The sequence below is a fragment of the Paenibacillus sp. 01T424 genome (assembly GCF_056398745.1).
Genome location: NZ_JBFTPZ010000002.1, coordinates 1 through 115,343, shown reverse-complemented (window position 1 = coordinate 115,343; position 115,343 = coordinate 1). Strand labels below are relative to the sequence as shown.

The 115,343-nt window shown below is 45.4% G+C and carries 89 protein-coding genes and 3 pseudogenes (1 of these 92 running past the window's edge); 79 read left to right on the top strand and 13 right to left on the bottom strand.

Annotated features, from left to right (window positions below; all coding sequences use genetic code 11):
• The 21 genes from AC1DPK_RS02595 to AC1DPK_RS02495 all read left to right on the top strand — a co-directional run.
• Nucleotides 1-1,175, top strand: the 3' portion of a protein-coding gene (locus AC1DPK_RS02595) for an ABC transporter substrate-binding protein (RefSeq protein ID WP_477509196.1). The gene continues 187 nt to the left of window position 1, outside the view; the window shows 1,175 of its 1,362 coding nt (coding positions 188-1,362); its start codon lies beyond the left edge, outside the window; it ends in the stop codon at nucleotides 1,173-1,175.
• A 91-nt stretch (nucleotides 1,176-1,266) separates the two neighbouring features.
• Nucleotides 1,267-2,133 (top strand): carbohydrate ABC transporter permease, encoded by an 867-nt coding sequence (locus tag AC1DPK_RS02590; protein ID WP_430062355.1) that lies wholly within the window; start codon nucleotides 1,267-1,269, stop codon nucleotides 2,131-2,133.
• Nucleotides 2,130-3,035, top strand: coding sequence for a carbohydrate ABC transporter permease (locus AC1DPK_RS02585; protein ID WP_477509195.1), 906 nt, complete (start codon nucleotides 2,130-2,132; stop codon nucleotides 3,033-3,035). The genes AC1DPK_RS02590 and AC1DPK_RS02585 overlap by 4 nt, the downstream gene beginning before the upstream one ends.
• 306 nt (nucleotides 3,036-3,341) lie before the next feature.
• The gene (locus tag AC1DPK_RS02580; RefSeq protein WP_477509194.1) at nucleotides 3,342-4,526 is read left to right on the top strand and encodes a Gfo/Idh/MocA family protein; all 1,185 of its coding nucleotides are present in this window, start codon (nucleotides 3,342-3,344) and stop codon (nucleotides 4,524-4,526) included.
• Nucleotides 4,527-4,630: 104 nt separating this feature from the next.
• Nucleotides 4,631-5,434, top strand: coding sequence for a sugar phosphate isomerase/epimerase family protein (locus AC1DPK_RS02575; RefSeq protein ID WP_477509193.1), 804 nt, complete (start codon nucleotides 4,631-4,633; stop codon nucleotides 5,432-5,434).
• Nucleotides 5,435-5,468: 34 nt separating this feature from the next.
• Nucleotides 5,469-6,863 (top strand): sulfatase family protein, encoded by a 1,395-nt coding sequence (locus AC1DPK_RS02570; protein ID WP_477509192.1) that lies wholly within the window; start codon nucleotides 5,469-5,471, stop codon nucleotides 6,861-6,863.
• Nucleotides 6,860-7,864, top strand: coding sequence for a Gfo/Idh/MocA family protein (locus AC1DPK_RS02565; RefSeq protein WP_477509191.1), 1,005 nt, complete (start codon nucleotides 6,860-6,862; stop codon nucleotides 7,862-7,864). Before AC1DPK_RS02570 ends, AC1DPK_RS02565 begins: the two co-directional genes overlap by 4 nt.
• A gap of 31 nt (nucleotides 7,865-7,895) precedes the next feature.
• Nucleotides 7,896-8,447 (top strand): adenylyl-sulfate kinase, encoded by a 552-nt coding sequence (cysC, locus tag AC1DPK_RS02560; RefSeq protein WP_477509190.1) that lies wholly within the window; start codon nucleotides 7,896-7,898, stop codon nucleotides 8,445-8,447.
• Nucleotides 8,448-8,499: 52 nt separating this feature from the next.
• The gene (locus AC1DPK_RS02555; protein ID WP_477509189.1) at nucleotides 8,500-9,936 is read left to right on the top strand and encodes a sulfatase family protein; all 1,437 of its coding nucleotides are present in this window, start codon (nucleotides 8,500-8,502) and stop codon (nucleotides 9,934-9,936) included.
• A 57-nt stretch (nucleotides 9,937-9,993) separates the two neighbouring features.
• Entirely contained in the window at nucleotides 9,994-10,908 is a 915-nt protein-coding gene (locus AC1DPK_RS02550) for a helix-turn-helix domain-containing protein (RefSeq protein ID WP_477509188.1), read from the top strand.
• On the top strand, nucleotides 10,877-12,307 hold the full coding sequence (locus AC1DPK_RS02545; protein ID WP_477509187.1) for a sulfatase family protein: 1,431 nt from the start codon (nucleotides 10,877-10,879) through the stop codon (nucleotides 12,305-12,307). The genes AC1DPK_RS02550 and AC1DPK_RS02545 overlap by 32 nt, the downstream gene beginning before the upstream one ends.
• Nucleotides 12,308-13,017: 710 nt before the next feature.
• Complete coding sequence (locus AC1DPK_RS02540) at nucleotides 13,018-15,321, top strand: glycoside hydrolase family 95 protein (protein WP_477509186.1); 2,304 nt, start codon at nucleotides 13,018-13,020, stop codon at nucleotides 15,319-15,321.
• A 240-nt stretch (nucleotides 15,322-15,561) separates the two neighbouring features.
• Nucleotides 15,562-16,689, top strand: a complete 1,128-nt coding sequence (locus tag AC1DPK_RS02535) for a glycoside hydrolase family 88 protein (RefSeq protein ID WP_477509185.1) — start codon at nucleotides 15,562-15,564, stop codon at nucleotides 16,687-16,689.
• Nucleotides 16,676-18,838 (top strand): alginate lyase family protein, encoded by a 2,163-nt coding sequence (locus tag AC1DPK_RS02530; protein WP_477509184.1) that lies wholly within the window; start codon nucleotides 16,676-16,678, stop codon nucleotides 18,836-18,838. The genes AC1DPK_RS02535 and AC1DPK_RS02530 overlap by 14 nt, the downstream gene beginning before the upstream one ends.
• A 78-nt stretch (nucleotides 18,839-18,916) precedes the next feature.
• Nucleotides 18,917-20,632 (top strand): sensor histidine kinase, encoded by a 1,716-nt coding sequence (locus AC1DPK_RS02525; protein ID WP_477509183.1) that lies wholly within the window; start codon nucleotides 18,917-18,919, stop codon nucleotides 20,630-20,632.
• 7 nt (nucleotides 20,633-20,639) lie between these two features.
• On the top strand, nucleotides 20,640-22,235 hold the full coding sequence (locus AC1DPK_RS02520) for a response regulator transcription factor (RefSeq protein ID WP_477509327.1): 1,596 nt from the start codon (nucleotides 20,640-20,642) through the stop codon (nucleotides 22,233-22,235).
• Nucleotides 22,236-22,452: 217 nt separating this feature from the next.
• A complete protein-coding gene (locus AC1DPK_RS02515) occupies nucleotides 22,453-23,391 on the top strand; it encodes a carbohydrate ABC transporter permease (RefSeq protein ID WP_076269513.1) in 939 nt (312 codons plus the stop codon).
• A 63-nt stretch (nucleotides 23,392-23,454) separates the two neighbouring features.
• Entirely contained in the window at nucleotides 23,455-24,243 is a 789-nt protein-coding gene (locus tag AC1DPK_RS02510) for a carbohydrate ABC transporter permease (protein WP_076269617.1), read from the top strand.
• Nucleotides 24,244-24,366: 123 nt separating this feature from the next.
• Complete coding sequence (locus tag AC1DPK_RS02505) at nucleotides 24,367-25,752, top strand: ABC transporter substrate-binding protein (RefSeq protein ID WP_076269514.1); 1,386 nt, start codon at nucleotides 24,367-24,369, stop codon at nucleotides 25,750-25,752.
• A gap of 123 nt (nucleotides 25,753-25,875) precedes the next feature.
• Nucleotides 25,876-27,117, top strand: a complete 1,242-nt coding sequence (locus AC1DPK_RS02500) for an alpha-L-fucosidase (protein ID WP_477509182.1) — start codon at nucleotides 25,876-25,878, stop codon at nucleotides 27,115-27,117.
• A 45-nt stretch (nucleotides 27,118-27,162) separates the two neighbouring features.
• Nucleotides 27,163-28,980: a glycoside hydrolase family 35 protein gene (locus AC1DPK_RS02495; protein ID WP_477509181.1), complete on the top strand. Its 1,818-nt coding sequence runs from the start codon at nucleotides 27,163-27,165 to the stop codon at nucleotides 28,978-28,980.
• Nucleotides 28,981-29,579: 599 nt separating this feature from the next.
• Here the strand turns inward: AC1DPK_RS02495 and AC1DPK_RS02490 are convergent.
• The gene (locus AC1DPK_RS02490) at nucleotides 29,580-30,467 is read right to left on the bottom strand and encodes a LysR family transcriptional regulator (protein WP_477509180.1); all 888 of its coding nucleotides are present in this window, start codon (nucleotides 30,465-30,467) and stop codon (nucleotides 29,580-29,582) included.
• Nucleotides 30,468-30,576: 109 nt separating this feature from the next.
• Here AC1DPK_RS02490 and AC1DPK_RS02485 point away from each other — a divergent pair, with 109 nt between their 5' ends.
• The 7 genes and pseudogenes from AC1DPK_RS02485 to AC1DPK_RS02455 all read left to right on the top strand — a co-directional run bounded on the left by AC1DPK_RS02485 (nucleotide 30,577) and on the right by AC1DPK_RS02455 (nucleotide 37,109).
• A complete protein-coding gene (locus tag AC1DPK_RS02485; RefSeq protein ID WP_477509179.1) occupies nucleotides 30,577-30,975 on the top strand; it encodes a tautomerase family protein in 399 nt (132 codons plus the stop codon).
• A 14-nt stretch (nucleotides 30,976-30,989) separates the two neighbouring features.
• Entirely contained in the window at nucleotides 30,990-31,319 is a 330-nt protein-coding gene (locus tag AC1DPK_RS02480; protein WP_477509178.1) for a carboxymuconolactone decarboxylase family protein, read from the top strand.
• Nucleotides 31,320-31,441: 122 nt separating this feature from the next.
• A complete protein-coding gene (locus AC1DPK_RS02475) occupies nucleotides 31,442-31,585 on the top strand; it encodes a hypothetical protein (RefSeq protein ID WP_477509177.1) in 144 nt (47 codons plus the stop codon).
• A 564-nt stretch (nucleotides 31,586-32,149) separates the two neighbouring features.
• On the top strand, nucleotides 32,150-32,956 hold the full coding sequence (locus AC1DPK_RS02470; protein WP_477509176.1) for an acyltransferase domain-containing protein: 807 nt from the start codon (nucleotides 32,150-32,152) through the stop codon (nucleotides 32,954-32,956).
• Nucleotides 32,957-33,115: 159 nt separating this feature from the next.
• The gene (locus tag AC1DPK_RS02465) at nucleotides 33,116-33,922 is read left to right on the top strand and encodes a helix-turn-helix transcriptional regulator (protein WP_477509175.1); all 807 of its coding nucleotides are present in this window, start codon (nucleotides 33,116-33,118) and stop codon (nucleotides 33,920-33,922) included.
• Nucleotides 33,923-34,004: 82 nt separating this feature from the next.
• A pseudogene (locus AC1DPK_RS02460) lies at nucleotides 34,005-34,973 on the top strand (proline dehydrogenase family protein).
• Between the two features lie 264 nt (nucleotides 34,974-35,237).
• Entirely contained in the window at nucleotides 35,238-37,109 is a 1,872-nt protein-coding gene (locus tag AC1DPK_RS02455; RefSeq protein ID WP_477509174.1) for a flagellin N-terminal helical domain-containing protein, read from the top strand.
• 107 nt (nucleotides 37,110-37,216) lie between these two features.
• Here AC1DPK_RS02455 and AC1DPK_RS02450 read toward each other — a convergent pair whose 3' ends face one another.
• Nucleotides 37,217-37,549, bottom strand: coding sequence for a response regulator transcription factor (locus AC1DPK_RS02450; RefSeq protein WP_477509173.1), 333 nt, complete (start codon nucleotides 37,547-37,549; stop codon nucleotides 37,217-37,219).
• A gap of 335 nt (nucleotides 37,550-37,884) precedes the next feature.
• On the opposite strand from AC1DPK_RS02450, the gene AC1DPK_RS02445 reads away from it, so the two are divergent.
• Nucleotides 37,885-39,057 (top strand): sensor histidine kinase, encoded by a 1,173-nt coding sequence (locus tag AC1DPK_RS02445; protein ID WP_477509172.1) that lies wholly within the window; start codon nucleotides 37,885-37,887, stop codon nucleotides 39,055-39,057.
• The gene (locus AC1DPK_RS02440) at nucleotides 39,050-39,760 is read left to right on the top strand and encodes a response regulator transcription factor (protein ID WP_477509171.1); all 711 of its coding nucleotides are present in this window, start codon (nucleotides 39,050-39,052) and stop codon (nucleotides 39,758-39,760) included. The genes AC1DPK_RS02445 and AC1DPK_RS02440 overlap by 8 nt, the downstream gene beginning before the upstream one ends.
• Before the next feature lie 96 nt (nucleotides 39,761-39,856).
• Here the strand turns inward: AC1DPK_RS02440 and AC1DPK_RS02435 are convergent, their stop codons facing one another.
• Nucleotides 39,857-40,183 carry an antibiotic biosynthesis monooxygenase family protein gene (locus AC1DPK_RS02435; RefSeq protein WP_339208191.1) on the bottom strand — a complete coding sequence of 109 codons (327 nt, stop codon included), beginning with the start codon at nucleotides 40,181-40,183 and terminating at the stop codon, nucleotides 39,857-39,859.
• Between the two features lie 299 nt (nucleotides 40,184-40,482).
• On the opposite strand from AC1DPK_RS02435, the gene AC1DPK_RS02430 reads away from it, so the two are divergent.
• Nucleotides 40,483-41,877, top strand: a complete 1,395-nt coding sequence (locus AC1DPK_RS02430; protein WP_477509170.1) for an alanine/glycine:cation symporter family protein — start codon at nucleotides 40,483-40,485, stop codon at nucleotides 41,875-41,877.
• A gap of 98 nt (nucleotides 41,878-41,975) precedes the next feature.
• On the opposite strand, the gene AC1DPK_RS02425 is transcribed toward AC1DPK_RS02430, so the two are convergent.
• Complete coding sequence (locus AC1DPK_RS02425; protein ID WP_477509169.1) at nucleotides 41,976-42,590, bottom strand: methyltransferase domain-containing protein; 615 nt, start codon at nucleotides 42,588-42,590, stop codon at nucleotides 41,976-41,978.
• A gap of 269 nt (nucleotides 42,591-42,859) precedes the next feature.
• On the opposite strand from AC1DPK_RS02425, the gene AC1DPK_RS02420 reads away from it, so the two are divergent.
• The 3 genes from AC1DPK_RS02420 (at nucleotide 42,860) to glgD (ending at nucleotide 46,357) form a co-directional block, all read left to right on the top strand.
• Complete coding sequence (locus tag AC1DPK_RS02420; protein ID WP_477509168.1) at nucleotides 42,860-43,675, top strand: alkaline phosphatase family protein; 816 nt, start codon at nucleotides 42,860-42,862, stop codon at nucleotides 43,673-43,675.
• Between the two features lie 409 nt (nucleotides 43,676-44,084).
• Nucleotides 44,085-45,233, top strand: coding sequence for a glucose-1-phosphate adenylyltransferase (locus AC1DPK_RS02415; protein ID WP_477509167.1), 1,149 nt, complete (start codon nucleotides 44,085-44,087; stop codon nucleotides 45,231-45,233).
• A gap of 11 nt (nucleotides 45,234-45,244) precedes the next feature.
• Complete coding sequence (gene glgD, locus AC1DPK_RS02410) at nucleotides 45,245-46,357, top strand: glucose-1-phosphate adenylyltransferase subunit GlgD (RefSeq protein ID WP_339208201.1); 1,113 nt, start codon at nucleotides 45,245-45,247, stop codon at nucleotides 46,355-46,357.
• A gap of 57 nt (nucleotides 46,358-46,414) precedes the next feature.
• On the opposite strand, the gene AC1DPK_RS02405 is transcribed toward glgD, so the two are convergent.
• Nucleotides 46,415-47,353, bottom strand: coding sequence for an AraC family transcriptional regulator (locus AC1DPK_RS02405; RefSeq protein WP_477509166.1), 939 nt, complete (start codon nucleotides 47,351-47,353; stop codon nucleotides 46,415-46,417).
• A gap of 195 nt (nucleotides 47,354-47,548) precedes the next feature.
• On the opposite strand from AC1DPK_RS02405, the gene AC1DPK_RS02400 reads away from it, so the two are divergent.
• From AC1DPK_RS02400 to AC1DPK_RS02365, 8 genes are all read left to right on the top strand, one after another.
• Nucleotides 47,549-48,271: a ThuA domain-containing protein gene (locus tag AC1DPK_RS02400; RefSeq protein ID WP_477509165.1), complete on the top strand. Its 723-nt coding sequence runs from the start codon at nucleotides 47,549-47,551 to the stop codon at nucleotides 48,269-48,271.
• 617 nt (nucleotides 48,272-48,888) lie between these two features.
• Entirely contained in the window at nucleotides 48,889-51,126 is a 2,238-nt protein-coding gene (locus AC1DPK_RS02395; RefSeq protein ID WP_477509164.1) for a helix-turn-helix domain-containing protein, read from the top strand.
• A gap of 317 nt (nucleotides 51,127-51,443) precedes the next feature.
• Nucleotides 51,444-52,328 carry an ABC transporter permease gene (locus tag AC1DPK_RS02390; RefSeq protein WP_477509326.1) on the top strand — a complete coding sequence of 295 codons (885 nt, stop codon included), beginning with the start codon at nucleotides 51,444-51,446 and terminating at the stop codon, nucleotides 52,326-52,328.
• Nucleotides 52,329-52,349: 21 nt separating this feature from the next.
• On the top strand, nucleotides 52,350-53,249 hold the full coding sequence (locus AC1DPK_RS02385) for a carbohydrate ABC transporter permease (protein WP_477509163.1): 900 nt from the start codon (nucleotides 52,350-52,352) through the stop codon (nucleotides 53,247-53,249).
• A gap of 121 nt (nucleotides 53,250-53,370) precedes the next feature.
• The gene (locus tag AC1DPK_RS02380; RefSeq protein ID WP_477509162.1) at nucleotides 53,371-55,080 is read left to right on the top strand and encodes an ABC transporter substrate-binding protein; all 1,710 of its coding nucleotides are present in this window, start codon (nucleotides 53,371-53,373) and stop codon (nucleotides 55,078-55,080) included.
• Between the two features lie 27 nt (nucleotides 55,081-55,107).
• Nucleotides 55,108-56,523, top strand: a complete 1,416-nt coding sequence (locus AC1DPK_RS02375) for an alpha-L-fucosidase (protein WP_477509161.1) — start codon at nucleotides 55,108-55,110, stop codon at nucleotides 56,521-56,523.
• 345 nt (nucleotides 56,524-56,868) lie between these two features.
• Nucleotides 56,869-58,203 (top strand): multi antimicrobial extrusion protein MatE, encoded by a 1,335-nt coding sequence (locus tag AC1DPK_RS02370; RefSeq protein ID WP_477509160.1) that lies wholly within the window; start codon nucleotides 56,869-56,871, stop codon nucleotides 58,201-58,203.
• Between the two features lie 52 nt (nucleotides 58,204-58,255).
• Entirely contained in the window at nucleotides 58,256-59,305 is a 1,050-nt protein-coding gene (locus tag AC1DPK_RS02365) for a glycoside hydrolase family protein (RefSeq protein ID WP_477509159.1), read from the top strand.
• A gap of 118 nt (nucleotides 59,306-59,423) precedes the next feature.
• Here the strand turns inward: AC1DPK_RS02365 and AC1DPK_RS02360 are convergent, their stop codons facing one another.
• Together AC1DPK_RS02360 and AC1DPK_RS02355 are read right to left on the bottom strand one after the other, a co-directional pair.
• Complete coding sequence (locus AC1DPK_RS02360; RefSeq protein ID WP_477509158.1) at nucleotides 59,424-60,392, bottom strand: hypothetical protein; 969 nt, start codon at nucleotides 60,390-60,392, stop codon at nucleotides 59,424-59,426.
• Entirely contained in the window at nucleotides 60,389-60,544 is a 156-nt protein-coding gene (locus AC1DPK_RS02355; RefSeq protein WP_179089849.1) for a hypothetical protein, read from the bottom strand. Before AC1DPK_RS02355 ends, AC1DPK_RS02360 begins: the two co-directional genes overlap by 4 nt.
• 153 nt (nucleotides 60,545-60,697) lie before the next feature.
• On the opposite strand from AC1DPK_RS02355, the gene AC1DPK_RS02350 reads away from it, so the two are divergent.
• The 9 genes from AC1DPK_RS02350 (at nucleotide 60,698) to AC1DPK_RS02310 (ending at nucleotide 76,031) form a co-directional block, all read left to right on the top strand.
• The gene (locus AC1DPK_RS02350; RefSeq protein WP_477509157.1) at nucleotides 60,698-62,473 is read left to right on the top strand and encodes a vWA domain-containing protein; all 1,776 of its coding nucleotides are present in this window, start codon (nucleotides 60,698-60,700) and stop codon (nucleotides 62,471-62,473) included.
• 24 nt (nucleotides 62,474-62,497) lie between these two features.
• Nucleotides 62,498-65,887 carry a tubulin-like doman-containing protein gene (locus tag AC1DPK_RS02345; protein ID WP_477509156.1) on the top strand — a complete coding sequence of 1,130 codons (3,390 nt, stop codon included), beginning with the start codon at nucleotides 62,498-62,500 and terminating at the stop codon, nucleotides 65,885-65,887.
• 2 nt (nucleotides 65,888-65,889) lie between these two features.
• Complete coding sequence (locus tag AC1DPK_RS02340; RefSeq protein ID WP_477509325.1) at nucleotides 65,890-68,313, top strand: transcription initiation factor TFIID; 2,424 nt, start codon at nucleotides 65,890-65,892, stop codon at nucleotides 68,311-68,313.
• 57 nt (nucleotides 68,314-68,370) lie between these two features.
• A complete protein-coding gene (locus tag AC1DPK_RS02335) occupies nucleotides 68,371-69,657 on the top strand; it encodes a VWA domain-containing protein (RefSeq protein WP_339208231.1) in 1,287 nt (428 codons plus the stop codon).
• Between the two features lie 23 nt (nucleotides 69,658-69,680).
• On the top strand, nucleotides 69,681-70,316 hold the full coding sequence (locus AC1DPK_RS02330; RefSeq protein WP_076269552.1) for a beta-mannanase: 636 nt from the start codon (nucleotides 69,681-69,683) through the stop codon (nucleotides 70,314-70,316).
• A 14-nt stretch (nucleotides 70,317-70,330) separates the two neighbouring features.
• Nucleotides 70,331-71,590 carry a TRAFAC clade GTPase domain-containing protein gene (locus AC1DPK_RS02325; protein ID WP_339208235.1) on the top strand — a complete coding sequence of 420 codons (1,260 nt, stop codon included), beginning with the start codon at nucleotides 70,331-70,333 and terminating at the stop codon, nucleotides 71,588-71,590.
• Complete coding sequence (locus AC1DPK_RS02320; protein ID WP_477509155.1) at nucleotides 71,590-74,529, top strand: GAP1-N2 domain-containing protein; 2,940 nt, start codon at nucleotides 71,590-71,592, stop codon at nucleotides 74,527-74,529. The genes AC1DPK_RS02325 and AC1DPK_RS02320 overlap by 1 nt, the downstream gene beginning before the upstream one ends.
• Nucleotides 74,530-74,749: 220 nt before the next feature.
• Entirely contained in the window at nucleotides 74,750-75,640 is an 891-nt protein-coding gene (locus tag AC1DPK_RS02315) for a glycoside hydrolase family 43 protein (protein WP_441879479.1), read from the top strand.
• Nucleotides 75,641-75,752: 112 nt separating this feature from the next.
• A complete protein-coding gene (locus tag AC1DPK_RS02310; protein WP_076269556.1) occupies nucleotides 75,753-76,031 on the top strand; it encodes a DUF2277 domain-containing protein in 279 nt (92 codons plus the stop codon).
• 102 nt (nucleotides 76,032-76,133) lie between these two features.
• Here AC1DPK_RS02310 and AC1DPK_RS02305 read toward each other — a convergent pair whose 3' ends face one another.
• Complete coding sequence (locus tag AC1DPK_RS02305; protein WP_477509154.1) at nucleotides 76,134-77,009, bottom strand: arylamine N-acetyltransferase family protein; 876 nt, start codon at nucleotides 77,007-77,009, stop codon at nucleotides 76,134-76,136.
• Nucleotides 77,010-77,214: 205 nt separating this feature from the next.
• Here AC1DPK_RS02305 and AC1DPK_RS02300 point away from each other — a divergent pair, with 205 nt between their 5' ends.
• The 4 genes from AC1DPK_RS02300 (at nucleotide 77,215) to dcm (ending at nucleotide 79,739) form a co-directional block, all read left to right on the top strand.
• Nucleotides 77,215-77,439: a spore coat associated protein CotJA gene (locus tag AC1DPK_RS02300; protein WP_076269558.1), complete on the top strand. Its 225-nt coding sequence runs from the start codon at nucleotides 77,215-77,217 to the stop codon at nucleotides 77,437-77,439.
• A gap of 2 nt (nucleotides 77,440-77,441) precedes the next feature.
• Nucleotides 77,442-77,705: a spore coat protein CotJB gene (locus AC1DPK_RS02295; protein ID WP_477509153.1), complete on the top strand. Its 264-nt coding sequence runs from the start codon at nucleotides 77,442-77,444 to the stop codon at nucleotides 77,703-77,705.
• A 43-nt stretch (nucleotides 77,706-77,748) separates the two neighbouring features.
• Nucleotides 77,749-78,318, top strand: coding sequence for a manganese catalase family protein (locus AC1DPK_RS02290; protein WP_477509152.1), 570 nt, complete (start codon nucleotides 77,749-77,751; stop codon nucleotides 78,316-78,318).
• A 554-nt stretch (nucleotides 78,319-78,872) separates the two neighbouring features.
• The gene (dcm, locus tag AC1DPK_RS02285) at nucleotides 78,873-79,739 is read left to right on the top strand and encodes a DNA (cytosine-5-)-methyltransferase (RefSeq protein ID WP_477509151.1); all 867 of its coding nucleotides are present in this window, start codon (nucleotides 78,873-78,875) and stop codon (nucleotides 79,737-79,739) included.
• A gap of 363 nt (nucleotides 79,740-80,102) precedes the next feature.
• Here the strand turns inward: dcm and AC1DPK_RS02280 are convergent, their stop codons facing one another.
• The 3 genes from AC1DPK_RS02280 to AC1DPK_RS02270 are packed head-to-tail and all read right to left on the bottom strand — an operon-like array spanning nucleotide 80,103 to nucleotide 82,804.
• On the bottom strand, nucleotides 80,103-80,810 hold the full coding sequence (locus AC1DPK_RS02280; RefSeq protein WP_477509150.1) for an SDR family NAD(P)-dependent oxidoreductase: 708 nt from the start codon (nucleotides 80,808-80,810) through the stop codon (nucleotides 80,103-80,105).
• Nucleotides 80,797-81,975: an MFS transporter gene (locus AC1DPK_RS02275; RefSeq protein ID WP_477509149.1), complete on the bottom strand. Its 1,179-nt coding sequence runs from the start codon at nucleotides 81,973-81,975 to the stop codon at nucleotides 80,797-80,799. Before AC1DPK_RS02275 ends, AC1DPK_RS02280 begins: the two co-directional genes overlap by 14 nt.
• Nucleotides 81,965-82,804 (bottom strand): SDR family NAD(P)-dependent oxidoreductase, encoded by an 840-nt coding sequence (locus tag AC1DPK_RS02270; protein WP_477509148.1) that lies wholly within the window; start codon nucleotides 82,802-82,804, stop codon nucleotides 81,965-81,967. The genes AC1DPK_RS02275 and AC1DPK_RS02270 overlap by 11 nt, the downstream gene beginning before the upstream one ends.
• A 167-nt stretch (nucleotides 82,805-82,971) precedes the next feature.
• Here AC1DPK_RS02270 and AC1DPK_RS02265 point away from each other — a divergent pair, with 167 nt between their 5' ends.
• The 12 genes from AC1DPK_RS02265 to AC1DPK_RS02210 all read left to right on the top strand — a co-directional run bounded on the left by AC1DPK_RS02265 (nucleotide 82,972) and on the right by AC1DPK_RS02210 (nucleotide 102,202).
• Nucleotides 82,972-83,862: a LysR family transcriptional regulator gene (locus AC1DPK_RS02265; RefSeq protein WP_339208264.1), complete on the top strand. Its 891-nt coding sequence runs from the start codon at nucleotides 82,972-82,974 to the stop codon at nucleotides 83,860-83,862.
• A 1,732-nt stretch (nucleotides 83,863-85,594) separates the two neighbouring features.
• On the top strand, nucleotides 85,595-86,968 hold the full coding sequence (locus AC1DPK_RS02260; protein WP_477509147.1) for an ABC transporter substrate-binding protein: 1,374 nt from the start codon (nucleotides 85,595-85,597) through the stop codon (nucleotides 86,966-86,968).
• 106 nt (nucleotides 86,969-87,074) lie between these two features.
• The gene (locus AC1DPK_RS02255) at nucleotides 87,075-88,877 is read left to right on the top strand and encodes a cache domain-containing sensor histidine kinase (protein ID WP_477509146.1); all 1,803 of its coding nucleotides are present in this window, start codon (nucleotides 87,075-87,077) and stop codon (nucleotides 88,875-88,877) included.
• A 5-nt stretch (nucleotides 88,878-88,882) separates the two neighbouring features.
• On the top strand, nucleotides 88,883-90,514 hold the full coding sequence (locus AC1DPK_RS02250) for a response regulator transcription factor (protein ID WP_477509145.1): 1,632 nt from the start codon (nucleotides 88,883-88,885) through the stop codon (nucleotides 90,512-90,514).
• Between the two features lie 170 nt (nucleotides 90,515-90,684).
• Complete coding sequence (locus AC1DPK_RS02245) at nucleotides 90,685-92,238, top strand: glycoside hydrolase family 32 protein (RefSeq protein WP_477509144.1); 1,554 nt, start codon at nucleotides 90,685-90,687, stop codon at nucleotides 92,236-92,238.
• Nucleotides 92,235-94,145 (top strand): GH32 C-terminal domain-containing protein, encoded by a 1,911-nt coding sequence (locus AC1DPK_RS02240; RefSeq protein WP_477509143.1) that lies wholly within the window; start codon nucleotides 92,235-92,237, stop codon nucleotides 94,143-94,145. Before AC1DPK_RS02245 ends, AC1DPK_RS02240 begins: the two co-directional genes overlap by 4 nt.
• 65 nt (nucleotides 94,146-94,210) lie before the next feature.
• The gene (locus AC1DPK_RS02235) at nucleotides 94,211-95,143 is read left to right on the top strand and encodes a carbohydrate ABC transporter permease (RefSeq protein WP_477509142.1); all 933 of its coding nucleotides are present in this window, start codon (nucleotides 94,211-94,213) and stop codon (nucleotides 95,141-95,143) included.
• 10 nt (nucleotides 95,144-95,153) lie between these two features.
• Nucleotides 95,154-95,993, top strand: a complete 840-nt coding sequence (locus tag AC1DPK_RS02230) for a carbohydrate ABC transporter permease (RefSeq protein ID WP_477509141.1) — start codon at nucleotides 95,154-95,156, stop codon at nucleotides 95,991-95,993.
• Nucleotides 95,993-96,982: a carbohydrate kinase family protein gene (locus tag AC1DPK_RS02225; protein ID WP_477509140.1), complete on the top strand. Its 990-nt coding sequence runs from the start codon at nucleotides 95,993-95,995 to the stop codon at nucleotides 96,980-96,982. Before AC1DPK_RS02230 ends, AC1DPK_RS02225 begins: the two co-directional genes overlap by 1 nt.
• A 1,436-nt stretch (nucleotides 96,983-98,418) precedes the next feature.
• On the top strand, nucleotides 98,419-98,898 hold the full coding sequence (locus AC1DPK_RS02220; protein WP_477509139.1) for a hypothetical protein: 480 nt from the start codon (nucleotides 98,419-98,421) through the stop codon (nucleotides 98,896-98,898).
• A gap of 326 nt (nucleotides 98,899-99,224) precedes the next feature.
• On the top strand, nucleotides 99,225-99,779 hold the full coding sequence (locus tag AC1DPK_RS02215) for a GNAT family N-acetyltransferase (protein WP_477509138.1): 555 nt from the start codon (nucleotides 99,225-99,227) through the stop codon (nucleotides 99,777-99,779).
• A 977-nt stretch (nucleotides 99,780-100,756) separates the two neighbouring features.
• The gene (locus AC1DPK_RS02210) at nucleotides 100,757-102,202 is read left to right on the top strand and encodes an alpha/beta hydrolase family protein (RefSeq protein ID WP_477509137.1); all 1,446 of its coding nucleotides are present in this window, start codon (nucleotides 100,757-100,759) and stop codon (nucleotides 102,200-102,202) included.
• Between the two features lie 217 nt (nucleotides 102,203-102,419).
• Here AC1DPK_RS02210 and AC1DPK_RS02205 read toward each other — a convergent pair whose 3' ends face one another.
• Nucleotides 102,420-102,623 (bottom strand): tyrosine-type recombinase/integrase, encoded by a 204-nt coding sequence (locus AC1DPK_RS02205; RefSeq protein WP_477509324.1) that lies wholly within the window; start codon nucleotides 102,621-102,623, stop codon nucleotides 102,420-102,422.
• Nucleotides 102,624-103,165: 542 nt separating this feature from the next.
• On the opposite strand from AC1DPK_RS02205, the gene AC1DPK_RS02200 reads away from it, so the two are divergent.
• The 8 genes and pseudogenes from AC1DPK_RS02200 to AC1DPK_RS02165 all read left to right on the top strand — a co-directional run bounded on the left by AC1DPK_RS02200 (nucleotide 103,166) and on the right by AC1DPK_RS02165 (nucleotide 110,880).
• Nucleotides 103,166-104,452: an IS110 family RNA-guided transposase gene (locus AC1DPK_RS02200; protein ID WP_477509136.1), complete on the top strand. Its 1,287-nt coding sequence runs from the start codon at nucleotides 103,166-103,168 to the stop codon at nucleotides 104,450-104,452.
• Nucleotides 104,453-105,370: 918 nt separating this feature from the next.
• Nucleotides 105,371-105,801: pseudogene (locus tag AC1DPK_RS02195) on the top strand (GNAT family N-acetyltransferase).
• A gap of 336 nt (nucleotides 105,802-106,137) precedes the next feature.
• Nucleotides 106,138-107,381 (top strand): annotated as a pseudogene (locus AC1DPK_RS02190) (IS91 family transposase).
• A 363-nt stretch (nucleotides 107,382-107,744) separates the two neighbouring features.
• Nucleotides 107,745-108,188, top strand: coding sequence for a MarR family winged helix-turn-helix transcriptional regulator (locus AC1DPK_RS02185; protein WP_339203244.1), 444 nt, complete (start codon nucleotides 107,745-107,747; stop codon nucleotides 108,186-108,188).
• 22 nt (nucleotides 108,189-108,210) lie between these two features.
• Nucleotides 108,211-109,422 (top strand): MFS transporter, encoded by a 1,212-nt coding sequence (locus AC1DPK_RS02180; RefSeq protein WP_477509135.1) that lies wholly within the window; start codon nucleotides 108,211-108,213, stop codon nucleotides 109,420-109,422.
• Nucleotides 109,423-109,555: 133 nt separating this feature from the next.
• Nucleotides 109,556-109,978 (top strand): TolB family protein, encoded by a 423-nt coding sequence (locus AC1DPK_RS02175; RefSeq protein WP_477509134.1) that lies wholly within the window; start codon nucleotides 109,556-109,558, stop codon nucleotides 109,976-109,978.
• The gene (locus AC1DPK_RS02170) at nucleotides 109,963-110,349 is read left to right on the top strand and encodes a TolB family protein (RefSeq protein WP_477509133.1); all 387 of its coding nucleotides are present in this window, start codon (nucleotides 109,963-109,965) and stop codon (nucleotides 110,347-110,349) included. The genes AC1DPK_RS02175 and AC1DPK_RS02170 overlap by 16 nt, the downstream gene beginning before the upstream one ends.
• Nucleotides 110,350-110,730: 381 nt before the next feature.
• On the top strand, nucleotides 110,731-110,880 hold the full coding sequence (locus AC1DPK_RS02165; RefSeq protein WP_477509132.1) for a hypothetical protein: 150 nt from the start codon (nucleotides 110,731-110,733) through the stop codon (nucleotides 110,878-110,880).
• On the opposite strand, the gene AC1DPK_RS02160 is transcribed toward AC1DPK_RS02165, so the two are convergent.
• Entirely contained in the window at nucleotides 110,872-112,182 is a 1,311-nt protein-coding gene (locus AC1DPK_RS02160; protein ID WP_477509131.1) for an amidohydrolase family protein, read from the bottom strand. The two genes, AC1DPK_RS02165 and AC1DPK_RS02160, sit on opposite strands and share 9 nt — an antisense overlap.
• 155 nt (nucleotides 112,183-112,337) lie before the next feature.
• Between AC1DPK_RS02160 and AC1DPK_RS02155 the strand changes: the two genes are divergently transcribed.
• From AC1DPK_RS02155 to AC1DPK_RS02140, 4 genes are all read left to right on the top strand, one after another.
• Nucleotides 112,338-112,766 carry a MarR family winged helix-turn-helix transcriptional regulator gene (locus AC1DPK_RS02155; protein ID WP_477509323.1) on the top strand — a complete coding sequence of 143 codons (429 nt, stop codon included), beginning with the start codon at nucleotides 112,338-112,340 and terminating at the stop codon, nucleotides 112,764-112,766.
• A 473-nt stretch (nucleotides 112,767-113,239) separates the two neighbouring features.
• Nucleotides 113,240-113,764: a phosphotransferase-like protein gene (locus AC1DPK_RS02150; protein ID WP_477509130.1), complete on the top strand. Its 525-nt coding sequence runs from the start codon at nucleotides 113,240-113,242 to the stop codon at nucleotides 113,762-113,764.
• A 170-nt stretch (nucleotides 113,765-113,934) separates the two neighbouring features.
• Nucleotides 113,935-114,201 (top strand): hypothetical protein, encoded by a 267-nt coding sequence (locus tag AC1DPK_RS02145; RefSeq protein WP_477509129.1) that lies wholly within the window; start codon nucleotides 113,935-113,937, stop codon nucleotides 114,199-114,201.
• 399 nt (nucleotides 114,202-114,600) lie between these two features.
• Nucleotides 114,601-115,083 (top strand): hypothetical protein, encoded by a 483-nt coding sequence (locus tag AC1DPK_RS02140; protein ID WP_477509128.1) that lies wholly within the window; start codon nucleotides 114,601-114,603, stop codon nucleotides 115,081-115,083.
• The last annotated feature ends 260 nt before the right edge of the window (nucleotides 115,084-115,343 follow it).

The following is a 115,343-nucleotide window of genomic DNA, read 5'->3' as shown; positions in this document are numbered from 1 at the left end:
GCAATTCAGGCACAACGCTCGAAGCGCTCAAGGCTGTTGCCACTGAAGCAGAGAAAAAGCTGAATATCACCATTGAGTATGACATCAAACCGGATGGCACGGAAGGCGACAACCTCGTCAAGACGCGTCTAGCAACAGGAGATATGTCCGACCTTCTCGTTTATAATACGGGCTCGCTGCTGAAGGCAGTTAATCCGGTGGATAACTTTCTCGACCTGACGAATGAATCGTTTATGGCGGACGTGCTTGATTCCTTCAAAACGGTCGTTACGGTCGATGGCAAGGTGTACGGTGCGCCCGTCGGATCAAGCTCCGCAGGTGCGATACTTTACAACAAGAAGGTGTACGGTGAGCTCGGATTAACTGTCCCGCAAACATGGACCGAATTCATGGCGAACAATGAGAAGATCAAAGCTGCGGGCAAAACCGCTGTTATTGCGTCCTACAAGGATACTTGGACGTCCCAGCTGTTTGTTCTCGGTGATTACTACAACCTGCAGGCGCAGGTTCCGAATTTCGCAGACGATTACACGAACAACAAGGCGAAGTACGCAACGACACCAGCGGCACTGCGCAGCTTCGAAAAGACGGAGGAACCGTTTAAAGCTGGTTACATGAATAAGGACTTCCTAGCTACAACGTATGACGTTGCTTTGAAAATGCTTGCCGATGGCACAGGTGTACACTATCCGATGCTGACTAGCGCACTTGATTCCATCTTGCAAAATAGCCCAGACAAGATCAATGACATCGGCGTTTTCCCAATACCGAGCGACAGCGCAGACGTCAACGGACTGACGGTATGGATGCCGAGCGGTCTGTATATCAACAAGAACAGCAAGAAAGTAGAAGCCGCCAAGAAGTTCGCGGAATATTTCGTGTCTAAGGAAGGCCAAGACATATTTGCCTCCAAAGTCAAAGCGGCAGGCCCCAATGTGATTAAAGGAATTGAGCTCCCTGACGATGCTTACGAGGGTGTCAAAGAAATGCAGAAATACTTCGATGAAGGCAAGACGGCACCTGCGCTGGAGTTCGTATCGCCGGTCAAAGGCCCGAACCTTGAGAACCTCACTGTCGCTGTTGGCAGCGGCATCACCTCCGCGCAGAAGGGCGCCGAGGATTATGACAAAGACGTACTGAAACAAGCGCAGCAGTTAAATCTACCGGGCTGGTAGAACGCCCGCCGCATGCGGGAATTCTAGTTGAAGACGGGGCTTCGCACAAAACGCTGCGGAGTCCGTTTTCTCCGGAAAGAAGGGGAGAGCCATGACCAAGCTGACGATTCGGACTTACTCTTATTTATTTCTTATTCCCGCATTTCTGATCTACTTCGTCTTTTACTTGCTGCCAACGGTATTATCGCTCTTCTTCAGTATGACGCGTTGGACGCTCACCGATTGGAATTACATCGGCTTCGACAACTATGTCACTTTTTTCTCAGAGACGGCGCTCAGCATCGGCTTCAGAAACACGTTAATTTATGCGGTTGTAACCTGCGGCCTCAAGGTCATCCTTGGCCTATTGCTTGGTGCGTTTCTCACTTCTAGCGTTTTATTTAAAAACTATTTGCGTTCTGTTATTTTCTTCCCAACACTGCTTAGCACGATCGCGGTCGGAATCGCCTTCTCCATTATGATGCATCCTTCGCAAGGGCTGATTAATACAAGTCTGGCTGTATTTGGTATTGACGGACCCGATTGGCTTGGCAATACAAAGATTGCGCTGTTGTCTGTTGCCTTAGTAGACGTATGGAAAGGTATAGGCGTTGCTACCGTTATTTATATCGCAGGCATTTCAGCCATTCCAGGCGAATATTACGAAGCGCTCAAAATCGATGGCGGGAGCAGCATGAACGCATTCAGGTATATTACCGTTCCCTTAAGCAGACCGGCGATGAATTCGGTCATTATACTCTCATTCATCGGAGGGCTCCGTTCCTTCGACCTGATCTGGGCCATGACGAAGGGGGGGCCGGGTTTCACGACCGACCTGATCGCCTCGATCATATACAAGCAGTATCAAGCGGGTTTTTATGGCCTAGCAACTGCGGGCAACGTCATCTTGTTTGTCGGTGTGTCACTGCTGGCGTTTCCTTTGTATAAGTACCTGACGAAAAGTGAGGTGCACTTATGAGCAACGAAATGAGCCGAGTGATGAATAAAGGCGTGGGCAAACCGCTGAACCGCGGCGAAAACAGGGGGATAAGCAGCGCAGCTAAGAGGATTATCGTTGCCGCGTTCTCGCTGGTGCTCAGCACCGCCATTTTTTGGATTCCGTTTTATTTTGTCATTATCAACTCCTTTAAAAATCAAGCTGAATCTGCACTTATGAATATGTCGTGGCCGAAATCATTTCATATTTTGGAAAATTACAGGGATGTGTTGACTGCTGCCGATCATATGCTTGTCCGCGCTTTTTATAACAGCATGCTGCTTACGGTATTATCGATCACTGTACTGATCATCGTCAGCGCGATGGCCGGATTTGTACTGCATCGCAGAGAAGGGGGGCGCTTTTCTTCCTTCTTAAACTTTCTAGTTTTGGCAGGTTTGATGATTCCGCCCGCGATCGTGCCTACAATCTGGGTACTCGACTCGATCGGCCTGTTTAAGACGCTGGCAGGCATCACTTTCGTGGAGGTTGCGCTGCACTTTCCGTTTGCAGCTATTTTGTACAAAGCGTTTGTGGCAACGCTGCCTCGTGAAATTGATGAGAGCGCCTTGATTGACGGCGCGGGCGGCGGGCGGCTGTTTTTTAGTATTATTTTTCCTCTGCTAAAGCCCGTTACTTCAACCATCATTGTGCTGGAATCGATAAACGTATTTAATGACTTTGTTAATCCGCTTTACTTCTTCCCAGGCTCCTCCAATGCGACGGTGCAATTGACGCTGTACAACTTCATGAGCCGGTTCACTACATCGTGGAATTTATTATTTGCCGATATTGTTCTGATCTCTATTCCGATGCTGATTCTGTTTATTTTCTTTAACAAAAAAATTGTAGCAGGCATGACAGCAGGCGCTATTAAGGGATAATCATGCATGGACTGCACCGCGTGAGCACAACAGAAATTCATTGTAAGGTAATTGATTTTGTCCTCATTCAGAGAGCCGCAGTCATTAGGATTGCGGTTTTTTTAGGATGCTTGGGGTGAATCGGTCGCTGCAAATTTCACTTCGTGAGAACGTTGATCGACCTAAGCTTACCAGCTGTCTGATGTAGATCCTAAATTGAGCCTCTCCTTTTTTAAAAGCAGTCTCGATCGGAAAGGTTTTTGTCCCGAACCGCCATGATTTGGACAGAAGGAGACAGTATGATGAACTTATAAAGCGTTTACAACTATGACGGCTTGGCGATTAGGCTATCGATATGATCTAGGAAATTCATTATCCAAATCAGAGGACGAAAGGAAGTTGAATATGGCGGTCAAAATCGGAATTGTAGGCATGAACGGGATCGGCAACAACCATGCGAATTGTTACAAGGAGGATGAACTGGCTGATGTCGTTGCGGTGTGCGATGTCATTAAGGAACGCGCCGACGCAGCTGCAGAGAAGCACGGTGTAAAGGCGTACTATACGCTTAAGGACATGATCGAGAACGAGCCTGATATTCAGGTGATCGATGTGACGACAGGCGGCATTGACAACGGCAGCTGGCATTTTGAACCGGCGATGGAAGCGATGTCTTACGGAAAGCACGTGCTCGTGGAGAAGCCGCTGTGCAACGATGTGCGTGAAGGCCGCGAGATGGTGGCATTTGCTGAGAAGCAGAAGGTGTATCTAGGCTGCAACCTGAACCATTATTTTACGCCGCCGGCGGAGAAGGCGAAGCAATATATGGAGAGCGGAGAGGTGGGCGAATTAATTTATTGTCTGGCTAAAATGGGCTTCAACGGCGGCGAGCTCAACTATGCGCTTGCCAGCTCGGATAAAGTGAAAGGCCACCCATACTTCCATATGCGGGCGTTCCTGACCCACCCATTCAGTGTTATGCGCCATTTCTGCGGTGATATTACGCACATCCAGACATTCTCCGACCGACCAGGCTTCCGCCGGAGCGCAGGCGATGTTATGGTGTCCATCAACAGTATCCATATGAAGTTCGCAAACGGTGCAGTTGGCTACCTATTGAGTCAGCGCGGCGATGCGGTCTATGGACTAGGCGGCTGGTGGAGTCTTGAGGTTGGGGGCTCGAAGGGGACATTCACCATTGAGAACTGCGTCGAGAAAGTATCGTTCTGGAAAGCAGACAAAGGCATTCCAGCGATCAGCGTTCCGATTGAGCCTGAAGTGACGGATTTCGGAACAAATGATTTCAACCGGACATTCAACCATCGTCTGCATGCATTTCTGGAGGATGTTGACAACAAGGTGTCTCCGGATGCGCTGCGCGCCAGCGGACGCGATGCGCTTGCTGTGCTGGAGTATGTGCATGCCGTACAGGAATCGTATGAACGTGGGGGAGAGGTCGTTCGTCCTCAGCCGCTGCCGCCGCTGCACGGTGATCCGTTTTATCTGAAATAATCTCAGTAAGATAGCTACTTTGTTGCTTGCGATTTCTATGTAGGTATTGCAGGAACATGAACTAATACATGTTTTACTAATCCATTATTCAGGAGGGCTCATTCATGATTAAACTGGGTGTCAATTCCGTACTGTTCAAAGAGTTCGACTTCGCTGAAGCGGCGAAGCATATTGCGGCATGCGGCTACGATGGTGTAGAGATTGCCGCTATTCAAGGCATGTGCGAGCATCTGGATCTCAGCCGCTGGAAGCAGCAGAAGAGTGAGCTGCAGGCGATTGTGCAGGAAAACGGCCTAACGTTTCTATCGACTGAGGTGGCATCGCTCAATGAGGAGCGGCTGCTCCCAGCGTTCGAAGCTGCCGCTGAAATTGGTATTCCAATCGTAAACGTTGGTCCTGGCGGAAAGCTGGGAGTCGAAGAAGACCTGCAGGCATCTATCGAGATGCTTGCGCGGATGGCAGAGAGAGCGGCTTCGTTTGGCATCACGCTCTGCGTCAAAGCACATGTCGGCAATGCCATTCACAATACGCCGACCACGCTGCGGGCGATGGAGTCGATCATCTCCCCAGCGTTCGGCATCGACATGGACCCGAGCCATATCCACCGTGCCGGCGAAAATGCGGAGAAGGCGCTGCCCGCTGTGCTTAGTCGCGTAAAGCATGTTCATATCCGTGACTGCAAAGGACGGGAGCAGGGACCTGGACCGATCATGCTTCAGGCGTGCGGACGGGGCGACATCGATCTATATGGCTACTGCAAAGCGATGGTGGATGGAGGTTACGACGGACCGGTCGTCGTTGAGGTCATTGGTGCTTCACCTGAGCATACGCTTGCGCAGGTATCCATCGTAGCCGCTGAGTCGTATGGCTATCTAAATGCGGTTCTTAAACAGCTGAACGCACGATAAAAGCATTATTTTCATCCAAAAGGAGGATTTCAAAATGACTAATAAGAAACCCAATATTCTATTGTTCGGCATAGATAGCCTTCGTCGGGATCATATGAGTGCGTATGGTTATTCGAGGCTGACTACTCCGCATCTGGATAAAATTGCTGCCGAGGGCGTTCTATACGAGAAACATTTCAGCCCGGGCATTCCGACAACGCCGGCTTATGCATCGATGCTGACGGGTATGGATGTGTTCGGAACCGACGTTGTGGCGCTGCGCCACGAAGGACCGCTTGGCAGTCACGTGAAGACGCTGCCTGAGCTGCTTGCGGAGAACGGCTATAACACATCATGTGTCGGTTTCTCGGGCAATCCATCATCGCGCGGTTTCCATACGTATCTCGATTATGAATCTTGGGTGCCTGACGAGTCGGGACGTACGCCTAAGGCGCAAAATCTAAACGATGTCGCTATTCCAGAGCTGGAGCGGCTGGCGGCAGAAGATAAGCCGTTCCTGCTGTTCATGCGGCATATGGATCCGCATTCACCATATTTGCCGCCTGCGCCGTTCGAGCGGATGTTCTACGGCAAGGACGAGAAGGACCCAGCCAACGACTCCATGGAGCCGGTTTATAATTTTAAGCCGTTCGCCGACTTCTTGAAGTCATGGATTCCGGAAGGCGTCACGGATGAAGCTTATGTTGGCGCGCAATATGATGGCGCAATCGCTTATATGGATGCTTGTATCCAAGGCATCTTCGAGAAGCTGAACGCACTGGGCTTAGAGGAAGAGACACTTGTCGTTATCACGTCGGATCATGGCGAGACGCTGTATGAGCACGACTGTTATTTTGATCATCACGGCCTCTATGACTGTACGCTTGTTGTGCCGCTTATTATTAAGTTTCCGGGACGTTTGCCTGCGGGAAAACGGGCTCAGGATGTGTCGGTCATCTCGGATATTATGCCAACGCTGCTGCAATTGATTGGCATCGACAGCGGCATTTCCTTCGACGGCCGCAGTCTGCTTGAGCCGGTTGTGAGCGAAGATTCAGAGCGGATAAGCGAGCTGTATCTGACGGAATGCACGTGGATGCGCAAGCACGGCTGGCGCACACCGGAATGGAAGCTGATCCGCTCGCTTGAGCCGGACTTCCATTTTAAGCCGGAGGTAGAGCTGTACAATCTGATCCAAGATCCAGAAGAAAACAACAATGTGGCAGAACTGCAGCCGGAAGTTGTGGCACTGCTTACGAAGCGGATGGAGGACCATATTGCAAAACGTGAAGAGCAGACGGGTCGTACGAATCCGATCTATACGAATCTGAATTGGCATGGCAAAGGCCAGACGTTCACCTCGTCTGAGCAGGCATACCAGTCACTGCATATCGGCAATATTATTGGCGCGCGCTCCCTTCAATCCAAGGAGGAGGCGGCATCCAAATGATTCGGGTTGCTGTCGTTGGTGTCAATCATATTGGGAAAATCCATTGCCGCGCTTATCGGCAGCATCCAGATACGGAGCTTGCGGCTGTCTGTGATCTGATGCCAGAACGCGCGGAGGCAGCTGGTCTTGAACATGGCGTTCCTGCGTATACCGACCTGAGAGAGCTGCTGGCTAAAGAACAGATCGATCTAGTCGTCGTAGCGACAGCGGGGGTTGAGAAGGGCAGTCACCATTTTGAACCCGCGATGATTGCGATCGATGCTGGCAAGGACGTCCATGTAGAAAAGCCGATTTCTAATCGAATTGAGGAAGCGAGGACGCTGGTTGCTGCCGCCCGGGAACGGGGCGTCCGGCTCGCTTGTAATTTGAATCATCGATTTACGCCGGCTGCTTACAAAGCGAAAGAGCTGGTGGAAGCTGGCAAGCTAGGCTCCCTTCTCTTTGTCAATATGCGGCTAACGATTCAGAATCCGCAGGAGGATACGGAATGGCTGCATATGCGTGCTCTGCATCCTCACTCCATCGATGTCATGCGGTATTTTGCCGGTGATATTAAGCGGGTTCAAGCGTTCATGACCAAGGCGCCGGGACGGCAGAGCTGGTCGACCGCATCCGTCAATGTGACGTTTGCTTCCGGCGCGGTTGGCCACTTGACCGGCAGCTACGACATGTCGATGCGGCATCCCATTGAATATTGCGAAGTCGCAGGTAATGAAGGCCGGTTTGTTATCGACAATGTGTATGAAAGCATGACGTATTATCCGCATCACTCCGACGAGCTGCTCGTTGTACGCAACTCGCTGTTTGGCGGGATGCAGGGCTTCAATGATACGTTTACCCATCGAATCAATCGATTCATCGAGCAGGTCAAAGCAGGCGATGCGCCGGAGAAGATCGAGGCGTCAGGAGCGGATGCGCTTGCCGCACAGGAAGTTATTGAAGCCGCAATTCGTTCGCATCAATCCGGTGGGATGCCCATTGACATACCTGCAATCGGATAAGCGACCGAACTTGGCGAGAGGAGAGGACAACATGGATAAACAACATGGCTCGGTTATATGGTTCATGGGCTTGTCGGGAGCAGGCAAGACGACAACGGCCAGGCATATTGCAGCAGAGCTGCTGCGGGAAGGGCGGCACGTGGAGCTGCTTGATGGCGATGAGCTTAGAGAAACGATTTGTAAAGGACTTGGATTCGCACGGGAGGATCGATTGGAAAATATAAAACGAATCGTCTACGTCGCTAAGCTTCTCTCTCGCAATAGCGTAGATGTGCTCGTCTCTGCCATCACACCTTATGAGGAAATGCGGGACTATGCCCGTTCGCAGCTGCCCGGATTTGTGGAAGTTTATGTGCAGTGCCCGCTCGGGGAGTGCGAGCGCCGTGATGTGAAAGGCTTGTATGCTAAAGCGAGAAACGGGGAATTGCACCATTTTACAGGCGTTTCCGATCCATTCGAGGTACCGCACTCGCCCGACATCATAATCGACACGGCTTCTGCTTCATTGCAGAATAACGGCGAAGCCGTAATGGGCTGGCTGCATGCCAATATGAGGTTCAAGCATGCGGCGCAGCGAGCATAACCCAAGAGGTGAATAAGGACCGGAATACCGGACTACCCGAAGGAGACATACAATGAAGATCATACTGATATCGCTGGATACGCTTCGTGCATCAAGGCTGAGCGGGTACGGCTATTCGAAGCCGACAAGCCCATATTTGGACCAGATTGCCGAGCAAGGTGTGCTGTTCGAGCGAGCTTATGCCGCAGACATTCCAACCGAAGTGGCGCATACCGGCATTTTTACAGGCAAAGTAGGGCTCACGACAGGGATTGTCTCCCATGGCTCAGAGCTGACGCATCTGCCCAAATCGACACCGTGGCTGCCAAACCTGCTGCGCGGCGCGGGCTTCACGACATCGGCGGTGGACAATTTGTACCAGCTTAAGGAATGGTTTGCCCGCGGCTATCGCTACTATACGAACAGCGTTGGCGGCAATCGCTGGATCGACGGCCGAACGGTCAACGATCTAGCTATGCCATGGCTGGCGGAGCATAAGGATGAATCGTTCTTTTTGTTTCTTCATTACTGGGATGCTCATACGCCTTATTTGCCGCCGGAATCCTATATTCCAGACTTTTATGAAGCGGGGCGTGATCCGTATGATCCGAACAACCGAAGCATGGAACCGGCTTACAATCATTCCGCCTATCCTTTCTTTAAGCACCACCATTACGATCTCGTTGGCCCAGTGACCGACAGCGCTTACTACGACGCGCTATATGATGCAGAAATCCGCTATCTTGACGATCGTTTGAAGGAACTCGACGCTCATCTGGAGAAGTTAGGTATCAAAGAGGATACGCTGCTCATTCTATTCGGAGATCATGGCGAAAGTCTGACGGAGCACGACATCTACTGGGATCACTGCGGCTTATACGAGCCGACTGTCCATGTGCCGATTATTATGCGATGGCCGGGTCGTATCCCAGAGGGGCGCAGGGTGYAAGGTCTCGTGCAGCAGGTTGACCTCATGCCGACAATACTGGAAGCGATACGCAGCGAGAAGCCAGAAGGTATCGAGCATATGAAAGTTGCAGACCCACCAGGCATGGACGGCCGAAGCTTATGGCCTTCTATTCTCAACTTGGCTGACGGAACGCACGATGCTGTCTACCTTAGTGAATGCGCGTGGCAAGCGGCACGCGGCATACGGACGGAGCGCTACAAGTTTATTCGCACGTACGACGCGGGGCCTTTTACTAGACCGCCTAGAGAGCTGTATGATCTGGATGCCGATCCAGAAGAGACGGTAAATCTTGCGGAGCGGGAGCCAGAGCTCGCCGATCAGCTGGAACGGCAGCTGGATAGTTGGGTGGAGGCGAAGCTGGGGGGACGCGAAGATCCGAAGGATCGGCAGCTTCGCGAGGCGGGACTTCCGTTCCGCAGACGCATTGAGCAGATTTTGGCGGAGTCAGGGATGACGTGGGACGAATGGTTTCAGGATCCGCGCCGTGAACGATTTGATCAAGCGACAGACGGGCTGCATGAACAGACCATCGGATCTTGATCCGATTACGAACCGAGGGGATGAAGGATGGGGCATATACTGGGAAGCAATAGTTACATGAAGGATGAATTCCCGTTCTGGATCAATCGGATGGTGCAAGCGTCTGTCTCTGAACACGGTCACGAGTTCATTGAGCTCGTCTTTGTGGTGCATGGACAGGGCGTTCATATCTTCCAAGGCAACCACTACAATATTCATGCGGGTGATGTGTTTATTATCAATCCCGGCGAGACGCATGCTTATTCCGTAGAGAGTGGCGGGAGTATGGAAATCATCAACTGTTTGTTTATGCCGTCCTTTATTCCCGATGCGCTGCTTCAGGAGCTGGAAATAACGGCATCGATGGACTACTTTTACGTGCATCCCTTCCTGAAGCAGGATGTCCGTTTCAACCATTATTTGAATCTGAACGGGCAAGAGGCGTCGTCCGTGCTGGCGCTGCTGGAGAATATGATCCGTGAGCTCAACAGCCGCGGCCCCGGCCACACGACGTTGATTCGCCTGCAGATGGTGGAGCTGCTCGTTCTGCTGTCTCGCTATTACGCCTATATGCAAAGCCATCGTATTCATAAATCCCCGCGGCAATCGGAACGAGTGATGATGGCTAGACGGATTTCCGGTTATCTCGAACGCCATTTTGACAAAAAAATTACGCTTCAAGCGTTGTCCGGCCTGTTTAATGTCAGCACAAGGCAGCTGAATCGGTTGGTGCGCGAGGAGTTTGGGAAAAGCGTATTCGACCTGCTGCACGAAATTCGTATTGAACGGGCGAAGCGGATGCTGCTGGAGTCCGACCAGAAGGTCATCTACATCGCGACCATGGTCGGCTACGACGATCCATCGTTTTTTAGCCGACTGTTCGTTCGTTATGCCGGCTGCTCGCCGCGCGAATATCGGACCGGTACAAAGGGTGTGCGAGAAGGAAAGGAGCTGAGCGCGCATGCCACACTCGATGAAAGAGTGGAGGCCTAACGTACTGCTGATTACGGCAGACCAATTACGAGAGGATTGCGTGGGCTTCAGCGGTAAATATCCCGTTCGCACACCACACATTGACCGTCTGTCTGAACAAGGAGTCTCCTTCTCCCACGCTTATTCCGTACTGCCGGTATGTGCACCGGCAAGGCAGTCGCTCCTGCGCGGCAGGAGGCCGGAAACATTTGGCGCTTTATGGAATTACAGCGGGGCGCTGCCTGTGGCTGCACTGCCGCCGGAGGACTATACATGGACGAGAGCACTTGCGGAGAGCGGTTATGCAACCGCATATTTGGGCAAATGGGGAGTCAATCCGGTGCACGGACCTGCGGCTTATGGTTTCGATTCATATGTCAGCGAAGCTGAATATCATGACTTTATCTCGCAAAAGCATCCGGACGTCCGATACGAGAATGGCTTCTTCGGCGAACAGAGTCCGCTCCCGCTAGAGGACGCAGAGACGCATTGGTTCGCCGCGCGTGCAAGTGAGACGCTGGAGCGGCTGCAAGGCGATGGTCGACCATGGCATATGGCGCTGCACTTCAGCGATCCCCACTTGCCTTGCCGACCTTCGCTTCCTTTTGCAGAGATGTATGATGCTGCGGACATCCCGGAGTGGGCAGGCTTCCGCGATACCTTTGCCGGAAAGCCGTACATTCAGCGCCAGCAGCTGGAGAGCTGGGGCGTTGCCGATTATGATTGGCAGGACTGGGCGCCGATCGTTGCCCGTTATTACGCCATCATTAGTCAGCTCGACGATGCAATTGGACGAGTGTTGGGGACGCTGGATCGGTTAGGTATGGCGGATAACACCATTGTGATCTTTACTGCAGATCACGGTGACATGTGCGGTTCCCACGGTATGATGGATAAGCACTACATCATGTACGACGATGTTGTTCGGGTGCCGCTGATCATTCGGATGCCGGGCGTCGTCGGGGACGTAGAAGTGGGCGGACGATGTGACCGATTTGTTTATAATTTTCTAGATTTGCCGCCGACGCTTTTGGAGCTTCTCAATCTGCAAACTTGTGAGCCTGGGGATTTGCAGGGGCGCTCACTTGTGCCACTGCTGGCTGGGGAGGAGCCTGCCGATTGGCGGGATGCCGTTGTATCCACTTATAACGGCCAACAGTTCGGACTTTACACGCAGCGGATGATTCGCACGGCAGAATGGAAGTACGTTTGGAATTTAACAGACGTAGATGAGCTGTATGACATGGGTAATGATCCTGGAGAACTGGTTAATGTGAGTGGGAAGTCAGAGAACGCAGAGCTGCTTACCGTGCTTAGGAGACGGCTGTATGAGCAGTTGTCCGTGGACGGTGATGCGATCGTCGCCAACGAATGGACGAAACGTCAGCTGTTGCAAGGTACAAAGTTGGGCGGGATATGAAAAGGATTGCTGAATTCTTTTGCACCACGTTTTGGAAACGATATGATTGATACGATGTTATTTAAGTAGCACAGGGCTTGAAATCCTGCTTTAGGAGCGAAGACGCCCGAGACGGTGGGTCTTGCGATGGTATTTCAATTGAATTAGCTTCTGCTAAAGTCAATTGAAATAGCAATCTTCAAACTTAAAATAAGGAATAGAAGAATTTTCTTATGACATAGCTCGCGCATGGCTGACCGTCGAAGGAACGGAAGGTGGCGGGGGCTTTTTGTTATTAAAAATCCAGTGCTTTTTGGAGTCCTTCGACATGTTTTCATTGTGTTGAAAATACATTGGTCCTCCATGAGTCTGAAAAATCAATGATTTCTACGCTTATCCCCTTTTTTTTCTCCACCTCCTCCGCGAAAATCGAAGGCAGAACCGCTGCCACTAAACAAAAAAAGATGATGTTTGAAAAGGCACTGTAGTATTTAAAACAAAGCAAGGAATTGAATTGCATTGACATAAAGATTCAGACAGTCAAATAGTCAAAATCTTACTTGCCCAAAGTCAGTATCGCTCCTTTGAATTGTCCTTGTTTGCTCTATAGTGGAATGATGACTGTTGTATATTTCAGCATTATTAACGTTTTAAGTTCCTTGGATAATAAATTGCTAGATATTTTAGTTACCAGCATAGCGTTCTAAAGGACTAATTTGGAGTGAGAAAATATGGGGATTAACAATGACAGATTGATAGAGAAACGGCCTGCTAATGTTTGGACTGAGGCATTTCCAATCGGCAATGGACGCTTGGGCGGCATGGTATTCGGTGGGATTCAATCCGAGAGAATTCAATTAAATGAAGACTCCATCTGGTATGGAGGACCGATAGGCAATGATAATCCAGCATCCATTGGAAAGCTGCAGGAAATTAGAAGCTTATTGCTGGAAGGAGAACCGCAGGAAGCAGAAAGATTAGCGTTGCTGCATATGACCAATGCGCCACATTATTTTGGCCCGTATCATCCGCTTGGTGATTTAACCATTAAGATGGAAGGTCATCACAACGCTTCGGATTATCAGCGAGAGTTGAATCTTCATTCTGGAATCAACTTTATTGAGTATAAGTCTGAAACTATGCACTATCGGCGGGAGGTCTTCTCTAGTGCAGCAGACCAAGTATTCATTATCCGTCTGACTGCTTCGCAGCAGGCTGCTCTTACTTTAACTGCCCGTTTGAGTCGAAGGCCATTTGAGGGGGAAGTTGGCAGTGAGGCAGATGGTACTCTGACAATGAAAGGACAATGTGGGCCAGGTGGCGTTCATTACGCAGCTGTATTACGAGCAGTCGTGGATGGGGGCAAGATACAGACGGTTGGGAACTATTTAGATATCCGTCATGCGAGTTCAGTTACTTTAATATTAGCCGCACAGACCTCGTTTAGGTGCATTGATCCGTGCATAGAGGCGCTCAAACAGGTGGAGCAGGCAGCTTCTTTGCCATATGCAGAGCTTAGGAATAGGCATGTTCAAAACCATAGTCGTTTATTCGATAGAGTTTCACTAACATTAGGCTCTGCTGATGAGAATAATCTTGAGCTTGAAAAAAAAACTACCTCTGAGCGGCTGTTGCATTATCAGCAGGGTGATATAGATTTAGGTCTTGAAGCGTTGTTCTATCATTACGGACGTTATTTGCTAATGGCAAGCTCAAGACCCGGCAGCCTGCCGGCTAATCTACAGGGAATATGGAATGAAAGCTTCACACCTCCTTGGGAATCAGACTTCCATCTGAATATCAATTTGCAAATGAATTACTGGATCGCGGAAGCGGGTAATTTGGCTGAATGTCATGAGCCGCTGTTCGATCTCATTGATCGGCTGGTGGTTAACGGACGAGAAACGGCACGCAAATTATACGGTGCAAGAGGTTTTGTAGCACATTCTGTAACCAATCTGTGGGCGGAAACAGGGATATTTTGCGCGTGGGCGCCAGCAATTTTTTGGCCATCAGGAGGTGCGTGGCTTGCCCTTCATTTATGGGAGCATTACAGATACAACAGTAACGTATCGTTTCTACGTGAACGAGCTTATCCAGTGCTGAAGGAGGCCTCGCTATTTTTCCTCGATTATCTGATCGAGGATGATAAAGGCAGGCTTATAACCGCACCATCCCTTTCTCCAGAGAACAGTTATGTATCAGAAAGCGGTGCAATCGGGTCGTTATGCGTTGGTCCTTCGATGGACTCTCAGATTTTGTACGCGTTATTTACAGCCTGTATAGAGTCAGCAAAAATTGTTGATCTTGATCCACTGCTTCAAGTGGAATGGAAGGAAGCTCGGAGCAGACTCCCTAAGCCGGAGATTGGCCAGTACGGTCAGATTATGGAATGGGCTGTCGACTATGAGGAAGCTGAGCCTGGACATCGGCACATTTCACATCTATTTGCTCTACATCCGGGGGAGCAAATTTTGGCTCATCGAATGCCGGAATTAGGAGAAGGCGCACGGCGTACCCTCGAGCGGAGATTGGCGCATGGAGGCGGACATACAGGATGGAGTCAGGCCTGGATTGCGAATTTTTGGGCGAGGTTAGGTGATCGCGACAAATCCCATAACAGCTTGCAAGATTTGTTGCGTAAAGCCGTTCATCCTAATTTATTCGGAGATCATCCGCCATTTCAGATTGACGCTAATTTTGGAGGGGCAGCGGCAATACAAGAAATGCTGCTGCAATCGCACGGAGGCGAGCTGCTTTTTCTGCCCGCACTTCCTCCCGCATGGTCATCCGGCCGTATTACAGGCTTGCGGGCAAGGGGCGGGTTCACGGTTGATATCGAATGGTTGGATGGAAAGCTAAAGGAAGCCAAGATTCGTACTGAGATCGGCGGGAAGCTTGCTATTTATAGCAAGGTACAACTTGAAATTCGTAATCTGGCAAATAAACTTATAATGGCTGAATGGTCGGATTGCACCTATCAATTTCTGATGCCACCCGAAACCATGTATGTTGTTAAGCCGGCAACAGAGTGACACTTATAATTGGTAGACGGAGTCTTGATTCAAGTGAGACTAACATCAAAGAAGAGGTTTCCAAGTCTTAAACGAGGCTTGGACAACCTCTTTTTGTATTTTAATCATAGATCAAACGAAGTTTTTGAAAAAAGTCAAAATAATGCACATTCCTGCAAAAATTCATTCTCATTAGACGATCATTCTTTCGTTATGATTGAGCGTAACTAATAAAATGTTGAATGAAGGGGGCCTTGCATCGTGTGGAAAACGGCTATTGATGATGCTATTGCAAAGACGCTAAAAAATATAGAAAGATTTGAGGGGAAATTCCCTCATGTCAGCAGCAATGGAACCTATGAATTGAATGAAAATAATGATTGGACCAATGGCTTTTGGAGCGGGATGCTGTGGTTATGCTACGAATATACACAAGACGAACGGTTTCGGAATGCGGCGGATCAGACGGTTACAAGTTTTCATCAACGTTTGAAGAATCACGTTGTGCTCGATCATCATGATATCGGTTTTTTATACTCACTGTCCTCCAAAGCACAATGGATCGTGGAGAAGGATGAAGTAGCCCGACAATTAACGCTGCAAGCAGCGGATTTGCTAATGAACCGGTGGTGTGAACCTGGCGGCTATATTCAAGCTTGGGGACAAAAGGGAGATGCTAAAGAGGGCGGCCGAATCATCATCGATTGTCTGTTAAACCTTCCACTCTTGTATTGGGCGAGCGAACAGACAGGAAATCCATCCTATATGGAAGCAGCTCGTATACAAGCAGAAAAATCAAGGCGTTACCTAGTAAGAGGGGATGACAGCTCCTATCATACGTTCTTCTTTCAGCCAGAAACGGGTGAACCGATCGGAGGGGCGACGCATCAAGGGTATACGAATGGTTCAACTTGGACAAGGGGACAAGCGTGGGGGGTATATGGATTCGCACTCTCATATCGCTACACTAAGGATAAAAAGTTCCTCGAAGCTTCAAAGCGACTTGCCCGTTATTTCCTTGAGCATTTGCCAGACGACCATGTAGCCTACTGGGACTTCAATGCTCCCATTGAGAGAGATACTTACAGAGACAGCTCGGCCTCTGCGATTGTAGCTGCGGGATTATTAGAGCTCCTATCCCTCATGGAGCAGCAAGACCCTGAACGTCTTTATTTCCAAGAGCATCTTGAGAAATCAATGACCTCACTCGTTCAGAAATACGCGACGATTGGGGAAAAAGACGCAGAGGGACTGCTTAAGCATGGATCATATTATGTGCACGGAGGATTGTCGCCAGATGACTATATGATCTGGGGAGATTATTACTATCTGGAAGCGCTAATGAGGCTTGAGAAGGGTATCGGGGGTTATTGGTATGAAGGCAAATAACCAAGCTCAGTATGAAGAGCGCCTATTTGACCTATTAAACCTAGAGTATGAAGGGTTAGAAGTGGTAAAGAAGGCCAGCCTTCAAAATCAGCTTAATGATGCATTTGCAGTGCTAAAGCAATATTTTATAGAGCGAACTTCTCCTAGGATGTATTTGCAAAAGAAAGAAATACAACAGGTTTGCGACTATGTGCATGTACATTGTTCAGAAGAAGTGCAGGAAGTGCTGCAAACAGCTGATGAGGTCGTATCGCAAACCTTCCTATTCCGCTTTCAGTGGGATATGGAACGTACCCGTGTTCCTGTAGGCTTTGAGCGGCTAATCGATTGGAATCACATTCAAGATAGTGATGTGGAATGGGCCTACATGCTTAATCGACACCGATACTGGGTTGCACTTGGACAAGCCTATCAGCTTACTGGAGATGAGAAATACGCGAGCACCTTCTGTCTACAATTAGAGGATTGGATTGATCGAAATCCCGTTCCTTCTGCGCAGACTAGGAATACGTTAACTTGGCGCTCTATTGAGGCGGGACTACGCTGCAGCAACTGGATCAAGGCACTGCCTTATTTAATCGAAAGCCAAGTTATGACGCCGCGTCTATTTGCAAAGATGTTAGTCTCCCTCCATGAGCATGCAGATTATTTAGCTTCATCATTCACAGGCTGGAGTAATATTAGCAACTGGGGAGTTATTGAAACGAGTGGATTATTTCAAATGTCCGTATTCGTTCCAGAATTTAAGCGAACACTTCACTGGCAGCAGCTAACGGGTGAGAGGCTGAGAGAAACGTCACGACTGCAAGTGATGAATGACGGCATTCACTGGGAGCAGTCCCCCACATATCATCATGAGGTGCTGAACTGCTTCCTAGACATGATGACTCTGGCTCAAAAAAATAAATTGACCATGGAAGCTAGTTTTACTCGTTCGGTAAAGAGCATGGCTGCTGCCTCTCTCTACTGGGCAAGACCGGATCATAGACAGGTGATGCTTGGTGATAGCGATAATAATGATATTCGGTCAGTTATGACGGCTGCTGCGATTATTTTCAAAGACCCCATGTTTCGGTTTGCTGGATGGGAGAAGGTCGATTTTGATCAAGCTTGGAACTTCGGGCCTGAAGGTATTGGCTATTATGAAGATTGCCCCGTTCAAATACCGCCGCAGCAATCTTATGCATTTGAACACTCAGGGCATTATGTAATGCGCTCTGGCTGGGAAGAACAAGCGTTGTATCTCTATTTCCGCTGTGGTCCTCTTGGAGGAGGACATGGGCACGCGGATATGCTTCATATCGATATTCATGCGTACGGCAAGGATCTGCTTACGGATCTAGGGAGATACAACTACTCTTATCATACGCCGCTGCGGAAGCAGCTTAAACATTGCAGCTCCCATAATACAACGGTAGTTGATGATATTGAATTTACGGAAGTTATAGATACATGGAAATTTGGGCGAATAGCTTCAAGAACAGGCACGGAGTGGATTTCGGAGCTGAATTTTGATTACGTTAGCGGGAGCCACGATGGATACATTCATTTGGATGATTCTGTCTACCCAAGCAGGAGCATCATCTTTGTAAAACCATATTTTTGGCTTGTGGTGGATTGCTTTAAAAGCCAGAATGAACATACGTTTAAGCAGTTTTTTCATTTTGCTCCTGGACAACTGAGCTTATCGCAGGAGACGGGTATTTGTCACACGACAAATGAGAATGATGCAAATCTTTGCATTATTCCGATCCAGACTGCTGGACTTAAGGCTGAGCAGAGCGAGGGTGTTATTTCTTATGAATATAATCTAGTGGAGCCTAACCAATATGTGACCTACGAGAGAACTGGTTCAGGTACCACATCGATGATGCAGGTGCTTTACCCTTTACGCGCGGGAGAAACAAGCATTCCTATCGTTGAAAAAGTTCCAGTCTACCTATATACTGGTGAGTTGGCAGAGGACAACAGCGTAGAAGCATGCCGGATTGTGATTCCGCATTCAACAGAGCAATATATCATTGTTGTATGCCATAGGGCTCCATCCTCTCATATTGATTCATACATGGTTGACGGCACACAGATTTTTGGCGAAGTGGTGTTAATATCCTTGAAAGATAAGGTCAAGGAGATTACCGTTATAAAATAAAGCCTGAAACGCGAAAAAAGGCGATAAGCTACCCTGCTGCAATAGTCATGAAAGCAACTTGAAAGAGGCGCGGTAAATATGTCTAGGTTAAGCTATTATCAAAAAATTCAGCTGTCATTTCTCCTATTTATTATTGTTCCTATCATTACTGTATCTGTCATCTCATTTGTGCTTATTAAAGAGACGATGGTTGAGAAGCTTCAGCTGAGCAATGACAACTTCTTGAATGTCATGATCGAAGAGATTGGAACAACGATTGATGATGTTATATTCGCATCGCATTTCATAGTTAATGATACGAATGTCCGGTCAGATTTGAAAAAATTCGCGGATACAGAACGGTTGAATACGTATGCGGATTACACAAATTTTACGAACATAAGGGGAGTATTTTCGCTCATTACATCGAAACCCTTAAATAATAACATTCGAATGTATTTGGTCAATAGAAAAGGCTTTATTATTTCTTCGAATGAGGATGATTTGAATTTAGTTAATAGAAACCTAGACGATTTATATAAAAAAATTGATCTCAAAAGGCCGGAAACCCTGCAACGGCTCGGTATGGTAAAAGAAGAGTCCGATAAGGAAGGGACCTATTATATGGCAAGAGTGATTCATGATAATGATGACAAACGCTATCTATCGGTTCTGATTATTGGTATTTCAGAGTCATACTTTGAGAAAGTGCTAAAGCCCATTGAGTTTGGTAAAGTAGCGCTTTTTGATGCAGAGGGAACGCTTATTGCTGGAAGCACGGAGCTTCTGTCGCACGATGCAGCAGCAAGCAGAGATATTCTCCGTTCTGAAGTTACGTTAGACAAAACGGACTGGACGCTTGTTTATGAAGCGAATAAGGAAACCTTTACGGGGGAAATTTCAAGAACCTTCTATTTGGGTATTGGAGGCGTTATTTTCCTCTTTATTATTTTTTCCATATCTTCTATGTTTATTGCAAGGAGATTGCACAGGCCAATTCAAAAATTGCAGCGTGCGGTCAGGCAATTTGGAATGGGAAACCTTGATGTAAAGCTTGAAGTGAAAGGCAAAGACGATATCGCTGAGCTTGGTCATTCGTTGAACACGATGATGGAGCAGCTCAAGGGGCTTATCCATGATATTGAGCATGAACAGGAGCTGAAGAGAGTCATGGAGCTCGAGGCTTTGTTCATGCAAATTCGGCCGCATTTTCTAATTAATACATTGAACTCAATCAAATGCAGTCTCATCCTGCACAAGGATCTTCTGCATAGCAAAAGCATCGATTCATTAATGAGCTTGCTAAGAGCCTATCTGAAGGTAAATGAACCGACCTCATTGAAGGATGAGTGCGTGCTGCTCGGGCATTACATCGATATTATGAAGATTAGAAATGAAATGGTACTTGAGCTTACGGTTGAGCTTGAACCAGGGCTGGAACAATTATTAATTCCGAAGCTGATGCTGCAGCCTTTAATTGAAAATGCGATTGTACATGGTTTGGTAGACAATCCTGCTGCCAAAATTTCGATCCAAGCAAGAAGAGTAGAGAACGGTATTGTCATTGAAATAGAGGATAACGGTAGTGGAATAGAGGAAGAACAGTTAGCTGCATTGAACCATCATCTGCATTCCATCGGCTCAGAGCAGTCCTCTTCTTATCAAAGGGTCGGCTTGATTAATGTGATTCAAAGATCAAGATTAACATTTGGTCCAACGGCGGCGTTAGCTCTATATGAAAATGTACAGGGCGGGGTAACAGCCTTCCTTCATCTTCCTGTTATTGAACGGCATGTTTATTCTTCGGAGGGGTGAAACGGTGATGTATAAAGTAATGTTAATTGATGATGATGTCCCTATGATTCGGGTTTTGCAGCAAATGATCGATTGGGAGTCACTCCAGCTGCACGTAGTGGGGGCTACCTATTCAAGTGCAAAGGCATTGCATATGTTTGAAGAAACGTCGCCTGATATCGTCATCACTGACATTGGACTGCCGCAAAAAAGCGGTATTGAGCTAGCAGCTATTTTCCGCCAGATGAAACCGGATATTAGAGTCATATTTTTGACTTGCCACGAGGATTTTCATTACGCCCAGCAGGCAGTAAAGCTGAATGCCGATGATTATCTTCTTAAAGATCAATTAACGGCGGAGCAGCTTGAGCAAAGCTTAGGAAAATCCATACAATTGCTCAAAATGAAAGTCACAAAGATCGACAATGAAGTATCGAACTATAACAGTGAGCTGTTCAAGCAAGGCTTGTTTCAAAGAGTCATTGATGGTGTTAATCCCACATCAACTGTGGGGTATGCAGCTCAGCTAGGCATCTCATGGGGATACCCCTTCTTTATGATGGGCGTAGTCCATATCAATTTCTCAACTTACGAATCGCTTTACGTTCAGAACAATATTTCGTTAATTTTTTATGCGATCCACAATATCGCGGTGGAGCTGTCTGGTTCGTATGATGGAATAACGCCATTTTTGGAAAAAGACAATTTAGTTATTTTGTATAATTACCGAAATAATTTGGCGAACAATGCTTATCCTTATTTTAAAAAGTATATGCAGGAGCTGCAGGCTCTTTGTCTACAGTTTCTGAAATTGCAGCTTAATATAGTCACCGTGACAGATAAGATGGAGCTGCAATCCATTGGAGCCGTCTATCAGCAGGTGATTCAATATAAAAATGAGTTTTACAAAAGCAGTGAGTTTACGGTTACGAATATGAATGTCTTCTTACAAAGCATGTTTTTATCCTATCCGCTAGGTTTTCTAGATTGTTATAAATCAGATATTGAGCGTGCGATTATGAAAGGCGACTTTGACAGTATCCATAATATCGTCGCAAATATTGGAAAAAATGCAGAAGAGAATAGAGTCGAGCCAAGTGAGCTGGTTCAAGATTTATCAACACTCATTCGCAGCATTGATATAATGTTCTCAAGATGGAAGTCGGATGAGGGGATTTATATATACCTGTCTTCTGCAAGGACTTTGCTCGATGTAACAGGACTGATTGAGAGAAAGCTTATTCACATTGCAAAAAACCGGCAGAAGGGATTAGAACCTGTGATCCAGGAGCCGAAGCTGCAGGTGATTCAACAATATCTAGATAAAAATCTATCCGAAAACATTACCTCAATTGACATGGCACGTCATTTGTATTTGAATTCAAGCTACTTCTCCCGCTATTTCAAACGACTGACGGGTGTGAATTTCACGGATTTTGTTCACCAGTATAAAATGAAAATTGCTGCAAAAATGCTGAAAACGTCCAACCAAAGCATCGAATCTTTAGCTATGGGACTGGGATATTCGGATAGAACTTATTTTTCAAAAGTGTTCAAGAAGTATATAGGCATGACTCCAAGTGAATATAAAGCAAATTATACGATTAACACTTATGTAAGATGAATAGACTGCAGCCACAATCGAAACCTGTCCTCCGATAATGCCGGGGTACAGGTTTTTTTGTCGTTCCCATTGTTCAAAACTCTTATGGTGTTTTCGCCGAATGTAACCCATTTGGAAAGTCAAAATATTGCTCCTACGAAGTCATAATCCATCGTTCTTGTCCTGTGGATTTCTATTATCATTAGTATCAACTTAATAAATGTTGAGGTGATACGAAATGGAAGCTGCTAAACCAATCACAAACCCTGAAATTCTACAGAAGCCAAGAAAATTTTGGACTCCGAGGCGGAAAGAAGCATTAATCGGCTGGCTGTTTCTTGCCCCAGAAATCATAGGTATGTTATTGCTGAATGTATTTGCACTTGGGTTTTCTCTTTATTTGAGCTTTACTTCGTGGGACTTGTTATCAGGTCTAGGGGGCATTAAGTTTAACGGTATCGACAATTATATTAAAATGTTTCATGATCCAACCATCATTAAAGCGTTGAAAAACAATCTGCTTTATACCGTGCTAACGGTGCCGGTTCCGATTGCGATATCGCTGGTACTCGCTGTTCTCATTCACAATAAGGTGTTTTGGAAGGATTACTTTAAGGTTGTGTTTTTCATTCCCTATATTTCATCCATTATTGCTGTAGCGGCAGTGTGGAGCGCATTGTTCCATCCTTCACTAGGACCGATCAATCAGTTTTTGATGGATCTAGGCATTTCCAACCCGCCTAAGTGGCTGGTGGACCCAAAAACTTCACTTATCGCCATTGCGATCATCACTTCTTGGGCAGGGCTTGGTTATACGATTATTATTTATTTGGCCGGTCTTACAAGTATTTCGAATGAACTATATGAAGCGGCGGATATCGACGGTGCGACTTCAATGACCAAGTTTCTCAAAATTACGGTTCCATTGCTTCGACCGACAACGTTCTTCTTGTTTATTACGATGTTGATTGGTTCTTTTAAAGTATTTGATATCATCTCTTATTTGACAGCAGGGGGACCAGACAATTCTTCTACAGTCATTGTATTCCGGATTTATGAGGAAGGATTCGTAAATTATAACATGGGGTACGCGGCTTCAATCTCATGGCTGCTATTTGCGATTATTGCTGTCATTACTGCGGTTACCTGGAAATTCAGAAATGAAGAATCATTATAAGGGGGAGGGGTCAGTTTGCTTATCATAAGAAAAAATATATCAAAAATAATTGTTACCATTATCATGGGTGCCATATCTATTTTCTTCCTAGTTCCATTCATATGGATGATTTCATCAGCGTTTAAATTTGAAAAGGATGTTATGCGTTTTCCCATTGAGTGGATTCCTAAAAATATTAATGTGTTGTACAATTTTAAAGCAGTTTGGATGGGAAATGTAAACTTTCTTCATATTTATTTCAACTCTATTAAAATAGCTTTAATAGTCACATGTCTCACATTGCTCTTTTCCACTATGGCAGCTTTTGCATTTACCAAACTCCGGTTTAGAGGGAGAGGTCTTGTATTTATGGCTCTGATTTCGTTCATGATTATACCGGATCAAGCCACCCTAATTCCTCGGTTTATGCTGGTTCGCTGGCTGGGTATTTACGATAGTCACTTTGCACTTATTTTTATGGGGATGTTTTCTATTTATTTCACATTCCTGCTTCGCCAGTTCATGGCGGGGATCAGCGATGAGTATATGGAAGCTGCAAGAATTGATGGAGCTGGCCATTTAAGGATTTTCCGCTCGATTATCATTCCGCTGTGCCAACCGGTTCTTGCTACCGTCGCTATTATAAAGTTCATATGGTCATGGAATGATTATCAGAATCCGCTTATTTTCCTGCAATCAAAGGATTTGTATACGATCCCGCTTGGTATGAGCCTGTTCAGGGATGATTATACAACGAATGATGCCATTATGATGATGGCCGCGCTGTCAGCTATTATCCCGTTATTAATTATATTTATTATATTGCAGAAGCAAGTAATTAACGGAATTGCCCTTGGCGGAGTCAAAGGGTGATATTTGAAAAAAAGTCAAAAAAGTAATCATTTTACCTCAAAATTATACTCTTCTATGAATCGTCCAATCTTTATACTGATGATGAAAGAAGATGAGTCAGCTATTAAATAGGGGGGCAAAAAAATGAATCATAAGGGTAAACGCAAGTTTTTAGTTTCGATCTGTCTTTTGTTGGCGGCTTTTGCAGTGCTAAGCGCATGTGGAGGTAATTCTAATTCGCCTAAAAGCTCAAACGCTGCCGGGTCTGAGGGTACGGCGGACAAGCAAGTGACCATTAAGTATTACAATTTTGACAGTGCAGCTCAAGAGGTTGGTACAAAAGCTATGCTGCAAGAATTTGAGAAAGAAAATCCGGATATTAAAGTTGAGCATGTCATTCTTGTTCCGGGTAATTCCTTGGAAATGTTGAAAAAGCTTGATTTTCTAATCTCTTCGGGTGAAGCGGTCGACGTCGTAAACGTTCCGAGCGCGTCAGCGGTTATCGAAAGAGCAACTAGAGGCGCGCTAGCTCCGCTGGATGAATATTATGCTGCCAATAATCTCGTTGCTGCGGATGAATATTTTGTTAATCCAAAAGTGGGCGACAAAACTTACGGCATGCAGATGTCTACAGGTTACCAGTTCATTCTATTGAATAAGGATGCCCTAGATGCAGCAGGCTTGCCAGTGCCGACATACGGTTGGACATGGGATGACTTCCGCGATTATTCCAAGAAGCTGACCAAAGGCGAAGGCGTGGATAAACAGTACGGTTCGTACTTCCATACATGGGAATTGTATATGAATGCTCCAGCCCAAACGGTGATGAAAGATCCTTTCCGTTATGATGATGGAACGACGATCTTGGCTGATCCAACTTATAAATACTTCTTCCAGCTGCGCAAAGACATGGAAACGGTAGATAAATCGGCTAAGCCTTATGCGGATGTTCTTGCATCGAAGCTTAACTATCGTACTGAATTTTTCAGTGAAAGTGCTGCTATGATTCTTTCCGGAAGCTTTATGATTCCTGACCCAGGAAATACGGAGCAATATCCGCATGATTTCAAAACGGCATTTGCTCCAGTTCCACTTCCTCCTGCGAATGCGCAGCCAAAAGATTATGAAGGCGGTAAGTACTTTGTAGGTGGAGGGCATCTAGTAATGGGTGCGACTTCCAAGCATAAAGAAGCTTCATTCAAATTAATGCGCTTTATGACAACAACTGATTCGGAATCAAGAAATGAATTCTCTGGCTGGAAAAAATCAGACCAAAACGTCGTACTTGATCGTTTGATCGGTGCAAACGCTGATAAATATGATGTTGAATCGCTTAAAAACACATTGTTTGGCCCTGAAATTAAATATTTGGATGCTTCACAAGTGGTAACGACAAGTACTGCTGATTTGACGAAAGTTATCGGAGATGGCTTTAGCAAGTTCATGCTTAGCAGCGATTCCATTGACGATGTACAAGCATGGATGGTAAAAGAAGCGACGAGAATCATTGATGAGAAAGAAACAAAATAAAGTTAAGTGAATTGAAACCGAAATTGAGGAGCTTTGAGCAGTCTAGACATGGCTGCTGCAAAGCTCCTTTTTCTTGTGTCGGATCAATGGCAACTTAAGAGTGCAAGGAAAGGGAGATGCAGCATGGCTAACTTATCATTATCATTATCAGTGCCAACCGAGCAGCAGCGTCGTTGGCAGGATCTTGAACTCGGAATGTTCTGTCACTTTGGAATGAATACGTTTTGTGATCAGGAATGGGGCGATGGGAATGACTCACCTTCTCTATTTAATCCGGCCCAGCTTGATGCCCGCCAGTGGGTGCGTACGGCAAAGGCTGCAGGCTTCCGATACTTCGTCCTTACGGCAAAACATCATGACGGCTTCTGTCTTTGGCCGACCGCAACGACAGACTATTCGGTTGCATCTAGTCCTTGGAGAGAGGGCAAAGGCGATATCGTAAGGGATTGTGCAGATGCCTGCCTTGAAGAAGGAATTGGCTTTGGCCTTTATTTATCACCTTGGGATAGACATGAACCATGTTATTCCGATCCAGAAGCGTATGATCTCTTCTACGCTAGTCAGCTGGAGGAATTGCTAACGGGTTATGGTCCACTCGTTGAGATCTGGTTCGATGGAGCGGGCTCAGAAGGAAGAGAGTATGACTGGAAACGAATCATGAGCTTAATTAAGCAGCATCAGCCCGATGCCATGGTGTTTAATATGGGAGCACCGACGATCCGATGGGTAGGGAATGAGGATGGCCTTGCCCCTTATCCTTGCTGGAATACAGCTGAATCTGCTCGGGTAAGCATGTTTAGTGAAGGAGATCTAAAATGGCTGCCTGAAACACCTCGCTGGGTACCGGCAGAATGTGATGTCCCTATTCGGAAGGACCGATGGTTCTGGCATCCTGAGGAGGAGCATCTGCTGCTTTCCTTGGAGCAATTAATGGACATCTATTATCGGTCGGTTGGCCATGGTGCAACACTGCTTTTGAATGTAACCCCAGATAACCATGGACTTATGCCAGAGGCAGATGTGAACCGGGTTATTTCGTTTGGAAACGAGGTTCGTCGCAGGTTTGATCATCCACTTGCCGAGCTGTTTGGCGAGGGAGAGGTTATCGAACTTGTGCTGCCTCGGAAACTTGTCATCGACCATATCATCACTATGGAAGATATCGCTTATGGAGAACGGGTACGGGACTATAAGATAGAGGTTCAAGTCGGCAATGAATGGATAGAAATGATCCGTGGGAGCGCAATTGGGCACAAAAAAATAGATTTCTTCCAACCAATTTCCACGGACAGAATACGTTTAACTGTACTTGAGTCGGTAGAGCGGCCAATAATAAAACGTTTTGCCGTGTTTAATAGTAATTAGATTCGATGTTAGCATTGGAAACTATTAAGGTTGGGAGAGGAAACCATGAGTCAATTGGAGATTAGAGATGGGCAGTATTACTTGCATGGGGAGCCTTACCGTATAGTGTCGGGTGCCGTACACTATTTCCGTGTCGTGCCAGAGTATTGGAAGGATCGTTTGCAGAAATTGCAGGCATGTGGATTTAATACAGTAGAAACTTATGTTGCTTGGAATGTGCATGAGCCGCAGGAGGGTCAATTTCAATTTGAAGGAATGGCAGACATCGTCCAGTTTATTGAGCTTGCGGGACAACTGGGCTTGCACGTGATTGTTCGTCCCAGCCCATTTATTTGTGCGGAGTGGGAATTTGGGGGATTGCCGGCATGGCTATTGAAAGAGAGTGATATGCAGCTTCGCTGCTCGGATAGTGCCTATTTGGYGAAGGTAGACCTTTATTACGATGTATTAATTCCTAAGCTTGTTCCACTGCTCTCTACGCAGGGTGGCCCGATTCTTGCGGTGCAGGTGGAAAATGAATATGGCAGCTACGGCAATGATACCTCCTATTTGACCTATATTCGAGATGGGCTTGTACAAAGAGGGATAGACGTGCTGCTCTTCACTTCTGACGGACCTACTGACGAGATGCTGCTCGGCGGCACGATAGAGGATGTTCATGCAACAGTGAATTTTGGATCGCGAGTTGCGGAATCGTTCGGAAAGTATCGGGAGTATAGAGAAACAGAACCGCTTATGGTTATGGAGTTTTGGAATGGATGGTTCGATCATTGGATGGAGCCTCACCATGTTCGTGATGCAGCTGAAGTGGCTGACGAATTGGATAAAATATTAGAGAGTGGTTCATCGGTTAATCTTTATATGTTTCATGGCGGAACGAATTTCGGATTTTACAATGGCGCCAATCATATTAAAACGTATGAGCCTACGGTAACTAGCTATGATTATGATGCACCGCTGAGTGAGTGGGGAGATGTGACGAGCAAGTATGAGGCGGTTCGCAGCGTGTTTGCTAAGCACGGCATCGAGCCAGGTTGTGAGATGCCGCAGCCGATTCCTAAATATTCATATGGCAAAGTGACACTGTCAGAGAGCGCGACACTGCTTGATAATTTGGACCAATTATCAGAGCCAGTAAAATCGACAATTATACAGCCTATGGAGAAATTTGATCAGGCGTACGGTTTTATTTTGTATTCGACATGGGTAAAAGGACCTCGATCTGGGCAGAAGCTGCATATTCAAGAGGTTCGTGACCGAGCGCAAGTATTTCTAGATGGCAAGTTATTAGGTGTGGTGGAGCGCTGGGACCCTAAGCCCTTAGATATTAGCATTCCGGAAAATGGGGCAAGACTCGATATTCTTGTCGAGAACATGGGGCGAATCAATTACGGTCCTCGACTTCGTGATCCGAAGGGGATTACGGAAGGAGTGCTCCTTGATAATCAATTTTTATACAATTGGACGATTCGGACGCTTCCCCTTTGTCCTGATTCTTTATCATCTGTCCGCTACGAGAGAACGAATGCTCATGAATTACATGTAGAAACTCCTGCATTTTACAAAGGTTCCTTTGAGGTAGAAGCGATCGGGGACACTTTTTTAAGATTTGATGGTTGGAATAAAGGCGTAGCATGGATTAATGGCTTTAATCTGGGACGGTACTGGGAGATTGGACCTCAGCGTGCGCTTTATATCCCAGGGCCTTTGCTGCGAAAGGGACGCAACGAAATTGTTTTTTTTGAGCTGCATGGTTTCTTGACTGAGCCTGTAATCACGCTTAGCGACCAGCCTGATCTAGGGGAATCCGCAGCGGTGGATGACCGGGTGTTGAATTTTGTGCAAGATGAGCAGACAACCTAAATCTAGCTTTAACCCTAGGGTTTAGCGATGAAGTAAATCAGAGGGTGTTCCAAAAGCAATAAGCTTCAGGGGCACCCTCCAACAAACCTAGCCGTTTTGCACACTGTAAGAACCTATGTGTGTTTATTGCTCCATTTCCTGCCTCGACCATACGCCTCAGCAACTCTATAAGCGCATATATGTTCTTACAGACTACAAACCTAGCCGTTTCACACGCTGTAAGAACCTATGCGTGCTTATTGCTCCATTTCCAGCCTTGACCATATGCCTCAGCAACACTGTAAGCGCATATATGTTCTTACAGACCACAAACCTAGCCGTTTCGCACATTGTAAGAACCTATGTGTGCTTATTGCTCCATTTCCCGCCATGACCATACGCTTCAGCAACTCTATAAGTGCATATATGTGCTTACAGACCACAAACCTAGCAGTTTCGCACACTGTAAGAACCTATGTGTGTTTAGCTCCATAACCCGCCTCGATTATACGTCAAAATTCACTTGCCCGCCATTTGCTTAAGTGAGCATCAACAGACCCAAAAGAGAAAGATGCCATCATAGCTTCTGGTTGACCTTATTTTTGGTGCTAAACGAAAGCTCAATACACTTCATTTCGCCGCAGTTCCTCTTTTACATATTGCATGAAAAGATTTTTGGATGATGAATTATACTCCGTGTTACGTAATTGCAGCAAACCGACTGGAATGGTTGAATTCTTCAGTTCAACGTGAATTTTCACAACATTCGTGGGTAACGCTGTTGAATCTAGAACGGCTCCAACGGAAGGTATTCTCTGAACGAATGAAGGAATAGCCGAAATTTGATTCACCGTATATAGAAAAGGGGTTTCGGTGTAATGGGAATATTGCTTAGCTAACCGCAGATAATACAAGCAGGTATTTCCTCCAACGATCATTTGATAGTTAAGCAGTTCTTCAAAGGATATTATTCCGTTTCTTTCAGCCAAGGGATGGTTGTTCGCTACAATGAAGGAAATATTCTCGTTATATAGAGGCTCAAAACTAAATGAAGAAAAATCGGCAGGCTCTCCGCATATGGCAAAGTCCAGTTGGTTCTGGAGTACCGCTCGTGACAAGGAGTCGGTGTTCCCGCTGACAAAGTGACATGATACTTTTGGTTTAAGTTCCTGGAATTGCCGCAGTGAGCTTGGCAGCACATGCTCGAATATCGATGCTAGTCCTCCGACGCGCAGGGAGCCAATCTCCTCTCTTTGCAAAGCTTTTGCTTGCTCAGTTACATGGTTCCAGTGTTGAATGAGCTTGTCAATTTCCACGGCAAAAATTTGTCCAGAAGCGGTTAACTCTGCATCCCATCCTCGCTTAAATAGCTGGATGCCCAATTCCTTCTCCAGCCGCTGGACTTGATTAGTAATCGTAGACTGCGCGTAATTCAATTTTGCGGCCGCTTTGGTGAAGTTTCCTTCTTGAATAATGGTTCGAAACGTAATTAGTTCCTTTAAGTCCATAGCACATATCTCCATCGGTATAATTGAATTAAAATATCATTTTATTCAATTATACAAATAAATTAGCGGGGAGTAAAATTAAGTTATCCCATTGAAGGAGTGATATAAAATGCCATTCATCAGAGTAAGTTACATGGAAAACCAATATGGGAAAGAACAGCTACCCATCATAAGCCAGGCGATTATGAATGCACTAATTCAGCATTTTAACGTGCCGGAGAATGATTGCTTTCAAGTTTTCCATTCACACAAAGAAAGCGAGTTTTATTTTAGCCGGAATTACTTAAATATAGAGCGAAGTGACGGGCTACTCTATATTCAAATTACGCTCAAATCCGGAAGAAGCACCGAGCAGAAAAAAAGCTTTTACGCAAAGTTAGCCGAACGATTATCAAATACGCTTAACATGAGGAAAGAAGACGTTTTCGTCGTACTGGTCGATACGGAATTCGAGGACTGGTCATTCGGTAACGGCGTAGCACAAATGATCGAACGTCCAGACAACTAAGGGGAGGCATAAGAATGAAACATCAAAAAATCAAATCAACTGCCCGAGAATCGTTTGGGGATATTGCACCTACTTTCGTGCGATATTCGGAAGAAGTACTCTTCGGTGACGTGTGGAGAAGAGAACAATTATCGCTTCGGGAACGCAGTCTCCTTACGATATCAGCACTAGTCACCGGTGGACTTACAGAACAGCTCTCTTATCATCTCCGCCTTGCAAAAGAGAACGGTCTGACCGAAGAAGAACTGATCGAAGCGTTGACCCATCTGGCGTTTTACGCTGGATGGCCGCGAGCTGTGTCGGCGATTCAAGTTGCGAAGGAAGTATTCGAGGTGAACATATAAAGATGGAACACGCCAATTCGGGCGTGTTTTTTGTGTATAAGGATGTCCATGGGTTCACTAGAATCATGATATACTAAAGCTTATGGAATAGTTAAGTTTAAGCCTAAGAGGAGGACACAAGCATGTCAACTGTGACCTTTTACCGCGAGGATTCGCTGCCTTTTTTGGAAGCAAAGCGATGTATGAGGAGCGATCTTGCCTATCAAAAGCATTTTCATATGGATGACCGGGTGTTAAATTTTGTGCAAGATGAGCAGACAACCTAACGGTAAGAGGTTTTATCTTGAGGTAGTTTAAGGCCAGCATGTGGTTAACTACCTTGTTATCCTGCACATATGCAGTAACTTATTCCTTATAAGCGTGTATACCTCACCTATCCTGTATATTTGCAATAAAATGTTGAAAACTTCAATGGTTAGCTAACTAATCGGTCTCTATGTTGTATGGTGTGCAACATAGACGCCTATCCGCATCGCATACAAGCCTCTACCCTGCATATATGCAGGATAGAAGCGATTGGTGAGCTTGAGTGTGAAGTATATTTGGTTCTACTTGCTGTATATACACATCAGCGAAAAGGGTCTGTTCTAAAGGTAGCTACAGCTACTTTCGGGATAGACCCTCTCTCTTTGACGATAACTATTGGCAGCGGTAGACTTTGAGAGGGGACAAATGGGTTGACAAGATAAAAGGAAAATTAATTGAATAGATCAAAACTTTACTCTTGATGAAAAAATATTCAAGGAGTACAATTTTTTCAATATAATCAGGGGAGATTGACTATAAATAAATCTTTTACCTGATTTGATGAAAAAAGAGGTGGAATTGTCTTGGACATAACAAAGTTTTGTGAGGGGATTAGGCTTAACGAGGCTGCTCGGCGGCAAGTATATGCGTATCCTATGAAGGAAGAGGAGTATAGTCAATATAAACAACATTTTCTTTCAGATCGATATTCAATTTTTGAAAAGGTAAAGCAAACAAAAGGTTATCGGAAATTGTTATTGTATTTATTTGTTAGATTTGCTGTAGATGCGTATGAGGAGTACCAGATACGAGGGATTAGTGATCAATATTATTATGATACCTTCTCAGATATTCAGATCTGGTGTTTAAACTGCAAGCGAGATTTTAATGAATACGGAATCGAGGAATATAATTGGCTGCAGGAGCATGTTCAGCTTCGTTTATTCCGATTGGGCAGATTGCAATTTCAGCCTTTTGCTATAGATCGTGATTTAGAGGTAGAAGGACAAAAAATATTTAAAAATCAAATTGTGCTTAATGTACATATTCCACAAGGCGAACCTCTTTCTCAACAGGGCGTAGAAGAGTCCTTTGAATTAGCCAGAGTTTTTTTTAGAGGAATATCTCCAGTGTACATTTGTCATTCGTGGCTGCTTTATCCGGATTTAAATAAGATTTTAAGTCATGGCTCCAATATATTGCAGTTTCAAAAGCATTTTTACATCTATGATATCGATGAGGCTTCAAGGGAAGCAGAGCAAAGAATATTCAACCGATTAAGTGCAGACCCATTCAGTTATGAAGAGGAAACAAGCTTACAGCGCAGTGCGAAAGCATTTCTAGTTGCTGGGAACAACCTAGGAAGCGGTTTTGGAATTAAGCTGGACTAAGAAAAATTCAATTGTGAAACTCCATCATACGCTACTAAGAAGAACACGCCAATTCGGGCGTGTTTTTTTGTGTATATGGATGTCCATTGGTTCACTATAATCATGATATAATAAAGCTTATGGAATAGTTAAGTTGAAGCCTAAGAGGAGGACACAAGCATGTCAACTGTGACCTTTTACCGCGAGGATTCGCTGCCTTTTTTGGAAGCAAAACGATGTATGAGGAGCGATCTTGCTTATCAAAAGCATTTTCATGAGGAATATTCGATTGGACTTATAGATGAGGGTGAAACGAGCGCATGGTGCGATGGAACGCTGCTTCAAGTTGAAGCGGGAAGGGTCATTAGTTTTCCGCCGAAAATGATGCATGCTTGTCATCCTCTTGATGATATGGAGTGGCAGTACAAGATGCTTTTCATCAAGCCCGAATGGTTTCAAGGCCTTAATCATACAGAGCTTGGCCAGCTTGATATCCCGTACTTGCTGGAAGAGGGTAAAAATAATGTTTGTCGATTGCAAATAAACCGGACGATGGAGGCACTTATTAGCAAAGGTACTCCGCTTGAAATCGAAACGGCTTTAATTGAGCTGGTACAAGCACTCGTTAGTCAGAATACGGAAGATCTTGAACATGAATCACAGCGTAAACAGGATCAAAAGTACGTCAAACTGATAAAAGAGTATCTGCATGCGCATTATGACGAAAATGTTACGTTGGAACAGCTGGAGAATGAAGCGGGTATCAGCAGATTTCATCTTGTTCGTCTATTTAAGAAATGGAGCCATCTGCCTCCGCACGCTTATCAGATTTTGCTGAGAATCAATCATGCAAAGCTGGAATTGACCAAGCAGCGACCAATATCCGAAATTGCAGCAGAAGTGGGCTTTTATGATCAGAGTCACTTTTCGAAAGCATTTGTCAAAATCGTTGGGGCAACGCCGCAAAAATATGCTTTGTCTATTTGAAATGGAGCAATTTTATACAATACCGCTTCCTGCCTAGCTTGTAAACTTAGATTTACTTGAATAAAGGAGTGGTTGAACCATTATGCATTACAGATCAGACTTAGAAAAACAATTTACAGCAGCGCTCAAATCTATCGCTCGTCGTCCTGACCTAAAGTCATATGTGGAGCAAACGCCAGAGCTGAACCAAATGCTGCGACGTGCAGCTGCTCGGTATGTAACGGGTGAAGCAAGGCAAGATGGAGTTGAAGCAGCAAGCGAGCTTTCCTCCTAAGGATACGCGGTATCACTCGAGTATATCGGCGAGAATACAGCTGATGTCGCTGAATGTGAGGCAGCAGTTGCAGAAATGATGACGCTCATCCATGAAGCTCGGCAAAATGAGCTTTCCGCACGAGTATCATTTGATCTATCACATATCGGGCTCTCGCTGGATAAGGAGCTTGCTTATTCGAATCTTATGAATCTAGCTGAGCAGGCGCAGAAAGCTGGTGTTGAACTATTCATTAGTATGGAAGAGTCCTCGAAGACGGACAGAATACTGTCTATTTTTGAGCGAGCAGCTTCTATTTATCCGAATGTCGGCATTACGTTGCAGGCGCATTTGAAAAGAACACCGCAGGATTTGGCAGCTATATCCTCACCTAGCCGTATCCGCATCGTCAAAGGCGCGTATCAAGAATCCAGTGAATACTCGTTACCTCGTACTCCTGCGCTAAATGATCGTTATGTTGAACTTGTCGAGAGCGCGCTCCGCCAAGGACATCGTGTATCGATCGCTACCCATGATGAGTCTATTATTGAACAACTTCTTAATCAAGGAGTGGGATCAAGCTCTAATGCTGAGTTTGAAATGCTGTATGGCATTCGTCCAGATTTGAGCAGCAAGCTGAAAGCAGCAGGATATCCGATCAGGATTTATCTTACTTATGGACATGAATGGTATTTGTACTTGTGCCATCGCATTGCGGAGTACCCGCCGAATCTTTTTCAAGCTGTCATAGATACGGTAAGTCATGAGGGAGTCCAGCCTGTGCAGTCGTATGAGTGAAGGAGCTTAGTGGTGTGATGCTTTCGCGCGAGAGCAACTATGCTGAAGTACACTATAAAATAATCGTAAAACGCTTGAATTTTCGAGCGTTTTTTTGTTTTTTGCTTGTTTATAGAAAAATGAGCACCTAAGGAAATTTATTTTAATGTTTGGGAGGTTTTGGGTACATTGGTCTAGAATTGTAGATATAAGTAGTTCCGAAGTCTGTGTTTTAACTGTAAACTAATTAAACTTTCGCTTGATAAACGAACTGGAGAAGCCATAATGATAATTAATAATAACCCATCTGCTATTAACGCTCATAATAGTTTAAAGAAAAATAATATCCAAACATCTAAAGCATCGGAAAAGCTGTCTTCGGGTCTTCGCATTAATCGTGCAGCTGATGATGCAGCAGGACTAGCCATTTCAGAGAAGATGAGAGCTCAAATCAGAGGGTTAGATCAAGCACATAAAAACGTTCAAAATGGGATATCGCTTATTCAGACTGCTGAAAGCGGATACCAGGAAATAACGGATATTATTCAACGACAAAGAGAATTGATTATTCAAGGCATGAATGATACGAATACGTTTGAGGACAAGCAGAAAATTGACCAAGAAATTCAACAGCTTAAAGAAGAAATAAATAGAATTGCTACCCAAACGGAATTCAATACCATTAATCTTTTGGGACGTGATGACTTTCAAATATTAGCCGACCGTTCAAGTCATACGATTAAAGTAAATACATCGGGACCGTTTCCTCCAACGACTATAATTAATGAACGGACAACATCCTTTTTTCCAATTGGTATGACTGAGGTTCCCGTAACCGCTCAATCTTCGAATACGAATACAACGATCGGTAACGTTAACAATTTTAACGCTTCAGTCACACCCATTACTTCACCTGATGAACGTGAGGGGTATAACAATTACGAAAAAAATGAACATATCCATACAGAGACAACAACTACAGGTACCTATTATTATGGAAGAGAACTAGTCAGCGATCCTAGATATAAAGAGCTTGATATTAAGCATTTCTCTATTAATAATGTGTTTTTTCAGACTGAGCTTATTCCAAGTGGAACTACAGTCGGACAGTACCCTGATTTTGGCGGATTTGAAGATCGGTTCATAACTGTTGAAATAGACGGTATCTCTCATACTCTTGATAACTTTACTTTAACGAGCTCGGCTATAACCTCGAGTGCGATTACAGCTGTTTATGAAAAAGATGGTATTGAAATTGAAAAGATTATGTCGACAGACGGGTCGGCTTTTAAAGCAGAGTTTAAAATTAGAAATCATTCCGGTATAGATGATAAACAAATTAAATTTAGTGCTGGTTTTAAGCCGGAATACGACGGATCATATAATATTTCGTCCTCCAGCGGAGTTCCCACAGGCGTTACTGCTAATCAAACGGAAATACCGAGTTCAGGGACTGTGTTTGAACTATCAAATGATCTTGTGAATTACGATTTTTCATTCCTGAATGGCGGAAGCTACGTTAAGCCTAATACATTAACAACGGGAAGCGATATTTTGCAATCGGATAACTTAGGTCCCAATTTCATCACTCCGACATGGGGAACGACGGATCTTGATGATGGCGCTGTTTTAGAATTTGGCATTGTGCTAAATCATTTTAATTTTAAGAAAGATGTTTACCTCGTAACGAATAAAACGACAAGTCAAATTGATTCAATTATTGAAACGGTTACTACGGACATAAAGGATGTTGACTATATTCCGCCTCGACTTGATATTCAAATCGGGGCAAACGAAAATCAATCGATAATTATTCCCCTTTTCAGTGTGAAGCTGGAAGGATTGGGTATTGCCAATATGTCTATTTTACCGCCGGCCATACCTAGTGAATCGCTAGCTCAAGCAGATCATGCCATAACAAGAGTTACAAACTATAGAACGATTTATGGAGCATTGCAAAATCGATTAGAACACACAGCGAACAACTTAGGAAATTATGCCGAAAATTTAACCGCAGCAGAATCACGAATACGTGATGCTGATATGGCAAAAGAAATGATGGATTTAACCAAATCGCGTATTCTGAATCAAACGGCACAAGCTATGCTCGCTCAGGCTAATCAAAATCCACAGGCTATTTTACATTTGTTCCAGTAACATGAAACCTACCTTTATGGTAGGTTTTTCATGTTGTTAGGGCATCTACATTTTCGCTATTGGTTGTGGATTGGTTAAATGGCTGCCGTATGGCAGGAGGATTGCTTTTAAGAGGATAAGGCATGGAAGAGCAGCAGTGAAAATAGTTTACGCATGGATCGAGCGCCAATTTTGTTCATTAGATTTGATAGATGATTTTTGACCGTCTTTTCACTGATCACGCATTTTTCGGAGATCTCGCGATTAGTAAAACCATATACAACGGAAAGGATGAGAATTTCTGATTCGCGCTGTGTAAGGCGATAACGAGTTGCAAAACTTTGCATAACAAAATCTAATCTTCGAATTAGAAAATCGTTAACATCTTCATTTTCTATATCGTAATTATTATTAAATATCGCTTCATGTGACGGTTTCTTAATTTCATAGGAGAGTTTCACTGTTTATACTTACCTTCTAGTATTAAGCGGATTGAGAAAAACACACTTAAAATGAGAAGCAAACAACCGATTGCGTTCCATACTATCACAAGCATTTCTACAAGTCTCCCTTGAACTTTTTTACTCTCACCTGCAGAAAAAAACATTGCTAATCCTAATTGTTTATCCAACTTTTCTCATTATAGATAATACGAAAGGCTTATTCTAGATGAAGAAGATCATTAGAAAATCGCTTTTTCGTCATTTTTCGACTGCTTTTACCTCGAACATATGACTTAAGTCATGTTTATGATAAAATAAATGGTAAATCTATCATCCCACTCGGGGGCATTACTATGGATGTACAATTAAATAACAAAATGACTCACATCTTGTTCATCATTGTAATAGGAGCGACGATTTGCTTATTGTTTCATACGAGCAAGCTATCTGCTTTGCTTTTATTGCTGGTATGTACGTATATAGCAATCGTCTTCATTCGAAATTACATCCTAAAGATTAACCTAGAAGGATGGATAGGCATATTGAGCTTATCTATTCAATTAATCTTGGCATCTGTTATATCAATAGGGTCGGACAGCTTTTTTGCACAAATTTATATTTTAATTCTCGTTGGAGAATTTAGCTTTTATCACAGCAGAAAACTGTCCATTATCTTTACTACGTTGAGCTATGCTAGTTTTGTACTAGGACTTTTGGTTTATCGCCAATTCCCGCCCTTTAAAGAAATAGCTTATATGTTGCCTCGAATCATCGACTACTTTGCAATTTTTGGGATAAGCCTCCTTGCAAAAATTGCTTTTCAGCAAAAGAATCAGCTGGCCAAAGACAATGAACAGCTGCGAATCGCATCCATTGAGTTAGCAAAGAAAACACAATTACAAGAGCGGACTAGAATATCCCGTGAAATTCATGATTCCGTTGGACATACGTTAACATCAGCGTTAGCCGGCCTGCAAACAGCAGTACATGCGATTGAGAAAAACAATTATGCGATTGCAAAAGATATGATCAATAGAACGAAAGAATATATTCATAATGGTTTGGATGATGTGCGAAGCTCAGTACAGCTGCTGCATGAAAATGTTCTAGATCAACCTTTTATACCTGAGCTTATTAAGCTGATCGATGAAACGAAGAGACAAACTCAGGTGGAAATTACATGCGAGATTGATGCCGCATTGCCTGAACTGCTGCCAATAGTCGAAATAACGATTTATCGGGCATTGCAAGAAGGCCTTACTAATGGTATTCGGCATGGTTGCAGTACCCATTTTGAGTTTTCGCTAACTCATCGTGATGGGCAGATCCGGTTTATTTTATCCAATAACGGAAAAGTTCCATCGCAATTTGTTCATGGTTTTGGTTTGAAAGCGATGAATGAGCGAGTGAAGGAAATTGGCGGAGAACTAACGATTTTGAACGAGCGTGCTGCCGATGGTGTAGCACTAGACATAAGCATACCTATTCAGACGAAAACGATAGAGCGGAGGGAGCAAATTGTCTAAAAGAACGATTGTGATAGCAGACGATCAGCCCTTAATTCGCGATGGTTTGGCAGCTATTTTAAGTATGGAGGAAGAATATTTAGTTGCAGCTACAACGGGTGATGGGTTGGCAACGATAGCGCAAGTACGATTGCACCGTCCTGAGCTGGTTTTGATGGACATCCATATGCCGAAGTTAGATGGTTTGGAAGCTACAAAACGAATCAAAACGGAATTTCCGGATACCAAAGTGCTCGTTCTTACAACATTCGAGGATGAAGAATACATATGGGAAGCGATACGGCATGGAGCTAACGGCTTTTTAGTTAAAGGGGTTGAGACTAAGAAGCTTCTCTCTACGATTCAGGATTGTTTAGAGGGGAGAATCAATTATCCCAGTCGTATTCAGAAACGTCTTGTACAGGCTCTTAACTTTCCAGAACAGCATGAACAAGGATCACCCAAACAAATTTCCGAGCCTTATTCAATCGAGCAGACTGATGACATGCTGAATGGTTTGTCCGCACAGGAACGAAATATTGTAATGCAATTGAAACAAGGGAAGTCGAATCAAGCTATCGCTTCTGAATTGTTTTTAACGACGGGTACAGTAAAAAATTATTTGAGTGCGATTTATAAAAAACTGAAGGTTTCGAGCCGAACGGAAGCAATCGCATATCTTCATCATTCTTCGGGAACATCATCACCCCCGAGTTCTACGTAGTCGATTGCCGAAAAAGCTGATTTTGGGATAGCCCGAAGTCAGCTTTTTTGCGTAGTCGTACGATGTATTTTATGATGCKGCGCCATGCTTATTTGTTTAGTTTTTTTCGAAACCATAATCCCGTTCGACCTTGCAAACTCTTGTTTTGTAACTGCTATACCATTCCGCTATTCCTTGTTGTTGTGCGACCAAATGCCGTTCATTTTGTTTCCATTTTTGTATCGCTTCAAGGGATTCCCAATAAGACACGGTAATGCCTAGTCCTTCTCTCGCACTTTCTACACCAAGATACCCCGGTTGAACGGAAGCAAGCTTCACCATTTCATCCGCCATTTCCTTGTATTGGTTCTCAATTGCTGTTCGTTCTGATGTAAATATGACAGCATAATAAGGCGGTTGTGGCGTTTTAGCAATTTCACTCATGATTTGCCTCCTTGAATTTGTACATATAAAGTTTAAAGAAAATAATTATACAGTTGTTCTTATCGAAAATAAACAACAGGATGAGCAGAAACCAATATGTGTATTTTGAAAAACATAACGTTTGTGCTATCATAGTTTCTTCCGAATATTAGATTGATGGTAGCAAAAGATTACATATTCCTACACAAATGAGTATTCGAGCAATCACATCAATAGATGAAATTATATTGTTATTAATTCCTTGCCTTGGGAAGTATAACTATGAATGGATTCTTAGAACGACATCGAGAGGGAAACAAATGGAGCAAATGATTCAAGATTTAATTGGTATTGTGAATGATTTTTTATGGTCGAAGCTGTTGATTGTTATGCTTATTGCAATTGGCCTTTACTTCACCCTGCGGTCAAATGTACTGCAATTGCGTATGTTAAAGGAAATGTTCCGTCTGCTGTTTGAGTCCACAAGCGGTCCGCGCGGCAGCATTTCACCATTTCAGGCGTTTTGCATTAGTATGGCAGCTCGTGTAGGAACAGGGAATATTACCGGAATCGCTATCGCGATCGCGTTAGGTGGACCAGGGGCTGTGTTCTGGATGTGGATCATCGCGATTATTGGTTCAGCCTCAAGCTTCGTAGAAAGTACGCTTGCTCAGGTTTACAAGATTAAGGACGGAGAGAGCTTCCGCGGAGGCCCAGCTTATTATATGCAAGCGGGTTTAAAGAAGCGGTGGATGGGCGCCTTATTTGCGATCTTAATTACGTTGTCCTTCGGGCTCGTATTTAATGCTGTGCAGTCGAACACGATTACGATTGCTTTTGAGAACTCTTTTGGCACCAATCGACTGGCAGTGGGATTGATTATGACAGCGATATTTGCTGTTATCATTATTGGCGGTGTTAAGCGGATCGCCAAGCTATCCGAATATATTGTGGTTGTGCTGGCGGTTTTGTATATTGGGGTAGCTCTTACGATTGTTGTGATAAATATTACAGATATGCCGGCAGTGCTTGCTTTAATTGTAAAAAATGCGTTCGGAATAGAACAAGTAGCCGGCGGCTCACTTGGCGCAGCGCTTATGCATGGCGTAAAACGCGGTTTATTTTCTAACGAAGCAGGGATGGGCAGTGCACCCAATGCTGCAGCTACCGCAACGACCAGCCATCCGGCGAAGCAAGGCTTGATCCAAGCGCTTGGTGTTCTGTTTGACACCTTAGTCATTTGTACGAGTACAGCATTTATTATTTTGCTGTCAGGCGTATATGAACAGCAGGGACTAGGCGGAATTGAACTCACGCAAGCAGCTCTGAGCGTACATATGGGTTCATGGGCATCGGGATTCCTAGCCATCATGGTTTTTCTGTTCGCGTTCAGCACATTGATGGGCAATTATTATTATGGGGAAACGAATATTGAGTTTCTCAACACTAGTAAAGTCTGGTTATGGCTATACCGTATTTGTGTGCTGGCGATGGTCATTTTCGGGTCGGTTGCCAAAGTGCAGCTTGTCTGGGATTTAGCAGATTTGTTCATGGGACTGATGGTGGTGGTCAATCTCATCGCCATTACTCTTTTATCACGAATCGCCTTTGATGTGCTGCGGAACTATATGCAGCAGAAGAAGGCAGGGCGTGATCCACAATTTGTTAAGAGCAGCGTCAAAGGTTTGGAAGACGTGGAATGCTGGGATGACTGAGAACCGCATTATGCACAAAGATAAATAAAAGGAGTGTCCTACAGGTCAGRAGTAATGACTTGTAGGGCACTCCTTTTTGTATTTATGGTCATCATCAATCACTTTTCTCTTTGCAATATGATGAAGCTCGCAGATGATAAATGCTTATGTTTTTGTTCGATAATACGCTCAACTTTGTAGTTGCTATAGGCTTTCAAATGATTTAAAATATCCCGATCTCGAATCGTCGGCACGACGTTTGGCTCGTCGGCGCTTGTAATTCGTGTATATAAAATGACATACTCCGCCTCGCATGAGAAAATGTCGTTCAACGTTTTGTTGAAATCATGGTCATCCGTAATATGGTAAAGAACGTCTAAACAAACGACGAGCTCGCATGTTAGATAACCATGGTTAACGAAGTGTCGAGGGTTGTAGGAGAGAAAGCTTTTGGAGCGATCACCGGCAAATCTTTGCGCGCAAATATCGATGGAGGAATTGGCTACGTCCAAACCTAAATACTGTTCATAGCTCATTAATGATATTTGGTTTCCATCCCCGCATCCGAATTCGATTACCTTTTGAATCCCATGTTCGCTTATAAAAGAATTAATTACCTCCGCTTTAAAGTCCGCCAGCACACCGTAAGAGCCGCTGCCTGATGTGCCGCCTTGGGAGTAATTGTTGTCCCAATACGTCTTATAGTCAAATGGCGTCTTTGGTTCTTCGGTCATGTTGATCATTAGCCTCCTTTTATTTCATCCATTTCCTTGGCCTCCACCATTATATGTATAACAGCTTTTAAGTGAACCGAAGCAAAGTCCTTATAATAGAAAACAACAAAATATTCAAAAAATAATAAAGCAAAAACTAAAAATGTGTTTTTAGTTGTTATTAGTTGTTTTTATGTTGACTTTGTAAAGGTAGGTGAGTATGATAAACATGGAAATCATGAGTCGGATTGGGGTAGCACTTATTTCATATAGAAGAGGAGAAATGATGAATGGAGAAAATAGCACGGGTGTTCATTATAGGTTGGGATGGAGCAGGGAATTTTGTGAAAGATGCGCATACACCTAATTTGGATCGATTAATTCGTACAGGTACGTTCACATTTGACGCTCAAACGGTCTCACCAACGATTAGTGCGCAATGCTGGGGATCGCTTCTTCACGGAGTAGGTCCTGAAAAACATGGTCTTACGAATGATATCGCCAGTGAACATACGTTTCCCGAGCAATCGCAATATCCTTCCATTTTTCGAATCGTTCGGGATAACATGCCAGATGCCAAAATGGCGGCGTTCAGCGTCTGGAATCCAATTAACGATGGCATTATCGAATCGACGATTGGTGTGCATAAAGTATCGATGAATGACCGTGAGCTTTCGCTTGCGGCTGCTGAATATATTAAGGGGAATCCCGATGTGTTGCTGATGTTTATCGGCTTAGACTTACCCGATGGAGCGGGGCACCAGCATGGATTCAATACACCTGAACAGCTGCTTGCCATAGAAGAGACGGATGAAAGTACAGGAATCATATTACAAGCCATTGAAGAGACGGGACTTCTGAAAGACAGCTTGATTATTGTCGTTTCCGATCATGGGGGCGGCGGAGAGCAGGCTTATCAGCATGGCAGCGATCACCCACTGGACAAAACGATCTTCTGGGGCTGCACTGGCCCTGGAATTAAACATAATGCCACGCTTCAAGGTGAGCTAATGATTACAGATACGGCGGCAGTTGTTCTCCACGCACTAGGGCTCAATGCAAGAAGCTGGGAGGCCAAGCTGCCTGAAGGCCTTTTTAATCCTTGATCTTTTTTATTCAAAAGCTATGCCTACCCAAAAAACAGCGCGTCCTTAACTAAGGAACGAGCTGTTTTTTTGGGGATATAGACAAATCATTACTAAATTCGTGATAAAAGATGAGCTATTTTCGCTAATATAGGTGGCTTTGTGAGTGAATCTGACAACATTAACAGGAGCATATTTTACGCACTTAAACACTGCGAAAATTGCAAAAATAAGTCATTTAAAATAATAATTAACTGCTGTTGACTTCCTTCTAACGAGGAGGTAATATAATTTTTACAACATTGTATACGCTTACATTTTAAATAAATTTTTGAATACATATAGTAAGGAGGAGGTGTGTTTATAATTATCAGAAAATTCAAACAACATTTTGGAGTATCTAATTTTTTTACGATGGGGAGTGAGCCGAATGCAAAAAAAAGAATGTGTAGCGATGCTGCTTGCAGGCGGTGAAGGAAAAAGATTAAGCCATCTCACGTCTAAGCTAGCAAAGCCAGCTGTGCCTTTCGGCGGCAAATATCGGATCATCGATTTCACGTTAAGCAATTGCAGCAACTCAGGTATTCATACGGTTGGGGTACTGACTCAGTATCAACCGATGGTACTGAACGCTTACATAGGAATAGGCAGCTCATGGGATTTGGATCGAAAAAATGGCGGGGTTACCGTGCTTCCTCCATTTATGGAGCAACGAGGCGGGAGCTGGTATAAAGGGACGGCGCATGCGATCTATCAAAATATTCATTATCTCGAACAATATGATCCTGAATATGTTTTAGTTATTTCCGGTGATCACGTATACAAAATGGATTACTCCCTCATGCTCGAGCAGCACAAGGCAAGGAAAGCGGATGCTACGATCGCCGTAATTGAAGTCCCATTACATGAAGCAAGCCGATTCGGCATTATGGATGTGGATCATGAAGACCGAATTATTGAATTTGAGGAAAAGCCGAAGCTGCCCAAAAATAATCTCGCCTCCATGGGCATATATATTTTTACTTGGGATGTATTAAAAAAGAAATTAATTGCAGATGCGCAGGACCCTGAATCAAGCAATGACTTTGGCAAAGACATTATTCCATCGATGCTCTACAGCAGCCATTCTATTTTTGCCTATCGTTTTAGCGGCTATTGGAAGGATGTTGGAACCGTTGAAAGCCTGTGGGAAGCACATATGGACCTTCTTCTTGAAAATCCACCGTTTACGCTTCATGATGCGAAGTGGCGAATTTACGCTAAAAACCCTAACAAGCCTCCTCATCATATCGCATCTACCGGCAAAGTGACAGGCTCCTTAGTGAATGAAGGATGTATGGTTTTTGGGGAAGTGGATCATTCCGTACTCTTTTACGGTGTTCATGTTGGTGAAGGCAGCCTCATCAAAGACTCGGTTATTATGCCGGACGCAAAGATTGGGAACAATGTCACGATTCATAAAGCGATCATCGGCTCGGGCACTGTCATTCAAGATGGCGCGATTGTAGGCAGCGCGGGTGATGCGGCTGAAATCACTCTAATCGGTGAAAACATGGTCATTTCTTCTCAATTGATATAGGAGTGAATGCGATGAATAATGTTCTAGGCGTCATCAATCTCAGCATTAATCAGCCGCTCTTGCATGAACTGACCTACTCAAGAGCGACAGCGACGGTACCTTTCGGCGGCAGATATCGATTGATTGATTTTGTATTATCCAATATGGTGAATTCCGGAATTAACAATGTGGCAGTACTCGCTCATAACAATTATCGTTCCATCATTGACCATTTGGGTTCTGGGAAAGAGTGGGATTTGGATCGGAAATACCGAGGATTGTTTATTTTGCCCCCTAACAATAGCAATGTTCCCGGCTTTAACGGCGATTTGCAAAATTTTTACGGTTCTCTCGAATATTTTGCCCGCAGCACGGAGGAGTACGTCATCGTTTCAAGCAGTCATATGATTTGCAATATCAACTATACGGAAGCTGTAGAAAATCATAAGCGCACAAATGCAGATATTACTGTCATCTACAAGGAAATGGACGTTGATCGTGACGATTTCTCTAACCTCATTACGCTTGACTTGGCTCGGGATGGGCGAGTCGTACGTATGACAGAAAATCGCCAGAACAAGGAAAGCAACAAAGCCTATATGCGGATGATCATCATTAAGAAAGAGCTGCTTATTAATCTGGTCAAAAAAAGTGTGAATCAAAACTACTATGACCTTGTCCGGCATGTCATTATTCGAAATCTGAACGAGTTAAAAGTGTATGGCTACGAATATAAAGGATATTTGGCCGTCATTAATTCCGTTCAAAATTATTTTAAGCACAGCAAAGAGCTGTTGAATCCTGAGGTATGGAAATCTCTATTTTACGAGCCGGGTGTTATTTACACCAAAATCAAGGATGAACCGCCTGCAAGATACGCGAGTAGTGCCATCGTTAAAAATTCACAGGTGGCTAACGGTTGTATTATTGAGGGAACTGTGGAAAATAGTATCTTATTCCGAGGCGTTCGAATCGGGAAAGGGGCCGTTGTTCGAAATAGTATCGTGATGCAGAAATGTGTGATTGATGAGGATTCTAGCCTTGATCACGTTATTCTCGATAAAGAGGTACATGTCACGCGGGGAAATAAGCTGGCAGGAGAGGAAATGTCACCTACCGTTTTCTCAAAGAAAAGCATAATATAAAACATACAGCGACCGCTTCTCGTTTTTTACGGGAGAGCGGTCGTTTTGTATTTTAACTTACTTCATGCCTTCCATCGCAACTCTGGATTCGCTGCGCATGCGCAGCTTGTATTCTCGTGGTGAGCACTGATTTTGCCGTTTAAAGAGCTTATAGAACTGGGCCATGTTCGTAATGCCGACCTCGTAGCTGACATCCATGATGCTTAGCTCACTCGTCAGCAGCAGCAGCTCGGATCGTTTAATTCGTTTATAGTTGACGTATTCAACGAAAGAGACGCCCATCGTTTTTTTGAAATATTTAATGAAGTAGTGGTAGCTCAAATTAAGCAAAGAACTAGCATCCTCTACGGACAGCTTGCTGCTTAAATGGGTGTCCACATAATCGAGAACGGGTCGTAATCGATTTAGTTCAATTTCCTCTGTATCGTTCAGCAGGTTTCGGCTGTCGCTTCTAAGCAGCAGAAGCAGCAATCGCTTTATAATTGAGCTGATAGCAATCTCGTAGCCTCTCATCCTCGTTTGCGACTCTTTGAATATTTCCAAAATGAAGGCATGGGTTTCTTGCTTGGCTGTTTCGTTCATGTCAAAAATATAATTAAGCTTATCTAGCGGCTCTGTCAGCTCGGAGAAGCAATTCAAATAAGGCATCGTACTCTGGTCAAAATGTTTGCCCAAATCTATCTGAAATACAACATAGTGCTGTACTTCCGAAAGTGGTTTGTGGGAGCGATGTGGCTGGGAGGCGCCTAGCACCATAACATCGCCTGGTCCGAGGACGGCATAGCCGTGCTTGCTTTGCACACCTAAGTGACCTTCAATAATAGCGAGGAATTCTACTTCTTTATGATAGTGCCATGGATGTTTCTCAAGCGTGCTGAAATAGTCAGCTTCGGAGTAAATCTCCCAAATTTTAAGAAACAATAGCGGATTTTGATAAATGACTTCTTCATTGATCGCTTCGGAATGCGTATCAATGGAGGTTTTTATGATAGGCATGGGCATGACCTCCATTTTGAAGTATACCACTTTTGGAAATGTTGAATCAATAAACGCGTCATTATTAGCTGTCTTTTCAGCTCATTTGAAAAAGGAAGACACTTTTGAATATAAAATCAGCATGTTTAAGTATTACGTAAACGGCGCGAATTTTTTATACTGAGATTAACTGAATGAATAAGGAGTGTTCATATAATGGCAAAGGTAACGGTATGGAATGAAAATCGTCATGAGCAATTAAATCCGGTTGTAGCTGGAATTTATCCTCAAGGTATTCACGGTGCGATTGCAGGATTTTTAACTGAAGCTGGCTACGATGCGGGAACGGCTACACTAGATGAGCCAGAGCATGGATTAACGGATGAGGTATTAAACAATACAGATGTACTCATTTGGTGGGGACATCTTGCGCATGGAGATGTAAAGGACGAAATCGTTCAAAAAGTACAGCAGCGCGTGCTGGATGGAATGGGCTTGATTGTTCTTCACTCCGGTCATTTCTCCAAGATTTTTAAAGTATTGATGGGTACAAGCTGTGACTTGAAATGGCGTGAAGCGGATGAGAAGGAACGCCTTTGGGTTGTAGCGCCAAGCCATCCGATTGCTGCAGGCCTTGGGGAGTATATCGAGCTGGAAAAAGAAGAAATGTACGGCGAGCATTTTGACATTCCTGCTCCAGACGAGCTTATTTTTACAAGCTGGTTTGAAGGCGGAGAAGTGTTCCGCAGCGGCTGTACGTTTACACGTGGAAACGGCAAAGTATTTTACTTTAGACCGGGACATGAAACTTATCCAACGTACCATAACAAAGACATTCAACGCGTCATTACGAATGCCGTGAAATGGGCACAGCCGGTAGACCGCAATCGCCCGGTTTATGGAAATGCACAGCCACTTGAAAAAATTTCGGTAAAATAAAATTATAAAAAAAGTAATGTAACGCTTGGGATTTGAATCCCAAGCGTTATTTTGTTTTGAGCACTATTTTGAAGCGTAACATTTAGTCAAAATAGAGCATTGGCAAATGGGGTATAATCCACCATACTAAATGGAGTGATCGCTCGGGCTTGCCTGCCCGATTGCATAGATGAAATCCTTGTCGCACGAACAATACAATAAGCGTGCACTATATCTAAAGCCGGCTGCGTGCTTTTGGATATGGTGCTTTTTAATCCTATGGCCGATTGTAAAGAAAGCAGCGTTAATCGTGTTGGCAAGCGGCTGTTTTGGCGAAAACAATGCAGGAAGTTGAAAACGGTTTATTGATCTTACCAGCGCAACCGCCTAAGATAAATAAAACCAAACTCGCACGGCCTGCACATGAGAAGAGGGCATTGCTCCTGAAGAGGCTGCCATGCCTCGATACGGAAACGGTATCGGGGTTTCTTTGGTTTACATCACCCGGGAAATAATTACAGTGTGCTTTTGCAGAGAAAGTTTATGTGTTCGTTGCATGGCTTTGAAACTTCAGGTAAAGGGCGGCTGTTTATAAACAAGAAAACGGCGCTAATCATCAGAGAAAAGGGTGAGGGCTAATGATGAGCAAATCGTGGTTTAATCGGCTGCTTCTTTCCTATATGCCGATATTTATTATCGTAGTTACCTTCACTTTTTTTGTGTTTTTTCAATTAATTAGTGAGCAGGGTCGGAAAGAAGCTATTAATGCTAACAGCATGTTGTCTTTGCAAGCGATGAGGTTAATCGACACGTCCTTGCGAGCGATAGATAACATGGTGATGAAGGAATCGATTAACAACAAGTCACTTATCGATTTTTTCAACAGCAACGAGAATGGTGACCCTTATATTAACATTAGCGCCGTCATGAAAATGAACGATATGATTTCTTATTATCCGCTCATTGATTCTGTCTATCTGGTTCGCTATGAAGATCAGGTTGTGCTAAGTAATGCGACGGGCGGACATATCGACACCTATCCAGACAAAGCTTTTATCGAGCAATATCGCAATACGATCTCTCAGAAATGGACGGATAAGCGGGCATTTAAGCAATTTACGTTATTGGAGAGCAAGGATGTTGTCAGCCTCGTGAGAGGTGCTCCATTCATGACGGGTGAAAAAGGTATGATCGTTGTCAATGTCGCAACGGATTCTTTGGAGCGTTTAGTTCATGAGCTTTACAATTCGGAAGTCAGCTTCATTCGCATCAAAGACGGAGCGGGCAATGAATTGCTCAATGCGGCAGAACCTGTAGATTCTATGCGCGTTTATGCAAATTATAAATCGAGTTATTCAAATTGGTCTTATATAAGCGGTTTTGTGCAAGGTACGTTTATTCAAACGGTATCGTTGCTCTATAACGTATGGTTTGTAATCGGGCTCCTGATGATCATTGCAGGTCTCGTATGGATGATTTATATATCAAGGCGAAATGCGAAGCCGGTAGAACAAATTGTGTCACGCTTCAGCGGATATAAATTAGCGCTGGCAGAAAGTGGGAAAAATATCGGATCGGGCAGGATTAACGAGTTTGTCTTTATCGAATCCGCACTTGATAATTTAACAGAGCAGGCAAGGCAATATCAGCAGCAATATAAGGAAGATCTTCATTTACGGACACGTAATCTATTCCATCAGCTTATTGAGGCTGGAGCGGAGCTGACGCTTGGGGAATGGCAGCGCGAAGCGCAGCGGCTGCAGCTTCCCGCGCCTGCGGATCGCCATACGCTTATTGTCATGGAACTGGATAAGTACGGAGAGTTTTGCAGCAGTTATTCGCGAAACGATCAAAATTTGTTGAAATTCGCTCTGCGAAGTATTACTTATGAGCAATCGTCACGCTTCGGATACGCGTGCTGGGCAGAATGGACAGCCTCTTCTCGTCTCAGTGTTATTTTATTTGAGAGCGGGAATGCTCCTGCTGCAATGCTAGTTCAGCTATGTGACAGCATTCGGGCTTGGATTGAACAAAATATGAAGTTCACGATTAGTATAGGAATCGGTGATCCAGCCTTGCAGCATTCTGAAATCGCAAAGTCGTTTCAACAGGCTTTGGAAGCACTTAATTACAAAATGGTGCTTGGCGAAAATCGCCTTATTACACGCGAGGATATGATGAGTCAAGGCCAAGTTGAAGTATACGCTTATCTTGGGATGATTAGATCGGCTGTTTATGCCTTCCGCAAATCAGAAGCGAGCTGGAGAGCAGAATTAGACGATTTGTTCAGCCAGATGAAGCAAGGCTTGCTCACTAAGGACGAGATTATGAATGTTATTAATTACTTGCTTTATAGTTTGGGACGCGAGCTGTCTGCTCTCGGCAAGGAATTTAATCTCGTATGGGAAAGCGAAGCACTGCCGGTTCTAACGGGGAAATTGGATAACTGCCATTCTCTGGAAAATATGCACGAGGCGATCATCGGTAAAATGACAGAGCTTGAGCATACGCTTGCAGATATGCGATATAGCGGTCAGCATGCCGGCATTATTCAGGAGATGCGGAGAGTTATTGAAGAGGAATATGTAAATCCGAATATGTCGCTTGAATATTTAAGCGAGAAATATGATATGAATGCCAAATATGTGAGCAAGCTGTTCAAAGAAACAACAGGCCAGAAGTTCATTGATTTCTTAATTGATATTCGGCTGAATGAAGCGAAGCGGCTTTTGAAAGAGACACGGAGGACGGTTCAGGATATTGCGGAAGAGGTTGGCTACACAAGTGCGATTTCGTTTACGAGAGTGTTCAAGAAAGTGGTTGGATGCTCGCCAGGCGAATACCGTTCAGAGACGCTGAAGCAGCAAAATGGCTGAATATACATGGTGTTGAAAATCGTTAAGCGCAAGAATTATGTTAGTTCTTTTATCGAAAAATGGATGCTATAGGGACGGCAGCACCGATAGTATAAGGTGCTGCCGTTTCTTATGGAGCAGCGATGCGAAAAAGGTTAAGCGAGCAATTAATGTATCTTGTTGCATGGTGAGGGCAGCTTATAAAATGATCACATGAAAGCGCAACCAAAAATGAGAATGTTAAAGGAGGCTAGCCCTTGTCCAAAGTTAATCATGAATGGCATTCCGTTCCGCAGGCCTTTGCACATCCAGCAAGAAGGTATGGGCCTCTACGCAAAATGGCTCGCCACTGGCAATTGTATATCGTCATTTTATTGCCGATTGCTTATCTCATTATATTCAAATATGTCCCCATGGCTGGCATCGTGATCGCGTTCAAAGATTACAACGTCATTAAGGGCATCTTTGGAAGCGAGTGGATCGGGCTAAAATATTTCAAGCAGTTTTTCGAATCACCAAATTTTTGGCTCTATATGAAAAATACGCTTGGCATTAGCTTCTATGGCTTGTTAGTCGGCTTTCCAGCCCCAATCATCCTTGCGCTTGCGCTTAATGAAGTGCGCAATGGACTATTCAAGAAAAGTGTACAGCTGGTTTCTTATGCACCTTACTTTATATCAACGGTCATTATGGTATCGATCTTAATTGTCAACTTGACCCCAAACGTGGGGATCGTCAGCAAATTGTTCCAAATGCTTGGCGTGGAAAACACAAACTTTATGGGTATTCCTTCATTATTCAAATCCATCTATGTCTGGTCGGATGTGTGGCAGCATACCGGTTACGGGGCCATTATCTATATTGCGGCATTAGCTGGCGTCAATCCTGAGCTGTATGAAGCGGCAAGGGTTGATGGGGCATCGAGAATACAAAAAATTATTAATGTCGATATCCCTAGTTTAATTCCGGTATCCGTCATTCTTCTTATTCTTAATTTAGGCAATCTGATGAAACTCGGTTTTGAGAAAATTTATTTAATGCAAAATCCGCTTAACCTAGCGACCTCAGAAGTCATTTCTACTTATGTGTATAAAGTGGGCTTGCTGGGTTCGAGCTTCAGCTTCTCAGCAGCAATCGGAGTTTTCAACTCCGTTATTAATTTAACATTGCTGATTGTCGTCAACTATATCGCTAGAAAAATTTCAAATAATAGTCTGTGGTAATTGAGGCAGAAGGGAGACTTTATGAAAAAAAACGTTACCATTCGAGAATCAAACGGAGATCGTTTATTCATGGCATTCATTTATGCTTTTCTGACTGTGGTTCTATTAGTGGTGCTTCTGCCGCTTCTCTATATTTTAAGCTCTTCCTTTAGTTCGCCGCAGGCTGTCGTCTCCGGCAAGGTATGGCTGTTCCCGGTCCATTTCACGCTCGATGGCTACAAGGCGGTATTCAACAATCCGCAGATCGGCACTGGATTTATGAATTCATTGTTCTATACAGTAGTCGGAACGATCATTAATGTTATTCTGACGGTCATGCTTGCTTATCCGTTAGCGAGGAAAACGTTTTATGGAAGAAATTTTTTCATGGTTCTTCTTGTTATCACGATGATGTTTGAGGGCGGGTTGATTCCGTATTATTTGGTTGTCAAACAATTGCATCTGCTGGATACAAGATGGGCTATGATTTTGCCGGGAGCTCTTGCCGTATTCCAAGTCATCATAGCACGAACCTTCTTCCAGACCAGTATTCCTGAGGAGCTGTCCGAGGCGGCGGACCTCGATGGCTGCAGCGACATTCGGTTTATTTTCAGCATCGTACTCCCGCTCTCGAAACCAATCTTGGCCGTTATGATGCTGATGTATGCAGTAGGACATTGGAATGCATATTTCGATGCACTCATATTTCTGCGATCCCAGGAATTGTTTCCCMTGCAAATCGTATTGCGTAATATTCTAATTCTAAATACGGTGGATGCGTCGATGATTTCCAATGCGAATCAGATGCTTGCTCAGCAGGGACTAAAGGATTTATTGAAATATTCATTGATAGTTGTTGCTAGCGGACCTGTACTCATCATCTATCCTTTTGTTCAGAAGTATTTTGTCAAAGGCGTCATGATTGGTTCCTTGAAGGGATGAGTAGGAGGATTTCTTTTGGAGGGGGGATGGGTTGCCTTTGGGGCCGAGGCAATCATTCAGTTACAAACGTTACAGCATGCTGCTAGGATTGACTAGGATATAACAAGGAGGAGTCGGTTTTATGAGAAAAGGATGGAAAAAATCCAGTGCAATCTTAATGTGTGTCGTACTTAGCTGTGTTGTTATTCTAGCTGCTTGCAGCAAGGATACGGGGAAATCCGGCAATGGCAAAACAGAGGAAACAGGACAAAAAGAAACAAATGCTGTGCAAGAGGATCTTTTTACAGCTGTAGGTACGTATCCCATTGTGAATAAGCAGATGACGCTTAAGATGTTTGCTCCTCAGCTTCCTACGATCGAGAACATGGAGACGAATACGTACACGAAGTTTTTGGAAGAAAAAACGAACATTAAGATTGCATGGGATCTCGTTCCAAGCAATGCGCTTGAGGACCGCAAACAGCTGATGCTCGCGAGCGGTGATTATCCGGAAGTCATTTTGCAAGCTAATCTTACAAGAGAAGAGCAAATGAAGTATGGGAAGCAAGGCGTATTCCTTCCTTTGAATGAATTAATCGATAAGTACGCTCCTAATATAAAAAAAGCTCTAGCAGATATTCCATATATGAAGTCTTCTATTACAGCTCCAGATGGAAACATCTATGCGCTGCCGCAAGTCAATGAATGCTACCACTGCGATAATGCTTTGAAGCTTTGGATCAACAAGGCTTGGCTTGACAAGCTTGGACTCCAGCTGCCTACAACAACGGAGGAGTTCTATCAGGTCATGAAGGCATTTAAGGAACAAGATCCGAACGGAAACGGAAAGAAGGATGAGCTTCCGCTTACAGGGTCCGATGAAATGTGGGCTGGCAACGTATCCGCTTTCTTGATGAATGCGTTTATAGTAGATGATTATACCGAGAAAAATGCCGGCACCTTCTTATCAGTTAAAGATAGCAAAGTCGACTTTGTAGCTAACAAGGATGAATGGAAGCAAGGGCTTGAATACTTGAACAAGCTGTACAAGGAAGGGTTGATCGACCCGGCAGCCTTCACACAAAATGCGGATGCGATTCAACAGCTGGCGAACCGCGAGCCGGATAACATTATGGGAGCTGTGACAACCGCGCTTATAAGCTATGGCTATAATATGTCGGAAACTCAGCCTAGGCACAAGGATTATGTGACGCTGCCTCCGCTGAAAGGACCAAGTGGCGTACAGCAAACGCTTAACTTCGCGGGCATTARCAAATCGCAATTTGCGATTACGAATAAGGCGACCGCAGATCAACAGATCGCTGCGATCAGACTAGCCGATTATTTGTTCACGGAGGAAGCGATTGTGCTGCAAGAGAATGGCCCTGAAGGGCAAGGCTGGCGCAAGGCAGAGGACGGCGAATTAGATATTGATGGCAAGCAGGCTAAGTATGCTTATATTCAACGGGAGAGCAAGCAAACGCATAATGATGGCTGGGAGCAAATTGGCCCTTCACTTCGTACCTATGCATACCGTTCCTCTTGGATGGCTATTCAGGACCCGCTAGCAGACGGTGGATATGGAACACGTTTGAATACGGAATCGAAAAAATATGAATCATTCCATTCCAAAGAAATGTATCCAAACGGCGTATTCATTGCGCAAGATGATGCGGAAATCGCTGCTCAGCTCAAAACAACGATTATTGATTATACAAAATCCAATATGGCACAGTTTATTACGGGCTCCAAAGACATCAGCAAGGAATGGGATGCTTATGTAAAAGGTTTTGACGGCTTGCAGCTTGGCAAATACATTGAAATTTATCAAAATGCATTGGGCAATTCTTAATAACCGAATGGAGGAGGCTTTGCAGCAATGAGCGAACTATCCAGTGATAACGTGCTAGAAGAAACAGAAGAGCAAGAGCTTCATGAAGGCGTGCATAATTTTAGCAGCGAGCGTGATTGGATACGGCCTGATAATCCAGTTACGCTTGAGCGATTGGAATGGTTTAAGGATCAGAAGCTCGCACTTATGATGCACTGGGGACCTTATTCCCAGCTAGGAGTTGTAGAGTCTTGGGCGCTAAGCGACGAGGATCAGGATTGGTCGCGTGAAGGCATTGACTGGGAGAAGGATGGCGAAGCATTCAAGCAGCAATATTTTGATTTAAATAAGACGTTTAATCCGATTCGCTTTCAGCCAGACGTATGGGCAGATCTAGCGGAGGAGGGAGGTTTCAAATACCTCATTTTTACGACGAAGCATCATGACGGATATTGCATGTGGGACACAAAAACGACGGATTATCGCATCACTGATGAACAGACACCGTTTCATACGCATAAATATGCCGATATTTGCCGTCATGTATTTGATGCATTCCGCGCGAAAGGGTTGTCTATCGCCGCCTATTTCTCGAAAGCAGATTGGCATACGCCTTATTACTGGGCACCGGATATGGAGCGAAGTCTTACTAATACGCGGCGTGGGCCTACTTACGACCCGCAGGAGCATCCTGAGCTGTGGAACAAGTTTGTCGATTTTACACACGAGCAAATTACTGAGTTATTGACGCAATATGGCCGAATAGATGTCCTATGGCTTGACGCCGGCTGGGTAAAGCCGCTTCGAAGCGGTCAGGACATTCGCCTTGGCGAGATTGTGGAGAAAGCAAGGGAGCAGCAGCCATGGCTGCTCTCGGCAGATCGCACAGTAGGCGGACCGTATGAAAACTATGTTACTCCTGAGCAGACCATTCCGACTGAGGCGATGAATATCCCTTGGGAGAGCTGCATTACGATGGGGACGTCCTTCTCTTTCCGATATGAAGATAAATATAAACCGACGCGCCAAATCGTGAAGATTTTGCTTGAGGTTGTAGCTAAGGGCGGCAATCTCGCGTTAAATGTAGCTCCGCAGCCTGATGGCAGGCTTCCCGAAGGAGCTATCCATCGTATGAAGGAACTGGGTGCTTGGCTGAAGGTGAACGGTGAAGCGATTTATGGTACTCGCATTTGCGCGCCTTACTATACAGRCAGTCAAGCGTTCACGCAAAAAGGAGATTATGTTTATTGTGCCAACCACTATCCATCAGATGATACTCTAGTATCAGAGACGGTCTTTATTCCTTATGAAGGCTTGCTGGAGTCGATTGAGCTGCTCGGAATGGAAGGAAAGCTGAACTGGACACATGAGAACGAAGGGATTTCCGTGCAGCTGCCTGAAGTTGCCGTGAAGGGACCTGCACCAATTGCGCATGTGTTTCGGATGTTGAGGAAAATAACTTGAGGTCGTCTGCTATAGCATAGGAATAGATTGTTCAAGATATTAAGCTTAAGCATGTTGCACTCAGCAACATGCTTTTCTCTTGTGGAAAAGGATAAAAGAAATATATTTATCGTATATGAAAACAACAAATGAATCCTTTCAACCAAAAAAGAAGGTGAATCGGGAAGAAATACCAGTTATACTTAAAAAGTGCGTTTCACATGAATCAAACATGATTCGATGACGATAACGGAATCTGCTCCTGAGACGTTTGAAAGTTCAAATACGTTCGGCGGCCGCTTCTCGGTATCTTTTCCGGGAGGAGGACGCCTACACTTTTTTACGATATGGCAAGGAGAAGCAGCTATGAACCTATCATTATCAGAGCCACAGAAGCAAGCAGTAAGCATGAAAAAGCTTTGGTCTTTTTTTCTCCCGTTAGGCATTTCGGCAAGCTTAGTTACGATTTCACATGTCATTATCAATAGTACCTTAAGCCGAGCGGCTAACCCTGAGAGCATCATTGCCAGCTATGCCATTGCGATGAGCTTGCTTGCTATTACAGAGAGGCCAGCCGTGCTGCTGCGGCAAACCTGCTCCACACTCGTTCGCGACAAACGGTCGTTTAAATCGACGCTTACCGTTGCACAGCTTGTGTTTGCCAGCATTATGCTATTAGGTTTTATAATCAGCTATACTCCGGTTGGAACACTTATTTTCAAGGGAGTGTTCGGGGTTAGTGAAGACAATGTCCATGATGTTATTCGAGTGTATAAGGTATTGATGTTCGTAAGCTTGTTCTCTGGCATTCGTTGTCTCTACCATGGTGTCATTATTTACAATCTGCGTACGAAATGGTTAACCATTGGCATGGCGATTAGACTGGCAGGAATGTATGCGCTTTCGCTTTATTTTATACATACAGGCGTTACCAGCGGGGTTGTTGGAGCAATTATTTTCTTATTCGGCATGATGATCGAAGCAGCTGTCAGCTATTCAGAAGGACGTTTACTGGTGCGCAAAATGCCCGAAAAGCTGGACAATCACCCTGTTGAAAACAAGCATCATGTATTTTCTTTTTATCGGCCCTTACTGTTTTCCTCGTTTATATCCGTATGGATCGGACCGGCGATTAATGCGATGCTTGGGAAAACATGGGATGCGCAGCTAGCCATTTCATCGTTTGCTATTGCGGCTAGTTTAGTTATGCTTCTCAGCAGCTTTTTCAGTTATTTCCATCAAATTGTGATTAACTTTTATCGTGTCGATCCTTTAGCTGTCCGAAAGTTTATATTAATGCTTGGTTTTATTCCTGCTATATTAATGGGATTGATAGTATATACACCCGCAGGCGTATTTTTACTAGAGCATGTGATCGGCGTTCATGGACGGCTGCAGGCTGAGAGCATACGAGTATTGCAAGCCTTTGTGTTGTTCGCGCTCGTTATGCCTTGGCTCGATGTCATGAATGGAATCGTGTTTGTGAGAGGGCAAACGAAGCTGATCTTTGGTTCTCAAATTGCCAATCTCAGCTTTACCTTCATCACACTTCTAATCGGCATTGGGCTCGCGCCAGAATGGAACGGGACAATAGGGGCATGGGCACAATCGATCGGCATGACGGCAGAGCTCCTCTTCGTAGCATTGGCGCTGAAATTTGTTAAACAGCCTGATCCTGTGCCAATGGGTAAACGTGGATAGATTCACCCTGCAATATTCGAAATCGACTCATTAATCGACGAGGAGAATGATCATGGGAAATCGCATATATGAAAATCTATTGCCGGCACCGAAGAACGGTGGATTTAAAATGGATGGCTATTATATTTGGTGCGGCTCAGTTGTGCAAGGCGAGGATGGAAAATATCATATGTTTGCTTCAAGGTGGCCTAAGGAATATGGCTTTGCTGCGCAGTGGCTGTTCAACTGCGAGATTGTTAGAGCAGTTAGCGAAACGCCTGAGGGGCCTTATACTTTTGCCGAAGTTATATTTGAGCGAAGAGAGCGCAGTTATTTTGACGCTTTGAATCAACATAATCCGTCGGTGAAATATTGGAACGGAACGTACTATCTTTACTATTTTGGAACGACTTATGGAGGGCCTATCCCAGCAGTGGGAGAGAAAATAAGTCAAGAAAGAGATGTCGAGGTTTGGAATCGAAAAAGAATTGGGTTAGCCACTTCGATATCTATATTTGGACCGTGGGAGCGTCCAGATGCCCCTTTGTTAGAGCCAAGAGCGCCTGGGCATTGGGATTGTACGATTACAACCAATCCATCAGCAGCTATATTGCCGGACGGAACGACGTATATGATTTATAAGTCGAGAGAGTATGCGGGCTCTACCTTGCAATTAGGCGTTGCCCGTGCTCCTCGTCCAGAAGGTCCGTATACCCGTTTGCAGGAGGAACCGATTTTTCAGTTTGACAATCCAGACTTCCACGTCGAAGATCCGTTTCTGTGGTGGGAGGATGGGAAATTTCATATTTTAATTAAAGATGATTTTAAAAACGATTCGGGCGGTGTCACTGGCGATTGGGGAGCGGGCATCTATGCAACAAGCACCGATTGCTTGCACTGGGATATTTCAAATGATCCTAAGGCGTATACAAGAGATGTCCTGTGGGATGATGGCACGAGGACGGTTCAAGCGAACATCGAGCGTCCTAATTTGTTGTTCCATGATGGCAAGCCAACCCATTTATTTCTGGCAACCGGAAACGGGACTCAGCCTTGGGATTTTGAAGGGAACACTTGGAGTATGGTTATTCCTTTAAAGAAAACAGTGTCTGAGCATAGCTGAGAACAAGCTTTGATTTTTGCCTAAAGACTCTAATCATTCATTCACATAAAAAAGGCAAACGATCACTTTTGTTAAAGTGACTGTTTGCCTTTATTCATTATTTCTCTAATTTGCTTATTTAGTTTCGATCTGTTTGCAGGTCTGTTTCCTTGCTCGTACGCTTGAAATCCTCGTCCCATTTGTAACGTTCATTATAGATTTCCATTACTTCTTGATATAAAGGGCTGGCGCCTGCGTGCGGACTGCTTTGAAGCATTTGATAAAGCCGCAAGAAACGGTCTTTAGGAAGCTTTCGTGCATAGCGCATCAGCAAATAGGGGTAGAGTGTGATGTATCGCTTCATCCTGACCGCCGCACCGGCAACACCAACGAGAATGCTCTCGCCATGCTCCATTTTCAAAATCTGCGCCTCGTGAAGTAAAACATAACGGAATGTATTTTCTTTCAGCAAATCTCTTCTGATTTTGGCAAGCTCGCCAATATATTCAACGAGATCGGGATTAAAATGATCCATTAACAAGGGGTCCAGCATCAAATCCATATCCTTGCGCAAAACAAAGGATTGAAGCAGCAAAATTTGCTCCAGTCGAAGCTGGTCGGTATGGACGAGCGCGCCAATTTCACGCAGCATTTCATACGCAAGCGGTTTATCGCCGCTATGGAACACTTGAATAGCTGTTTCTCGGTCATTTACTAGACCTGCAGAGAGGGTATATGCCTCTTTTTGAAATATTTTTTGCAGCTGCAGGAGCAAAAGTGCAGGGGTCGACCGCTTCTGCAACGTCCATAATAGAGCGACTAGCAGCATTCCTCCGGCAACAATCAAAGTGGAATGCATTGCTGATTCGCTCATTGCAAATCCGACAATGATAATAAACAAAGCAAAAAACCGCTCTTTCCACATCTTAAGCTTCAGCTTATAAGCTGCCTGAGCTTCAACATTTTTTAGGGCAAATTTGCCGCACACGGGGCACTGCGCATCACCCAGTACTGTAAAGTGGTTGCATCTTCGGCAAATTTTAAGTTTATTATAAGGATAGCGTGTTTTAATATAAGGGTTAAGTAGTACCGGCAGCTTCTTCATCATTCGCGATCACGCTGCCCGCTGCTTTTTAGTATGGAAAGGACAAGCTTGCTCAGCTGTTCTGGAGAAGGCGCCCGTCTCCGCTGTGCACGATAGCTCATTGCTTTGATGATGACAAAAAGAAACAATAGTCCAAGACAAACGTAGGTAACCATATCCTATTCCTTTCTTACAATAAAAGTGATTTAACAAAATCTATCAGGTATACTTATTTTGTAGTATATCATCATACTGGTAGCAGTGACTAACAGTGACTATTGGACTAGCGAAGAAGAACCGTTTGTCCCATTACAAAGGAGTACAGCAAAATGAATAGATTAAAACGTTTATCATGTCAGCTAATGATGGTTTCTGCTATTTTGCTGCTGCCGTTCAGCAGCTTCCAAACCGTGCATGCAGCGCAAGGCGACTCGCAAATTGATGCAGTACTTGTGCTGGATGTCAGCAATTCAATGAGCACAAGCGATCCAGGGAAAATTGGAAATGAAGCAATGAAGATGTTCATTGATATGCTGCCGACACAAGGCGACCGCGTTGGCATTGTGGCTTATACCGATGAAATTCAACGCGAGAAGGCGCTGCTGGAAATCCAGTCTGCTTCGGATAAAGAGAAGCTGAAGGGCTTCATCGATCAGTTAAACCGCGGAGCCTATACCGATGTTTCTGTCGGAGTTAAGGAAGCGGTACAGATTTTGGAAGATGGTGCTGACCAAGATCACGAGCCGATGATTATTTTGCTAGCTGACGGCAATAACGATTTTAATAAGGCATCCGGCAGAACACAGGCGCAGTCCGACGCGGACATGGACAAGGCGCTTAAAGAAGCGAATGATAAAGGCGTTCCGATTTATACAATTGGCCTAAATGCAAATGGGAAACTAAATGAATCTGCGCTTGCTAAGCTATCGGAAATAACCGGCGGGAAGTCATTCGCGACCGATTCGGCTGACGATTTGCCGCGAATTTTGAGTGAAATTTTTGCCAGCCATCTTGAGCTGAACGTCGTACCGGTTGATTCTTTGACGGCAAACGGCAGCTATCAGGATGTGAAAATTTCAGTTCCCAACTCGAATGTACTAGAAGCAAATATTTCGATTATGTCGAGCAAGCCGGTTGAGGCGAAGCTCGTAGATCCATCTGGCAACGCTATTCCTATTCCTTCGGATGACGTCTTGCTATCGAGCTCGAAGAGCTATTCCTTGCTGAAGCTGTTAAAGCCGTCGGAAGGCGACTGGACGCTTCAAATCAAAGGCGTGAATCGCGATAAAATCGACATTAATCTTATTTTCAACTATGACTTAAGTCTTGCTATGGATCCACTAGCCAAAGCGGCCTATTCCAAGGGCGACAAGGTGACAATCAATTCTTATCTCGTAAGCGGCGGAAAAAAACTGGAAGACACCTCCCAGTACAGCAACATGAGCGCGGTTTTACTCGTTAAAGACTTAGACACGGGCAAAACCGAGGAAATACCGATGGAGAATGCGGGCGACCATTTTGCAGGCTCCTACAAAATACCTGAGAAGCATGACTATGAGATTATAGTGAAGGCCAAAGAGAAAAGCTTTTTCCGAGAGACCGATGCGGTTAAAATTTCGGCAAAGGCGGGAACAACGGGGCAGACGCCAAAGCCGGAGGCAGATAAAGAAGAGAAGCCGTTCCCGGTTGTACCTGTTGTAATTGGCGTTATAGGTCTAGCGGCATTGCTTGCAGCAGCTTACTTTATATTAAGAGTGCTGAAACAAGCGAACCGTGGGTTTGTTGGCCAACTCGTCATTGAAATTCGAGATGAGAATACAGGTGACAAAACGTCGCCGCAGTACAAGAAGCTGACAGCCTTCAAAGGCAAATTGCAGCTTCACCAGCTGTTGCAGCTAGCGCCTGAGCTGAAGGAAACCGACAAGGTCATTTTCAAGCCGGGAAGCAATGATCGTATCGTTCTGCAAAATGGTTCCTCCTGCACAATTGAGAAATCGGGACGAGCAGTGGATGCGACGCGTGCATTGGAAATGAAAAGCGGAGACCGCATTACGGTTTCATTGAAACAAGTAGACAAAACGATATTCATTGAATATCTCGTATAAATAGAGCCCTGGAGGTAATGAAAAATGAAACCGATCGTAAGAGAACACATACAGCAGCTTGACGTTTCGCTTGGCGGAGGTATTGTCAGCGAGAAAATTCGGGTAGACACCATAGATAATCCCATTTTGATCATTGGACTTGGCGGTACCGGTATTGATGCGCTTCTGCGTCTAAAATACCAGATCAATCGCCGCTTTAAGCTTCCTGAGGATCCCGTTTCCAAAAGAAAACGCGAGAAGCCTGATAATGTGGAATTCCTTGCTTTTGAAACGAATGAACAGGATCGCAATAAAAAGTATAAAGGGATCGGTCTTGATCCTATTAATGAATTTGTGCTGCTATCTAATGCAGAGGTTGGAGGATTGCTGCAAAATCGCAGCATTTTGGAGCCGTACATCACGGACTGGCTGTCGCCAGAGCTAAGTATAACTGATGGCATGAATGGTGCAGCTGGCGTTCGTCAAGCAGGTCGGCTGCTGCTGTTTACGAAGATCAATCAAGTGGTGCAGAGCATCGACAAAAAAATTAAAACGTTATCCGTCGGGACGAACAAAAAGCTGATGGTGTTTCTGCTAACCGGCTTGTCTGGCGGAACAGGAAGCGGCTGCTTCCTCGATATCTCTTATATCGTTCGAGGAATTATAGAGCGTGATCACGGATCAGCCGGCATCGACCGCGTTAATACGCTTGGTTATTTGTTTACGCCGGATATTAACCTTGCAAGCAAAAGCTTGAGTGACCATACACGTGAGTACATTAAGAAAAATGGCTATGCTGCACTGAAGGAACTGGACTATTGGATGAATGTGGACAGCCGTGGTGAACGGTTTACGCAGCAATATGGCAATATACTAAACGTTAATTCGCCGCTCCCACCGTTTAATTTATGCCATCTCATCTCGGCTACAAACGCTGAGGGCAAGCTGCTTGAAAATGCTTATGATTATTGCATGAATGTAACGGCAGAGAATATTACGAACTTTATTTCCAGCGAGGAAAAACAATCCGGCGAGGAATTCGCTATTCATGATTATATTAGCAACATTCGGACCAATATTGCTCAAATGAACAAAATGTACCCGGCTAACTACGATTACAACATTATCGGAGCTTCTTCGGCGGTACTGCCGATCGAGGAAATGACGACTTATTTGGCCTACCGACTTTTCAACAAAATGGACAAGATGTTTGAAAAGGCGCCGAGTCAGGACGATGTAGAGAAATTTGCTCGCAAGCTTGGCATTGATCTCGAAACGATGATGAAAACCTTTGACTCACGAGTGCCTGAGCCGCTGCCAGGCTTCGAGAACAGCGAGCGACTCAGCTACAATAACGTGGTGAAAATGCAAGCCGTGAACATGGATACGGAGCTGGAGCAAAACTTTTTGGYTCGTGCGCGCGAGGAATATATTAAGGCCAAGAAACAGCTGCCAGGCGAAATTGTTGGGCAATTTACCGATCAAATTCGCCGTACATTTCTCCATCCAGAGCAAGGGCCATTTTATGTATCCCGTCTCCTGCATACTGAGAAAGGCTTCTGCTTGCTGAAGATGCTGCTCTCTTATATTGAGACGCTTCGTGAGGGGCTGTCACGTCTTCCTAAAGAGATCGAAGCAGCTAGAGAGCAAGCCAATGAGCGTATGGGCGATGCGAAGAGCGCGTTCGTATCCAAGGATAAGAAGAAAAACAACTATATCGAAGCAAAAATAAATGAGTACTGGCTGCTTGCTGACGTTGAGCGAATGGAGCAATTGATTGAATTTTATGAGGATCTCCACCAGCTGCTGAACAACGAGAATAACCGCATTTATAACGTATTTACTGAAATTTTGAATGTGCTTAATTCGATTTTTGCCAAAAATGGTGAAATCCTGACAAGCGGCGAGGAACAAGCGGATCATAAAGGAAACAAAACTTATTATTGGAATATCGTAGGCGTACCAGACATCTCCGACGTTATCAGCCGTTTAATGGATAAGAAGGACGGCGATGATCTGATCCGCGACTTTACGCAGGAGCTTCTAGACCATTCGAATCTTTGGGTAAAAGAGCAGGAAATAGATATCGTCAGCTCGATTTCAGAGTTTTTGACGAATAAATTCGGCGATCTGATTACGAAATCAATGGAAGAATTCCTAGTTATGAAATACGGGAATGATGAATCGATTGAGAAGTTTGTTGAGCGTCATATTGCGAGCAAGCTTGATGAGGAAGCTGTGCCTGTATTCCATCTCAGCAACAGCTCAGGCAATTTGCATGTCCCTTCATGGGGGTTTGTGTCCGTGCCTGTGCAGGCGCCGAGCATTTTGAGAGGGATTCGGAATTATCAAAATAACTCGATAGGCAAATCTCACTTTACGATAAAGGAAAGTGAAGTGAAAAACCGGATTTTCTGGCTGAATACGAGAAATGGTGTACCTTTGTTTGTTTATACGCCGCTGAAGGTCTATGAAGAAAGCTATGAACGCACGATTCTCGATAAGGAAGGCATTGGCCGTCATTTGGTGCAGACTGACCGTGTCAATTGGACCTATTTGCCTTCGCCGATTCCAGAGAAATCATGGGGCGATACGTACGTCAACCCACGTGTGAGAAGCTATAATGCAAGGGTTCGCGCTGAGTTTGTCAAAGCCGAGAGCTTCCGTATTATTGAAGAGAAGGGCATAGACAATAACACGAGCAGCCGTTATTCCGTTCGCTTCACGAAGCCGTTCCAGTTATCGGATGCGTTAAAACCGTTCAATATGCAGCTTGATGGCGCGAAGCCGAATTTAGGTGAAGTTAAGCGAGCAGTAAATGAGCTGAAGCGCCTTTTATCCGAGGGGCTGGAGCTTGAATCGACAAAAGATATTTTCGGCAGCTTTACAGAGGAGCTTGCACAAGAAAATCTCATTCGTTCGCCGGAGCAGCTAAGACGGGTTCGTGAGGAATTGGCGAAGTATGAATCCATCTCTGTAAAATTAGTCGAGCTTGAGCAGCTGCTTATGCAGCACCAAGATGATGAGAAATTGCTGGATCAGTTTATCGAGGCGCTGTACACAGAGACTATTTGCAAGAAAGGTGCCCTGTATGTTTATGATCGCGAGCCAGAGGAAGAAGCATGGCCGCCTTTCGCTAATTTAATGAAAAGCAGCAGCTATGTTGAGTTTGAGGTGTTTGAGAGCTTCCGACAGCTGGAGGAGAAAAACCGCAGCGTGCTAAGACGCAAAGCGGAGCGCAGAGTCACGGAGCTGACTGCAACGGAGGATACTTCAAAGCTGTTAGCCAAGCTGGAGGAGCTGTTCGGCACATTCCTTGATGCACGCGAGCGTCTCGAATACGAGAAGGTTGAGCTGGCAAATGGAGAGGAAATGCACCGGTTCTACCGGCAAATGTCTACTAAACTTAACGAAATTCGTAGAAAGTTGAAATAATGATGAGAGAATTGTTGGATCTATATGCAAGCGACTATTCGGCTGCTGAGCAGAAGCTTAGCGGCCTTGAGGATGATCAAAGCAGCATTCACTATCCAACCGTATTTCTATACATCGGAGATGAGGCAGGACATGCGATTGAACCTATGATTCAATCCAATGAACTGAAATGGGACAACAATGCCGGCGTTATTTATTTCCATGTCTCGTCGAGTGAAGCAAATGCTGCCTCTGGAAGTGCAGGTTATAAAGCATCGTCATACCATGGGGCAAATCGTAATCGATCTGTCCCGAAGGTGACGAGGGTAGCGCTTACGGATGTTGTAGATGGCAAAACGGATAATCGCACCAAACGCAAAGATATAGGCACCGCATTCCATAAGGAAGGGCATCATCTAGCGGATCTCAACCGGGCGCTGCGTCAGGTTAGCGATACAATTGCTGATTACGGCCGATTGTACGCATCTTTCGATCGCCTTCATCTTGCTGTCATTACAAGGGTTGATGATCCATTAAACGTGCTTGTTCCAGAAATATCGCTGCTTGCTCAATCGATTTTTTTGCAGCTGTTCAAATCCGTTCAAATGGATTTGTACGCTTTAATTAATGAACGTGAGCAATCAGAGACGTTTGGTTTGGCAAGCGCAGCGGGTATCAGCTTCCTGCGCGAGCTGGATGGAATGCAGCGGCCAGATTATTCTTTTTCGGCGAGGCTTCAGGTGACGGGTGATGGATTATCAATTCCGGTCACCCACAAGGCATCCCCATTATTTGATCTTGTTTATGTATTATCTGATCGCAATGAGCGGGGAATTACAACGCTTAACGGGATGCAGGATAACTATGAAATCATTTGCAATATTCTGCTGTTGAAAAACAGGAGGAGAAAGGAAACACAGGTACAATCGAGTGACGTAAGCTACAACAACTCTTCTTTCAAAAACAGTCTCATGACGGAATCTGGAAGACAGGGGTTCGTGTCAGCGGGCTTGTCCAAGGTGAAACGACCGAATCATTCGATTGCGTTAACCGTCCTCTATCATTTCTTTAAACAAATAAAAGAACGGCTGGAAATTGCTGACCTGCAGGGCAGCAAGGAAAAGCTGTCCTTCTTTGGGCTGGATGCAGCTGCGATGGACACTAGAATGCTCGATCTCGTACCAAGCGAGGACAGTCTCATCGATATGTCGGGTCTTCTAACGAACAACATTCGTTATGATCAACTGCGGCGCATGTCGCTGCGCGAGGCAGAGGAAGCCTTGTTCGGAGATGGCTGCACCATCTTCTTCCGTAAGCATTTCACTAGTTCAGCTGAGGTGAACTTAGGTTATGTGAAGGCCTCAGATGAGCTGCGAGCCACTGTAAACCGTAATATGAAAGATCAGCCATTGTTTAGCTTTTTCCAGGTTGCCAAATGGACAGACGAGAAAAACGAGACAGACAGCGTCATGACAGCTGTTCGCGCTCGAATGCGCGATTTGGTCAGAGAGATTGATATCGCTCAGGATGAGCTGGGTCGAATCCGCGAACAACGTGTGGATGATTTGAAATTTCAGCGTCTTCCATTTATGGACAAGCAAAATGTTCGATCCTTTATACGCGCTTTTTTTGATGCGGTGTACCGGCTGGAATGGCAGCTTTTACGACTTGAGACTGAGCTTGCTTTGTACCGTAAATTTGCTGCTGAGCTGGAGCGTCTTCATGAGAAATACCGAATTCGCGTAGAACAGATGGCGCTGCTAGAGGAAACGCTGAATGCGGCGGCTCAGCACAGTATCCGTTCAGCGGATGATTATATCGGGCAGAACATCTTCGAGTATTATGAGCGAGTCACTGCGGCTGTCATGAAGGATATTGAAGAGAAACGCGGCGCATCCATATTTTTTGAGGAACGATTTCTCGGCAATATGACGGAGCTCCTGCAGCAGGGAGATTCCGCGTTTCTGGAGCGATTAATGGAGATTTGCCGAAAGTACATTTTGACAGCAGAGCCTTTTGCACAGACTTTCGAGGAGGAGCTGCTGCTGCGTGCCAATGTATCCGTTGCATACAGCAATCGTAAAGCTTTATCGAGGGACGAGCTATTTCACCGATTATACCGGACACTGGAAGAGCATGCGGTCGTTCATATTCGTCTTCTCGACTATACACATGAGCATCGGTATGAGGAAAAGTATTTGTTCGGAGATCGCGAGAGTGAATTTATCCGATATGCACTTGGCGTTGACGAATCTTCACGCATTTACAAGCTGGGGTGTGTACATGAGAAGCGCAGCAGCGGTGTAGAAAAGTTGAATATTATGGGCGGCTTTCATTTAGAAGATTTGATGTATTATCGAAACGGCAAAGTGTATTATGAGACCTATTTGCAAAATGGGTACGAATTTCACACGCTTGATCCTGCTCTGCTGCCTGATCTTCGCTGAGCGATATACATCAACAATTGCTGCGGTCCACTAGCAAGTAGAAAGGGTGCTGTTATTATGCAACGAAAAATAAATGGGCTTCTCTTACTGTTCAGCTTGATAGGAGGCGCAGTAGGATTCGTCATCGGGGAAATCATACTGGGGGCGCTGTCAGAAATCTGGCCGCGCTTTGCCGTCGTTGGGCTATACTTTGGCGTTCTTGCTTTATGCATTGGACTGGCCTGCCTGATTGCTGAAATGATATCGCCTCGTTTGAACGGAACTTCGTGGCGTCAGCGTTATACCGGATTATCGTGGCAGCTGCTCGTACCAGCAACGCTAGTTCTGCTGTTTGCAGTCGGCGGATTGCTGCAATTTATTTACGGCGCACATTTTGGCGGTGCGAAGCAGGTAAAGGATATTGTGCTTGTCATCGATAATTCAGGAAGCATGCTGGAGACCGATCCTGATAACGAGCGTTATTCGGCTGCGAAGCAATTGATTCAAAACATGGAAAGCGATAAGCGTGTGGCGGTGGTTGCATTTCACAATACCGCACAATTGATACAGCCCTTTGTTAAAGTAAGCACACAGGAAGAGAAAGATAAAGTAAATGCCGCAATTGACTCACTTGAGCCGACGGACGGCGGTACAAACTTTAGTCTTGCGCTTGGCGAAGCAATGAAGACGATTAAGGATAAGGAAAAGGCTGGGCGCGGGACAATGGTCATTCTATTGTCGGACGGTTTCAGCGAATCCGATATCAATAAGCAAATTGCACAATTCCAAGAGCAGCAAATTGTCATTAATACGGTAGGCCTTAGCGTTGCAGATTCCAAGGGCTCTGCCTTGCTGCAGCAAATAGCTGATTCCACCAATGGAAGCTATTACGATGTGTCGGAAGCGAACGGGCTGGCGCTCGTATTCCAAAATATTTACAATACAATCGATAATCGGACGCTCTTAACCGAAAGAACGGGATCGCTTGCGGACAGCACGTTGTATACACTGCTTCGTATTTTATCCTTAGCCATTATCGGTGCAGCTTTAGGGATGTCGCTCGGATTGTTTTTCGACAATCGGTTTTTGGCATTAAGCTTTGGGGCGGGCGGTATTGTAGGCGGTTTGCTGGCTGGCTTCATTTTGGACTCCGGCTTGTCCGGGGATATGCTCTCTGACGGTTTATCACGTCTATTCGCTGTTCTTGTACTGGCAGCCATTATTAGCATTTTCACACTTGTTGTTCCGATAAGGGATAATAACAGTACAAACCGTTATGATGGCGGCAGAAAAAACAGCAATAGAGATCAGTCCACAAAGGCGTTAGGCGAACGGACGAAGGACAGCCGCAGTCATGGATTTTAAACGATGCGGGAGGCGGATATAAAATGCGGTTTATCGATGCAGAGGATGGTTCTCCGATCATCAGCGGTTTAACTCGCGTGTTGGAGGAGGACCGCTGCACGCTGCGCTGGATTTGGCCGGGCGGTATAGAAGCGGTTTACATTGGGAAAACACCGGCTGAGCAGGCGGCGGAAAGCCCCGTGGATATAGGAACTGTCAAGTTGTACACGAAGGCAGAATATAAAGCGAATAATGGCTATCATAGCCGATTAGAGGGCATCGGACGTTTTGTCTTTACGGTATATGCCGCACTGGAAGGGAGCGGCGGTCCGCAGCTCATCCTTCAGCCTAATCACGAGAACAGCATCGAAATAAGTGCTGGCCGAGCTAAAATTCATTATTCGATTACAAATAAGAGCGGTTTGTTCAGAAAGTTCAAAACGATTCAAATTCAAGTTTCAACAGAGGTACCGATTGGGAAAGACGTACTTTGTTATGTGAAAAAGCAGGGCAGCTATCCCGCGAATAAAGAAGATGGCATGCTGTATCCGTTCGTTGCGCCTTTCGCAGCTGGAAAAACCGTTTTGCCTGCCATTGAGGTTGGCAAACAGGATTTTATACGATTGTTTTTCACTGATGGCCGAACGTCTGGACAGATGTACGAATTGATTTCAGTATAAAGGAGGAAGATCGCATGGGTATTTTCGATCTTTTCAAGAAAAAGCCGGAAGCAAAGCAAAGGCCTTTGTTTTATGATATTGTTTGCCCCTATTGTTTTAGTAAATTTACACCGGATGAGGTTGTGTTCCGCGCTTCACATTCCCGTGAGGATGATGAGGATTATGCGCTTGGAGAAGATGATGAGCTGAATAAGTATCGTGAGCGTTTTGGCCTTGATTCTGTACACGATATGGAAGCGGTGCTCTATCCAAACGACGTGCCTGAAGAGCATCGGATTTACTCAGACCATGTATTGATTGGAATAAATGACCGCTATGGCGAGCTGACACGCAGAAGACTTTGTCCAAAATGCCACAACGAAATTCCAGTAACAGCAGGCAAGGTGCCGAGCAATATTATTTCAATCATTGGCGCTTCACAAGTAGGCAAGTCGGTGTATATGACCGCGTTGATACATACGCTGCAGAACACGACAGCGGACCATTTTAATGCAGCCTGCATGCCGCTTAACGCTGAAATTAGCCGGAAATTCCGAACCTATTACGAGGAGCCGCTGTTTGAGCGCGGCGATCTGCTAGCGTCTACCCAAAAGGAAAAGATGCAGGAGCCTTTTATTTTTCAATTTGTTTTTAAAGATGAATCGAAGCCACCGCTTACTCTCGTATTTTTTGATGTCGCTGGCGAGGGTATGGTAGAGCAGGATTATCTTGGTTTGCATGGTCAGCATATCAAAAATTCAGCAGGCATTTTGCTGATGGTAGATCCGCTTCAAATTCGCTCCATTCGCGAGAAAATTAGAATGAATCTGGGCGATAAGCCCGGTGAATGGGTTTCCCAATACGACGAGCCGCGCGACGTTGTTCTGACGATGTTTGGCGACTTTATTGCTTATCAGGAAAACAACAAAACGGATATTCCGACTGCCGTCGTTTTAACGAAGAGCGATATGCTTCATTCGCTAAAGGATGAAGATGGAGAATATATTAAATCGAACAGCAATATTTTCAACAACATGGTGCATCGCAATTATTTCAACCTGACCGAGTTTGAAAATATTGATGGAGAAATCCGCCGTTTCATCGAGAAGGTCGATCGTCCCTTTAAAGGTACGATGGATGTTTATTTTAAGGATACGGCTTATTATGCGGTTTCCGCACTCGGCAGCAATCCCGTCGATCAGAAGCTGCAAACCGTCGTCAGTCCCATTCGGGTAGACGAGCCCTTCATTTGGCTGCTTTATAAGCTGAACTTCATTGAGGGGAGAAGAGAATAGTGCGCGATTCTACGCCCAGCAGGATGATTCAGCAGCAGATGTATGCACGGGAAAGACGCGGCATTTTCAGATCCACGGAAGGTTATGACACGATCGCCAAATCAAGCGGTTTGGAAGCATCATTTGTAAAAAAAGTGCTTCATCCGTTTTGTGTTTATGATGCCCCGACTGAGCTGGCTACCCGCGGTGAGAAGGACGGATCCGCGTATCCAGAGACGATGCACTTGCTTCATTTGGATAATGGCGATTTGCTGCTTGGCAGAAGTGTTTATCAGGCAGCCGACTTCACGGGTCTGCGCAGCGCTTTTTTTACACATAACTTTATTATTCCAAGCGGTCATAGCAGTAAGCCTGCAAGTGATTATATGAACTGGCTGCAAGCCGCTTTCGCAGATCAATATAATATTGACAGCGGTACGGAAATAGCAGAGCTGCTAGAGCTTCCGATTCAGAGTGCAGCAGCGATTAAGCCGTCTGCTCGTTCCATCCTTTCGTTGCTGAACATTTCAGAAAAATCGTTTAAACAGCTGCTCTATGCGGTAATGGCAGCAGTCGGGGGTAAGAAAAAGATCTATGTTTCGCTTGATGTTCCAATCAAACAGCTGCCAGACAAGGCAAAACAGCTGCTTGGTGTGCTATATGCGAGTTTACCCTACGCCTTCCGCAAGCAGCTTGGTTTCATTACCTATGCGAAAGAGCCGGTAAGCCGCAAATCGGTTCATCTTACGTTCGTAGAGCAAGGAAGCCTCCGCAATGGGGATCGCAGCATCGAGAAGGATTTTACGTTTGATTTCGGCAACGACCGAATGATGAATGTTGATCTGGACAGTATAGATCAGCCTTTTTTGGATTTTGCATGGGATAACTTGGATCGTCCTGACCGTACGGATAGCTTCTTTCAATTCGCTGAGCTGATGCTGGCAGATATGGGGGAGGAGCGCGAACTCGCAGCAGCCAGTTATCATGAGCTATGCGTCGTTTACCAAATCGAGGAAGGCAACGAAAAGTTATATGAATCGCATAAAAGCGCGGTAATGCGGAGCTTGATGGATTATTTGCAGCCATCCGGCGCATTGGATGCCAAGATGCGCTTGAATGATTTATTTCTGTCTCGATTTGATTATGAGTTTGACCGTGCTAGGCAAGGAGTAGTGCCGGAAACCTTCATTGTAGATGTGTTTACACAATACTATCAAATTGAAGGTAAACATATCGAAAATAAGCTGGTTTCCTTTTTCCTTTTAGCATTGTTAAATGCAAGAAAGCAGAGTGAGCAAGACGCAGCGGCTTCCTTCTATGCGGCAGTTGAAAGTAATCCTGACTTTAGTATAGCTTTTTTCACAAGAGTCTTAGTAGATGCGAAGCTAAGTGCAAACTTATTTATTCCATTCCTTGAGCAAAAGCTTAAAGCAGCTGCAGGAGCCAAAAGTGTTCTACAGCTCATTGAGCAGTGGGGCAATGCTCATCCTAAGCTGTACGGTGATGAAGACTTTTTTGTGCTGGTCCGTCAGCAGCTCATCGAGAAGCTGAAAYGGGAGCGCCACTCGCTGCCAGCGACGAGCAAAGCGCTTGAACAATTGCGCAGCTTAGCAAGTGAAGGCAAGTTTGGCGTGCGAAAACAGCTGCCGTCTCATGATGCGGTAGAGTTTTATACGGAGCTCGAGCTTGCGGCTTATCGAGCAATGTTAATTGAACTTGATATGGAAAGATTGACGAAGGATCAGCTCATGCTGGGCGAGTTTCTCAAATCGAAGGATCAGCTGAAAAAATGGAATGGACAGCTGAGCGATCCGAGGCAGAAATCAGCAGCGCTTGAGCTGCAGGCGCTTTACGAATGCTTCGCATTCCCGGAGCCAACGGTAGATTTATTCGAAAATCTATCCCCAGCAGAGATCGACCGGGTGCAGCTCGTTGGTCGCCGATTGCTTGCCAATCAGCTGGAGTTAGCTGAGTTTCCCCGTCTCGTGCTATTGTTTCTTCGCAGCTCGGATATGGAATCAGTGGATTATGCCACGCTCCTCAACTATTTGCAGCAAAACGCGTCTCAAAAAGATACGGTATATCTGTTTTTCCGATGGGCAGAAAAACATCCTAGTTTCATGCGCTCGAGAGGTTTTGTCCCTGCCTATGTAACTGCAGTAGTCAGCTATTTCACAAAACATGACCGGGATGCATTTAAGAAACGAGCCAATTGGAAGCAGCATTTTGACAAAGCAGGCCCTATTCTTAAAGGTGTATATAAACAGGCGGAGCGCGAGCTATCCTCACCGCTGACTAAATTTTTTCGCAGGAATCGTAAATCGACGTTTATAACATCGTTATCGGCTATAGGTATTGTACTAATCGTAGCCGGCATTATGTTTGCCTTCGGCGGCAAGGATGATGTGAAGCCTGGTGGTGCTGTTTTGCCTGAAACGACTCCTGAACCGAGCATAACCCAGCCGGATACAATCGTATACGTGGAGCAAAATGCTGCATCAGTGGGCAAGAAGGCTGCGACCACCCTCGTCTTCGCATTTAAGGAAGCAGCAGCTTGCGGACTGTTTAAGCCTAGCTCATTGACGGTAGAAACGCCGGGTGCTGAAGCAGTTTCGTACACGACACTAGAAGTTACTTCTGATTGCAAATCGGATACTGGGAGTAGCAGCACTGACGGAAATCAAGTTGAAAGCTCATCACAGCCGACGGAAACAACGGATTCGACTGCCAAAGAATCCGATAAGCCGACGCCAACGCCAACACCGGCTGAAACTGATTCACTGCCGACAGCTACCGATTCTCAGACGGAGCAACCGAGCAATACTGCAATAAATGAAGCAGACTATACGAACCGGGTTGTAGTTAACCTCGGTAAGCAGGTTGATATACCGGAGAAAAGCATTATCACAGTCGGTGAATCGAAGTATGAGATTTCCGTGCTGCGTGTTGTTGCGCCATAACCAAAGCAACGTATTTATAAGAATAGGAAGGGTTGTTCCGTTAGTAGTTTTACTACTGCTGGGACGACCCCTTTTTTCTTTTTAGCTAATCGGCTATTAAAATGATGAAATTGATTAATGTCATAAAAGTGGATAAGAAAGTTGAATTTATGATAGAGACATAGGGTCTGCAATATTTTACAATATCGGTACTACAACACGAACAAGGAGCTGTTTTTCGATGAAAGGTATTAATAATCCGATAGTCCCAGGCTGGTATGCTGATCCTGAAGCGAGAACGTATGAAGGCAAGCATTGGATTTATGCTACCAGGTCCATTACGGAATATACGAAGCAATTGAATTTGGATGCGTTCAGCTCAAGCGACCTGATCCATTGGGAGAAGCATGAGAGCATTATTGAAATGTCAGACTTTCCATGGATGTGGAGAGCGGTTTGGGCACCTACAATTATCGAGAAACGAGGAAAATATTATTTGGTTTTTGCAACAAACGATATTCAAAGCAACGATGAGATCGGCGGTTTGGAGATAGCCGTATCTGACCGTCCTGAAGGACCATTCAGAGGATATCTGGGAAAACCGCTCATTGATCGATTCATTCATTCCGCTCAGCCGATTGATGCTCATTTGTTCAAGGATGATGATGGAACGATCTATTTATATTATGGCGGCTGGCGTCATTGCAACGTAGCGAAAATGAATGATGATATGACGGGGTTCATTCCACTTGAAAATGGTGAAACCTTTCTCTCCATTACGCCTGATGGTTATGTTGAAGGACCTTGTATGATAAAGAAGGATGGACTGTATTACCTCATGTGGTCGCAAGGTGACTGGGTGAACGGCTCTTATTGCGTTGCGTATGGCGTGAGTGAGAATCCTTTGGGTCCATTCGAGAATAAGGGCATCGTGCTTGAGCGACAAGAGCCTATTGCGGAAGGGCCAGGACATCATGGGTTCCTCCATTTGCCAGAGAGTAATGAATGGCTCATTGTTTATCATCGCCGTATTATTGGTGACCCTGAAGCGGGGAATCGTATGCTTTGTATTGATAAAATGATTATTGCTGACGGGGAGATAAAACCGATAGTTATGACAAATGCTTGGTAGTTGTTATCCCTTGAAAAGTTTCTATAGAAAAGCTATTATCGAAGTTAAAAGGCTTGTATTTGCATGGAACTAGAGCTTTCAGGCAAAATAAAATGCTRAAAGGAAGAGCATGATGTGCCGAAATATTAAAACGTTATTTAACTTCGATCCACCGGCAACAGAAGAGGAAGTAGCTGCCGCTTCGCTCCAGTTTGTTCGAAAGCTATCGGGATATCAGTCACCATCGAAAGCCAATGAAGAAGCATTCAATGTTGCGATACAAGAGGTGGCTGCGGCAGCCCAGAAATTGCTCGACACGCTAGTTACCCAAGCTGAGCCGCGTGATCGAGAGGTCGAAATCGAGCGTGCCCGCGCAAGAAACGCCAAAAGATTCGGTACGGCGGAAGCTTAGCGGTTGGAGTTCTTATACCACTAATAGTTAAATGAACCTCAGATTTCTCTGAGGTTTATTTGATTAGGACATCTATAAGGAGTTAGTAAAAGCCTTTTTTTGTTATGATGATGAGGCTTTTGCTATTTTCCATTGTTCATGAGCAAGCTGAATTCTTTTCCATAGTTCATCCCGCTCTTGACGGCTGTAGTTGACGAGTTTTTCTTCAAAAACCTCGCCCAACACCTCGAGCCACTGGGATTGACTCACTAATTCCGTCTGCCTCACACCGTCAGTTCCTCGTTCATTCCAAATGCAGCCTCGGATTTCATTGCTTCCGCCAGCATGTCTATTTCTAATTAAAAACATATTGATCCATGGAGATTCTGCGGAGCGGCTGTAATGCTCATGCTTAGGCTCAAACTCTGTCATATCCGCCAAAACGGTAGAATCATAAACCACGCCAACAAATGACGCAGATGGATCATGCTCTAAGCGCCATCCATTTGGAACAACAAGAGATTCTGTTACTTTATAAATAAAAGGGTTTTGGTTATACGTTCCAGCAAGAAGAGGCAGCGGCTCAAAAGGCATATCGCCTAATCCAACATCAATAATCCATTGTTCTTCTTCGTTGTTTTCGTTCAACAAGTGAGCGGTTAGTCCAAGGTGAAACGAGTTGATACGAGGCTCGGCACCTAGTGGCTGTACGCCTGCCCGGTGGAATGAAACCTTGTAGCCTAATGAACGCAGAAGATGGCTAAATGCGCCATTTAAATGAAAACAATATCCGCTTCTGCCATGGATAAGGAGCGGGACGGATTGTTTGATGTGAATTCCTGCGGGCTTACCTGCAAAAACATCAATGGTTTGCCAAGAAAAAACTCTTACATGGGCTCTATGAAGCTCAAATAAAAATGCCTTGGTTGGCTCCTGAATATCTGAGATGCCAAGCCTGCTTAAATAAGCTTTTATTTCTTCTCTCGTCAACGGTTCCATAACGATTCACCTCTATGGCTCAAACATCGTTTTGAGCTTCTTTATTTTATTGCCTTTATCACATCCTAAACGAGAAAGAGCTAGAGAACAATGTAGAAATGTAAAGACTGTACCGGTACAGCGTCATTCAATGAATGGTTAGTCATGATGACCAAGTCCTTATACATATACTTTTTTGAAGAGCATACCGAGAGGAGACATCTGCGTGAATAATCAGGTGCGTTATTATAAGCCGTTTATTAGCCCTTTAGATCCCTGCCCGCCTATAAAAGTAAAAAGCTTCAGCACGCCGCCTCAATTATTTATTACCTTTCAACCGCCCAATTTACCTCAGTTTTCACCTCATGAAGCATTGAGATATGGTACACTCTGGCCTATGTTGTATAGCCCATATGATCCGAAAAACGACAGACAGGAAGAAGGTGATTGACGGTGGCGATCATACTTGATGAAGAGTATTACAAGCTGCTGCATGATTTGCAGGCGGTAGATTTTGTACTCGTGGAGCTGAATTTATATTTGGATACTCATCCTACAGATTCCAATGYCATACATCAATACAATCAGTTCGCACAGCTAAGATTGCCTATCGTACAGCAGTATGAATCGAAGTACGGGCCTTTAAAGCATTTTGGCCAAAGCTTCTCCACAAACCCTTGGTCATGGAATGATACACCATGGCCTTGGCAGGTATAAATAGTGGATAGGGCTAGTAGGAAATCTAGAGGAGGCACCGTACATGTGGGTTTATGAGAAAAAACTGCAATATCCCGTTCGCGTAAGCAAATGCGATCCAATGATGGCTAAGTTTCTAATGGAGCAATATGGCGGTGCTGATGGTGAGCTTGCAGCAGCGCTTCGGTATTTAAACCAGAGGTACACGATTCCGGATAAAGTCATTGGATTGCTAACAGACAYAGGAACTGAGGAATTTGCTCATTTGGAAATGATTGCGACCATGATTTACAAGCTGACAAAAGATGCAACGCCAGAACAGCTTAAGGCTGCAGGTCTAGGTGCTCATTATGTGGCTCATGATAGCGCTTTGTTTTATGAGAATGCAGGCGGCGTACCGTTTACGGCTACCTATATTCAAGCGAAAGGCGATCCGATTGCTGATCTATATGAGGACATAGCGGCGGAAGAGAAGGCTAGGGCGACGTATCAGTGGCTGATTGATTTAACGGATGACGTGGATCTGCAGGATAGCTTGAAGTATTTGCGGGAGCGGGAGATTATCCATTCGCTGCGCTTCCGTGAAGCGGTGGAAATACTTAAGGAAAAGCGGGATGAGAAGATATTTTATTAGAGGGAACCTCTCTGCAGAGTGCTGCGGGGAGGTTTTTTGCTTTTGCCTGCTGATGTTAAGCTAACAGCAAGAAGAGTGTGGTGGACCGGCTATTTATTATCGCTCTTTCTTTTGCCAGAGTAACACATCCGCTAACCCTACAATTTGATTGATCACACAAGTCCATCGGGACTAAGCGGAATTTCAGTTATACGTTTATAAGCAGTGGTGTACACAGAAGAGTTGGAAGCAAACCGACTTAGATGGAATGAAGTAAACCGAAGGACGTACGAGGTCGTTCAACCCTTTTGGGCGTATCAACGTTTTGTTCTTAACGAGAGAACATCAGATACCGGCATTAGAATGGGACTTGGACTTATGGAGGCTGGAATGAAATGTGAGGGATATGCGGAATGTGATACAAAATGCGAAACATGCCAAACATTCACGCAGCATGAAGCTCATCCTAAAAAAGTATTACACAATCTGCCTAACGTGCGGATCTCCCAAAAAACAACCTACTCACGAGAGTTTTAAAATCTTACATGATCCAAACGAAAGGATGTGGAGTGCTTATGATGGTTGCGGGATTTCCTTGCCAGGCTTTCTCCATTGCTGGAAAGCGTGAAGGATTTAACGACGCTATTAGAGGGACAGTATTCTTTGAGATCATCAGGTTCGCATCTATTCTCAAACTTGAATTTATACTCCTTGAAAATGTCACAGGACTCCTCAGTCATGACAAAGGGAGAACGTTCGAGACTATCATCGGAACGTTGGATGAGTTGGGGTACGTGGGGGAGTGGTATGTGCTTAACAGCTCGGCCTATGTGCCACAAAACAGAGAACGAGTCTTCAGTGTCGCAAGTCTTAGAGGATCAAGTGGACGAAAAATATTTCCTTTCAGAGGAGAAAACAACAAGCCTGCTAAAGACTCTAAAACAATAGCTTCTAGGGTCATGATCGCTGGAAATGTAAATCCAAGCAGAAGAGGTATGAATGGCCAAGTAATTGCAGCAAACGGACTAGCGCCGACACTTACAACGAATAAGGGTGAAGGTAACAAAATTTTAGTTAATGTATCACAAAAGACAGGTGTCAACGAAGCAGGAGAAGCAGCTTGTTTAGATGCAAGTTATTTCAAAGGATTAGGAGCCAATCAAGCTCGAACAGGGGTCATGGAACCCATGGCTGTATTAACACCTGACCGCGAAGAGAAAAGGCAGAACGGACGTAGATTTAAGGAGCCAGGAGAACCATCTTTTACGCTAACAGCACAGGACAAACATGGAATCTATGATGGTTATCGTATTCGCAAACTGACACCTCTTGAATGTTTTCGACTGCAGTCTTTTCCGGACGATTGGTTTTATACACTCAAAGGATATGGGATAAGCGATTCCCAATTATATAAAATGGCAGGCAATGCTGTAACGAGCTGAGTTGCTTATGAAATCGGTAAACGATTGATGGATTCCTTCAGATTTTAATGTACTTGAGTAATGCAGTCTGTTCTGTGCTGCATTAATTTTTTGTATAAACAGTATCTACATTGTTATCTAAGGGTAATAAAAGTAGTACATGTTAGGTTATCAGCATTATCATTTCCCTCAACTAATAAAAAGAAGCAGCCGATCATTATGATTGGCTGCTTCTGTGTATTATTGAACTATGGTTTCCCGTTAGTTCAACGATTTATTGATTTTAGACTTCAATTCTGTTTTCATAACAAGAAAAACACTAATTCAATCAAATCTTCCACATTGTTACTCCTCCATATTAGCAAACGCCCAGACTTACTTACATCACCAATTGATTAGTTTACCATCTCTGAAGAACCCACAGCGTGGTCGTTCCGCCCCCAATTTTATCAACCCGAGGATCAACTCGGCAGCATGTTTTGGAGTTCTTGGAGCGGACGAACCTCCCATATCCGAGCTGACCCACCCTGGATCGGCTGCATAAATTTTTATATGTCCTTTGACTTCGGCTGCTGCCAATTGGGTCAATGCATTCATGGCAAGTTTGGAGATCTTGTATGCACCARCACCTTCAGATGACATGGCACTCATGGTTCCATATTCCGAGGAGACATTTATTATTGTTCCATATCCTCGCTCTTCCATAAGTGGTACAAACGAACGCATGACATGATAAACACCGTATAAATTCGTTGTCATTGTGTTCTCGAGAATCGTTGGATCCATCGATAATAAGTTGTTATCCCCGTCAAGATAAATACCAGCATTATTAATTAGTATATCTAATCGCCCAACGGTCTCTGTGATAGTCATTGCAGCTTGACGAATGCTTTCTTGATCCGTTACATCAATTAAAATAAAGGAGACATCAAATCCCGATTCGGCAAGCTGTTGCGCAACTGCAGTGCCCTTGTTTGTATCTCTGCTTGCTAATATGACCTTGAAACCCATGCAAGCTAATTGTTTGACGAGTTCATATCCGATGCCACGATTCGCTCCTGTGACCAGAGCTACCTGCTTATCTATCATCATGAGCAACCTCCAATCGACCCTCTATTGAAATTTTTGGATAAATGGACGCAATGCTTAATACAACGAACAAGATCCCTCCAAGTAAGACGTATGGCGCCCCCATTCCCGTTATGAAAAGCCCACATACGCTTGCGCCTATTGTTGTGCCCAAGTTAGCAGATGTCAGGAAGATTTCGTTTGCGAATTCAGGCGCATCCGGCGCTGAAGTGACAATCCAATATTGAGTAATATTGCCGCCAATCCCTCCCAATACTCCCCAGATCAGAATCATACAGACCATGGGTACGCTGAACTGGCCGAGGAATAACATGAGGATGTAGACGCCACCTAATACAAACGGATATCGCTTTATTGTACTTAATGCATGATGAGTAAGCAGTCTCCCTGCGATTATGTTTCCAATCATATTAGCCGCACCGTAAAGGAATAACATCAAACTAATGGTGTTCCAAGTCAATTGGGTCACGATTTCCAAGTATTCCGCAAGATAACTGTACACTCCGAACAAGGCTCCGTTCATGAAGATAACCGCGGCAATGGACAACCAAACTGCTGATCTTCTTAAGACTCGCAATTGAACGCCATAAGAAGGCTGATTCGCTACAGGCATAGACGGAACGAATAAAAGCGTTGCGATGAAGGCGGCTATATTTACCACCGCAAAGAACAACATCGCATAAGCAAGCGATGTTGCGCTTGCGATTATGCTGGCTACCGGTACCCCAATTACCATGCCCGCAGAAACGCCAATGAAGACTTTCGCTACTGCCTTTGATGCTTCTTCTTTGTTAACGGTAGCGGCTGCGACCGTAAAGGCCATGGAACAATAAATCGGGTGAAAAAAAGCGGGTACGACACGTGCAATCAATAACACGGTAAAGTCTGATGTAATAGCGGAAACGAAATTGCCCACAATAAAAATGCCAAGTGCAAGTAGCATGATTTTTTTACGATTTATCCCCGAGAACAATGAGGGCAAAATGGGACCAGAGATGGCAACCGCAAGCGCAAAGAGGCTAACGATCAGCCCCGCAGCGGAGATGCTGACCTGGAAGTGGTCAGAGATTAAAGGCAAAATTCCGATAACGCCCATTTCAGTATTTAAAATACCAAATACCCCAAAAGTTAATACATAGACAACTAAATGGTTGCGATTAATCCTCATACGCCATAGCTGACGAAAGCTCTCGGTAGGCATTAACTTGAGCTTGAAGATCGACAATCTTCTGCTCAGCAATACCCATCGCGTCAGCGCCTCCGATAAAGCGTTTCGGTGGATCAATCTCACTTACAATCTTGAGAATCGCATTCGCGAGCTTGGTTGGATCACCAGATTGTTGCCCATTTTGTTCTTTGAAAAATGACAGGAAGCTTGCTCTGCGATCCTCGTAATCTTCGAGTAAGTTTTTGGCGTAAGTCGACGAGGACTCTGTCAGAAATTCCGTACGGAAAAAGCCCGGATTGACAATCGTCGTATGAATGCCGAAAGGAGCTATTTCAGGTGAGAGGGACTCCATCCAGCCCTCAAGCGCGAATTTCGATGCACTGTAGGCTGAGTTAAACTCAAAGCCGGAAATGCCTGCACCGGAAGAAATCGAGACGATATGACCGTTACGCTGCTTGCGCATGACAGGCAACACCGCACGGGTAACGTTCATAGGCCCTATCAATGACACGTGTAATTGCTCATCGATTTGGACGGGGGTCAGTTCTTCAAAGAAACCTCCATAAAATTGCGCGGCATTATTAACAAGCACATCGATAGTGCCGAAGCGATCAATTGCAGCCTTAACTGCCGACTGAGCATCATCAGGACGGGTAACATCCAATTTAACGACCAAGGCATTCTCAGAATCACCGATCGCTTTAGCCACCGCGTCTGTATTGCGTCCTGTAGCCACAACCTTATGTCCTGCATTCAAGGCAGCTTTCGCGATTATTTTGCCCATACCTCGGCCAGTTCCCGTGATAAACCAAACCTTTTCTCTAACCATGTTTAAAATCCCTCCGATTTCTTTATAACAATGTGGATCAAAAAAGCTGATTGTATTTATTTTAGACGTGCTATTATCACATAACAAATACTTATATCTCATAACTTGATATGCTTGAAAAGCATTTCTTGAACATGTAGTATGGAAACAAAAAAGGAGATATGTCGATGGAGGTAAGAGTATTACGTTATTTCCTTACTGTCGCTAGAGAAGGGAGCATTACGGCAGCTGCAGACTTTTTACATCTAACACAGCCAACCTTGTCCAGACAATTAAAGGATCTTGAACAAACGTTAGGAAAAAAACTATTTATTCGCAGTAGCCACCATATTGTCCTCACAGAAGAAGGAACGCTTTTGAGAAGAAGAGCTGAAGAAATCATTGAGATGGTTGATAAATTAGAGACTGAGTTCCGGTCTATGGAGGAAACTGTTAGTGGGGATGTATATATAGGTGGCGGGGAAACAGAAGCCATGAAACAAATTGCTCGAGTAGTAAAGAAATTGCATTCAAAATATCCGCATATACGGTATCATCTCTACAGCGGGAATGAAGATGACGTAACGGAGCGGATCAATAGGGGACTGCTTGACTTTGGAATACTCATTCAACCGGCTGATGTTTCGAAATACAATTATTTGAATTTGCCCGCCAAAGACGTTTGGGGCGTTGTGATGAGAAAAGATAGTCCACTAGCTTGCAAGGATGTAATTCAACCCGCTGACTTACTACAAGTTCCGCTCATTTGCTCTAGACAGGCGCTAAAGCAAACATTTTCAAAGAATGATTTTGCGGATTGGTTTGGTGACGATTTCGATAAACTAAATATCATAGCCACTTACAACCTGGCCTATAATGCCTCAATTATGGTTGAAGAAGGCATCGGTTATGCTCTAACACTAGATAAGATCGTAAATACGTCGTTTGATAGCAACCTTTGTTTCAGACCTCTCGAGCCAAGAGTAGAGTCCGGATTGAATATGGTTTGGAAAAAACATCAGGTCTTTTCCGCTGCTGCAAAAACATTCTTGACTCATATTCAAGATTTCTATGGATAGTGTTACAACTTTCCAAAATTCCGCGGGCCACGACCAGCTCTGCCAATAAGTTCTACCCAATATGTTTATATATCGCAATAGGTCCAATCTTGAACCTTCTGCCAAAAGCGAGTTTACCTCTCGATAATAGTATGGTATACACGTTACCGCGCTTTATCCTTCTCTTCATCTGGCGACTGGGTATATGAAGACCAATTACTAATCAAGATTTCGATGATTATACCGTATCAAAAAGTGTGTCCAGAAAATGAAACGTACCATAAATCAAATATACAGTTTTTGAAACGCTTTATAGTGTCTTTTTTTAGTGTATCAAAAAGCATGCATTTTGAAAGGATAGGATGGTGACTAAGGCTATACCGGTATATAATTCAATCCAGATACTTCAATATGTGAAAAAAGACAATTTACCTTTCTTGTACAATAAGGGACACTCTTCTGAATTAACGTAATGGACAATGAGTATGAGTTATAAACCTACAAGGGAGAGAAGACATAGATATCTTTATAGAGAAGGAGGAGTATTAATGATTGAGATGGGCTACGCGCGTGTTTCTACTAAGGAGCAAAATCCGGAAAGGCAACTGCTGATAAATTGAGCGGCAAAGACTTCAATCGACCTCAGTATCAGGCTAAGTGTCTTATGTTGAGACAGGTGATTTAGTTTACATCGATTCGTTAGATCGATAGGGACGAGATTACGAAGGAATCATAGATGAGTGGGAATATATTACTCGTGAGATTGGAGCGGATATTGTTTGTTTGGATAACGAGCTGCTCTTTGATTCTAGAAAGTATCGAACCATGGGTAACTTCGGAAAGGTCCTGGAGAGTCAATTTCTTAGTTTGCTTGCCTATGTAGCAGAACAAGAGTGTAAAAAGAATCTGGAGTGACAAGCTGAAGGAATTGCAGTGGCTAAATCTGAAGGAGTTAAGTTTGGCAGGCCGCGAAAGGAAATTGAATCAAATTTTATTGAAGTGTATCAAGCTTGGAAAGCTTCCGTAAATCTATAGCGTATGTCACAAGGCAGATGGAGGAAAATATAAGATTGCTGCTTAGACTACGCTTTAACGACTAGCAACTCAAATTACCGCTGGCTAGTCAATAAGCCGAGCGGTTTTTTTGGCCAACCTGAGAGCGCATAGCTCGTTTATTACCTACCACAGACATCATAGCTAGTACGGTTAAGAGGACTGCCATAACGCCGTGAAGCAATGTCGCCGTATGAAATCAAGACGTTGAGCATTGCTCTTTCCTTCTAATTTATTGTTGCCTCTGTGATTAAGAGACGCATACGCCAACCGTATCCTGCTCGGTTAAAACTTATGAGCAAGCTACTCGTGCGGCGGCCGTTTCACCCCATTCAGAAAAGAATCGTCGTAAGAACGCAAAATAAACTACGACATCACAATTAACTAATGGGTATTTCCAAGCCGGGTATCGAAGGTATAGGGGAGAATGAGACCGAGAAGAAGCAGTCCAGTATGCTGGCAATAAATCGATTAGGAAGCGTCCCCAATGTTTGAATTAGAATTGAACTGACTCACTATCCGCATTGCAATCAAAAGTCCTTTGACTTATTGGCGTCCTGCGCTTCAAGCTTCATCGTCTGCCTCTTGAACCTTCTGAATATTTTGCAACTCAGGAACCGAGAATATTGAATTATTAAGCGCTCTCTTGGATGATACAATGTTACTGCAAACAACCACAATAAAGAGAGGGGCATCATCCTTGAAAAAGTCAAAACTTGCTGCCATCGGCACAAGCGCGCTGCTCGTCACTGCCTTCCTTGCAGGCTGCTCATCCAACAACAATGTGAACACCGCCAGCCCGTCGGGAACTGCTTCAGGAAGCGCATCCACGTCGTCTACATCGGCTTCTGACAAGCCCACATCCGGCGAACAGGTCAAGCTGACCTTCTGGCGCAATTCCGGCAATGACGCCGAAAACTCCGCTTACGACCAATTGGTGAAGGCATTCAATGCGAACAATCCAGACATCAAGGTCGAGATGAGCCCGATTCCTTATTCGGACTACGATGCGAAGCTGCGGACCTCGATCGCAGCGAACAATCCGCCGGATATTATGGCAATCGATGCACCGAACATGGCATCCTACGCGCAATCAGGAGCATTGCAATCGTTGACGAATTATTTCAAGGTGGACGGCAATCTCGACGATATTCCGGCGGGTACAATTGGGGCTTATACTTACAAGGACAACATTTACATGGCACCGCTTACCGAATCGTCCATTGTACTTTTCTACAATAAGAAGATGTTCGAGGCAGCAGGTATTCCGCTACCGTCCAAAAACCCGGATGAGCCGATGACATGGGATCAAGTGCGCGAAGCGGCTATCAAGCTGACTGACGCGAAAAAGGGCATTTATGGCATCGATCCGGCCCAAGGCTTTGGGAACGCGGGAGCGGCCGCTTACTTCAAGTACCCGATCATCTGGCAGTTCGGTGGGGAGATCATGGACAAGGATGGTATGACATCTAAGGGCTACCTGGATATGCCGGAGACGAAGAAGGCGGTACAATTCTTCGCGGATCTGTATAATAAGGACAAAGTATCGTCGCTGGAATACCCGCCGGATCCGTTCCCTACAGGCAAGCTTGCGATGACGGTCGACGGCTCCTGGTCGTTGTCCTTCTTGGCCGAGAAGTTCCCGAATTTCAAGCTCGGTGAGGATTGGGACGTCGCGCCGCTGCCTAAAGAAACGAAGCAAGCGGTGGCCAACGGCTCTTGGTCCCTCGCCATCTCTTCCCAGAGTAAGAACGCGGACGCAGCCTGGAAGTTCGTGAACTACGTGACTGGAGCGGAAGGCTCCAAGCTGTACAGCAGCGTGACGAAAGATATTCCGGTTCGCTACTCCGTCGCGAAGCAGTTCCCGGAGCTGAACGAATATCCGAAGAACGTCTTTGTCATCCAGAACCAGAAATACGGCCGCTCGCGTCCGATTACGCCGATCTTCCCGCAGATGTCGGATGCCGTCAACAAGATGATTGAAGACGTAACGATTGGTAAACGCAACGTCGATACGGCGATTGCTGATGCCATCAAGAAGATCGACAAGGCTTACGCCGATATGCCGAAGTAAAAAATAAAGGATAACCTGAAAAAGACGTCCGCTATTTGCGGATCGTCTTTTTCAGGCTTTTGCGTTCAAATAGCTCTCATCTTACATTCACCGGAGGCCTGACGACATGCTCTACTCGCTTCGAAGCCGACTTATGGTTGCTTTCTCCATCCTGCTTATTTGCCCGTTCGTTTCGTTGGTCTATATTCTGACTTCTACGTCGGCGAACCTTATTAAGAATTCCCTTGAAATATCCGCTTCGCAGACGATCGAGCAGTATGCTTCCCACGTAACGACCTTGATGAAGCAGTTGGAGGATATCGGCAACCAGGTTCTCGGAAGCTCGATTACCCAGACTTGGCTGGCCGATCTGCGCAATAGCGAAGACCTGGAGAGAGAAGAACTGCTGGCGAAGCGCAGGGTGCGGGATTTTCTGTCCTCCTATGCGGTGAATAATTCCAACGGAATCTCGATCAGTCTTTTTACTATTGCGAAGGGCGGATTGTGGAAGCAGGATCGCACATATGAACAGCAACCTTGGTTTCTGGATTACAAGGAGCAGAATGTGAAATGGACGGGGTCTCACCTGGACGAGGACCAGCCGGATGAGAGCATGAGGAACCGCAATGTGAATGGCTACCTGCTGCCTCTTGTTGAGCTTCAGACGTTGACCAGCGTTGGCATCGTTAAGGTCAACTATCCGACGAGCGTTCTGCGGGATCCACTAGAACGGATTCATTTCGGCGAGACGGGCCGCGTCTTCCTGCTGGACATCGATGGGCGGAGCGTGCTAGGCCAGCAGTTTACAGGAGTAGCGGCCATCTTGCAGGAAGGGATAAGCAAGCTTGCCAAAGTCCGGCAGACCAATCAGGCGGGGAAGCGAGTGAGGGAGAGCGGCGTGTTCGCCGTACGAAATCAGGGCAAGCCTTACCTGGTCTTCTACGAGGAGCTGCCGGATCAGAACTGGACGATCATGGGCGTCGTGCCGGAACGGGAATTGTATGCGAAGCTAAACCGCATTAAGGAGACGATGCTGCTCGTAAGCGGAATTCTGCTGGTGATCGTGCTTGTTGTGGCATTCGGCCTGTCCAAAAGCGTCACGAATCCCCTTACGCGAATGGCCCGATCCATGAAGCTTGTGAAGCGAGGCGAGTTCGACGAAGCGATTAAACAGATGCCCAACACCCAGCGGGGGCACAGTGAGATCGGTTATGTGACCGGCGCTTTCGGACAGATGACGCACCGGCTGAAGTACCTGATCGAAACGGAATACGAGACGAACCTGAGGCGTAAAAACGCCGAATACAAAGCGTTGCTGCTGCAGATCAACCCGCATTTTTACAACAATACGCTCGAAATTATTAGCGGTCTGGCCGCTATGAAGCGCAATGACCTCGTTATGGATGCAACCGAGTCACTGGGACAGATGATGCGGTATTCGCTGGATTTGAGCTCTGATCAGGTGTGGGTGCCGGAAGAACTCGATTATATCCGGGATTATTTGTTCATCCTAAAGTTAAGGTATGACGATCGACTACAGGTACGGATCGAAGAGGCGCCGGGGGCCCGTGAACTTAAGATGCCTAAGTTTATTCTGCAGCCCTTGGTTGAGAATGCGGTTAAATACAGTTTGGAAAACGGGGAAATAGCGATTGTTGAACTAGGTGCCGAGGCCCGCGACGGTTGGCTGTACTTGACCATCTCCGACAACGGAATCGGCATGAATGGGGAACTGGCAGCCGATTTGCAAAGGGGGCTGTCTGGGGCGGATACGACGGCGATCCTCCACACGGAGGGAAACAGCATCGGACTCCGAAACGTACTGGCGCGTTGCAGGGTGCAATACGGCGATGCCTTTGAAGTCCACATTGCTTCATCACCGGATTCCGGCACTACGATAACGATGCGGTTGCCCGCAAGCAGGAGTTGATCATCATGTACCGTGTAATGCTCGTAGACGATGAAGCCGGTGTTCGCAATAGCATCCGGGCGAAGATTGATTGGGAGAGTGCCGGATTCGTCATCGCTTACGAAGCGTCCGATGGAGAGGAAGCACTCCGTATGCTTGCCGAGGCGGTGGTTCGTCCGGATATCGTCATCTCGGACATTAGAATGCCGAAAATGGACGGGATCACCTTCATCCGAGCTTGCAAGGAGGCCTATCCGGAACTGCGAGTTATCGTCTTGTCCGGCTATTCGGACTTCGATTATATGAAGTCGGCCATTCAGCTCGGCGTCAAGGATTACCTGCTGAAGCCTGTAGTGCGGGCGGAGCTCTCATCGCTGCTCGGGAAGCTGGCGGGCGAGTTGAAGGAGGAACGACTGCTGGAAGGTGAGCGCCAGCGGGAGAAGGTTCAGCGTAACCAGCAGCTGCGGCAAATGCAGGAGCATTTCCTCCTTCAATTGGTGAAGGAGGAAGGCGTAGGCGAGTCTGCGGTGAGAGATCGACTGCACCATTTGCAGCTCGCCAAGCTCGACGGCGAAGCGTTAAGCCTACGCTTTGCGACACTAGAGATGCGCTTGCCGCCGGGACGGCTGCGAAGCTGGGAGGGACGCCGCGATCTGCTGCAATTGGCATTCCGCATGCTCTGCCGAGAGACGGCCGATAAGCGTGAGGACGTGTACCCATTCTATGACGTGGGGCACCCGTCGATGATGTTTTTCCTGCTGGTGGACACGGGAAGTAAGGAGTCTGGGGACGCAGCCGCGGAGCAGTTCGTTCGCGAGCTGAGGCGCAATGCGGCGATGTACCTGCGGCTTGAGAGCGTCGGCGGCATAGGCGAGCCCGTGTCGGGGTGGCGCGAAGCGAAAAACGGCTATGCCAGCTGTATGCTGGCCTGGAGCCGCGAGACCATCGATGGATCGGCCACCGCATCGACCCAGCAGGGAGTACTGGATTGGGCGCAGTCATTCACGGCTGAGACGGAGCGAAGGCTGATTCAGGTGATCGAGACATTGAATCGGCAAGCTTTTTCCGCTCAATTACTCGAGCTGTTCCCGTCGAATCGAGACATGCCGATGTTCGCCTTCACCTTCCTGGCGCTGCGGGTCATTCTAACCTTCGGTTCACTTGCGAAAAAGTTTGAACTGGGCGATACCTCGCTTCAACAGGTGCTATGGAATTGCCAAGCTTCAATTGCGACCTATCGGAGTCGGGAAGAGGTACTTGCGCAAATTGAACGGATCGCCGATTTGGTCATGGATGCGGTGCGAAGCAGCCGGACCTCCAGCGGCCAGTTGCAGGCGGAGGCGGTCCGCAAGTATGTGGATGAGAATTATCCTTACGAGTTGACGCTGTCTCAGTTGGCCAGTATGTTTCACATGAACGAGACTTACCTGTCGGGCTTGTTCAAGCAGAACGCTGGCGTTACATTCAGTGACTATTTGACGCGGCTCCGGATGACGCGCGCCGCCGAGCTGCTGAGCGGGACAGATCTGAAGTTGACGGATATCGCGATGCTGGTTGGCTACTCCAGCTCCAGCTATTTCAGCACCTCTTTTAAAAAGTATTACGGCTGCAGCCCAAAGGAATACAGGGAGAAGCGGCAGACAACGAATGAGAGCTAACAGCTTTTATAGAAGAAGTCATCCCTCCCCACTATTCGCTATTTCCTCCCCCTCACCCAGCATTTTAAAAGTTGCTCCCCGAGCATAGTGAAAGTCTTGGCCCTTCCCGCAGCCTTACAATAGAGGCAATCGAAACAAACATGGAAAGCTGCGGGAAGGAAGAATTCGACATGACAAACACGAACACGAGGCAAGACAGCCGCCAATCCGAGCATGAGGAGGCGCTTAAGCTAGCGGAGGAAGCGGTACAGGCCGGAGCCGCTCGGGCGGCGCAAGATCCGTTCCGCCTGCACTATCATCTGATGGCGCCGTCGGGCTGGATGAACGATCCGAACGGACTCATTCATTTTAAAGGCGAGTACCATGCCTTCTATCAACATTTCCCATTCGGTGATTATCAAGGCCCGATGTACTGGGGACATGCGGTCAGCCGGGACTTGGTGCGGTGGGAGCATCGCCCGGTTGCCCTTGCACCGACGGAGCCCTACGAGTTCGGTTCGTCTGAAGGCGGCTGCGGCTGTTGGTCGGGCAGTGCGGTGGAGCACGAGGGACAATTGGTGCTTTTCTATACCGCACACGTCGATGGGCGTACCCCGGAGGAAGTGCAGACTATGGCGACGAGCGAGGATGGAATCCGCTTCGTTAAGCATCCGGTGCCCGTCATTCAAGGCAGTCCGGACGGTGAATGCTTCGGCTTTCGCGACCCGAAGGTGTGGAAGCATGAAGAGCGCTGGTATATGGTCATTGGCTCAGGTAAAAACGGTCGCGGCCGCGCCCTCCTATACGAGTCTCCCAACCTTTTGGATTGGTCGTACCGGGGTGTCGCGGCGGAGAGCGACGGGACGCAGGGAGATATGTGGGAATGCCCGGATTTGTTCCCGCTAGGAGGCAAGTACGTCCTAATCGTTTCACCGATGAACATGGACGGCGTCAAAAATCTCTACATGATCGGTGAGATGGACTTCGCTGCAGGTCGTTTTATCCCCGAGAGCAGCGGTATCATCGATGACGGACCGGACTTCTATGCCGCGCAAACGATGTTGGACAGCAACGGACGCCGCATCCTGATCGCCTGGATGGACATGTGGGGATCGCGACTCATTAAGACGGGACGCGCCTGGTATGGGGCTATGACGCTTGCCCGAGAGCTTCAGATGACCGAAGATGGGCGTCTGGCCTCGAGGCCAGTAGAGGAACTAGCTTCTCTTCGAGGACAAGAGATTTCGAAATTAGACAACGGACTCCATCTGCAGCCTGGCGAAGAACGAATCTGGTTGCTGCCGCCGGCCTTTGAATGGCAAGCCGATATTGATTTGTCTGCAACAGAGGCGCAGGAGCTTCGGATCGTAATTAGTGGAGCATGCGAGGATTTATCCGACGCAGAGTCCGTAAAGACTTCGCGGTCCGTCACAGACCAAATCACTAAGATCCGCTGGCTGGCTGCGCAGCGCCGCATCGAATTGAACCGCAATGAGGCGGGAATTGGCGATCCCGGCGTGTACGTATCCGACCTTCAGGCTTCTGCCGCCACTCGCCTGAGTCTCCGTCTGTTCTCAGACAACTCATCCATAGAGTTGTTTGTCAACGATGGCGATCGAGTGTTGACCAGTCGCATTTATCCTCTGGCTTCAGGACGCAGACTGGAGATTCAGGCGTTGGGAGGAACCATTGTATTCGAAGCCATGCGGCTCTGGACTATGGATGGACTGGAGGTTAAGCAATGAGCGGGATTCCGAAAAAGTCTATGTCGGCCCTAGCCACGATCGCTATCGGCACCGTGGTTGTGCTCGCGATAGGAGGAGCGATCTGGATGTCTTTTCACTCCGATTCAATTAAAGATTCCGCTGGAAAAACCAACAAGGCGGAGGAAATCTACGCGACGCCCGCACCTTTCCGATTCAACCCGATCGCGAATTATTACACGGAACGCTATCGCCCGCAGTACCACTTAAGTGTCGAGACCGGCAACATGAGTGATCCAAACGGCATGGTGTATTACGAGGGAGAGTACCATCAGTTTTACCAGAACAGCGGTCAGTGGGGGCATGCGGTCAGTCAGGATCTCGTGCATTGGGAGCATCTTCCGGTCGCCTTGATTCGCGATGAGCTCGGCGAAATATGGTCGGGCAGCGCGGTTGTGGACTGGAACGATACGAGCGGTTTTTTCCAAGGTAAATCCGGGCTGGTTGCAATCTTTACGCATTTCCAGAGCGGCGTGCAGTCGCAGAGCATCGCGTACAGCAGCGACGGCGGGCGCACCTGGACAAAGTATGAGGGTAATCCGGTCATTCCGAATCCCGGAATCAAGGATTTCCGCGATCCGAAGGTTATCTGGCACGAAGCGAGCAAGCGTTGGATCATGGTGGTATCAGTCGACAATCATGTTAGATTCTACTCATCGCCCGATCTCCGAAACTGGACCAAGACAGGTGAATTCGGCATAAATCAAGGTTCGCATGCCGCCGTATGGGAATGTCCAGATCTGTTCGAGCTTCCGGTAGACGGCAGTGGTAATCACAAGTGGGTGTTGACGCTGAGCGTCGGCAACAACGAGGCGACCAAAGGCTCGACAGCGCAATATTTCATCGGAGAGTTCGACGGAAAAACCTTCCATAATGATAATCCCGCCGATAAAGTGTTGTGGACGGATTACGGTAAGGACTTCTATGCGGCGGTCTCGTATTCGGACATCCCGGAGAAGGACGGACGGCGTATCTGGCTCGGCTGGATGTCCAACTGGCGCTACCCGTTTACGATGCCGACCGATCCTTGGAAAGGCAACATGTCCGTTCCCCGCGAGCTTACACTTCGCGATATTCCTGGCGAAGGGATCCGTCTCATTCAACAACCAGTCAAGGAACTCGATTCGCTGCGCGGCACTGTACTTAAGCTCGAAGCGCAGCAGCTCGCGACCAACTCGAACGCATTCGGGAAGTGGCGCGGAACCTCTTATGAGCTGGATACGACTTTCACCGTTTCGGCTGATGCTGCGTTTGCACTCAAGGTAAGGACAGATGGTACGGGGGCGGAGGAAACCATCATCCGCTACAATGCCGCAGCAGGAACACTTACAATCGACCGTTCGAAATCTGGCGCTGTTTCGTTTGAGCCGGGCTTCGCGGAGAGCTTTGTGGCTCCGGTGAAGCCGTCTGCAGATGGAAGGTTACCTCTTCGGATCTATGTAGACGAAGACACGCTCGAAGTGTTTGCTGAAGACGGAGCGAAGGTGCTATCCGCCATCGTGTTCCCAGAGCCGTTAAGCAATGGCTTGTCGCTAGAACTTGAGCGGGGGAGCGTCAAGCTAGATGAAGCCTCATTCTACCCGATGCGCTCGGTGTGGCGTGACGAGAATCCTGATTCCAACGTACCGAGCCGCATCCTCATCGGCAAGGAAAGTGTGGACGTGGCGGTTGGCACCCATGTAACCGTGAAGTCGTCCGTGCTGCCGCTGTCCGCCTCCCAACAGCTCGAATGGGCGTCCAGCGACATGTCAGTCGCTAAAGTGACACATACAGCGGACGGCAACGGTGTTGACATCTCTGGCATAAGTGCAGGACAAGCCGACTTGATCGCGAAGACGCCTGACGGCAAAGTGACGGCGACGATGAGTGTGTTTGTCTTCGAGCCGTAAAGGGCGATAGTTCTCTGAATCAAGTTTATTCACCCAATCCACCAAACTGAAAGGAAGGGAAAACCATGGCACACACCGAGCTGGCTCCATCGATATCCAAGCGCCGCAAAGGAAATCCCTTCGGCCGGGCACTGCGCCAGGAAGAGAGAACGGCTTGGCTGTTCATCTTGCCTGCGTTGGCAGCGCTTCTGCTCTTTGTCTTCTACCCGATGGTCCAAGCATTCTTCATCAGCTTTCAGAACTACAACATGGTAGGAGGAACCAGGTCCTTTAACGGCATAGATAATTACCGGACGCTGATGAATGACTCTGAGTTTCTGGCAAGTCTTCGGCATTCACTATTCTTCGCGGTCATTGTCATTCCGGTACAGACAGCGATCTCGCTAGGCCTCGCGATGCTGATTCAGCGATCCGGGCGTTTTACAAGCCTGTTTCGCACGGCTTATTTTATCCCAGTCGTGATCTCGACCTCGGTCGCAGCCACGGTGTTCAAGCTCATCTACAACAAGGACTTCGGCATCCTGAATCAGCTTCTCAAGTCGATGGGACTGCCGCTGACGAACTTTTTATCCAATCCAGATACCGCGATGTACGGCATAATCATTCTAGGCATTTGGAAAGCATCTGGGTTTTTCATGATTATTTTTCTTGCGGGACTGAACAACATCTCTCAAGACTTATATGAGGCGGCTCGGGTTGACGGAGCAAGCCGAGCGCAGCAGTTCTTCCGCATTACGCTGCCGATGCTGAACCGGACGATGGCTTTCGTTGTCATCATGACGACGATCGATGCAATCAAGCTGGGTGGTATCGTCTTCGTCCTCACCAATGGAGGACCGAACGGGTCCACCCAGACAGTCGTATATTACATCTGGAAAACGGCTTTTCAGCAAATGCAAATGGGCTACGGCACAGCGGCGGCTTTTGTTCTGTTCGCTATCGTGCTGATCATCTCGCTTGCGCAAATGACCTACTTCAATAAGAAAGCTGACTACTAGGGGGATTATTATGCGGCAAATGGGGTTTGCGCTTAAATACATCATGATGACGCTCATCGCCATCGTCTGCATCATTCCGATCGTATGGATGGTCGCTGGATCTCTGCGTCCTTATGAGGAACTGTTCCAATATTCATCGAGCTTGAATTGGCATATGTTCGTGCCAGTCAAGTTCACCTGGGAGAACTACAAAAACGTTATTTTCAGCGATACGAATCCATTCCTACGCTACATTTGGAACACAGTGCTCGTCGCTGGATCCGTAACCGTCATCGTGCTCGTCGTAAGCGCCTTGGCCGCCTTCGCTTTCGCGAAGCTGCGATTCCGTGGCAAGTCGATCGTCTTCGCCTTGTTCATGTCGGCGATGGTTATTCCGGGTGAAGTAACGCTCGTGCCAAACTACTTGCTGATGAACAATTTCGGGTGGGTCAACTCGTACGCTAGTCTCATTGTGCCTTCATCGCTGTCGGTGTTCGGCATCTTCCTGCTGCGGCAGTTTTTCGCGGACATTCCGAATGAGATTATGGAAGCGGCGAAGATTGACGGTGCGTCGGTTATGCGCGTGTTCATTAGAATCGTCGTTCCGGCGGCCGTTCCGGCGCTAATAACACTCGGCCTTATGACGTTTCTCGGCAACTGGGACTCGTATCTCTGGCCTCTTATCGTCATCAACGACGAAAAGAAGCAGATGCTTCAAGTCGCGATTGCGTCGTTCTCTTCGCTAGCCGGTACCGATTGGTCCAAAATTTTGGCGGCTAGTACGATAGCAACGGCTCCGATTCTGATTCTGTTCTTGTTTCTGCAGCGCTACTACATTCAGGGCATCACGATGTCGGGGGTCAAAGGGTAATGGGGCACAAAATTTACGATGCGGTGGCACTTGGCGAGTATTTGATCGATTTCGTGCCGGACGGCGTTTCGGTATCGGGTGAGCCTTTGTTGGAACGCAACCCCGGCGGCGCTCCGGTTAATGTACTGGCGGCGCTCGCAAAACTAGGCAACAAGACTGCCTTTATCGGCAAGGTCGGACAGGATCCGTTCGGCGAGTATTTGCGGGATGAGCTGATCCGGCAAGGAATCGCAGCTGAGGGGCTTGTGTTAAGCCGGGACGCACATACGACGATGGCGTTCGTACATTTGGATGAGCGGGGAGAGCGTTCGTTCCACTTCGCCCGTCAGCCGGGAGCGGACGCGCTGCTTACGGAGGCTGAAGTGCGGCCGGAACTTACAAGCGGAACGCGTCTGTTCCACTTCGGCTCCATCTCGCTAACATCGGAGCCTTCGCGCCATGCGACGCTTCATGCAGTTGAGGCGGCGCGGCAAGCAGGCGCGATCATCTCCTACGATCCGAACTGGCGTCCATCTCTGTGGGAGACCGAGGAACTCGGGCTTGTATGGATGAAGAGTGGGCTTGAACAGGCTCACATCGTTAAGGTGTCGGATGAGGAACTGGCGCTGCTGACGGGCCTGCCTGACGCCGGCACACTGGATATTGCTACCGGAGCCGAAGAGCTTGTCCTTCGCTACGGGCTGGACGTACTGCTTGTCACGCGAGGAGCAGCAGGAACGTATTATCGGACGGCGCGCTATGCCGGCGAAGTGGCAGCCAACCGTGTCGTTCCAGTCGATACGACCGGGGCGGGCGACGCTTTCATGGGCGCGTTTCTGCACTGCGTGCTCGGCAGCGAGACGAAGGCGGCGAACTGGAGCGAGGAGGAACTGCACAGAACAGTCGCCTTCGCCAACGCCGGCGGGGCGCTCGCTACGACTCGTAAGGGCGCCATTCATTCGCTCGGGACGCTGGAAGAAATCGAAGAGTTGCTTCTCGGGAGACGTTAACCCCGAAAAGCCAGAGTCAGTTGTCTGACTCTGGCTTTTTTTGTGCACCGTACCGTCTAAGAGGCTCCAGTAAATTAATTTGATCAGTTCTGAGAGTCTGATAGGTAATCTAAATGATATTTTGGAAATGCCACTGGATGGTTAACGTTGGATGCTCTCAAATATTGAAGGAGGATAAAAGCATAAAACTCGGGTTTATCGGATGCGGCGGCATTTCAGATGTGCATCTTAAAGGGATCGTTGAGTTATGAAAGGAAAACAGGCAACCTTCGAGCCGTCTATATCGATTACAAGGAGATGCTCGTACTTGGCTGCATCCTCCAGCATCTTCCGTCCGAAGGACGGGGAACGTTAGTTGAATAGCTTAAGATGAAGCTTTCCGACCTCGTGAGTTCGGGTTTTTTGATTTTTTAGTCATGTTAATGGCCCGTTTTTTATTAAACTAATGGGAAGGTTACCGCAAAAAAAGAGATTTACAAGCCGTATACTTAGTGAGTCAGCGAAATGAGATTAAGAGGAAAGAATGAAATATTTAACTAAAGAGTTGTACGAAGAAATGCAGATAAGAGGATATATGGAGTATTATACAAGGTTCGGGGTGACCAAGCTGGGCAAAATTCTATGAATTAATCGCTACTTTTTTAAGAAATTACATCAACTACCTTGATAACACCGTGAGCGCAGAAAAGACTTACAATCACTGTTCAATATTGACCGATGATATAAATCTATACTGTATGAGAAGTGCGGTTCTCTCTGGCAGATCATCATTTTTCTATACAGGGGTTTCTTTCAGCACTACGATTTATTATTAGGTAACATTAACGCATTTAGCCCTTTCGGCAGTCCCTTTGGGAAAAGGGATTTATACGATTCTTTACTCAATTGGCATGCAGATACTGGATGTATCGATCCTGTCGGCCCGGCTCCTTCACGAATCGAAACAGGGTGGTGTTACGTTTGGCAATGGTCATTCAGTCGAAGTTGTGCTCCAAGAGGAACACGAAAAAAATCCTTACCACTGATCCAGGGCATCTATAAGCACACGAGACGTTTCGTGAAGCATCAGGATCCTTTTCTTTAAACTCGCTTAAGACGCGATTGGGCAGTATGAGCAAGGAGGAGGCGAGTGCTTATATCCGCCACTGGATGAGCATAAGCCGGACGGAAAGCCGGTAGAACAGATCTATCTGAAGATTCTGCTTGCTGCCGCCGCTCGAAACCTAGAACTGATATAAGAAGGCGATGTCGTCCAGGTGCTTACCGATATGGATCGACAGCGAGACGTTTCCAATTAACTAAAAATTTCCCTATAATTCTATTAGTTGGCGTCTGCCGCTCCTTATTCACATGGCCTATAAGTCAATGAGAAGTAACATTTGACTCACTGACGGGCAATGAGAGCTAATTAAGTATAATGAGAAGGTGCTGCGGACATGAACAAAGAGGTGTTTCTAAAGGAACTCGATGAAATAGTAGAAGATAAAATGTTCATTGGAAATGATATCGATGACTTAGAAGAAGAAATTTCACAAAACACATGGTCAATTTCGATGAGTCAACAGTTAGCTAGTGAGTTTACAGTTGGTGAGATAGGAAACTTTTTTTGTAATGTAATTACAAATAGAACTGAACAAATGACAAAAGCAGACTGTAATAGAATGCTTTTTTATGTATGGTTCGATTGGCGTTATGGAAGGTTGCGCTTTAATTTCATTTCAGATATCCATACAAAACTACCTTTTAAATGTGAAATTGAAACAGTAGAAAACATAGATTCGATAATAAATGTGTTTTTAAAATATCAGTATCATGATGGTATTCCTTTTGAGGAAGCAAGAGATGAAGATAAGCAAACTGTCGAAAATATAAAAGTAAATTCACTTCATGTCTTTTTGTACGAATTGAGAAGTTAGAGGAACAAATTGATAAGCTAACAGGGAACGATAGCACAATAAACACCTATGATGAAGCTGCCGGAACGATGGGCAGCTTCAATACGTTAACGAGCAGAATACGTTAATCACCTCTGTAAGTAGAAAACCATTTACATAGTTATTTTTCTCATGCTAAAAATTTCCATATTAGAAAGGATTGAGAACAATGTAGTCGAAATAACTCTTATTCTCGAGCAAGGTCTTCACCTACTTTACGTGGTGTGGGTTCTCAAATTGATAGATGCGATCTTTAATATTACTTATTATGTAAAAGTACATGAAGCGTATATTGGGAGAGTTGAAAGATGATCGTTATAAGAAAAGCCTTGGCTTGTGATTTGGATTTCATATTTAGTATAGATTTTAAAAGTGAAGGAACGACAACAACAAATGCCGATAAGACACCTGAAGAAATAATGGAGCACCGGCATACAGTTTCTTCCTTTATAGAGAATGATGATAATGGAATAGGTGCATTTATTTGTGAAGACCAATCATACAAGAAAAAGATTGGATTATTGATGTATCGAGTAAGAAATCGTGACGATGTTCCCGATTTTAGTATTTTACGGAGGATAGATCGAGCTTTGTTTCCCGAAGATGGTCAGCTTATGGAAATTTACCAACTATGGGTCGATAAAGATTATCGTAAACGAGGGATCGCCTACGAACTTAAGCTAAAATTAGAAGAGGAAGCACGAATTAAGGGTGTACAATTAGTCTACTCCCATACTGAAGAATCAAATATCCCCGTGATTAAAATGAATAGTAAGTTAGATTACGAAGTGGTATGGCGCGGGCCTATATGGGATGATCAAATAGTACGAATTGCATTTATAAAACACCTCGTATCGAGCTAACCGTTCACGATGTTGAATGGAGACAATAAGAGGCATCCGAGCACAAGTCCGTGAATCGGAAGTATAGGACTGAGGTAACTTAATTCATTTTTAATCGTAAACAGCCTGCCAGATCACTCCGGCAGGCTGTTTAGCTATCAACACTTTGAATGCTATGACGAAGAATCTAAAAGAAACCTTGGATTTCTCAAAATCTCATCTACAACTTCCTCAATATCAGTGTGCGTTGTATTCATGATGTGCTTCTCAGGTGGATTTGACTTTAGTATCTCGTTAAGCCCTATAATACAACGATCACCCATTTGATGTCTAAGAGGTCTCTGACTATCTCTTCGTAATAACTCATTCTTGTCAACCAGCAATACAATAAATTTAATGTCAATGTTTAAATCTCTTGATGCTTCCATCATATAACTCGTTTTATCACTATAGGTAACGTAATAGTCGATAACAACATCATGATTATTATTCAAAAAATTCTTTGTTCAGGATAAAATGTTAAGCCATATCAAATTCAATTATGCGAACCATTTTTTGAGCCTTCATAAATACCTTAAACCCTTGTGCAACAAGGGTTTAACCTATTTCCCTACTTCGCTTTTGGTGCTTTGTTTTCGCATAACTTTGATTTTTTTAGCTTAGATATACGAATCAGGTGTTCACGGTTTATGCGCAGAAAAGGATTTGCGAACCTGAATTTCACGAGATATACGAAGCTGATACTGTCATATTACTTATGAAAGATATAATAGTCGTTTGCAACATGTCCATGCTTTCTCAAAGCGATAATGGGTTTACCGTATACATGTGAAACAGATAAAGGAGAACTAGCTTATAGCGAACCACAACATCATAAGCTGCAACCTCTGGGCAATCCAGCGTTTTTTTAATGCAGCCAAAAGGAATATTTTTGCAACCAATCGAACCACACATTCGTTATGTATAAGACCACCAACAACTTATATAATGGAGAAATCATGAGAACTTTCGAAATATTATTAACTCTTTTGTCTTTTGTCATGCTGTTTCAGCAAAAAATGCCGAGAAAGCTTGCGGCGTCAGCCGGATTTGCGAACATTGGCTTATTGGCGGGACAGCTTTTTTTTGAGGGGTACAGATGGCAAATGGTTTTGATCTATCTGATCTCCGTCGTCCTCGCCTTTATCGCGATCTTCGGAAAAAGGTTTCATATCAGGATGTGGAAGCCGTTGAAATATGGCTTGTATGTTCTAACAATCGCCATGCTGGCGGTCTCCGTCTTCCTGTCTGTATACCTGCCCGTTTTCGATTTGCCTAAGCCTGACGGTGCTTATTCGGTCGGGACGAAGATGTTTCATTTGACCGACCACGGCAGAGAAGAAACGCTGACAAAAAATCCGCACGATCATAGAGAACTGATGGTCCAAGTATGGTACCCCGCACAAGGTTTGAATGGACAGAAACAGGCACCTCTCTTTTCCGAAGACGCAAGCACATTTCACGAGTATATCGAGAGGTTCGCAGATGGATTCGGCCTTCCCGCGTTTGCTTTGGACTATTGGCGCTATATCAAAACTAACTCATACGAAAACACCACGATTTCATTAGCTGAAGCCCGATATCCAGTCGTCGTAATCAGCCACGGCTTCGGAACAAGCCGGCTGCTGCACGCTTCCCAAGCCGAGCATCTGGCAAGTCATGGATTTGTCGCAGTGGCTATCGATCATACTTACAGCACAATGGCAACTGCTTTTCCAGACGGACGGGTGACAGGTTTAACAACCGAGCCATATATGAACGGAGTTTCCGAAAACATCAGCAAGCTCGGGAACATTTGGACGCACGACGCCGACTTTGTCATCAACCAGTTGGATCAGCTGAATCGTGATGCCTTTGAGGGAAAACTCGATATGGATAACATCGGGATGATGGGTCACTCATTCGGCGGCGCCACGGCGTTTAACGCCGCATATTCAAATCACAGAATTAAAGCAGGAATCAACATGGACGGTTCATTGTACAATGTCAACGACAAGCAGGCGATTTCAAAGCCGTTTCTGTTCATGGAATCGACCAGCTTTATGAACATCAAAAACAAGGCGCTGAGTGGAAAGATTTCTGATGAAGAAATCAAAAATTCGGGTTTAACGAAAGAAGAATTCAACAAGATGATTGAGGAACGAAAAAAGGAATACAAAATCATAGACCAAGCATCAATGGTGTATATTGAAGGTACGGAGCATTACAACTTCACCGACTTACAGCTTTATTCAAAACTTTTGAAGCAGCTCGGCATGACGGGCGACATTGACGGCGAACGAAGCGCGGATATCGTGAACCGGTACGTTTTGGATTTTTTCAACAAGCATTTAAAAGAAACCGGCGGTGGCTTGATCAGCAAGCCGAATCCGTCATATCCGGAGGTTGAGTTTCCGAAGGAATAAACCGAAAACTACAGAAAGGGTGCCGACGGTGGCACACTCTCTTTCTTATTAACATATACAACAAGGATGCAAGAACTAAATATTTTTCGTTCTGGCATGCTACAGAGATGCCTTTTCACTAATTGGCCGCTAAACTCGGCATATCGGAATTGTGTAGCTTGTAACTCCGCGTCATGCACGGCGTCGCTAAGATGCGTTTCATGTTTTCCACCGGACTCTATTTTTTATGCTGCTGTTTTATATCGCTGCTGAATAATTTGACATAGTAATCGACCATATCGAGGGTGGCATGTCCCAAAATGCGCCGAAGAGTCAACGGATCGCCTCCGTTCAAAATGTGAAACTTCGCCATCGAGTGCCGGAACGTATGAGGAGAGACTCTCACTCCCGAAATGTTTGCCGCGTGACCATAGGCATGCATCTTATATTGCAATGCGCGCGCGTACTGATTGGCTCATTATTGATGAAAGAACCTTTCAGGAACAAAAAGTCTCATTAGATATGTATACGAAATAAGCTTCGAGATTTACAATTCTGAAGAAAGAATTGCACAGCAGCGTTCCAATTGACGTTCATGATGAAGTGATCTTGGTTTTGCACTTCGCATATCCTTATGAAGTTATGCGAACCAAAACGGATATACGAAGGAGGAGGGGAGAAATCGTATAACTATGGGATATACGATTTCATATAACTTTCACGAAAAATCGGAATATTTGCAGTCGATTGGGATTGTTTTACAAATGACATGATCCCTTGATCCATAAGGGTTTATCGGGAATTTAGAGGTCTGGAATCACCTGCTTCCGGCTCGTATAACACCATATTCACGCTTCGGGCCATTCGGCTCTCGGTCCTGTTAAGCTAAACATTCCTGTTGAGGCTAAGAAATAGTCTTTGTCAAAAAAGGAGCACCTCGGTATGATGGGTTTGTCGACAACACATCAAGGAGGCGCTCTTACTATGAAGTTTAAGCAATCAGACGCACAAAATCAACGGATTGAACAAATTGCCACCTCGCATCTTGTCATAGGAATTGACATGGCCAAAGAAACTCACGTGGCACAGTCCACAAATTTCCGAGGAATCGTCATTTCAAAACGGCATCTCTCGTTTTCGAATTCTATCGAAGGTTTTGAAAAATTAAGCCGCTGGATAACCGAACTACAACAGAAACATCGATTAAAGAGGCTCATCATCGGCATGGAACCAACCGGTCATTACTGGTTTAACCTAGCTAACTGGTTATCAGATAAGGGATTACATGTGGTCATGGTTAACCCTGCTACGACGAAGCGAAATAAAGAAAATCGAGATAACAGTCCATCAAAGAACGACCCCAAAGATGCACTTGTCATCGCAGATTCAGTAAGTCGGGGCTTCTACTATGAGTACACGCGACAATCGCTTGTGTTTCAACGCTTACGGACCATAATGAGTGACCGAGAATTCTGGGTCGCGAACAGTGTTCGACTGCAGAACCGCATTGTGCGTTGGCTCGACATCCGTTTTCCTGAATATCCATCGGTATTCAAAGACTGGACCTGTAAGCGGTCATTGGCGACCCTCAAGACATTCCCTTGCCCACAGGATTTGGAGACGTATGCAGTACCGGATGTAATCAAAGCTTGGAGAACCCATATGCAGCGCGCTGGGGGTTCTACGGGGATTGAGAAGGCTGCGCAGCTCATAGCACATGCTAAACGCAGTATCGGAGATCGAACCGCTGTAGAAGAATCGAAGGCAGATTTAATACGGCTCATTGAAGAATATGAACGAGTTACCACCATGCTTGAACAGATTGAAGAGGACATCGAAGCTCTGCTTTCTGAGATTCCTATGGCACAGCAGCTTCGCACCATAAAAGGTCTCGGGAAGATCTTCACCGCGGCCATACTAGCTGGCACAGGAGATTTAARACAGTATGCGCATGGACRTCARGTATTACGRAARGCKGSCCTAAATTTGGCTGAAAGTACGTCAGGAAAGCGAAAAGGACGAATTGTTCTTTCGAAAMGAGGAGACTCMGCCYTGCGRAAATATCTCTATCTCGYGACGGTTCAGCTCGTTTGGAATAAYCCCGTGTTCCGYCATCTGCATGAGCATAATGTGCAAGAAAAGAAGATGAAAAAGCAGCAATCCATATTTAAGTTARTAGGAAAGCTGGCACGAATTCTAGTTGGTATTATACAACGAGGAGAAAAGTTCACGCCAGAGAAAACGGTAATTGCATGGGCAGAAGCAGCTTAAATTAAGTAGAAATCACGTATATTGACTCATTCGCAGGATTTCAAAAAGAAAGCACGGAGGACCGAGTTCGTTACCCATAAGGGCTCAGACCCATCCGCTAAACGCTATCGGTCTCCACACCTTGGACAGGTATAACGAAGGAATGTAAGGGCAGTGACCCGTTGAGATTTGGGAGGGTGAACCTCCAAGGGATTGTGGAGTATGCGTGCAGTAGAAACTACCTGGGGAATATTTCCTAATAGTTCCTCTATTTCCGCATGCCCAGCCCACCACCTCAACCGGTATCACCTGTGCTGTTTCTTAAAATCGACCTAATCCAAGGTGATGAAATCCTGCGAATGAGTGAGTATATGTGAGATAAACCCTTAAAACCGAGGGACGGGTAACGATAGTTAAGTACAGACAGGGCTGCCGCATGGCAGTCTTTTGTTCAACTAACGGGCAGTTTAGTTGAACATGAGGGTGGTGTTTTTGTTAATATTAAACAAAAGGGAGGGGATGAATGTGCATAGAAAGAAATATTTTATTTTAATACCACCATGCTAATAATCGGGCTATTTTTATTGCTTTCTTTAGCAATTGAAACATTGGATGCAGCGCTTGTATGCCCCGGTGAACGAAGATTTTTACAGTTTGATCATTCCTTTCCCCCACTCAAAGGCGTAATGCATGTGAACTTGCATAACAATGTATGGGGAACGAACTTTCCTGCTTGGTATGAAGAAGGCGCCTCTTCCGATTCAAACTGCATTTTAGATCTTTGATATAGAAGATTTGAATATTTGTATGGTATTAGGCTAGCAAGATGGTCAACACGAACTTGCAAGCTTTTCTATGTTTATGTTAGTCGGTGACTTCCACTGTGAAATATGCTACACTCCGTTCAGCAATATATACATTTGTTGGGGCGGTGAGTAGATGTACTATCGTAAAGCAAATATGAATGATATTCATCAATTGGTTCATCTAAGAAAAAAGCAATTAGTTGATGAAGGGATYGAACCGAATCAAGATATTGATAGCGAACTCAATTCTTTTTTTCACAATAAGATGAGTGATGGTTCGTTAATCGARTGGATCGTTGAAGACAATGAAGAAACTATTGCTACGGGTGCAATTATCTTCTATGATTTCCCGCCTTCATTCACAAGTAAGAGTGGTAAAATGGGCTATATCACRAATATGTATACAGACAAGGGATAGCTACGACTTTGTTAAATAAATTAGTTGATGAAGCTAGAATCGCAGGTGTATCAAAAATTTGGCTCGGGGCTTCAACATTAGGTAGWCCGGTATATAAAAAGTTTGGTTTTATTGAAGYAGATTATTGGATGGAATTAAATCTTTAGGCAATTACAAATACTCTAATGCCGCGAAAATCGTGGCTTTTTTATTTTGTGGGATAAGGTTCCTGTCAAAAACAAATGACAAGAACTTTATCCCATTCCCGATTTTGATAAGAACTTGAACTCATTCCCGATAGATTGCAGGGAGAAGGTGAAGAAGATAAACATAAAAGTTGTAAACTGAACTCACTAATCAAGCTAACGGGTAACATTAGTTCAATGAATGTCGGGGAACAAGAACATATATGCATAGAGAGCTGCGCGCTGCGCGGCTTTTTCAACATTAAAGAAAGAATTTATATTTTTTCAGGCAAACGGAGGATGAGTTAAAATGATGGTATGGAAGCGAATATCTTAAAGCGGATATTTTTCGATGAGAACCGTCATTGGGAACAATTTGTAGAAAAGATCGTAACCGGATACGGCCATGCGTGCTGAAAGAAGTGGAGAAGTTCCGGAAATGTGGAGATCCGCGGAACGGCTTCATGCTCATGGTGTGCGAAGGATGTCGGTGCAAAGGTCGGTTTTGCACCACCTGCTCTTGTGGGGAAACCGAGGAATGGAGCAGGCTGCTGCTGGATGATGTGCTGCAGGTCCACCATCGTCACGTTGTATTTACGATAGACGAGGGGCTGTGGGATGTCTTTTTGGTGCACCGCCATTTGCTCAAAGCCTACATGGATGAAGCGGTGCGCGTGGTACAAGATTATTTTCAAAAAAAGCTCAAGGTGACGCCTGGCGTCATCGTGGGCTTACATACATTTGGTTCGAGGATGAACTTTAATCCCCATGTCCATATGCTCGTGACGATGGGGGGGGGATGAAAAAAATGGAGAGTGGAAAACCTACGACTTCATACCGTTTGAGATGCTGCGCAAGCAGTGGCAGGTCGTCGTGTTAAAACTAATTCGCAGTCATCTTTCCGGAGCGGAAAAGAGGCAGGTTCAAGCAAGATTGCAAAAAGCGTATACGGAAAATGGTGAAGGCTTCTATGTGTATGCCCCGAAACAGCGGGGGTCCATTCGTGAGCAGCTGCGATACATAGGCCGATACATCCGGCGCCCAGCCATAGCAAGGAAACGGATCAAGGAATATGACGGAGAATACGTGGTGTTCAGCTACCATGATAAAACCAGCGGCGAGGAAAAGACCGAGCCTTGACGGTGGAAGCGTTCATCACGCGATTGATTCGGCACATTCCGGATGAGCATTTCAAGACGATTCGCTACTATGGGGTCTACTCACGGCGAACAAAGGGCGTGAGCAAGAAGTTGATGAGTGCCTGGCAGAAGGTGAGCCGGAAATGGGTAGTGAGAATCCGGCGTATCCTCCGACGCAGAACCTGGCGTGAACGGGTCGGGCACACGACAGGGAAGGACCCACTAGTCTGTCTAAAATGTGAATGTGACTATGAATACAAGGGGGAGGTCTGTCTACAGGTGGGGAAATTGCGGGTGAAGTATGCCCGTTGCCGGATAACCCACGTTTGTCTAGAAAGGATGATTCGTTATCTCACCAGTGTCCAAGAAGCGCAAACCAGCCAAAACGAAAAAAAAGAACCCACTCACAAACGGGCAGGTTAAGTACACATATGCCTCAACTGCAACGGAGAAGAACGCATTCCCCTTCAGATGGTACGGGACTTTGACCGTATGGACGGAGGGGATCCCTTGTGCCCCCTAAATTCTCATGCGAGGATTGTGGAGGAGAGATGTACCCGGAGTATTACAAAGGAATTCACGGGTATGAGTACAACATTTCCGATGTGCGCAGAACCTAATGGACCGTCAGGGAGATCTATCCTGACGGTTTTTCTTAATTATCGGAAAGGTGAAAGCTTCGTCCTGTCACCGATAAGGAGGGCGTTAGCCTGTTCTTCTTCTGTTGACAAAAATAGTTGTTCTATATATAGTTGTTAAAACAACTAATTAAGAAGGAGGATGGTTATGACGGCAAATGAAAATGTGCTTGAACGATCGCTTGGTGCTTTGATGGGCATCACGTACCGCAAGATGACGAATGTTCTTCAGGCCCGCCTTAAGGATTATGAGATTACAACGGAGCAGTGGTCGGTGCTGTTCCAGGTCGATCAGACAGAGGGGTTGATCCAGAAGGAAATTGCCGAGTTGGCGGGTAAGGATAAGCCGACGACGACCCGGATTCTCGACCATTTGGAAGAAAAGGGGCTGATCTGCCGCAAGATGGCGGAGAACGACAGACGTTCCTTTCAAGTACACAGCACAGAGAAAGGCGCTTCGCTGATCATGGAGACCCTCCCGGTTGAAATGCAGGTAAACCAGGAAATCAAACAATGCATGACGGTTGAAGAGCATGAAATGATCATGAAGCTTCTTCTGCGGATTAATCATCATGTGAGCCAATTATCATAATGTCCGGAAGGAGCATAAAAATATGCAGTCCCAAGAAAGCAGTTCCAGGCTTTGGACCAAACCGTTTCTGATTCTTACCCTTAGCACCCTGCTGTTGTTTTTGAATTTGCAGATGCTGCTTGCGGCTTTCCCGGCCTATGTGAAATCCGCTTTTCAGGCTGACGATATGACCGTAAGTCTAATCATTAGCGTGTTTGCCGGTTCAACAATTATTACACGGTTATTAACCGCCCAACTTATGCGTAAAGTGCGTCGCAATGTGATTTTGTATGCGGGACTTGCTGCCGCATGTCTGTTCACCGTAATGTCTGTTGCCGCGGGTTCAGTCGGTATGCTGCTTGTCATGCGGGTTGGTTTCGGGATCGGGTTCGGAATGGCGAGTACGATTATTCCAACGCTGGTATCTCAAATTATTCCAGGCAAAAGGATGGGGGAAGGCATCGGTTATTTCGGCCTTTCAACCAGTCTGGCTATGTCTGTTGGACCGATTATCGGATTAAGCGTGATGAAGCATGCAGGTTTCACGACACTTGCCATGCTTGGCACGGCGACCATCCTGCTTATTTTTCCCATTCTGCTGCTATCGCGGGCGATTCCGCCTGATACCAGCAAGAAAACAGCGCCAGCAGCAGGCTCCGCTTCCAAGCAATTATTCCATGCCAAATTATTAATCCCCGGACTGCTTAATGTTATTTTGGCTGTGACCTATGGCGGTCTGCTCAGCTTTATCGCCTTGTTCGGGGAATCTGTTCATTTGGAGCAGGTCGGCCTGTTCTTTTTGTTCAATGCGATTGCAGTGATCATTATCCGGCCCGTTTCAGGCAAAATATTCGATCGTTTCGGACATGCTGCTGTTCTCATCCCTGCCGCGATCAGCGTTGTGTCTGCGCTAATGGTTCTATCCTACACAACAACGATGTCGATGCTGATTTTGTCCGCCCTGTTATATGGACTCGGCTTTGGGTCCATTCAGCCCACGCTGCAGGCATGGATGCTTCGTTCCGGCACGCCGCAGCAGTACGGCATGGCCAACAGCATGTTCTATAATACGACTGATCTGGGTATAGCGGTCGGAGCTTTGATTTTGGGTGCCGTTTCATCCATGTCCGATTATGCTTTCATGTACCGGATCTCGGCCGGATTCATGGTCCTGTTTCTGATACTTTATATAGTCGTTCGGCTGTTATCAGCGGTCAGATACAAATTCAAGCAAAGCGCCGGGCAAACAACATAACTTCCTGCAGGGACGGTAAATCGCATATAATAGGTGATTTACCAGGGAAAGAAAAGGGGACAATTCATGAATACGCTAAAGCAGCCGCAGAAAATAATCGGACGCCATGTCATCAGCATGCTGGAGACCGTGAATGTTCAGACTGGGGAGCGCATGGTATTATCCCCATATCGACGATCTGATTGAAGCGCCCAACTGGACCCGCGATGGCAAGACGCTCATTTATAACAGTTTAGGAAGAATATTTGCCTTTGATATCGCTACTCGTACGAGCGCTGTCATCGAGTCGGGTTATGCCACACAGTGCAACAACGATCATGTTCTTTCACCTGATAATTCCCATCTTGCAGTGAGTCATCATACGCAGGAGGACGGCCAGTCCCGTATCTATGTATTTCCGCTGGAAGGGGGAGATCCTGTTCATCTAACAGCACTTGCCCCCAGTTATTTGCACGGCTGGTCCCCGGGAGGAACAACCCTTTCCTACTGGCCGAACGCAATGGACAGTATGATATCTATACCTTCTCGAGGACTGGCGGTGTGGAAAAGCAGTTAACCGATCTTCCGGGACTGGATGACGGACCGGAATATTCTCCGGACGGCAGCTACATATGGTTTAATTCCGTGCGGTCCGGCCTGATGCAAATATGGAGAATGGAACAGGACCGCAGCCAGCAGACTCAAATGACCTTCGATGAAAGCAATAACTGGTTCCCGCATGTTTCACCATCGGGCGAAACCGTTGCGTTTATTGCTTACCGCAAAGAAGATGTCGCGCCGGACGACCATCCGGCAAATAAAGACGTGGAAATCAGGTTGATGCCAAGCGGCGGCGGTGAAACAAAAACGCTTGTCCGGTTATTCGGCGGTCAAGGAACCCTGATTGTAAATAATGGTCGCCGGACAGAAGCCAGCTGGCTTTTGTAAGTTATCGCTTCAAGGACTGATGCCATACAATAAACGGACCCAAAGACGATCCCCCCCGGATTTTCGGCGAGGCCGTTTTTTTGGAACTAGCCGTCAAGGACGCCATCAGGCGTTTTTCTTATTTTGCGGATATATGTTCTTGTCCAAAGCGAAAGACAAGAACATATATCCGCAGCCGTATTAGGACAAGAACATTTAATCATAGCCGATTTTTTTGGCCAGCAGCCACAGCACTATAGTTCAATAATGAAAGGGCTGCCGACTGGTAACCCTTTATTCAACTAACGGGCAGGATAGTTTCAAAATGTAGTAAAATTTAAACAATGACTATATTGATAATCCAATGGGAATAAAACGGGTTTTATTGTATCTGGAGGAACGTTGATCTGGCTGTCGTTCCTGACAGGAGGATTTGGATCTGCAGTCCCTCTTTTTGTCGATTTTACGATCAGCAACGGTATCATCATCTCCGGTTCGCTCATCATTCGCATTGACGACATTGTACAGGGAGATCGAACCCGATTAACCTAGTTGCTGCGAACCATTGAACCACACGGATGTGATCGACAAGGTATCCGAGATATTGGTTGTCGGATCACCGTTTACGAGAATAAGGTCAGCGCGCGCACCTTCGGTAATACGGCCGCGATCGTGAAGACCAAAGCAACGGGCCGGTTTGGAAGTAGCCGATTGAAGAGCTTCAATTGGAGTGAACCCGGCCTTCACCAGCAGCTGCATTTCATGGTGGACGCTTGCTCCGTGAGCAAGGCCGCCAAGGTTCGGAACGGGAACCGGTGCAACATCCGTCCCTACCAGAATATCAACTCCGGCACGGTGAAGATCCATCACATTCTTAAAGCTGTTCTCCATATTGCCTTGCGGGAACGTATTGAAGCTTGAGTTCAAAATACCGATCCAATCCGAACTTAATTTGGAATGAACACGCGGATCATTCGCCAATTCCGATGCCGGTTTCCCAACAATCGATGAGTTCAACACCAAGCACGGTGTAACAAAAGCGCCTGAATCCGCTATGGATTTCACCAACTCGGACGTGTACTCGGGTCTGTCGATAAACAAGTGGCCCAAACCGTCGACTCCAAAATCGATGGCTGCTTGCGATGAAAGAGCCGTCAAGACGTGGGCGATGACCAGCTTATCGAACTTGTGGGCTTCTGTCACGGCTGTTTTTAGAATCTCGTCGCTTAAAACAGGCAGGCCGGGTGCACCCATGACCGTCCCTTCTTCAATCATGATCTTAATATAGTCGGCACCATTCTCCACTTGAGTATGCACATGTTTAATCGCTTCTTCCACCGTTGTCACTTGCGGTATTTCATCGTGATCGTGAGCGTATGCGGCCAACATCGCTTCCCGGTCTTCCTCCGATAACTTTTCTAGCTCCCTTAATACGAATTCCGGTATTTCATCCCCATCCGGCAGCAATTCATCTGGGTGTCCGCCCGGAGCGGTGATTGCTGTGCCGGCAGAACGGACGTCTGCAACGTCATCCACATTTTTTAACTGGATCTCGCGTCCTCTTCTCGTAAAATCGCCGTTCATTTCGAGTTCTGTCGTAACGCCGAATTTTAAGGCATCTCGTAATCCGCCGATTGAGGTGTGGACATGTGCATCAATCAGACCGGGCATTAAAGTCGCATTTTCCCCATCGATAATCGTTGCATCGGCCGGAAGGTCTCCGCCCACTGCAATAATGGACTCCCCTTTGATGACAACATGTCTTGACGCAATAATTTGTTCTCCATCAAAAATACGTACATTTGTAATCGCAGTAACTTGTTCTAACGCAGCATTTTGATTTATCTTCTCCATTTGAAATTCCTCCAATGTGTTTGTTTCTAACAATTCGAAGTATAACTGTTAGAAATCTAACTGTCAATAAACTAAGTTTTTTGACATTCGTATAGGATCACTGTATAGTTTAGTTGCTTACAATTAGCTTTCTAACAATTTCAGGAGGGACGATCATKCAATCCCGAAAGGATACGCCTTATTTGGATTTGTTTCAGATTATCGGTCTTAAATTAAAGAAAAGAGCGGACGAGAGTATAAAGGAACTAGGGTTAAACGCTCAACAAGGAAAAGTAATCGACTATATTTACGAGAACCAAGATAATCATATTATTCAAAAGGACCTTGCAGATCGGTTTCATGTGCGTGGGGCCAGTATTACAAGCATGCTTCAAGGTCTAGAGCAAAAAGGGTTCATTGAGCGCAAAATCCCGGCCAATAATGAACGGCAAAAAAATATATATGTATTGCCAAAAGCGATTGAGTTAATTGAAGGCTTTAATGAATCATTCCAAAAGGTGGAGGATGAAATCGTTCAAGCCCTTACTAACGAGGAGAAGCAAGTCTTAAAGAAATTGTTGATCAAAATCAATGAGCGCATATAAAGAAGAGGATTCCCCATGAGGCTATGGAGACATTTACAAATTAAAATACGCTTGTCCCAGTTGGGGAGCATTTAAAACAGCAAGAAATGAACAATCCATATGGTGCATCAAATAATATTCCTTAGATAACAAGATCTAAACAAAAAGATCAGGAGTGTACAAATAAGCTTTAAGCTAACGGGAAACTATAGCTTATTTTTGTACTTGCATATGACGGAGAAATATTCTGTATATAAGAGGTATCGCCCCCCCTCGCCTCCACCAATACCATGAAGAAACCCGACCTCGTGAGGTCGGGTTTTTTGATTTTTTAGTCATGTTAAGAGCATGTCTTTTATTAAAATAACGGGCAGGATTAATTATAACAGTTCTTTACATCACCACGTTTTGGTGCAAATGTTATACTAATCAGGAAATTACCGTCACCATAGTATTCTTTTTTTGATGATCATGAATAAGAGAGGCATATTAAGATGAAAAAAGGGAAAATCGTATTTCTAAATGGTGTAACTAGTGCTGGTAAAACATCTATAGTAGATGCTATACAGTTAAAATCAGATGAATTTTTTTATGTTGTTGCAAATGACCTTTTTGARAATACAATAGGCGATAACTATCTCCGTGAAGATTATTGGAAATATTTAAGTGATGCAATTATTATGATGTATCATACTGCTAAACTATTTTCTGACCATGGTAAGAATGTACTAATAGACGGAATTTTGGTTGAAAGACCCGAATTAAAACCGCATTATGAAAAAGTTAAGGATATATTTGCSGGGTATCCTTTCTATATTGTCGAAGTTTTTTGTCCTTTAGACATTTGTCGCCAAAGAAATATTGAACGTGGAGATAGAACYGAAGAYCAATCTGAGTGGCAAAATAATATTATGGCCAAAGATATACAATACAACTGTACTGTCAATACACACACAAATTCTTCAGAAGAATGTGCAGATTCGATTCTAAAATATTTATTTGATAGGTCCGAGGTTTAAGCTATCGGGACACGATAGCTCAATTAAACAGTTATGATGAAGCTGCTGGCATAATCGGCAGCTTCATTACGCTAATGCGCAGAATAGTTACAATATGTGGTAATATCTATTTGTAAGATAATGGACTGAATTACTTCAGGATCTGATCGGATGGAGGTGGCGACCATTTTATGAAAAGGACAATAATTGGTGGGGTACTCTTGTTAACTGGCACCATGATTTCATTAGCGATTTTAATTGCAGCTGCTTCTTATGCACCAAGTATCACTACTTGGCAAGGTTCAAAGTTGTGGTTTGCCATTTTCGGAACAAATGATTTTGGCGAAGAAGTAGTAGTAGATAGTTTATTTCTTGGCTTTCCTTTTATTATGGGTATTGTTTTGTTTATTCTAGGATTGATTGTGTTAGGGATGGAGTACTTCAGGAAGGAAGAATAATTCGGGGTTGAACTAACGGAAAACGATAGTTGAACACCAGAAGGGCGCCGCGTGATACCTCTTCGTTACGCTAACGGGCAGCATTCCTATTATGAAGAAATAGTGGTTTTGAATACTGTTGAAAGCGGCACGGTTGGCATCAGGCACGGTATGAAAGTACGTTACTCTAAATGCTACAGGTTCAGGACAGGACTCTCCACTCCTATCTATACTTTTGCACTCTTTTTGAGTGCGAGCCACCATTCCAGGTGGCTATTTTTTATTGCTCATTAAGTGAACTATCTCCTAAAGGTTACGGTATAAGGATCAATCTAGTTGAACCATAATACGAACTGGCAGATTAACGTAACATTTTCCCTATCCGTTTCGTCTACTGAATAGATTGGAGGGAGGACAGAGATGAAGAAACTACTTGTGAAATCGGTAGTTTATTTGGGGTTGTTGTTGTGCATGATTTTTTTGCTGTACAAAGTAACCTTGTATTGGAACCCAATAGGCATACAAAAGCAAACCGTTTCATTCCTGAAAGCAGTCCAGGAGCAAAACTACGGCAGAGCTGCGGATCTGTTTGGCTGGGAAGGGCAGAAGACCGCGGGCAGCAAGGAAAGTGCTTGGAAGCAGTTGGCTGAAGAGGAAGGGGTTCGACTACAATCCTTCAGTAACGTTCGTGCTGAATATGACGATGGTTGCTATTGCACAGGCCATGCGGATCTTGTGTTCGAGGTGAACAAAAGCCCTATGCAGGTTAGAGCTGTGATTACATATGGAGTAGGTGCAAGGCCGAAACAAATATGCGCAATAACACCCTCAGGGATGCAAGGTGGTTCCATTTCCCAGATAGCGGCATGGAACTCACTGGCATGTGGGAATAGCTCGTTTTGAAGACTTCATTGAACTAACGGGTAACGAAAGTTGAATAAGACACATGATGAGCAGGCGCTACGGTGGCCTGCTCTTCTTAACGGGCAGTTATCTTCAACAGATATGGTATAATTTTTTCAAAAAGTTCTTTGACAGGAGAGTATGGGAATGGAAAATCATACTGATTACATCAGTGAAGATGTAAACGAATTGAACAAACGTTATCTGATCATAAAAGAAAGGTACGATGAGTATAAGAGCGATGAGTATAAGAGTCAGAA

What these genes read in the sequence shown, in the direction of transcription:
- AC1DPK_RS02415 (WP_477509167.1), top strand. Translation starts at nt 44,085, where the DNA reads ATGCAAAAAAAAGAATGTGTAGCGATGCTGCTTGCAGGCGGTGAAGGA.
- AC1DPK_RS02430 (WP_477509170.1), top strand. Translation starts at nt 40,483, where the DNA reads ATGGAGCAAATGATTCAAGATTTAATTGGTATTGTGAATGATTTTTTA.
- AC1DPK_RS02425 (WP_477509169.1), bottom strand. Translation starts at nt 42,590, where the DNA reads ATGACCGAAGAACCAAAGACGCCATTTGACTATAAGACGTATTGGGAC.
- AC1DPK_RS02180 (WP_477509135.1), top strand. Translation starts at nt 108,211, where the DNA reads ATGCAGTCCCAAGAAAGCAGTTCCAGGCTTTGGACCAAACCGTTTCTG.
- AC1DPK_RS02485 (WP_477509179.1), top strand. Translation starts at nt 30,577, where the DNA reads ATGCCATTCATCAGAGTAAGTTACATGGAAAACCAATATGGGAAAGAA.
- AC1DPK_RS02445 (WP_477509172.1), top strand. Translation starts at nt 37,885, where the DNA reads ATGGATGTACAATTAAATAACAAAATGACTCACATCTTGTTCATCATT.
- AC1DPK_RS02230 (WP_477509141.1), top strand. Translation starts at nt 95,154, where the DNA reads ATGCGGCAAATGGGGTTTGCGCTTAAATACATCATGATGACGCTCATC.
- AC1DPK_RS02175 (WP_477509134.1), top strand. Translation starts at nt 109,556, where the DNA reads ATGTTCAGACTGGGGAGCGCATGGTATTATCCCCATATCGACGATCTG.
- AC1DPK_RS02205 (WP_477509324.1), bottom strand. Translation starts at nt 102,623, where the DNA reads ATGCATGCCTATGGTCACGCGGCAAACATTTCGGGAGTGAGAGTCTCT.
- AC1DPK_RS02435 (WP_339208191.1), bottom strand. Translation starts at nt 40,183, where the DNA reads ATGAGTGAAATTGCTAAAACGCCACAACCGCCTTATTATGCTGTCATA.
- AC1DPK_RS02405 (WP_477509166.1), bottom strand. Translation starts at nt 47,353, where the DNA reads ATGCCTATCATAAAAACCTCCATTGATACGCATTCCGAAGCGATCAAT.
- AC1DPK_RS02330 (WP_076269552.1), top strand. Translation starts at nt 69,681, where the DNA reads ATGCGGTTTATCGATGCAGAGGATGGTTCTCCGATCATCAGCGGTTTA.
- AC1DPK_RS02355 (WP_179089849.1), bottom strand. Translation starts at nt 60,544, where the DNA reads ATGGTTACCTACGTTTGTCTTGGACTATTGTTTCTTTTTGTCATCATC.
- AC1DPK_RS02395 (WP_477509164.1), top strand. Translation starts at nt 48,889, where the DNA reads ATGATGAGCAAATCGTGGTTTAATCGGCTGCTTCTTTCCTATATGCCG.
- AC1DPK_RS02315 (WP_441879479.1), top strand. Translation starts at nt 74,750, where the DNA reads ATGAAAGGTATTAATAATCCGATAGTCCCAGGCTGGTATGCTGATCCT.
- AC1DPK_RS02570 (WP_477509192.1), top strand. Translation starts at nt 5,469, where the DNA reads ATGACTAATAAGAAACCCAATATTCTATTGTTCGGCATAGATAGCCTT.
- AC1DPK_RS02350 (WP_477509157.1), top strand. Translation starts at nt 60,698, where the DNA reads ATGAATAGATTAAAACGTTTATCATGTCAGCTAATGATGGTTTCTGCT.
- AC1DPK_RS02575 (WP_477509193.1), top strand. Translation starts at nt 4,631, where the DNA reads ATGATTAAACTGGGTGTCAATTCCGTACTGTTCAAAGAGTTCGACTTC.
- AC1DPK_RS02250 (WP_477509145.1), top strand. Translation starts at nt 88,883, where the DNA reads ATGTACCGTGTAATGCTCGTAGACGATGAAGCCGGTGTTCGCAATAGC.
- AC1DPK_RS02465 (WP_477509175.1), top strand. Translation starts at nt 33,116, where the DNA reads ATGTCAACTGTGACCTTTTACCGCGAGGATTCGCTGCCTTTTTTGGAA.
- AC1DPK_RS02520 (WP_477509327.1), top strand. Translation starts at nt 20,640, where the DNA reads ATGTATAAAGTAATGTTAATTGATGATGATGTCCCTATGATTCGGGTT.
- AC1DPK_RS02325 (WP_339208235.1), top strand. Translation starts at nt 70,331, where the DNA reads ATGGGTATTTTCGATCTTTTCAAGAAAAAGCCGGAAGCAAAGCAAAGG.
- AC1DPK_RS02365 (WP_477509159.1), top strand. Translation starts at nt 58,256, where the DNA reads ATGGGAAATCGCATATATGAAAATCTATTGCCGGCACCGAAGAACGGT.
- AC1DPK_RS02590 (WP_430062355.1), top strand. Translation starts at nt 1,267, where the DNA reads ATGACCAAGCTGACGATTCGGACTTACTCTTATTTATTTCTTATTCCC.
- AC1DPK_RS02490 (WP_477509180.1), bottom strand. Translation starts at nt 30,467, where the DNA reads ATGGACTTAAAGGAACTAATTACGTTTCGAACCATTATTCAAGAAGGA.
- cysC (WP_477509190.1), top strand. Translation starts at nt 7,896, where the DNA reads ATGGATAAACAACATGGCTCGGTTATATGGTTCATGGGCTTGTCGGGA.
- AC1DPK_RS02550 (WP_477509188.1), top strand. Translation starts at nt 9,994, where the DNA reads ATGAAGGATGAATTCCCGTTCTGGATCAATCGGATGGTGCAAGCGTCT.
- AC1DPK_RS02310 (WP_076269556.1), top strand. Translation starts at nt 75,753, where the DNA reads ATGTGCCGAAATATTAAAACGTTATTTAACTTCGATCCACCGGCAACA.
- AC1DPK_RS02370 (WP_477509160.1), top strand. Translation starts at nt 56,869, where the DNA reads ATGAACCTATCATTATCAGAGCCACAGAAGCAAGCAGTAAGCATGAAA.
- AC1DPK_RS02525 (WP_477509183.1), top strand. Translation starts at nt 18,917, where the DNA reads ATGTCTAGGTTAAGCTATTATCAAAAAATTCAGCTGTCATTTCTCCTA.
- glgD (WP_339208201.1), top strand. Translation starts at nt 45,245, where the DNA reads ATGAATAATGTTCTAGGCGTCATCAATCTCAGCATTAATCAGCCGCTC.
- AC1DPK_RS02390 (WP_477509326.1), top strand. Translation starts at nt 51,444, where the DNA reads ATGGCTCGCCACTGGCAATTGTATATCGTCATTTTATTGCCGATTGCT.
- AC1DPK_RS02275 (WP_477509149.1), bottom strand. Translation starts at nt 81,975, where the DNA reads ATGAGGATTAATCGCAACCATTTAGTTGTCTATGTATTAACTTTTGGG.
- AC1DPK_RS02210 (WP_477509137.1), top strand. Translation starts at nt 100,757, where the DNA reads ATGAGAACTTTCGAAATATTATTAACTCTTTTGTCTTTTGTCATGCTG.
- AC1DPK_RS02240 (WP_477509143.1), top strand. Translation starts at nt 92,235, where the DNA reads ATGAGCGGGATTCCGAAAAAGTCTATGTCGGCCCTAGCCACGATCGCT.
- dcm (WP_477509151.1), top strand. Translation starts at nt 78,873, where the DNA reads ATGATGGTTGCGGGATTTCCTTGCCAGGCTTTCTCCATTGCTGGAAAG.
- AC1DPK_RS02160 (WP_477509131.1), bottom strand. Translation starts at nt 112,182, where the DNA reads ATGGAGAAGATAAATCAAAATGCTGCGTTAGAACAAGTTACTGCGATT.
- AC1DPK_RS02255 (WP_477509146.1), top strand. Translation starts at nt 87,075, where the DNA reads ATGCTCTACTCGCTTCGAAGCCGACTTATGGTTGCTTTCTCCATCCTG.
- AC1DPK_RS02220 (WP_477509139.1), top strand. Translation starts at nt 98,419, where the DNA reads ATGAACAAAGAGGTGTTTCTAAAGGAACTCGATGAAATAGTAGAAGAT.
- AC1DPK_RS02475 (WP_477509177.1), top strand. Translation starts at nt 31,442, where the DNA reads ATGTCAACTGTGACCTTTTACCGCGAGGATTCGCTGCCTTTTTTGGAA.
- AC1DPK_RS02565 (WP_477509191.1), top strand. Translation starts at nt 6,860, where the DNA reads ATGATTCGGGTTGCTGTCGTTGGTGTCAATCATATTGGGAAAATCCAT.
- AC1DPK_RS02215 (WP_477509138.1), top strand. Translation starts at nt 99,225, where the DNA reads ATGATCGTTATAAGAAAAGCCTTGGCTTGTGATTTGGATTTCATATTT.
- AC1DPK_RS02585 (WP_477509195.1), top strand. Translation starts at nt 2,130, where the DNA reads ATGAGCAACGAAATGAGCCGAGTGATGAATAAAGGCGTGGGCAAACCG.
- AC1DPK_RS02225 (WP_477509140.1), top strand. Translation starts at nt 95,993, where the DNA reads ATGGGGCACAAAATTTACGATGCGGTGGCACTTGGCGAGTATTTGATC.
- AC1DPK_RS02185 (WP_339203244.1), top strand. Translation starts at nt 107,745, where the DNA reads ATGACGGCAAATGAAAATGTGCTTGAACGATCGCTTGGTGCTTTGATG.
- AC1DPK_RS02335 (WP_339208231.1), top strand. Translation starts at nt 68,371, where the DNA reads ATGCAACGAAAAATAAATGGGCTTCTCTTACTGTTCAGCTTGATAGGA.
- AC1DPK_RS02500 (WP_477509182.1), top strand. Translation starts at nt 25,876, where the DNA reads ATGGCTAACTTATCATTATCATTATCAGTGCCAACCGAGCAGCAGCGT.
- AC1DPK_RS02515 (WP_076269513.1), top strand. Translation starts at nt 22,453, where the DNA reads ATGGAAGCTGCTAAACCAATCACAAACCCTGAAATTCTACAGAAGCCA.
- AC1DPK_RS02510 (WP_076269617.1), top strand. Translation starts at nt 23,455, where the DNA reads ATGGGTGCCATATCTATTTTCTTCCTAGTTCCATTCATATGGATGATT.
- AC1DPK_RS02340 (WP_477509325.1), top strand. Translation starts at nt 65,890, where the DNA reads ATGAGAGAATTGTTGGATCTATATGCAAGCGACTATTCGGCTGCTGAG.
- AC1DPK_RS02530 (WP_477509184.1), top strand. Translation starts at nt 16,676, where the DNA reads ATGAAGGCAAATAACCAAGCTCAGTATGAAGAGCGCCTATTTGACCTA.
- AC1DPK_RS02505 (WP_076269514.1), top strand. Translation starts at nt 24,367, where the DNA reads ATGAATCATAAGGGTAAACGCAAGTTTTTAGTTTCGATCTGTCTTTTG.
- AC1DPK_RS02420 (WP_477509168.1), top strand. Translation starts at nt 42,860, where the DNA reads ATGGAGAAAATAGCACGGGTGTTCATTATAGGTTGGGATGGAGCAGGG.
- AC1DPK_RS02480 (WP_477509178.1), top strand. Translation starts at nt 30,990, where the DNA reads ATGAAACATCAAAAAATCAAATCAACTGCCCGAGAATCGTTTGGGGAT.
- AC1DPK_RS02245 (WP_477509144.1), top strand. Translation starts at nt 90,685, where the DNA reads ATGACAAACACGAACACGAGGCAAGACAGCCGCCAATCCGAGCATGAG.
- AC1DPK_RS02455 (WP_477509174.1), top strand. Translation starts at nt 35,238, where the DNA reads ATGATAATTAATAATAACCCATCTGCTATTAACGCTCATAATAGTTTA.
- AC1DPK_RS02235 (WP_477509142.1), top strand. Translation starts at nt 94,211, where the DNA reads ATGGCACACACCGAGCTGGCTCCATCGATATCCAAGCGCCGCAAAGGA.
- AC1DPK_RS02580 (WP_477509194.1), top strand. Translation starts at nt 3,342, where the DNA reads ATGACGGCTTGGCGATTAGGCTATCGATATGATCTAGGAAATTCATTA.
- AC1DPK_RS02265 (WP_339208264.1), top strand. Translation starts at nt 82,972, where the DNA reads ATGGAGGTAAGAGTATTACGTTATTTCCTTACTGTCGCTAGAGAAGGG.
- AC1DPK_RS02400 (WP_477509165.1), top strand. Translation starts at nt 47,549, where the DNA reads ATGGCAAAGGTAACGGTATGGAATGAAAATCGTCATGAGCAATTAAAT.
- AC1DPK_RS02140 (WP_477509128.1), top strand. Translation starts at nt 114,601, where the DNA reads ATGAAGAAACTACTTGTGAAATCGGTAGTTTATTTGGGGTTGTTGTTG.
- AC1DPK_RS02270 (WP_477509148.1), bottom strand. Translation starts at nt 82,804, where the DNA reads ATGGTTAGAGAAAAGGTTTGGTTTATCACGGGAACTGGCCGAGGTATG.
- AC1DPK_RS02540 (WP_477509186.1), top strand. Translation starts at nt 13,018, where the DNA reads ATGGGGATTAACAATGACAGATTGATAGAGAAACGGCCTGCTAATGTT.
- AC1DPK_RS02545 (WP_477509187.1), top strand. Translation starts at nt 10,877, where the DNA reads ATGCCACACTCGATGAAAGAGTGGAGGCCTAACGTACTGCTGATTACG.
- AC1DPK_RS02305 (WP_477509154.1), bottom strand. Translation starts at nt 77,009, where the DNA reads ATGGAACCGTTGACGAGAGAAGAAATAAAAGCTTATTTAAGCAGGCTT.
- AC1DPK_RS02145 (WP_477509129.1), top strand. Translation starts at nt 113,935, where the DNA reads ATGAAAAGGACAATAATTGGTGGGGTACTCTTGTTAACTGGCACCATG.
- AC1DPK_RS02360 (WP_477509158.1), bottom strand. Translation starts at nt 60,392, where the DNA reads ATGATGAAGAAGCTGCCGGTACTACTTAACCCTTATATTAAAACACGC.